Here is a 112923-nt window from a genome sequence, read left to right on the forward strand (position 1 = left end):
TCCGTCTATCGGAAGCGAATGGCGGGGGCGGGGGAGCAGCCGGTCCTCTTCCTCGTGCACGGCTCCTCCTTCGGGGGAAAGAACGGCTTCGACCTCGATGTGCCGGGCAAGCCGGGCTATTCCTTCATGGATGCCTTCGCACGCCGTGGCTTCGATGTCTGGACCATGGATTTCGAAGGCTACGGGCGCTCCTCCCGCACCCAGTCCAACTCTAACCTCTCCATGGCGGCCGAGGATCTGCGGGCGGCGACCGACGTGGTGTTCGAGGTGACGGGCCGGCGTTCCGCCATGTTCTACGGTTCCTCCTCCGGCGCGTTGCGGGCGGCGCTGTTCGGGGAGGCCTATCCGGACCGGGTGGACCGCGTGATCCTCGACGCCTTCGTCTATACCGGGGAGGGCGCGCCGACGCTGATCAAGCGGCGGGAGCGGCTGGAGGAATGGCGTTCCTCTCCTCTGCGGAAGGCGGACCGGGCCTTCTTCCACTCCATCTTCAACCGCGACCTTCCCGGAACCTCGGAGGAGGGGATCGCGGATGCGCTGGCGGATGCCGAGCTGGCGCTGGGGGATACGCTGCCCACCGGCACCTATCTCGACATGTGCGCGAATCTGCCGGTGGTGACGCCGGAGAAGCTGCGCTGCCCCGTAATGATCGTGCGCGGCGAGCATGACGGGATCGCGACCGAGGAGGACCTGTTGAACTACTTCGCCCGGCTCGGCACCCATGACCGGCGCTTCGTCATGATCCCGGGCATGGCGCATGTCTCCTACCTCTCGAAGAACCGCGCCATCTTCTTCCAGGCCATGGAGGACTTCCTGCGGCCGCCGGCGCGGGGGCTATGAGCCCCCGCCTGGCGCCTCAGGCATAGCCCAGGGCGGCATCGCGGGCCCGGGCCTCGGCGGTGCGGGTGGCGGGATCGCCATAGCCGCCGCCGCCCGAGGTCTCGAGGCGCACGATGTCGCCGCGCTTCAGGCGCAGGTTGTTCACCTTCGAGCCCATCGCCTCCCGCTCGCCGTCCCGGATGATGAACAGGCGCCCCTCCCGGCCTGGCTCGCCGCCCTCCAGCCCGTAGGGGCGGTGCTTGAAGCGCTCGAGATTGGCCGTGAAGATCGCCTCCGGGCTGTCGATCCGCCATTCGCGGAAGAGGCCCAGGCCGCCCCGGTGGCGCCCCGCGCCGCCGGAGCCGGGGACGAGGCCGTACCCGACCACCGTCAACGGCATCTCGCTCTCGATCATCTCGGCCGGGATGTTCGAATTGTTGTGCATGCCGAAGGTGTAGGCGGAGAGGCCATCCCCATCCGCATAGGCGCCGCTGCCGCCCACCTCGATCTCCACGAGCACGCCACGCTCCCCATCCTCCCCGATGGTCTGGAAGGAGCAGACATAGGAAACGCCGTAATAGGCGGCCGGCACCCGGCCGGGGATGGCCTGGTGCAGCGCGCCCAGGATGGTGGTGGCGAGCCGGTGCGAGACCGCCACGCGGTTCGCCACCGGCGCCGGGTGCCGCGCGTTCACGATCAGCCCTTCCGGCGCGATCGTGCGAATGGGCCGGTAGCAGCCCGCATTGGCCGGGATCTCCGTATCTGCCACGGCCATCACGGCATAGGAGATGGCGGATTGCGAGGAGGCGAGGGTGGCGTTGATCGGCCCGACCGCCTGACGGCCGCAGCCGGAGAGGTCGATGATGATCTCCTCTCCCCGCACCTCCACCGCCGCATGGATGCGGATGGGATCCGGTGAGATTCCATCGTCGTCGAGGAAGTCCTCGAACTCGTAGCGGCCATCCGGGATGCGCGCGATCATGGCGCGCATCGCCCGCTCGCTGCCATCCAGCATCTGGGTGCAGGCCGAGACGAAGGCCTCGACCCCCGTGCGGGCGGCAAGCCGCTGGAGATTGGCCTCCCCCACCGCGAGGGAGGCGAGCTGCGCCTGGAGGTCGCCCCAGAGCATGTCCGGGCGCCGGACGTTCTGGCGCATCATGGCCAGGATGTCCTCGTTCAGCGCGCCCCGCCGCACGAGCTTCAGCGGCGGGATGCGAAGCCCTTCCTGGAACACCTCCGTCGCCGCCGCGGCATAGGAGCCCGCGGCCATGCCGCCCATGTCGAGATGGTGGCACAGGGTGCCGACGATGCCGACGCGCGCGCCATCCACGAAGACCGGGCGGAAGGCGAGGATGTCGGGGATGTGCTGGCCTCCGCAGTACGGATCGTTGGTGATGACGACGTCGCCATCCTCCCATTGCTCCACCGGAAGGTGGTCCCGCAGCACGGTGAGCAGGCCCGCGCCCATGGAGTTCAGGTGCTGCGGAATCCGCGCCGCCTGGGCGACGTTCTGGCCATCGCGGTCGAAGACGGCGGTGGAGTAGTCCAGCAGCTCGCGCACCACGGTGGAGCGGCTGGTGCGCCACACCGTGACATCCATCTCGGCCGCCGTGGCCGTGAGCGCGTTACGCAGGATTTCGAGCGCGACGGGGTCCATGCTCATGCGGCCTCCTGCATCATCCGTTGGGCGATCAGCGCGCCCGCCGGGCCGGGGGCGCAGCGCCAACCCTCGGCCAGGAAAATGGTGGTGTACTCCTCCTCGATCAGCGCGGGGCCGGCGATGGGGCTGGTGACCTGCTCGCGCTGATGCACCGGGATGCGGCGCCAGGCGCCGGAAAGCCAGATTTCGCGCGGCTCCGGCACGCGCTCCGCGCCCAGCCCGGCCGCGCGCTCCGCATGCACGGGCGGGAGAAGGCCGGTGACGCTCATCCGCAACGCGACGAGTTCCACCGGGGCACCGGGATTGGCGTAGGAGAAGCGCTGCGCGTGCAGCGCGTGGAAGCCCGCGAGCAGGGCATCCAGCTCCGGCAGGTCCGGCCAGGGCACCACCAGCTCGAAGGCCTGGCCGCGATAGCGGAGATCGGCGGCGACGGTGAAGCGGCGATCCTCCTCCGGCACGCCATCCGCCGCGAGCAGGGCCTCGCCCTGGGCTCGCAGGGCCGCCGCCGTCTCCTCGATCCAGGGCATTGCTGCGCTGTCCAGGGGCATGACGCGTGAGCGGGCGAGGTCATGCACGATATCGGAGTGCAGGATGCCGAATGCGGAGAAGGTGCTGGCATCCGAGGGGAAGACGACCTCGGTGATGCCCAACTCCTCCGCCACGGGCACGGCATGCAGGCCACCCGCGCCACCGAAGGAGAGCAGGGAGAAGTCGCGGGGGTCGAGCCCCTTCTCGAAGAGGCTCAGGCGCGCCGCGGCGGCCAGGTTGGTGTCGGTGACGGCCAGCATCCCCTCAGCCGCCTGCTCCATGCCCAGGCCGAGCGGGGCGCCGATGCGGGTCGCGATCGCGCCGGACGCGCCGGTGCGATCCAGGGCCATGGCGCCGCCGAGGAAGAAGCGCGGGTCCAGGCGGCCCAGCGCCACATTCGCATCGGTCACGGCCGGCTCCATGCCGCCACGCCCGTAGCAGACCGGGCCGGGGCGGGACCCAGCGCTGCGCGGGCCGACGCGGAGGCGCCCCGCCTCGTCCACCGCCGCGAGGGAACCGCCGCCGGAGCCGATGGTGCGGATCTCTACCATGGGCAGGCGGACGGGCAGGTGGTCGATCTCGCCCTGCGTCATCTGCGTCACGGCGCCATCGCGCACCACACAGACATCGTAGCTCGTGCCGCCCATGTCGACGCCGAGGAGGTTAGGCCGGCCCAGCGTTTCCGCCATGCGCAGCGTCGCCAGGGCGCCACCGCTGGGGCCGGAAAGGAGCAGGCGGGCCGGCTGGCGCTTCGCCACCTCCGCGCTGCAGACGCCGCCATTCGACTGCACGAGAAGCAGCCGGGCCTTCAGCCCGGCTTCCGCCATGCGCCCGGACAGCCGGTCCAGGTAATGGCCGACCACCGGCATCAGCAGCGCGTTCAGCACCGTGGTGGAGGAGCGCTCATACTCGCGGATCTCCGGGCTGATCTCGGAGGAGAGGGAGACCGGCAGACCCGGCCGCAAGGCGCGCAGGCGTTCCGCCACCCGCTGCTCATGTGCCGGGTTCACATGGGCGTGGAGCAGGCAGACCGCGACCGCTTCGGCCCCCAGCGCATCGAGGCGGGGCAGGAGCGCGTCCACTGCGCCCTCCGCGAGCGGGATTTCCACCCCGCCATCCGCCCGCATGCGCTCCGGCAGGCCCAGGCGCCGGTCGCGCGGGATCAGCGGTGGCTCCTGGTGCGGGCGCAGGCCGTACACGTCACGGCGGCCATGGCGGCCGATCTCCAGCACGTCCTCGAAGCCCGCCGTGGTGAGCAGCACCCCGCGGGCGAGCTTGCGTTCCAGCACGGCATTGGTGGCGATGGTCGTGCCATGGAGGAGAAGGCGGATATCGCCGAGCGTGAAGCCGAAACGCTGCGCGGCCTGGGTGATACCGGTCAGCAGGCCGATGGAGGGGTCCTCCGGCGTGGTGGGCGTCTTCAGACTGCGCAGGGCGCCGTTGCGCTCGTCAAGGATCTGCAGATCGGTGAAGGTGCCACCGATGTCGATGCCGATCCGGATGAAGGGTTCCATGCGGTTGGGAACTCCGGCGTGTGATGGGGCGCATCCCCGATCGGGGATGCGCGGAGAGAGGAGGGGCGGGAGGGGGCGCGTTCAGCTCATGAAGGAGAGCGGCCAGAGGGCGATGGCGGGCCAGATGAGGAGCAACCCGACGGCGATGAGATAGGCGAGGAGGAAGGGCATCACCCCCGCGAAGACATCGGTGATGGGACCGCCGCGCGGGCGCATGCCCTGCAGCACATACATCACCGTGCCGTCGGGCGGGCTGATCTGCGCGATCTCCACCAGCATGGTCACCACCACGCCGAACCAGATCGGGTCGTAGCCGAGTGCGACGACGATCGGGAACACCACCGGCACGGTCGTGATGATCATGGAGAAGCCCTCCATGAAGGTGCCGAGGGCGAAATACATGGCGATGATCGCCAGCATGATCGCCCAGGGCGGGACCGGCAGGTGGGAGATGGTCTCGGCCAGCGCCTGCGGCACGTTGATGAGGGTGAGGATGTAGTTCAGCAGGTAGGCGCCGAGGATGATGAGGCCGAGCAGCGCGGTGTTGCGCGCCGTGGCCTCCGCCGAGGCGTTGAGCATGTGGAAGCTCAGCTTGCCCTCGATCGCGGCGAAGAAGATGGCGCCGGCCACCCCGAGCGCGGCGGCCTCGGTCGGCGTGGCGTAGCCGCCATAGATCGAGCCGAGCACCATGACGATCAGCGCGAGTGTGGGGACGAGCCCGGCCAGGGAGCGCAGCCTCACCGAAAGAGGCAGGGGCGGCGGGCGATCCAGCGGGTTCCGCAGCCCGTGCACGGTGATGACCCCGGCGAAGAGCAGGGTGACCAGCACGCTCGGAAGCAGGGCCGCGATGTAGAGGGCGCCGACCGAGGTTTCGGTGATCAGCCCATAGACGATGAAGGTGATGCCGGGCGGGATGAGGTTGCCCATGGCGCCGCCGGCGGCGAGGGAGCCGAGCACCATGCGCTGGCTGTACTTCGTGTCGCTGAAATAGGGCAGGGCCACGGAGCCCATGGTGGCCGCGGTGGCGACGGAGGAGCCTGAGATGGCGGAGAAGAGGGCGCAGGAGGCGATGTTGGTGTGCAGCAGCCCGCCCGGCAGCCGGTTCAGCCATACGTTGAGGGATTTGTAGAGCCGGTCCGACAGGCCGGCCCGCAACAGGATCTCGCCCATCAGGAGGAAGAGGGGCACGGCGATCAGGACGAAGTTGCTGGACGGGCCCCAGAAGGTCTGGCCCGCGAACAGCCAGAAGGGGCGGTCCGAGAAGAGCAGCCCGGTCAGCAGGGCAAGGATGCCCAGCACCGCCGCGACATGCACACCCGCGCCGAAGAAGACGACGAAGACCGCGATGAGGCCAAGGATTTCGGCGATGGGAAGGGACTGCCCGGTACCCGCCGCGGCGAAGACCAGCAGCCCGAGCAGTCCGAGGAGGAAGACGATGGCGATCATGCCCGCGCCTCCTCCCGGGCCATGGCCACGGCCTCCAGGGCCTCCTGCGTCTCGTCCTCGATGGAGCGCGCGCCGAGAAGCCTGTCCACCTCCCCGGCCCGGCCGAATGCCATGGCGAGGGCCGACTCCAGGAGCAGCACGAAGGCCATGACGAGGAAGGCCAGGAGGCCGAAGGCCCAGAGGCCCTGCGGGATGTCCAGCGGAATGCGCAGCGCGCTGTTGTCGTGCGCGTCGAACAGCATCGATTCCTCCAGGACCTGCCAGCCTGCCCAGGCCACGAAGCTGGCAAAGCCCGCGAGCAGCGCGAGGGAGAAGAGGTGCAACCAGGCGCGCAGGCGCAGCGGCAGGCGGTTCACCAGCACGTCCACGCGGATATGGGCGCGCCGGGCGAGGGTATGGGCCAGGGACCAGGCGATGCCGCAGGCCAGCATGTAGCTGCTCACCTCCACGGTCGCTGTGCTGGACACGCCGAAGAAGCTGCGGCCCACGACATCGAAAGTGATCAGGGCGGCGCAGGCGATGTAGTTCCAGCCGGCAAGATAGGCCATGAGCGCCGCGGCCCGGCTGACGGCATGGGTGAGGCCCCGCGCCGCACGAAGCGGCGCGGGGGTGGAGCCGCTCAACGGCGATACTCCACGCCGCTGATCGGGGCGACGAACTGGTTGTAGGTCTCGCCGCAGCGCGCGCCGCAGCGCTGCACCCAGTTTGGCAGCACGACGTTGCGGAAGGTGTTCTGCACCAGGGCGCGGTCCGCCTCCGTCGCGCGCACCTCCGTCATGGGGCGCGGGGCGAGGGGATGCAGCTTGCACTCGGCGGCCATCCCCGTGTTGCAGGCGATGCCGTCCCGCGTGGCGGCGGCGCCGAGTTCCCACAGCTTGTCGTTCATCTCGCGGAAGGTAGCTTCCATGAAGCTCCGGACCGCGGGGTCCAGCCGGTTCCACCAGGCCAGGTTCACCATGTAGCCCGCAAGCGACCAGGAGAGCGGCAGGTCCGAGATATGGGTCGAGACCTCCGGCCAGCGGGCCGAGGCGCCGCTGCCCGTGCCGGTCACGGCGCAATCGGCCACGCCGCGCTCCAGCGCAGAATAGACCTCGGGGAAGCCGATGCTGACGGGCTGGGCGCCGATGGTGCTGATCAGGTCGTTCAGCGAGTTACCGAAGGTGCGCACCTTCCGCCCGCGCAGGTCCGCCAGCGTGGTGAAGGGCTGGCGGCAGAACAGCACCTGGGCGGGGAAGGGGTAGATCAGCATGATTCGTGCCCCGAAGCGCTCGAGGTCGCGGTTGGCGGCCGGCAGGATGGCATCGGCGATCTGCTTCGCCTTCTCGATGTCCACGCTGAGGCCGGCGAGGTCCACCCCGTCCAGGATCGGCACGTCGCCCGAGAGGGTGGAAAGGGTGCCCGCCCCGATATCCACCTGGCCGGCGCGGACGAGGCGGACGATCTCCGCCCCGCCCAGGTTCCGCTCGGCATGCGAGGAAAGCTGCATGGTGACGCGGTTGCCGGACCGCTGCGCCAGGCCCTCGCGCAGATAGGGCACGTCCACCCGCGTGAACTGGGGCATGGTCGGGAGCGGCTGGGTGACGGCCGACATGCGGATGGCCGGCCCCGCCGGCAGGTCGGGCAGCTGTGCGAGGGCAGGCGTGGCCAGGGCCGCCAGGCCGATGGCCAGGGCACGGGTGACAATGCGGATCATGCGTCTCGGTCCTCCTTGAAGCGTCGAGGGCCGTGCGGTCTGGCGATGCCGGGCCGTCCTCTTGCGGGCGGTCCCTCTGACGGTCGGCGCAGTCGAGCGCGTCTCGCCATAAGGATCAAATCAGGATTCCGAACCGGTTTCCATCATCCCGGCTTATCGGTGCCTGCATGGGATCGCGCCACTTCGACGGCGATCTGGGCAAGCATGGAGACGAGTGTGTCGTCCGGCGCCATGCGGTGGCTGGCCGTGAAACGGATGGGCGGCAGGGTCATTTCCGCTTTGATCAGCCGCAGCTCGCCGCGCGCCAGCTCCGGCCGCATGACATCCGCCGGAAGCACGCTGATGCCGATCCCATCCACCGCCATGCGGATGATGGTGGCGATGGAGGAGCTGACATGGATCCGCGGCACGATCACGCCCTGGTCGCGGAAGGCCTGCTGCAACTGCTGGTAGATGACGGTGCTGCGGGGATAGGTGACCAGCGCATGCCGCGCGAGCGCTTCCGCCGTGACTCGCCCCTCCGGCAGGCGCAGTGCGGGGCTGGCGCCGAAGGCATGCGGGAAGACGGGCAGCGGGTGGTCCACGAAGCCCGGCTCGCCGACTGGGCCCATGAGAAAGGCGAGGTCCAGCTCCTGGCGGAGCAGCCCCGTCCTCATGCGCGGCGTCACATCCACCTCGATGTCGAAGGTGACGGCGGGGTGGGCGCGGCTGACCCGCTCGATGAAGGCCGGCAGCCAAGTCTGCACAATGGTCTCGGCCACGCCCAGCCGAACGAGGCCGCTGACGGTGGCCGGCGCGGCGACGGCCTGGATCATTTCGGTGCGCAGGCGCAGCAGGCGCTCGGCATGTTCCAGCAGGAGCCGCCCCTTGGGGGTGAGGACGGTGGAGCGGCCCGAGCGTTCCAGCAGCCGGCCGCCGAACTCCTCTTCCAGCGCCGCGATGCGCTGCGAGACGGCGGGCTGGGTGGTGTAGAGCCGCTCGGCCGCCCGGCCGAAGCTGCGGAGGCTTGCCACCCAGTAGAACACCTCCAGGCTCCGGAACTCGACCATGCAGCCCCCTCCGGCGAGCCCGCCCCGCCGCCGGAGCGGCAGTCTGCCCCGCCGCCGAGGCGGCAGTCTGCCCCGCGCCGGGCGCGGGCGCGATGTGGGGTGGGCAGGGGGTGGACCCGCCCGCCCCGGCAATTGCAGATTGCCCACCTTGGGTTGCATGGGTAGGTTTCGCCCTTGTGCGGTGCCGCATGCCCAGTGGAGAAGCGAGCTATGGTTCAGGTCCTGGACTGCACCCTCCGTGACGGTGGGTACTATACTTCCTGGGACTTCGATCCCCGGCTGGTCGATACATACCTCGACAGCGTGTCCCGTCTGCCGATCGACCATGTCGAAGTGGGTTATGTGAACGACCGGCTGTCCGGATATTACGGCGAGTACTTCTTCCTGACTGCGGACAAGCTCCAGGCCCTGCGCGACCGCTTGCGGCCGGAGCAGAAGCTTCTGGTCATGATCGACGCCAAGGCGGTGGAGCCGGAGCGGGTGCCCGCGCTGTTCGGGCCGCTGGTTGGCATCATTGACATGGTGCGGATCGCCTGCTCGCCCGCGCAGCTGCCGCATGGCCTGGCCCTGGCCCGGGAGCTGAAGAAGCTCGGCCTGCAGGTCGGCTTCAATGTGATGTACCTGTCCACCTTCAAGGACAATCTCGACCATATCCGCCTCGCGATCGACAGCCAGGACGCCTATGACGCGCTCTCGCTGGTCGATTCCTACGGCGGCGTGACGCCGAGCGACGTTTCCCGTCTGTTCCGCGAGCTGCGTGAGCGGATGCCGGGCTTCGCCATCGGCTTCCACGGCCATGACAACATGTGCCTCGCCTTCGCCAATACCCTGGCCGCCATCGAGGCGGGCGCGGACATCGTGGACGGCACCTTCACCGGCATGGGCCGCGGTGCCGGCAATGCGAAGACCGAGACCATCCTGATCCAGCTCGCGCGCGAGGGGCTGAACGTGCCGCTCGACCACCAGGCGCTCTCCGCCGTGGTGGCGCCCTTCGAGGTGATGCAGCGGGAGCAGGGCTGGGGCACGAACCTGCCCTACATGATCTCCGGGGCGAACAACCTCCCCCAGAAGGACGTCATGGATTGGCTGGCGAAGAACCGCTACTCCGTGCTGTCCATCGTGCAGGCCCTGCAGCGCCAGGGTGGCCACGACGTCGACAACGCGGTCTATCCGGACGTCTCGACCCTCGGCATGAAGTCCGAGGACGTGCTCCTGATCGGCGGCGGTCCCTCGGTGAATCGCCACTGCAAGGCCATCGCGCGCCTCGTCGCGCAGCATGACCCGGTGGTAATCTTCTCCTCCTCACGGCATCTTGATATCGCTGGTCAGATCGGCGGGCGTCAGCTCCTCTGCCTGCCGGGCCACGATGCGTTCCGTGCGCCGGCCGAGGCGATGGCGGGCGTCACCGCCGCGGTGGTTCCCGCCCCGCCGCGCGTGCCGGGCTGCGTGCCGGAGGGGCTGAAGGCCAAGGTCGTGCAGGCCAAGTCCTTCGAGACCGACGAGGGGCATCTCGGCCCGGTGTCCGACAACAGCCCTCTGGCCCTCGCTCTGGGCGCCGCCCTCGGCCTCGGTGCGCAGCGCTGCTTCCTGGTGGGCTTCGACGGTTATGACATGGCCACCTCGGCGGAGCAGGAGCTGTCCCGCGAGGTTCAGGCCGTGCTCGACTCCTTCGCGGCTCATCCGGGCGGCGCGGAGCTCTCGAGCCTGACGCCCACGCGCTACCGCGTGAAGCAGGGGTCGATCCACGGCCTGATCGCGGAAGTCGCCTGACGCCTGTTGCGCACAGGGCTTCCCCCTATGGCCAAGCCGAAGCTGGGCGCCGTCGTCTTCGATTGCGACGGCGTCCTTCTCGTCTCGAACACGCTGAAGGTCGCTGTGTTCCGCGAGGCGCTGGCGGAAAAGGGGTTCCACCCCGACGACATCGCCCGCTTCTCGCGCTACCAGGTCGCCAATTTCGGCACCTCGCGCTACCGCCTTTTCGAGCATTTCCTCAGCTGGTCGGATCTGAAGATCCGGCCTGACGCGGATCGTGACGCGCTGGTGGAGGCCTATGCCCGCCTCCTGCGCAGCCGCTACACGCGCTGTGCCAGCACGCCCGGCATGCGGGAGGTGCTGGATGGGCTGATCGCTCGCGGCGTCCCGCTCTTCGTCGTCTCGGGCTCGGACGGAACCGAGCTGCGCGAGGTCTTCGCCGAGCGCGGGCTGGCCGGGCGCTTCCGTGCCATCCATGGCTCCCCCGCGACCAAGACGGAGAACCTGAAGCTGGTGGCCGAGGAGCTGGGCAGCGCTCTTCCGCTGGAGGATGTCTGGTTCATCGGCGACGCGGAAGCGGACTTCAAGGCGGCCCAGGCGGTCGGCGCGCGCTTCGTCTATGCCGACCATTTCTCCACCGCCAAGCCGCGGATGCGGGCCCTGGCCGCCGAGCACGGCTTTCCCACCATCCGCGACCTGCGCGGCCTGCCCGCGCTGCTCGACGCCTGAGTCATCGGAACCCCATGCCCGTCACCGCCTTCCTTCCATGCCGCGCCGGCAGCCAGCGCGTGCCGCATAAGAACACGCGCCCCTTCGCGGACCGCGAGGACGGGCTGCTGGGCATCAAGCTGGAGCAGCTCCTCGCCTGCCCGGCGATCGATCTGGTCCTCCTCTCCACCAACGATCCGGAGGTGGAGGCTATCGCGGCGCCCCATATCGCGAGTTCCGAGGGCCGCCTCCGGCTGGATCGCCGCCCGGACCACCTCTGCTCCTCCAGCACCTCCACCGACGAGGTGATCGCCTACCTGCCCAGCGTCATCCCCGAGGGCGACGTGGTCTGGACGCATGTGACCAGCCCCTTCTTCGGCGCGGCGGACTATGCGGCGGCGATCGCCACCTACCAGGCCGCGCGCGCCGCCGGCACGCATGACAGCCTGATGGGCGTGACGGAGCTGCGGACCTTCATCTGGGATGCCAAGGGGGCGGTGAATTACGATCGCGCCACGGAGAAATGGCCCCGCACGCAGACGCTGACGCCGCTCTATGAGGTGAACAGCGCGATCTTCATCGCCAATGCTGAAAGCTACCGCAGCCTCGGGGACCGCATCGGCGAGACGCCGCTGCTCTACGCCATCCCCAAGGACAAGACGGTCGACGTGGACTGGGAGGAGGATTTCATCATCGCCGCCGAGCTCTGGCGGCTCCGGGGCCTGAAGGGGTAACAGAATGGCCTATATCTTCGTCTGCACGCCGACCTCCGGGACGGCCTCGATGCTGCGTATCATCCAGGCCATCGCCGGGCCCGAACTGCGAATGAAGGCGGCGAACGGCCCGGCCTCCCTGCAGAAGGGCGAGGGCGTCACCTTCCTCGACGCGAAGGCGAACAACGTCCTTTACTGGTTCCGTGGCCCGCGGCACTGGGACGCCACGCTGAATGTCTCCGACTTCCGCATGATCGCGCATTTCCGGGACCCGCGGGACCTGGCCTGCAACCAGTACTGGTGGGCCCTGCAGCACCCCAACACCCATGACACGCCGGAGGTGGCGGAGCAGAAGCGCCGCAAGACCGAGGAGATGGGGATCGACCATTACGTGCTCGGCCGCAACAACACCGCGAGCTACGGGATGCTCGGCGGGCTGTCCGACGGCCCGCAAGGCGATGCGGTGACCTGGACCTCCTACAACCAGCTCTGCTGCGCCTTCGACTATATGGTCGACAACCTCTGCCGCACCTTCAACCGCGCCCCCTCCGCCGTGGCGGAGGCCCTGCGGGCGGAGCGGCCCGAGAACCTCTTCGCCAATCCGGAATGGGTGAAGGTGGGCGGCACCTGGAAGGGGGCCGATGTCACGCCGGGCCGCTTCCGACGCGACCTGAAGCCGGAGACGGTGGAGGCGATCACCAAGCGGCATGAGGCGGAGCTGGCCTTCTGCCGATACCGGGATGCTCCCTTCCTCTCCCATCACTACACCTGACCGCTCTCCGAAAGGTCAGCGCGCTTTACACTTCTTGACTGGCTCCGCCGGGGCCGGATCACTAGCTAGGTGCCGGACCCCAGGCGAGGAGGCCGGCCCATGGCTGCCAATGCTGCCGCGGCGCTGACCGCAGTCCAGAGATTCGGACTGGGCGCGGGCCCGGGCGACCTAAATGCTGCCGCCCGCGATCCCCGCGGCTGGGTGGCGTCGGCCATCGGCGTGGCCGGGCAGCCGCCCGAGCCGTCCGAGGCGCCGCGCGCGGAGGACGGGCTGCGCCTCTTCCTGACCCGTCGCGAGGTCCTCCGCACGGCCAGGCCCGCGGCCGGGGCGGCCCCGATGGCGAATGGCATGGCCGCCGATCCGCCCGCCAAGCCCAGTTTCGTCGGCCCTGGTGAGGTGCTGGGAAAGGCTCTCACGGCACGGCTCGAGACAGCGATTCGCACGCCCGCACCTCTTGAGGAGCGGCTGGCGGCCTTCTGGATGGATCACTTCACCGCGAGCGCGAGCGCCGGTTTTACCGGCTATTTCCTCGATGCCTACGAGAGGGAGGCAATCCGCCCCCATCTCTTCGGGCGCTTCGCGGAGATGGCCCGGGCGGCGGTGCTGCACCCGGCCATGCTCTTCTATCTCGACAACCGTAACTCCACGGGCCCGGGTTCGCGCATGGGCCAGAGCTCGCGTGGCCGGCGTGGGCTGAACGAGAACCTCGCGCGGGAGGCGCTGGAGCTGCACACGCTCGGCGTCGATGGCGGCTACACGCAGGACGATGTCATCGCCTTCGCGAAGGTGCTGACTGGGTGGAGCGTCGATGTCGCCCCGGATGCGACCGGCGACCGCCTCGGTTTTTTCGCGGGGAGGCATGAACCCGGTCCCAAGACCGTTCTCGGCCGCACCTATCCGCAGGACGGGCCGGACCAGGCCGTCGCCGTGCTGAACGACTTGGCGCGGCATCCCGCCACGGCGCGTCACGTCGCGCGGCGCATGGTACGCCACTTCGTCGGTCACGGCCTGCCGGGGCTGGAGGCGCGGATCGCGGAGGTGTTCCGCCGCAGCGAGGGGGATCTCGGCGCGGTCACCCGCGCCCTCATCGCGGATGACGAGGCCTGGGGGCCGCCGCGCAAGGTCCGCTCGCCGGTCGAGCTTCTCATGGCCACTGCGCGGCTAATGGGCGGGCTCCAGCAGCCTCCGCCCGCACGGCGCGTGCTGATCGCCATGGGGCAGCCCTTCTGGGCGCCGCCCTCCCCGAAAGGCTGGCCGATCGAGGACGATGCCTGGGCCGCGCCGGACGCCATCAAGACACGGCTGGACTGGGCTTCCGAGCTGGCCGCCCGCGCGGCACCGCACACCGATGCGCGCGCCTTGCTCGACACCGCCTTCGGCTCCGCCGCCAGCGCGGAGACGCGGCGCGCGGTGGAGCGCGCGGCGGATGGGCGGCAGGCGCTCACCCTCCTTGTCCTCTCCCCGGAGTTCCAGAGGCGATGACCCATCCCGTGATGCGCCGCGCCGTTCTCGGCGGCCTCGGCGCGCTCTTCGCCTGGCCCTACGCCCCGCGCCTCGCGCGTGCATCGGGGCGTGACCCGCGGCTGCTGGTGGTGATCCTGCGGGGCGGGCTCGACGGCATCTCCATGCTGCAGCCCGTGGGCGACCCGGCCTTCGCCGCGCTGCGCGGTGCTGATGCCGGCCAGTCCGTGCAACTCGACAGCCTCTTCGCCCTCCACGCGAACATGCCGAAGCTGCTGGCCATGTTCCGTGAGGAGGAGGCGCTGGCGCTGCATGCCACCCACACGCCCTATCGCGGCCGTTCGCATTTCGACGGCCAGGACGTGCTGGAAAGCGGCCTGCCGCGCGTCACCACGGGCGAGCGCACGGGCTGGCTCAACCGCGCGCTGACCGCTCTCCCGCGCGGGGAGCGCGTCGCCCCGCCGAAGGGGCTGGCCGTCTCGCCGGTGGTGCCGGTCATCATGCAGGGCCCCGCGCCCGTGGAGACCTGGCAGCTCCAGCGCTTCCGCTACGCGGATGAAGACCTCGTGGCGCGGCTGCTCGACCTTTACGAGGCGCGCGACCCGAAGCTGGCGGAGGCGCTGCGGAGCGGCGCGATGCTCGACAACGTGATGCAGGCGACGCCGCCCGGGCAGCCCGGCCAGCGCGTGCCGGGCCGGCCGGATTTCGTGACCGAGGCGGCAGCTGCCGCGCGGATCATGGCGCAGCCGGACGGGCCGCGCGTGGCCGCGCTGGGGCTGAATGGCTGGGATACCCATGCGGCGCAGGGCACGGCGCGCGGCGCGCTATCGAACCGGCTCGGCGCGCTGGACGATGCGCTGGGCGCGCTGCGCAGCGGGCTGGGGCCGGTCTGGGCCGATACGGTGGTCGTGGTGGTCACCGAATTCGGCCGCACGGCGCGGCTCAACGGCACGGGCGGCACGGATCACGGCATGGCCACCGCGGCGCTGCTGCTGGGCGGCCGGTTGAAGGGCGGGCGGGTGATTGCCGATTGGCCGGGCCTCGCCCCGCATGAGCTGAACGAGGGCCGGGACCTCCGCCCCACCACCGACCTGCGGGCCGTGATGGCCGGGGTGATGGTGGAGCACCTCCGTTTCCCCGTGCGCGCGGTGGCGGACGTGTTCCCCGACACCACGCCCGTGCGCCCCTATGCCGGGCTGATCCGGAGCTAGGGCGGGGCCGGTCGGGCGGTCAGACCCGCTCCGGCACCTCGGTGTAGAGCCGCCTCAACGCGTCGAGGAAGGGCGGTTCCCCCTTCTTCCGCGTGCCGGCGACGGGATCGGTTCCCAGGATGGTGTCGCTCGCCGCCCGGGAGAGGTCGCGCACAAAGGCCACGCGCGGGTCGCGCAGCCGGGCCACCGCCTCGGCATCGCCGCCAGCGCGCAGGATGGCGGCGGTGAGCACGCCATCCTCGATCGCCTGGGTGGCGCCCTGGCCGAGTGTCGGGACCATCGCCTGGGCTGCGTCGCCGAGGAACAGGGCACGGCCCCCGGCCGCATGGCGCAGTATCGGCGCCTGCTGGGTGCGCGCCCAGTGGATGTCGTCGAAGTGCCGCTCGATGCGTTCGAGCATCCAGGTCACGGCGGGGCTGGGCTGGCCCGAGGAAGGGGTGAAGAGCGCGCGCTGATAGACCGGGCGGCGTGCGTAATCCGGGATGCTCGTATCGCCGAAGATGCGGAAGGTGCCGGCGACATAGACGGCGTTTCCCGGCACGCGGAAGGCCAGCAACCGGTTCGCTCCCTCGAACCACTGGCCGTAGTCGTCGAAGGGGCAGTCATCCGCTTCGCTGACGAGCAGGCGGTAGATGCAGAGGCCGAGCTGCTCCGGCACCGGCTCCCCGGCGGCGAGCGCGCGCAGCCGACTGTACCGGCCATCGCCGCCCACCAGAAGGTCGAAGCCGCCCTCCCGGGCGAGGCTGCCATCCGGCCGGCGGAAGACGGGCACGAGGCGGCCCGCGGTATCCTCCTCCAACGCCTCCAGCGCGTGCCCATGCCGCGTGGCGCCGGCGACGGGTGCGCGCAGCACGCGGTAGAGCTCGGACCAGCGGATGCGGACCCCCGGCTCCTCCGCGACCTCGAGCATGTCCAGGTCCAGCAGCGGCGTGCCATCCGCCAGCTCGACCGTCCAGCGGTTCCAGGGCAATGAGACCGCGCGCAGCGCCGCGTGGCGCGCGGGGTTGTGCAGGCGCAGCGCCTTCAGCGCGTTGGGGCCAAGATTGAGGCCGGTGCCCGCCTCGGCATGCTCCCCTTCGGCCACGCGTTCGAAGACGGTGACCTCCTGGCCTGGCGCGCCCAGAAGCCCTTCGGCCAGGAGCGAGCCGGCGACGCCGCTGCCGATGATCCCGATACGCATCACGCCTCCTCCGCAATCACGGCGACGAGCCCGCCGCCCGGTGGTCCCTGATGGGCCGCGCCACCCGAGACGAAAATCCGCCCATCCCCCGCGACCGAGGCGATGACGGCGCCCAGCGCCCCGCGCAGATGGCGCTGCGCGTCGATATCGATGTCGCCCAGCATGGTGTGGCGCTGGCCGCGGATCCGGTGGCGGCGGTCCGGCTCGCCCTTGGCCAGCACGGCACGGATGCGGGGGCGCTGCGCGGGCGGCACGTCCGGCTTCGCCTCCAGCCCGGCCGCGCGGAAGGCGGCCTGGATCGCCGCGAGGTCCAGCGCATCGGCCATGGGCCGCACGGCGATACGCAACCCGCCGCACCAGCCCGCCGCCCGGCCGAAGACCACCACCTCGTCCCGCGTCACCTCCACCCCTGCGGAGGCGCTGACGCGTGGGGAGAAAAGGTCGAGCGCCGTCAGCAGGGCGTCTTCGCGGGCTGCCACCGCGGGCACGTCCCCCAGGGCGAGGGCCGCGCCCATGGCGCCGCCCGCGACGGATCGCAGCAGCAGCCCCGGGCCGCCCGCCGGCGATTTCACCTGCACGAGGGCGACATCGCCCGGCCCGGCGATCCCTGCATCGGCCATCGCCGCGCGCACCGCCGCCGCCACGCGCATGATCTGCGCATCGTTCCCTACATCCTCCGGCGCCACGGGCGGACCGAAGGCCGTGCCCATCGCCAGCCCTTCCGGCCCGTCCTCCGCAGGATCCACGGCGAAGACCATGTAATGCGGGGAGAGCACGCCCTCCGTTCCGCCCGAGAGCACGCAGGGGATGCGCCCGGCCAGGTCTTCCGGCGCCTCATCCGTGGCATCCGCAAGAAGATGCAGCAGCGATTGCGTGAAGTAGCCGCGTGTGAAGTCGTTGAGCCCGCCATTGCCCTCCGTCTTGCCGATGACGGCGCGGATCTGCCGGGCCGGCAGGGTGCCGTCGCCGATCAGCGCGGCCAGGGCCGAGACATCGCCCGGATGCGCCATGGAGAGGCGGTGGATCGACAGTCGCGGCACGGCGGGTCTCCAGGCGGGGCGTTCAGGCGGCTTCGGGCCAGCGATCCGCCCAGGGATGCGCGGCCTCGTATTCGGCGGCGACGGCGAGCAGCGCGGCATCCGCCCCCGGGGCGCCGACGAGCTGGAAGCCCACGGGCAGACCCGCCACGGGATCGCAGGGCAGGGCAATGCCGGGAAGGCCGGCTAGATTGGCGAAGTTAGTGAACACGGCATGGCCGCGCGACCCGGCGGGGCGGTCGTCGATCATCGGCGGGTGGGACTCGTGCGCGGGCCAGGGGAGGGCGGCGGCGGCGGGGGTGAGCAGGGCATCGCAGCCCGCCGCCAGGAAACACGTCATCCCGCGCCGGAACGCCGCCATGGCGTCGAGGGCCGCCATGAGCTGGCCGGCGGAAAGCGCGCGCCCCGCTTCGGCCATGGCGAGGAGGGCCGGGGAGGCGGGCGCCGGGTTTCCGGGCAGGCTGCCCAGCAGCCAGGCGAGCCCCGCCGCGCCGATGGTGCCGAACAGCGGCAGAACCGCCTCCGGCTCGAAGGGTGGCGGGCCCTCCTCCACCGCATGGCCCAGCGCCGCCAGCCGCCGCGCGGCCCCGGCGACGGAAGCGGCGATGCCGGGATCCACCGGATGCTCCCCGAAGCGCGGCACGTAGCGGATGCGGAGCCGGGGGGGCGCTTCCGGCAGGGCGAAAGTGGTGAAGCCACGCGACGCCGGGTCCTCCAGCGGCGCGGGTTCGGCGATGGCGGCCAGCAGCGCCGCTGCATCGGCGGTGGTGCGGGCGATCGGGCCGATCACCTCGAGGTCCAGCAAGATGGCGGGCAAGCCATAGGCGCGCGGCACGCGGCCCGGCGTGGGCTTGAGGCCTACGAGCCCCGTATGGGAGGCCGGGCGGCGGATCGAGCCGCCGCCATCGGTGCCCAGGGCGAGCGGCCCCAGCCCGGCGGCCACGGCGGCCACCGCCCCGCCGCTCGAACCGCCGGGTGTCAGCCGGGGGTCCCAGGGATTGCGCGTGGGGCCGAACAGCGCGTTGTCCGTGTGGCCCTCCAGCGTGAACTCCGGGACGTTGGTCTTGCCCAGGATGACGGCGCCGCCCGCCCGCAGCCGCACCACCGGCAACTCGTCCCGCGCCGGCACATGGTCGCGGAAGGCGGCGCTGCCCCAGCAGCAGCGCAACCCGGCCACGGCGATGTTGTCCTTCACCGTCAGCGGCACACCGTCCAGCGGCCCGGCCGGGCGGCCCTCCGCCCAGCGGGCCTCGCTGCGCCGCGCCGCCTCCATCGCGCCGGGATCGGGTGTGACGATCGCGTTGATCCGGGGGGTCACGCGGTCGATCCGGGCCAGCACGTCCCGCAGGACCTCGACGGGCGAGAGGGCACGGCTGGCATAGAGGTGCCGCAGCGCGGTGGCGGAAAGGGTCGAGGGCAGGATGGCTCCGGTTCCCGGCTCAGGCGTTGGGCAGGATGCCATGCAAATGCCGGGCGAGGGATGGCGCGCGCCGATCGTTGCGGCTTCCGGCACCCTTCTTGCTGCCGCCCGACCGGCCGCCCGGGCCTCGGACCCGGCGCGGAGGGGAAAGCCTCATGCATCCAGATCTGTCTCGCCGCCATCTGCTGGCCGCTGGCGTCGCCCTCGGTGCGGCGGGGCTGGCGGCGCCGCATCTCGCCCGCGCGCAGACCATGCCGAAGCTGCGCTTCGCCCTCGACTGGGCGAAGCAGGGGCCGAATGCCTATGTGACCATGGGGCGAGAGAAGGGGTTCTTCCGCGATGTCGGGATCGACGCCACCGTCGACCGCGGCTTCGGCTCCGGCCGGGTGCCGGTGGATATCGCGGCCGGCGCGTATGAGATGGGCCAGGCTGATATCAACCCGGTCATTAAGTTCATGGCCGAGAACCCGAATTCCGGCCTCGTCATCACCGGCATCTGGGGCGACCGCTCCCTGCTCTGCGCCGTCACCCGCGCCGATGGCGGCGTCCGCGGCCCGAAGGACCTGGAGGGCAAGACCCTGGCCGCGCCCGAGTCCGATGCCGGCCGCCAGCTCTTCCCCGCCTTCGCCCGGGCCGCGGGGGTGGATGCGGCGAAGGTGAACTGGATGAGCGTGAGCCCCGAGCTGCGCGAGCCCATGCTGGTGCAGAAGCGCGCCGATGGCGTGACGGGCGCCATCACCTCCGTCGGCATGTCGCTGAAGGCGCTGGGCCTCGACTTCCCGCAGCAGCGGATCATGTATTACCGCGACCACGGGCTGGACCTGCTGGGCACCGCCTATCTCACCACCCGGCGCTTCCTGGAGAGCAACCCGGAGGTGGTGCGCAACGCCCAGCGCGCGCTGTTCCGCTCCCTCATCTATGCCAACAAGAACCGCGACGAGAGCATCGCCATGCTCAAGCGCGCGGAGCCGCTGACGGATGTGGCCATCGAGACCGAGCGCCAGGCGATCAGCATGGAGCAGCAGGTCATCTCCGACCACGTGATGCGGAACGGACTCTCCAACCCCGACCGCGCGCGCTTCCAGAAGGCGATCGAGGCGGTGGAGGGGGCCTATGGCATGGCGCCTAAGCTGAAGGTGGACGACATCTACACCGATGCCTTCCTGCCGCCGGTCGAGGAGCGGCGGCTCTAGGAACGGTGCGGGCCGGCGGGCATCCTGTGCGATGCGTCGCCGGCCGCATCGCCGGCGCGGGCGGAAGGAGAAGCCATCATGACCCGCCGTGTCCGCCTCGGGTTGCTCACCCCCTCCTCCAACACGGTGCTGGAGCCGGTGACGACGGCGATGATCGCCGGGCTGCCGGAGGTCTCGGCGCATTTCGGGCGCTTCCGGGTGACGGAGATCGCCCTTTCCGGCAGTGCCCTCGCGCAGTTCGACGATGCGCCCATCCTCGCCGCCGCCGAGCTTCTCTCCCACGCCAAGGTCGATGTGATCGCCTGGAACGGCACCTCCTCGGGCTGGCTCGGCTTCGAGGCGGATGAACGGCTCTGCCGGCAGATCACGGAAGCCACGGGCATCCCCGCCACCACCTCCATGCTGGCGCTGAACGAGCTCCTGGCCCTCATGGGCGTGAAGCGGCTCGGCTATGTGACGCCCTACACGGACGACGTGCAGGCACGGATCGTCGCGAATTACGCGGCTCTCGGCCATGGCTGCGCCGGGGAGCGGCATCTCGGGCTGCGGGACAACTTCTCCTTCGCCGAGGTGGAGGAGGAGACGCTGCGCGCCATGGCCCGGGCCGTGGCGGCCGAGGGGCCGGAGGCCCTGGCCGTGATCTGCACCAACCTCCGCGCTGCTCCTCTGGCGGAAGGGCTGGAAGCCGAGCTGGGCCTTCCCGTGCTGGACACGATCGCGACCGCCGTCTGGGGTAGCCTACGCCTCGCCGGCGTGGATCCCCGCCGCGTGACGGGATGGGGCCGGCTGTTCCGGCAAGGCTGAAAACCTGGACGCAGCGCCGCCGAAATTCTGTCTTGGCGAACGCAACGACCGGCATTATGTTGCGCTGCACAATAAGCCGCCGTTCAACCGGCGGAACTCACCCCCCGAGGGTGGGCAAGAACAGCCGGCCACGGCGCTGCCTCAAGGATGAGACCCATGCAGCGTCGCCAACTCATGCGCCTGTCAGGCGCCGGGGTGCTCTGCGCCCCCTTCCTCCTCCGCGGGGCGCGGGCGGCAACGCCCGAGCCTGTGGACGTGGAACTCATCCTCGCCGTCGATGTGAGCCGATCCATCGATGCCGAGGAGCACGAGACCCAGATGCGCGGCTATGCCGCCGCCTTCCGGGACCCGGACGTGCTCCGCTCCATCATGGGCGGCGAGATCGGCTCCATCGGCTGCTGCCTCTTCACCTGGTCGGATTCCGACAGCCAGGAGGACCTCGTCCCCTGGATGCGGATCAGCGACGGGGCCTCGGCCGAGCGCTTCGCGGCCGCCATCGATGCCGCCCCCCGCCGGACCTGGAGCTACACCTCCATCTCCGGCGCCATGGAGCACGCGCTGCGGCTGTACCAGCGCAGCGGCTTCGAGGGGACGCGGCGCGTGCTCGACATCTCCGGCGACGGCATGAACAACTCCGGCCGGCGGCTGGAGGGGGTGCGCGCCCATATGCTGGACCAGGGCATCATCATGAACGGCCTGGCCGTGCTGGACCGTGCCCCCGGCCCGGGCAACGGCGCCGCCGCGCTGGAGGACTACTACCGGGACGAGGTGATCGGCGGCCCCGGCTCCTTCTTGGTCGTGGCGGAGGGCTTTGAGGCCTTCGACCGTGCCGTGCGCCGGAAAATCGCGCGCGAGGTGGCGGGAGTGGAGAGCGCCACGCGCTTCGCCGGGCTGCCCCGGGTGGACCGCGTCGCGGCCTGAACCGGATTCAAGGCTTCCGCCGGCGTAGATCTTGCGTTAGCCACGCGCATGGCCCGCCTGACCGTTGTATCCACCCGTGACTACCGCCAGCACGTCCTCGAGATCGAGGAGCGCGGGAACGGGACCTGTTCCGTGGTGGTGCATCCGCCCGCGCGGCTCGGCCGGTCGCGGCTGGTGGAGCCCACGGGGGAATCGACGCTGCTGATCGACCTGGTGAACCAGGCGAAGGCCGAGATCGACGCGGTGATGGGCCCGAAGCCGCCCCCGCGCCGCCCGCCGATGCGCCGCCACTACGGCTGAGAGGAACCGGCCGGGGAGGGAGCCTCCCCGGCCTTTTTCGTTCAAACGGGGTCCGGCGCCGGCCGCCCGGCCAGAACGGCGGCGACATTGTCGAGCGCCTTGTATCCCATCGCATCCCGCGTCTCCACGGTCGCGCTGGCGACATGGGGGGTGAGGAATACGTTCGGCAGCTCGGCCAGCCGCGTGTCGAAATCCGGCTCCTTCCGGAAGACGTCGAGCCCCGCGGCGAAGAGCTGGCCGGATTTCAGCGCCTCGATCAGCGCATCCTCATCCACCAGCGAGCCGCGCGCGGTGTTCACGAACACCGCCCCGCGCGGCAGCAGGCCGAAGGTCTCGCGCGTCATCAGCGTGCCGGCCTCGCCACCCGGGAGGTGCAGGGACAGGATCTGGCAGCGCGGCAGCATGGCGTGCAGGTCGGCGACATATTCCGCGCCCTGCTCCAGCTCGGCGGAAAGGCGCCGGCGGTTGTGGTAGAGGATGGTCATGCCGAAGCCGCGCGCCCGCTGCGCCATGGCCTGGCCGATGCGCCCCATGCCGACGATGCCGAGGGTCTTGCCGCTTGGTCGCACCCCCAGATTGTCCGGCATGCCGAAGCCCTTGCGCCAGCCGGCGCGCATGATGGCCTCGTATTCATGGCCGCGCCGGCACGCGTTCAGCAGCAGCATGAAGGCCAGGTCGGCCGTGCAATCGGTCAGCACATCCGGCGTGTTGGTGACGATCACCCCCGCCGCCTTGCAGGCCGCGGCATCCATGTGGTCGTAGCCCACGCTGGTATTGGCGATCACCTTCAGGCTCGGCGGCAGCTTCGCCGCATGGGCGGCGGTGATGCGCACCTTCGGCCCGGTGACGAGGGCCGCGAGGCCCTTCTCGGCCACCACGGCCAGGGCCTCGTCGGCATCCATGTCATGATCGGCCAGGATGGCGCCGAACTCCCGCTGCGCGCGTGCGGCCACCGCCTCCGGCACGCGCCGGGCGATCAGCACGCCGCTCAACCCTGTTCTCTCTGTGCCGGCTGCGCTCACGTCGTCACCTCGTTGTCGGATTGCTTGTGCGGGGCCACCGGGTCAGGGCGCCTCGGCTTCTGGAAAGGCGACCTGGAGCGAGCGGAGGGTATGGGCGCGCATCAGCGCCTCCGCCCCCTCCCCATCGCCCGCTTCGATACGGGCGAGGATGGCGGCATGCTCCTCCAGCGCCTGGTCGCGCTGCTCGCGCGCAGCCAGCACGCGGCTGCGGCTGATGTGGTGATAGGCCTGCAGGGCACGGAGCGTACGGACGAGCAGGGCGTTGCCGGTCATCGCATGCAACGCGATGTGGAAGGCGTCATTCGCCTCGGCCAGCCGCTCGGGGTCGTCCTGCTCGGTCGCGGCGCGGATGGCTTCCAGCCGGGCACGGAGCGCGGCCAGGACCTCGGGCGAGGATTGCCGGGCGACGAGGCTGGCCGCCACGCCCTCCAGCGCCGCGCGGATCCGGCCCATCTCGATCAGCCGTGCCCGGTCCAGCGCGGCGACGAAGGTGCCGCTGCGCGGGCGGCTCTCGACCATGCCCTCGCCCTCCAGCCGCCGCAGCGCCTCCCGGATGGGCTGGGCGGAGATGGCCAGGGCGGCGGCCAGGCTGCGCTCGGAAAGCTTGCGGCCCGCCGGCAGGGTGCCGTCGACGATCGCCTCCCGCAGCCGCTCATAGGCGCGGTCCGCCAGGGAGGGCGTGTCGTCGGTCACGAGCGGGGCCAGGGGGTGGGGCACCCCGAGACGCTATTGCAGTTTAGCAGACACCCGCAAGCTGGGCTCAGGCCGCGGCGGCGGGAAGGCGCATCCAGGCCGGGATCACGGGGCGCAGAACCGCCTCCCCACAGGTCAGGGCCGGCGCGCGCGCGGCCTCCATTCGCAGCAGGGCCAGGCCGAGTCCCTCCTGTCCCGAGCGCATCTCGCCGACCACGGCGCCATCGCGCGTCACCGGGGTGTCGCGCGGGGGCAGGGGGCCCTCCACGGAAACGGGCACCAGCCGGCGCTTCAGCAGGCCACGATAGCGGGTGCGGGCGGTCAGCTCCTGGCCCATGTAGCAGCCCTTCTCCCAGGCAATGCCGTGCAGCTCGTCGAAGCCGGCTTCCAACAGCACGGATTTGTCCCGGTCCAGGTCGCGCACCCCGTCCGGCAGGCCGAGCGCCAGCCGGTGGCGATCATAGGCCGCCGGGTCGCCTTCCAGCGCGGCGCCGTAGACGCGCCATCCCGCCGTCTCCAGCCGCGGATCCTGCCGGGCCAGGCTGGCGAGAGGCGGCTCCTCCCCCCACACGGCGCCCACCGGCACCTCGCCGGAGCGGTCGGTGAGGGTGACCTTGGAGCGGAGGCGGAAGCGGGAGAGGCGCTCCACCACCATCGGCGCATCGGCCCGCGGCAAATCCAGGAAGATCGCCTCCGGGGTGAGCGCCGGCGCGTCGAAGGCCAGGAAGTCGCTGATCCACTTGCCCTGGGGGGAGAGCAGGGCCGCCCAGGCCATGCCGGTGCCGAGGGCGGTCACGTCATTGGAGACAAGGCCCTGGAGGAAGCTGGCCCGGTCAGGGCCGGAGACCTCGACAAGGCCGCGATCGGGGAGGGGGGCGCTGGGCATGGTGGGGAGATCGGGGGCGCGTTGCCCCGCTGCAAGCGGCACCCGCGAAACCGGTGGGTGGCCCTATCCCACCCTCCCCGTGCTACACAGCGCCCGCCCATGCGGATCCTCTTCGTCACCTCCACGCGGATCGGCGACGCCGTGCTCTCCACCGGCCTGCTGGACCACCTGCTGCGCACCTATCCCGGGGCGCGGATCACGGTCGCCTGCGGCCCGGCGGCGGAGGGCGTCTTCGCCCGCATGCCCGGGCGGGAGAGGACCATCGTGGTCGCCAAGCGGCCGCTTTCGCTCCACTGGCTCGACCTCTGGGCCCAGGTGGCGAGGAGCTTCTGGGACCTGGTGGTGGACCTGCGCGGCTCCGCGCTCGGCTGGCTGGTGCCCACGCGGCGGCGCGTGGTGATGCGGGGCGGGCGGCGGCCGGGCCACCGTCTCGGGCACATCGCAGGGGTGCTGCGGCTGGATCCGCCGCCCCGGCCCGTCGCCTGGTTCGCGCCGGAGGACACCGCACGCGTCAGCGCCCTGCTGGGGGACGCGCCGGGAGTGGGGCGGCCCCTGCTCCTGCTCGGCCCCACGGCGAACTGGGCGGGCAAGGTTTGGCCGGCGGAGCGCTTCGTGGCCTTGGCCCAGGCGCTGACCGCCCCCGGCGCGCCGCTCGAAGGGGCCCGCCCCGTGCTGCTGGGCGGCCCGGGGGAGACCGAGCGCGCCATGGCCGCTCCCGTGGTCGCCGCCCTGCCGGAGGCGCTGGACTTGGTGGGGGCGCTGACCTTGCCCGAGGCCGCGGCGCTCCTCGCGCGCGGGCGGCTCTTCATCGGCAATGATTCCGGGCTGATGCATCTCTCCGCCGCGACCGGCGCGCCGACCCTCGGCCTGTTCGGCCCCACCCCAGCCGGGGAATACGCGCCGGTCGGCCTCGCGGCCCGGGCCGTGACGGCCGCGGACGGGACGATGGAGTGCCTGTCGGTCGAGGAGGCCCTGGACGCGGCCCGGGCCCTGCTTCCCGCGCCGGTGGCCGCATGAACCGCATCTCCGCCCTGGTCGTCGCCCGGAACGAGGAGGAGCGGCTTCCGGGCTGCCTCGCGAGCCTGGCGCCCGCCGACGAGATCGTGGTGGTGCTCGACCGCAGCATGGATGGCAGCGCGGCCATCGCCCGCGCGCAGGCGCACAGGCTGCTCGAGGGCGGCTGGGCGCTGGAGGGCGAGCGCCGCAATGCCGGGATTGAGGCCTGCACGGGCGACTGGATCCTGGAGGTGGATGCCGACGAGCAGGTGCCGCCCGCGCTCTGGGCCGAGATCCGCCGCATCACCGCCTCGTCCCCCCACGCCTTCCATCGCGTGCGCATCGACAACTATGTGGGGCAGCGGCTGATCCTGGGAGGCTGGGCCGGCAGCTTCGGCACGACGCTGAAGCCCATCCTGTTCCGGCGCGGTGCCAAGCGCTGGCGGCCGCAGCGCGTCCATCCCGGCCTGGACTGGACGGGCAGCGAGGGCGAGCGGATCACCGCCCATGGCATCCACCATGCGCTGGACCGCGACATCTCCGACATGCTGCGACGGCTCGACCGCTATTCCAGCGCCAAGGCGGCGGACATGCTGGCCGAGGGCCGGATCGGCTCGCTCCCCGACAACCTGCGCCGCTTCGTCAGCCGCTTCTTCAAGTCGCTCATCGGCAGGGGGGGCTGGCGGGAAGGCGGATGGGGCGTGCTGCTCGCCTTCTGCACCGGACTCTTCCCCCTTCTCTCCCATCTGAAGGCCCGGCTGGAGCCGGAGAAGCACCGGCCGGGATGAGGATCGCGAACATCATGGCCGGCGCCCCGATGGGTGGCGCCGAGACCTTCTTCGAGCGGATCTCCATCGCGCTGCAGGGCGCGGGCGACGAGGTGCTGCCCGTGATCCGCCGTGATGCCGCGCGCGCCGCGCGGCTCCGGGCGGGCGGGCTGCAGCCGGTGGAACTCGGCTTCGGCGGGCTGCTGGACGTGCTGACGGCACCCCGGCTGGACAAGGTGCTGCGCGACTTCCGGCCGGACCTGGCCATGGCGTGGATGAACCGCGCCGCGCGCTTCGCCCATCCCGGCAGCTGGGTGCTGGTGGGGCGGCTTGGCGGCTATTACGACCTTTCCTATTATCGCCGCTGCGACCACCTGGTGGCGAACACGAAGGACCTCGTGCGCTGGATCGTCGGCCAGGGCTGGGACGCGGCGCGGGTCCACCACCTGCCGAACTTCGCCCCGGATTTCTCCGGCCTGGAGCCGGCGGAACTGCCCGCGCCCGGGGGCGCCGTGAAGCTGCTCGCCATGGGGCGGCTGCATCCGAACAAGGGCTTCGACACGCTCATCCGCGCCCTGGCCGCCGTGCCGCAGGCGCATCTCTCCATTGCGGGGGAGGGGCCGGAGCGTGCGGCGCTCGAGGGCCTGGCCCATTCGCTGCGGGTACAGGACCGGGTCGCCTTCCTCGGCTGGCGCCAGGACACCGGGGCGCTGCTGGCGGGCTGCGATCTCTTCATCCTCTCCTCCCGCCATGAACCACTGGGGAATGTGGTGCTGGAAGCCTTCTCGGCGGGCGTGCCCGTGATCGCCACGGCCACGCCGGGGCCGCAGGAGCTGATCGCGGACGGCGAATCCGGGCTGATCGTGCCCATCGACGATCCGGCCTCCCTGGCCCATGCGATCGGCGACCTGATCGCCGATCCGGACCGCGCGGCCGCGCTGGCGGAGGCGGGGCGGGCGGCCTTCGAGGCGCATCATGCCGAGGGGCCGGTGCTGGCGCGCTGGCGCGCGCTGCTGCCGACATTGCGGCCGCAGAAGACGGGGCGCTAGGCCATGTGCGGGATCGCGGGAATCGCCCTCGGCGCCGGACGAGCGCCGGATCTCTCGGTGCTGGACCGGATGACCCGGGCCCTGGCTCATCGGGGGCCGGATGGGCACGGGCACCATGTGTCGGGCCCGGTGGCGCTTTCGCACACGCGGCTGGCGATCATCGATCTCGAAGGCGGGGACCAGCCGCTCTTCGCCGGGCCCGCGGCGCTGATCGGCAATGGCGAGGTGTACAACTATCGCGAGCTGCGCACGGACAATGCGCTGATCTGCTCCACCGGGTCGGATTGCGAGCCGCCGCTGCATCTCTGGCGGCGCGACGGGTTGGACTTCACCCGGTCGCTACGCGGCATGTATGCCATCGCGATCCATGACCGCGCGGCGCGGCGCGTGGTGCTGGCGCGCGACCCCTTCGGCATCAAGCCGCTGTACACGGCGCCCGTGCCGGGCGGCGTCGCCTTCGCCTCGGAACCCGCGGCCCTGCTCGCGACCGGGCTGGTCCAGCCCCGCATCCGCGCCGAGGCGCGGGAGGAGCTGCTGCAGCTCCAGTTCACCACCGGCGCCGAGACGATCTTCGAGGGCATCCGCCGCCTGCTGCCCGGCGAGGCGGTGGTGCTGGGCGAGGGCGCCGTGCTGGAGCGGGCGCGCCGGCCCGCCCTTCCCGAGGGAGGGCCGGAGCCCATCACCGAGGAGGCCGCGCTGGAACGCTTCGGCTCCGCCTTCCGCGAGAGCGTGGATCTGCACCAGCGGAGCGACGTGCCCTACGGCATGTTCCTCTCCGGCGGCACGGACAGCGCCGCGGTGCTGGCGATGATGGCGCGCCTGAACGACCGGCCCGTTCTCGCCTACACCGCCGGCTTCGACGTCCCCAACTCCCAGAAGGGAGGCGCGGCGGATGAGCGCGAGCGCGCCGCGCATGTCGCGAAGGCGGCGGGTGCGCGGCACGAGACGATCACGGTGGCCGAGGCCGAGGTATGGCGGCACTTGCCGGAGATCGTGGCCTGCATGGACGACCCGGCGGCCGACTACGCCATCATCCCCACCTGGTTCCTCGCCCGCCGCGCGCGGCAGGAGGTGAAGGTGGTGCTCTCCGGCGAGGGCGGGGACGAGCTGCTGGCCGGCTATGGCCGGCACCGCAGCGCCATGCGGCCCTGGTGGATGGGGGGCAAGGCCATGCGCGCGCATGGCGCCTTCGACCGGCTGGACGTGCTGCGCGAGGCGCCGCGCGCCTGGCGCGACGGTATCGCCGCCGCCGAAGCGGCCGCCGCCACCCCGGGCCGCACGCGCCTGCAGGCCGCCCAGGCGCTCGACGTCGCCGACTGGCTGCCCAACGACCTGCTGACGAAGCTCGACCGCTGCCTGATGGCCCATGGCGTCGAAGGCCGCGTGCCCTTCCTGGATGAAGGCGTGGCCCGCGCCTGCTGGCGCCTGCCGGACGCGATGAAGGTGCGGGACGGGCGCGGCAAGTGGCTGCTGCGGCAGTGGCTGGCGCGGGAGTTCCCGGCTTCCGATCCCTTCGCGAAGAAGCAGGGCTTCACCGTGCCCGTCGGCGCCTGGATCGCGGGGGCGGCGGAGCGGCTGGCGCCGCTGGTGGCCGCCCAGCCGGGTGTGGCGGAAATCGTGCGGCCTGACCGCGTCCTGCCGCTGTTCCGTGCCGCCGCGGGCAAGCGGGAGGGCTTTGCGGCCTGGAACCTGCTCTTCTGGGCGCTGTGGCATGCCCGCCATGTGGAGGGGCGGCGCATGCAGGGCGACGTGTTCGAGGCGCTGGCCGCCCGATAGCGGGAAGGCACCGGAGGCAGGCTCTCATCGGCGCAAGGTGAAGGCGCCGGTGGCTGTGCATCCACCGGGGGCGCGCTACCCTCTCCTCCGAAAATGAAGAGAGAGGAAGCACGATCCATGGAGGTCAACCGGCGCGCCCTGCTAGGCGCCATGGCGCTTGCCCCGCTTCTGCCCCGCTCCGTCCACGCCCAGGAGGCCGCCCTGACCCCGATCCTCTTCGTGCATGGCAATGGCGACCATTCGGCGCTGTGGATGACCACGCTGTGGCGGTTCGAGAGCAATGGCTGGCCGCGCGAGCGGCTCCGGGCGCTGGACTTCACCAACCCCTTGGCGCGGGACGACGACGCGGTGGCCCAGCCGCTCCGCTCCTCCTCGGAGGAGGCCTGGTACGAGCTGGCTTCGGAGGTCGCGGCGCTCCGGCAGCGGACAGGCGCGGCGCGCGTGGCGCTGGTGGGCAACTCGCGCGGCGGATACCCCATCCGCAACCATGTGCAGCTGCATGGGGGCGGGGCCGAGGTGTCCCATGCCGTGACCTGCGGCACGCCGAACAACGGAATCTACGATTGGGATTCGAACCGGAATCGCGAGTTCAACGCGCGTTCCGACCTGCTCCGCCGGCTGAATGGCGGGGAGAGCCAGGTGGTGCCGGGCACCGCCTTCCTGACGCTGCGCTCGGACAGCAATGACCTCTACGCACAGCCCGACGGCCGCTATGCCGGCCGCCCGGGCGCGCCGACGGGCGTTGGCCATGACAGCCCCGAGCTGCGGGGCGCGACCAACCTCGTGCTGCCCGGCGTGGATCACCGCGAGACCGCCTATTCCGCCCGCGCCTTCCGCGAGATGTTCCGCTTCATCGCAGGGCGGGAGCCAGAGCGGCTGGACGTGGTGCCGGAGGAGCGGCCCGTGCTGAACGGCCGCGTGACCGGCACGCCCGGCGGCGTGCAGACCAACCGCCCCGTCACCGGGGCCATGGTGGAGGTGTACCGCCTGCACCCGAACACCGGCGAGCGCATGGGCGGCCCGATCCACGCGAAGATCACGGGCGAGGACGGGCAATGGGGACCGCTGACGGTTGGCCCGAACTGGTTGCTGGAATTCGTGGTGGCGGCGCCGGATCATCCCATCACCCATTCCTACCGAAACCCCTTCCTCCGCTCCTCCGATGTCGTGAACCTGCGCCCGGCGGCACCGCCCGCCGCAGCGGACCGAGCGGCGGGCGCCGTGATCCGGTTCAACCGCCCGCGCGGCTATTTCGGCATCCCGCGCGACGTGGTGCTTCTGGACGGGAAGGAGCCCACGGACATGCCGCGCGGCGTGGCGGCAGGCGCGACCGCCGTGGCACGGCTGCCGGCTTCCGAAACCGGCCGCCCGGTGCTGGGCGTGTTCAACGAGGAGCGGATCGTCGCCCGTGCCTGGCCGCTTTCCGAGAACCGGATCACGGTGGCTGAACTGACCTGGTGAGGGGGGCGCTGTCCCGGGGAGAGGAAGAAGGAATTCTTCCTCTCCCCGGACCCGTCGAAGGCAGTGCCTTCGACCCATCATCTTTTTCTTCGAGTTTGGAATCACGGGGCTGACGGTGCGCCTCGGGTCACCGACCCGAGGCGACTGCAAAGGCAGAATCAGCCTCCTGCAACGAGAGACCCCATCGATCCGGGGTATCCACGGCAGTCAGACGGGGTTCCAAGGGCCTCAGGCCCTTGGCGGGTTGAGGGCGGAACCCTCGGACGGCGCTACTCCGCCGCCCGCACCCGCAGGCTTCGCGCCGCCGCCACCATATTCGCGATGGCCGGTCGCACCTCCGACCAGCCACGGGTCTTCAGCCCGCAGTCCGGGTTCACCCAGAGCCGTTCGGCCGGGATGCGCTGTGCCGCCACTTGCAGCAGGTTCCGCATTTCCTCGGCGTCCGGCACGCGCGGGGCGTGGATGTCCCACACGCCCGGCCCGATCTCATTGGGGTAGGCGAATTCGGCGAAGGCTTCGAGCAGTTCCATGCGGGACCGCGCGGTCTCGATGGAGATGACATCCGCATCCATGTCGGCGATGGAGCCGATGATGTCGTTGAACTCCGAGTAGCACATGTGGGTGTGGATCTGCGTCCTGTCCTGCACCGCGCTAGCCGCGATGCGGAAGCATTCCACGGCGTCGCGCAGATAGGCCGCGCGGTCGGCGGCGCGCAGCGGCAGGCCCTCGCGGATGGCGGGCTCGTCGATCTGCACGGCGGCGATGCCCGCGGCTTCCAGATCCGCCACCTCGTCGCGCAGCGCATAGGCAAGCTGGCGGCGGACGGTGGCGGCGGGCACGTCGTCGCGCACGAAGGCCCATTGCATCATCGTCACCGGCCCCGTCAGCATGCCCTTCATCGGAAGCGCGGTGAGCGACTGCGCATAGGCGCTCCAGCGCACCGTCATCGGTGCGGGGCGGGAGACGTCGCCGAAGATCACCGGCGGCTTGACGCAGCGCGAGCCATAGGACTGCACCCAGCCGTTCCGCGTGAAGGCGTAGCCTTCCAGGAATTCCGCGAAGTGCTCCACCATGTCGTTCCGCTCGAACTCGCCATGCACGAGCATGTCGATGCCGGCTTCTTCCTGCCAGCGGACCGATTCCTCGATTTGCGCTCGCAGGTAGGCCTCGTATTCCTCCTGTGTCGTCTCGCCGCGCTTGCGGGCGGCGCGGGCGGCGCGCACCTCCGCGGTCTGCGGGAAGGAGCCGATGGTGGTGGTGGGGAAGGCGGGCAGGTTCAGCCTGGCCCGCTGCGCCGCCTGGCGCGCGGGGAAGGGGGAGGCGCGGCGTGCATCCTCCGGGGTGCCGGCGGCCAGCCGCGCCGCCACGGCCGGGTCGTTCAGGCGCGGCGAGGCGCGGCGCGATTCCTGGGCGGCGTCACTCTCCGCCAGGGCGGCCTCGATAGCAGGGGCGCCCTCGCGCAGGCCCCTGGCGAGAATAGCCACCTCCTCGAGCTTCTGCCTCGCGAAAGCCATCCATCCCCGCAGTTCCGGGTCCAGCGCGGTCTCACCCTCCAGGTCAATCGGGCTGTGCAGCAGGGAGCAGGAGGGGGCCACCATCAGCGTCTCGGCCCGCCGCTCGCTCGCGGCCTCGCGCAGGAGGGCGAAGGCGGCGCGCAGATCGGTGCGCCAGACATTGCGCCCGTTCACGAGGCCCAGTGACAGGGCCAGGCGCGGCGGCGCCTTGGCGAGGGCGGGAGCGAGCTGTTCCGGAGCGCGGACGAGGTCGAGATGGAGCCCGTGCACCGGCAGGGCGAGGGCGAGGTCCAGGTTCTCCCGCAACCCGCCGAAATAGGTGGTCAGCATGAGCGAGAGCGGCGCGGCGATGCCGGACAGCGTGTCATAGGCGGTGGCGAAGGCGCGGCGGGCCTTGTCGCTGAGGTCCAGCACCAGGCAGGGCTCGTCCATCTGCACCCAGCGCGCCCCGGCGGCGGCGAGGCGCTTCAGCGTCTCGGCATAGACGGGCAGCAGGCCGGGCAGCAGGTCCAGAGCGTCGCCCCCTTCCTCCGCCATCTTCGACAGCAGCAGGAAGGAGACCGGCCCGAGGAGGACCGGCCGGGCAGGGAAGCCCGCGCGCGTCGCCGCCTCATAGGCCTCCACCGCCGGGAAGCCCGTGGCGGCGAAGTCCTGCCCGCGGCGCAGGATGGGGACGAGATAGTGGTAGTTCGTGTCGAACCACTTCGTCATCTCGAGCGCCGGCGCGCCCTTGGCGGGATGGGCATGCGCATGGCCATGGGCGCAGGCTTCCGCCGTGCCGCGCTCGCCGCGCGCCAGGGTGAAGTAGGTCTCTAGCGAGACGGGCCCGCCCTTTTGCCAGCCATAGCCATCGGGGATGGCGCCGACCGCGCAGGCCGTGTCCAGCACATGGTCGTAGAGGGAGAAGTCGTTCACCGGGACGCGTTCGATTCCGGCGTCGCGTTGCAGCGCCCAATGGCGCTGGCGGAGCATCTTCGCCGTGGCACGCAGGTCGGATTCAGGGGTCTTTCCGGCCCAGAAGGATTCGAGCGCGGATTTCAGCTCCCGCTTCAGGCCGATGCGGGGAAAGCCGAGATTGGTGGCGGTCATGATTCGTCGTCCGTTCGGGTAAGACGGCGCTCGGCGCAGCGGGCGAGGATGGCGCGGCGCGCGGCGTCATCGGCCGATGGCCAGGCGGCGATCTCGTCGATGGTGCGAAGGCAGCCGAGGCACAGCCCGTCCCCATTCAGCGTGCAGAGCCGCACGCAGGGAGAGGGAAGGGCGCCCGCCGGAGCGTCCGTCATGGGGTTCAGCGGCGCGGAGTGGGCGGGAACGGACGGGGTGGCGGAGGGTCGCCGGAGGGGATGACGCGCATGGTTCTTCTCCACCGGACGCACCCCGCGCCGGTTGAAAGGGGTTGCCGCGCCGGCAGGTCTCCTGGCTCGCGGGTCCTTGCCGCACGCCCTGCCTTCCCGGGTTTCCCCAGTGGCCCCGCCCCTTTCGGGGCGGATGGGCGCGCGGCTCGCCGCTGACAGTTGCGGGGGCAGCCGCCGACTTGGCCTGGTGTTGGGCACCTGACCGCACGGCGTTCCCTTTTCACCCGCTCGCGCGGGACCGACGCGGCATAAGGATATCTTTAAGTCTCATCGGTCTGGCAAGCCCCTTTCGGCGCCCGGCCCGATTGACCGCCCCCGGAGAGGGCGCCAAACGGGAACGCCTTCAGCCCGGAGATGCCCCATGGCGAGCTACGACCTGATTCTGCGCGGCGGCACGGTGGTGCTGCCCTGGGGCGAGACCCGGGCCGATGTCGCCGTCCGCGCCGGAAAGATCGCCACCATCGGCGACCTCCGCACCGCCGAGGCGGGGGAGGTGATCGATTGCACCGGGCTGCATGTCCTGCCCGGGCTGATCGACCCCCATGTGCATCTGCGCGACCCCGGCGACCCGGCGGTGGAGACCATGGGCACGGGCACCAAGGGCGCCGTGCTGGGCGGGCTGACCGCCGTGTTCGACATGCCGAACACCCAGCCTTCCATCACCTCCGCGGAGCAGCTGGGCTGGAAACGCGGGCATATCCGCGAGACGGCCTATTGCGATGTCGGCATGTATGTCGGCGGCGCGCGCAGCAATGTGGGCGAGCTGGGCACGCTGGAGCGCGAGCCGAATGTCTGCGCCATCAAGGTCTTCGCCGGCTCCTCCACCGGGGACCTGATGATCGAGGATGACGAGACGCTGGAGCGCGTGATGCGCAACGGCGGCCGCCGCATCGCCTACCATTCCGAGGACGAGTACCGGCTGCAGGCGCGGAAGCCGATGTTCGCGCAGGGCGGCCCGCACAAGCTGCATGCGGAATGGCGCGACGTGGAATGCGCGTTCCTCGGCACGCGTCGCCTGATGGCGCTGGCGCGCAAGACGAACCGCCCCGCGCACATCCTCCATGTCTCCACGGCCGAGGAGCTGGAGTACATGAAGGACTTCCGCGACGTCGGCACGGTGGAGGTGCTGCTGAACCACCTCACCCAATGGGCGCCGGATGCCTATGACGCGCTGGGCGGCTACGCCGTGATGAACCCGCCGATCCGCGACCGGCGCCATTACGAGGCGGCCTGGGCCGCCGTGGCGGATGGGACGGTGGATACGGTGGGAAGCGACCACGCGCCGCATTCCAAGGCCGCGAAGGAACGCCCCTGGCCCGCCACCGCCGCTGGACTGACCGGCGTGCAGACCATCGTGCCGCTGATGCTGAACCATGTCTCCGAAGGGCGGCTCTCGCTGTCCCGCCTGGCGGAGCTGATGGGAGCCGGCCCTGCCCGCGTCTATGGCGCCATCGGCAAGGGCCGGATCGCGGCCGGCTATGATGCCGACTTCACGGTGGTGGACATGGGCAAGACCCGCGCCATCGAGGCCGATTGGCTCGTCTCCCCCTGTGGCTGGAGCCCCTTCATCGGCACGCGGTGCCAGGGCTGGCCCGTGATGACCGTGCTGCGCGGCCGCGCGGTGATGCGGGAGGACGAGGTGATCGGCACGCCGGGCGGCGAGCCTGTGCGATTCGAGGGCACGCGGGCAGCCTAAATCAACCGCTCCGGCCAGGGCTGGGCCGGCGCTGCGGGCCTGGCATCGCCGGCGTCGCGCGGCGGCGGGGTGCCCGGGACCGGCCCGGTCCAGCAATCCACCGCGCCCAGGCTGCGGGTGCAGCGGGGCTCGGGCGCCGGCTCGGGCTCGGCCCGGCAATACCGCTCCCCGGCATCGAGATAGGCGATGGAGCAGTCCCGCCCGGAGACGCCGGAGACCACGAGGTCGGGCACCGCCCGGCCCGTGAGCATCAGCGACACCCCGTTCGCCGCGGCGATCGGCACCACCGCCTCGCAGCCCGGGAGGGCCGCCAGGAGGAACGGGAGGAGGAGGGCCGGGGACCGCATGGGGGCATGGAACGCGCCCTGGGCTTAACGCCTCGTGACGGTCCCGCTATACCCCGGCCCCGACTGCCCATCCGGTGGCCCCGGGTTGACCGAGGGGGCCCATCAACGGGGAAGGAACCCGCTTGCCCGATATTTTCGACGAGGTGCAGGAGGATCTGCGCGCCGAGCGCGCCCGGCAGCTCGGGATGCGCTATGGCGGCGCGGCGGCCGCCCTGGCCCTGGTGGCCGTCCTCGGTGTGGCCGGGTGGCAGGGCTGGCGCTGGTACCAGACCCGCGAAGCCGAGGCCGCCGCGAATGCGTTCCTCGTCGTCCACCGGGAGACGGAGCAGCAGGGCGCCGACCTGAAGGCCGCCGCCGCCCGCTTCGACGACATCGCCACCCGCGCGCCGGACGGCTACCGCACCCTGGCCCGGCTGCGCGCCGCGGCCCTGAAATCTGAGACCGGCGACCTGCCCGGCGCCCTGGCCGAATGGGACGCCGTCTCGAACGACCGGGGGGCCGACCCCCTCTATCGCGACCTCGCCAGCCTCAACTGGGTGCTGCACGGGCTGGACAGCCAGGACCCGGCGCTGCTCGCCGCGCGGGTCACGCCGCTGGCCGCCGAAGGCAGCCCCTGGCGCGCCTCCGCGCGCGAGTTGCAGGCGCTCGTCGCCATCCGCCAGGGCAACGCGGCCGAGGCACGGCGTATTCTGCAGGGGCTGACCGCCGATTCGGCCGCCCCCCAGGCGCTGCGTGACCGTGCCACGCGCGTTCTGGCGCAGCTTCCCAACGCCTGAGAGGATCCGCGACGCGATGACGAACCCCTCCCGCCGCGCCCTTCTGCTGGGTGGCGCGGCCATGGCCCTCGCGGGCTGCGAGACGATCGACAGCATCTTCGGCGAGAGCAAGACGCCGCTGCCCGGCGAGCGCCTGCCCGTGATCCAGGCGGACCGGGAGGTCTCGGTCGATCCCGCCCTGGCCGGCCGCCCGGTGGCGCTGCCCCCGCCCACCGCCCTGGCCGAATGGCCGCAGGCCGGCGGCAACCTGGCGCATGACCCAGGCCATGCCTCGGCCGGCGAGTCCCTCCGGGAGGCCTGGCGGGCCAGCATCGGCACCGGCTCCTCCTATCGCCGCCGCATCACCGCCGGCCCGGTCCTGGCGAATGGCACGGTCTTCGCGGCCGATGCCTATGGCACCGTCTCGGCCTTCGATGCCCAGTCCGGCGGCCGCCGCTGGAGCCGGGAGACCACCCCGGAGAAGGACGATGTGGGCGCGGTCGGCGCCGGCCTCGCCTTGGCGGATGGCGTCGTCTACGTGGCCACCGGCATGGCCGAGGTGCTCGCCCTGGACCCCGGCACGGGCGAGGTGCGCTGGCGCGCCCCGGTTCCCGCTCCCACCCGCGGCGGCATCACCGTCTCGGCTGGCCGCATCTTCGTGCCGACCGTCGAGAACCAGCTGATCGCCCTGTCCACCGAGGACGGCCGCCGACTCTGGACCTATCGCGGCACGCCGGTCTCGGCCGTGCCGCTGGGTCTGCCGGCCCCGGCCATCGAGGGCGAGACGGTGGTGGCCGGCTTCCCCTCGGGCGAACTGGCCGCGCTGCGCGCCACGGATGGGCGCGTGGTCTGGACCGAGAGCCTTTCGGCCGGCGGCCAGGCGGCGCGGCGCGGTGGCCTCGCGGAACTCGCGGGCGTGGCCGGGCTTCCGGTGATCAGCGATGGCCGGGTGATCGCGGTCGGCCAGGCCGGCACGGCGCTGATGGTGGACCTGCGCTCCGGCCGGCGCCTGTGGGAGCGCGATGTCGGCAGCGCCCGCTCCCCCGCCGTGGCCGGGGACTGGATTTTCGTGGTCACGCCTGAGAACCAACTCGTCGCCATGGGCCGGGCCGATGGGCGCGTGCGCTGGCTGACGCTGCTGGACGAGCGTTCCGCCCGCGACCGCCGCCGCAACCCGGCCAGTTTCGGTGGGCCGCTGGTGGTCGGCGGGCGCATCCTCGTGCCCTCTTCGCTGGGAGAGGCGATCCTGGTGGATCCGGCCGAGGGCGGCATCGCCGGCCGCGTCCGCCTGCCCGGCGGCGTGACCCTGCCGGCGATCGCGGTGGGCGGGGCGGTCTACCTCGTCACCGATGACGGGACGCTGGTGGCCCTGCGCTAGGGGCCGCCCGGCGCGGCGGCCGGCCGCCGCGCCTGACTGATTCACTTGACCCCCGGGCGCGGGCGGTGCTCTTGCGCCCCATGCTTCCCCGTATCGCCGTCATGGGCCGCCCCAATGTGGGCAAGTCCACCCTCTTCAACCGCCTCGCCGGGCGGCGGATCGCCCTGGTGGACGACACGCCCGGCGTTACCCGTGATCGCAAGGAAACGGTGGCGCGGATCGCCGGCCGGGACGTGTTGCTGATCGACACCGCCGGCCTCGAAGAGGCGGCGCCCGACACGATCCCTGGGCGCATGCGGGCCAGTTCGGAGGCCGCGTTGCGGGCGGCCGATCTCGTCCTGTTCGTCGTGGATGTGCGCGCGGGCCTCACCCCCTCGGACCGGTCCTTCGCCCAGTGGCTGCGGCGTCATGGCAAGCCGGTGCTGCTGCTGGCCAACAAGGCGGAGGGCCGCCAGGGCGCCGCCAACGCGCTGGAGGCCTATGAGCTCGGCCTGGGCGCCCCCTTGCTGGTCTCGGCCGAGCATGGCGACGGCATGGGCGAGCTGCATGACGAGATCCGCGAATTGCTGCCGCCCCTCCCGCCCGAGGAGGAGGAGGAAGCGGACGACCCGAACCGTCCCCTGCGACTGGCCATCGTCGGCCGCCCGAATGCGGGAAAGTCCACCCTCCTGAACGCCCTGCTGGGCGAGGAGCGGATGATCACCGGTCCCGAGCCGGGCCTGACCCGCGATTCGGTGGCGGTGCAATGGACGGACGAGACCGGCAAGCCGGTGCGGCTGGTGGATACCGCCGGGCTGCGCCGCCGGGCCCGCATCACCCAGGCGCTGGAGCAGATGTCCACCGCCGCGACCATCGCCGCCCTGAAGGAATGCGAGGTGGCGGTGCTGGTGGTGGATGCGGTGCAGGGCATGGACGAGCAGGACCTGCGCATCGCCCGCCTGGCGGAGCGCGAAGGCCGTGCCGTGGTGATCGCCTTCAACAAATGGGACGCGGTGGAGGACCGCAACGCCGCCCGCCGGCGGCTTGAGGACGTGTTGACGGCCTCCCTCGCGCAGCTCCGCGGCGTCTTCGTCGTGCCGCTTTCCGCGGCCACGGGCCGCGGCGTGGAACGGCTGATGCCCACGGTGCGAGAAGCCTATGAGATCTGGAACCGCCGCGCCCCGACCGGGGCGCTGAACCGCTGGTTCGAGAGGGCGCTGGAGCGGCACGCCCCGCCGCTGGTGGAGGGCAAGCGGCTGAAGCTGCGCTACGTCACCATGCCGAAGGCCCGCCCGCCGACGCTGGCCATCTTCGGCACGCGCGCCGAGATGATGCCGGAGGACTACCGGCGCTACCTCGTGAACTCCTTCCGCGAGGCCTTCGACATGCCGGGCGTGCCTGTCCGGATCAACCTGCGCGGCACCGAGAACCCCTACGCCGAAGGGGAGGGCTGAGGGGCCAGGCGGGGCGCGGCGTTTCGGCCTGCCCCATCCGGCGGGTTGAGCCGGTCACGGCGGCATGGACTAGATTCCGCCCTGCTGCTGCAAGACCGTCCGGAGCCCCGATGCCTCGCTTTCTCGAACGCCTCTTCCGCCGCGCCGATGCCGATGCGCAGGCGCATGAGGCGCTCCTGCGCCGGGTCGCGGAGATGGACAATGCCCTGATTCGGCGCGCCCTGGTTGCCGAGGAGCGGCTCGATCGCATCTCCCGGCGGATGGAGGAGATCGTCGCCTATTTCGCGCAGCGGTCCCATCCCATTCACTACACCCACGCCAACTACCTCGGCGACCACACGGCTCTGACGCTGCTGCACGGGCATTACATGCTCTTCGTGGACACGCGTGGAATCGACGTGGCGCCGCATCTCATGGTGCATGGCGTGTGGGAGACCGCCTACACGACGGTCTTCCAGCGCCTGATCAAGCCCGGCGCGACGGTGCTCGATATCGGAACGAACTTCGGGGTCTACGCGATCCTGGGAGCGGCCTCGGGCGGCCGGATCCATGCCTTTGATCCGAACCCGCGCCTATGCCAGCTCGTCCGCCGGTCCGCCGCCGTGAATGGCTTCACCGAACGGCTGACGGTGCATGAGGCCGCGGTGGGGGATGTGGATGGCGAGGCGATGGTCGCCATGAGCGATGACTGGCCGGGCGGCGGGCATATGGTCGCGCCCGGCTCTCAGGAGGCCGGCACGCTCTGCAAGGTCCTCACCATCGACGGATTCTTCCCCGATCCCGGGCTCCGCGCGGAGGTGATCAAGATCGATGTGGAGGGCAACGAGGGGCGTGCCTTGCTGGGCATGCAGGCGCTGCTCGCCCGCTCCCCCGAGGTGAAGATCATGATGGAATTCGCGCCCGCCATGCTCGCCTCTCAGGGGGTCGGGCCCGAGAGGGTCGTCGGGCTCCTGCACGGGCTTGGCTTTTCCTTCTGGGAGATCGGAACCGATTCCCGCCTCACCCGGCTGGATCATGCCAAGCTGGCCGAGGAGCGGGACCACACGATCCGCAACATCCTCGTCTCCAGGCAGGCGCCGTAGGGCGCCCGCTCAGGCCGCCCCGCTCAGGCCGCCCGCACCACCTCTCCGCTGCGCGCCTCTTCCGGCCGGCAAAGCGCCGCGATCCGGGGCGCCACATCGGCCGGCTGAGCGATGCTCATCGGGTCCTCGCCCGGCATCGCCGTGCCGCGCAGGCGGGTGTTCACCGGGCCGGGGTCGAAGAGGTTCACCCGCAGGGGCGAGGTCCCGACCTCGGCGGCCCAGGTGGCGGTCAGGTGCTCCAGCCCCGCCTTGGTCGCGCCATAGGCGCCCCAATAAGGCCGGGGATCACGCGCCCGGTCCGTGGTGAGGATCACGGCGCGGCCGGAATCCGAGGCGCGGAGCGGTGGGTCCAGGGTGCGGATGAGCCGCCAGGCGGCCGTGAGGTTCACCGCCACCACCTCGGCCCAGTCACGCGGGGTGATGTGGGCCACGGGGGTGAGGGTGCCGAGCGCGCCCGCCGCATGGACGAGGATGTCCAGTCGCCCGAAGCGCTCCACGATGGAGGGGCCGAGCGGGTCGAGCTTGTCCACGTCCCGCGCGAGGTCGAAGGGCAGGAGGGTCGCGCTGCCGCCGAGGGCGCGGATGGCGTCATCCGTCTCCTCCAACCCGCCCTGGCTGCGGGCGATCAGCACGCAATGCGCGCCCAGACGGGCCAGCTCGATGGCGGTGGCGGCGCCGATGCCGCGGGAGGCGCCGGTGACGAGGGCGACGCGGCCCTGAAGCGGCTTGCTCATACGCCGTTCAGCGCCAGCAGGGCGGGGCGGCGCTCCGCATGGCCCTCGAGGTCGGTCAGCGGAATGGCGTAGTCCCCCGTGAAGCAGGCATCGCAATAGCCCGGGTCCTTCGCATCCCGGCCCTTGCGGCCGAGGGCGCGGTAGAGGCCGTCCAGCGAGATGAAGGCCAAGCTGTCCGCCCCGATGATGCGCGCCATCTCGGCCACGTCGTGCTTGGCGGCCAGCAGCTTGTCCCGTTCCGGTGTGTCGATACCGTAGAAGCAGGAATGGGTCGTCGGTGGGGAGGAGATGCGCATATGCACCTCCTTGGCGCCGGCCTGGCGGACCATTTCCACGATCTTCTTCGAGGTGGTGCCGCGGACGATCGAATCGTCCACCAGGATCACCCGCTTGCCCTGGAGCATGGCCCGGTTGGCCGAATGCTTCAGCTTCACGCCCAGGTGGCGGATGGTGTCGGTCGGCTCGATGAAGGTGCGGCCGACATAGTGGTTGCGGATGATGCCGAGCTCGAAGGGGATTCCGGCCTCGGTGGCGTAGCCCATGGCCGAGGGGACGCCGGAATCCGGCACCGGCACCACGACATCGGCATCCACCCCGCTCTCGCGCGCCAGCTCCAGCCCGATGCGCTTGCGCGTCTCGTAGACCGGCGTGCCCTCCACGACCGAGTCGGGGCGGGCGAAATAGACGTATTCGAAGATGCAGAAGCGGCTGGACGTATGGGCGAAGGGCTTCACGCTGCGCACGCCGTCATGGTCGATGATGACGATCTCGCCCGGCTCGACGTCGCGCACGAATTCGGCGCCCACGATGTCCAGCGCGCAGGTCTCGCTGGCCAGCACCCAGGACTTGCCCTCGCCCCCCAGGCGCCCCAGCACCAGCGGCCGGACGCCCAGGGGGTCCCGCACGCCGATCAGCGCGCCGTCATGCAGGGCGACGAGGGAATAGGCCCCGTCCACCTGCTTCAGCGCATCGATCAGCCGGTCCAGCACCGTCGCGTAGAGGGAGATGGCGATGAGGTGGACGAAGACCTCCGAATCCGTGGAGGACTGGAAGAGGCAGCCGCGGCGCACCAGGGAATGGCGGAGGGCCAGGGCGTTGGTGAGATTGCCGTTATGCGCCACGGCGAAACCGCCGAAGGCGAAATCGGCATAGAGGGGCTGCACGTTGCGCAGCGCCGTCTCGCCGGCCGTGGCATAGCGGTTGTGGCCCACCGCCGCGCGGCCGGGCAGCATGGCCATCACCCGCGCATCGCCGAAGATGTCGCCGACCAGCCCCAGCCCCTTATGGCTGCGGAAGCCCTTCTCCCCGAGGGAGACAATGCCCGAGGCCTCCTGGCCCCGGTGCTGCAGCGCGTGCAGGCCGAGCGCCGTGAGCGCCGCCGCATCCGGTGCATTCCACACGCCGAAGACGCCGCATTCCTCGTGGAAGGCGTCGTCCGCGTCGTCGCCCGCGGGCTGGAACGGGTGGGTGGTCAGTTCCGTCATGGGGTCAGATCCGGTTGCGCGCGGGAGGGCGCAACAGCTCCTCGGCGGTGGGGGCCCGGCCGCTGGGCGGATCGGGCAGGCGGGGGCGGTACTGGGCGGGAAGCTGTTCGTTCAGCCAGGCGGCGCCATCGGCGATCAGGGGCATGAACCGGGCCTCACGCACGGGGGCCGGCCAGAGCTCCATGTTCGGGATGAAGGCACCGGCTGCGATATAGGCAACCAGGATCACCACGACACCCCGGCCCAGGCCGAAGACCACGCCCAGGGCCCGGTCCACCCCGCCGAGGACGGAGTTCCGCACTGCCCCGGCCACCAGCGCGATGATGATCTTCAGGATGATCAGGGTGACGATGAAGACCGCGGCCAGGGCGGCGACATCGGCGATCCAGGGCGCGGCGGCCATCCAATCCGCCGGGAAGAGCCCGACGAAGAGGCCGCGCGTGCCGTTCAGCATGTAGAAGGCGAAGAGCAGGGCGCCCACCCAGGCGCCAACGCCCAATACCTCGCGGACGAGGCCGCGCATGTAGCCGATGGCGCCGGAGACGGCGACCACGGCGAGGAAGACGGCATCGACCCAGGTCATTGGGCGGCGGATATAGCGATGCTGCGGCGCGGCGTCACGCTTTGGCGACCCCGGGTGCTGCGGGGGAGGCATGTTGCTGGGCCATGGGGTGTCCTCCACGCCACGGCGGCGCCCCCTCCGGCACCCGGCTGCGGGTGCGCCGGCGGGCCATCCTCACTCCGCCTCGACCTCCTCGGGCCTGGCCTTCTCCTTCCCGGCCCCCTTCTCCGGCCTTGGCCGGGAGCCGGCGGCGAAGGGCGCCACGAGATCGGCGAGGTGGCCGGTCTCGCTTAGCCGCAGCCCATCCGGCGCGGAGAGGCCGCGCCCGCCGCGGGCGACGCGGCGGGGGAGGGTGGCGGCCGCGAAGCCGAGCTTCGCGGCCTCGCGCAGGCGAAGCTCGGTCTGGGCAACCTGGCGGATCTCGCCGGAAAGGCCGACCTCGCCGAAGAAGACCATGTCGGGCGGGCAGGGCCGGTCGGTCGCGGCGCTGAGCAGGGCCGCGGCCACGGCCAGATCGGCGGCGGGTTCGTTGATGCGCAGCCCGCCGGCGATGTTCAGGTACACGTCGTTCATGCCGAGGGTCATGCGGCAGCGGCTTTCCAGGACCGCGAGCAGCATGGCGAGGCGCCCGGCATCCCAGCCCACCACCTGCCGCCGCGGGCTGCCGCCGGCCGAGGGTGAGAGCAGGGCCTGGATTTCCACCAGCACGGGGCGGGTGCCCTCGAGCCCCGCGAAGACCGCCGAGCCCGAGACGTTGCCCCGGCGCTCCGCGAGGAAGAGGGCGGAGGGGTTAGTGACCTCCGCCAGGCCGGCCTCGGTCATCTCGAAGACGCCGATCTCGTCGGTGGCGCCGAACCGGTTCTTGGTGGCGCGCATGATGCGGAATTGGTGGCCGCGATCGCCTTCGAAATAGAGGGTGGCGTCCACCATGTGCTCCAGCACGCGGGGGCCGGCCAGCGTCCCCTCCTTGGTCACGTGCCCGACCAGCACCAGGGCGAAGCCCTTGGCCTTGGCCAGCCGCCCGAGCTCGGCGGCGCAGGCGCGCACCTGGCTGACGGTGCCGGGGGCGGAATCGAGGCTGTCGAGCCAGACGGTCTGGATGGAGTCCATGATCACCAGCCCGGCGTCACGCTCCTCCTCCAGGCTGGCCAGGATGTCGCGGAGCGAGGTGGCGGCGGCGAGGCCGAGCGGGGCGCTGGAGACGCCGAGGCGAAGGGCGCGGAGCCGCACCTGCTCGATCGCCTCCTCACCCGAGATGTAGAGCGTGCGCTTGCCTGATTCGGCCACACGGGCCGCCGCCTGGAGGAGGATGGTGGACTTGCCGATGCCGGGGTCGCCGCCGACCAGCACCACGGAGCCCGGCACGAAGCCCCCGCCCAGCACGCGGTCCAGCTCCTCGATGCCGGTGCGGGTGCGGGCGGGCGGGGCGGAATGGCCCTTCAGCGCCACGAATTCCACCTTCCGGCCACCGACGGCGGTCTTGGAAGGACCGGGCGCGCGGGCCTCCACCACCTCCTCCGCCAGGGTATTCCATTCTCCACAGCCCTCGCACTTGCCCTGCCATTTCGGGTGGACGGTGCCGCAGGACTGGCAGACGAAGCGGTGGGTCGGTTTGGCCAAGGGATGCCCGATCAGGAACGAAACGTGGACATCGCTGATGTAGCGCGGGGAGGGGGCTGTTCCTAGTGCGAAGCGCGTCCTGTCTTCTCGCGGGCCGGGCCGCCAGCCCTGGGCAGCTTCCGTGCCGGGCCGGCATGCCGCCCCAGCCTGGAGAGGCGGCACCGTTCACTCTCCGAAAAAGACGGCCGGTGTAGGATGGCGGCGCGGGCGATCGGCCCGCGACCCAGGATCAGCAGATGCCGCATATCTTCGAAACCCGGTGGTTCCGACGCCACTGGGGCTATGTCGTCACGGAGCAGTCCTCCAAGGGCCAGGCCCATTGGGCCACCTACTAGCCGAACTGGAACAAGATCGACGAGGTGATGAACGCACTCCTGGCCGAGATCGGCCGCGACGAATGGGAGATCAAGAGCGTCATCCCGCTCACCTCCAGTCGGACCTATGTGGAGGGGCTGATCAACAACCACGGCATGTTTCAGAATACCTGGGGGGCCGGATACGGCTACGGGGCACCCTATGCCGAAGGCGTGGTGCTGATCTGCCAGCGTCGGGTCGAGCTGACCGAGGCGGAACATGCGGAGTGGCGCGCGGCCAAGGAGGCCAAGGCCCGCCAGGCTGCTGAGGAGAAGGCGGCGGCCCAGCGGGCGGAGGAGCGCAAGTCCGCCGCGAAGGCGATCCGGGACACGCCCATCGAGAATGTCTCGGGCGGCCTCTTCGCCCGGGCGCGCTATCGCTTCGACGGGGTGGAGTATGACGAGAACGCCGCGGCCATGGCCGCGCGAGAGGAGAAGGCCCGGCGGGCGGAAGAAGGCGCCTAGCTCCGGCCTCGGGGGGCGCCGAGGTCAGGCGCCGGGCGGAGATTCCGGCTGACCAACAGGACGCCCGCCACGCAGGGGCAGGGGTGGGGACGGCGCCGGCGCAGATCTGCGCCGAGGTGCTGGGCGTGCCCTATGCGCGCATCCGCGGCGGGCCACGCGATCGTCCCCGGGCCTGAGCAGGGAAGGGGCGGTGCCGCCGGGTTCTGTGGGCGGGGCTGCCAGCCTATGCTCCGGCCATGGGTCAGGAAGGGTGCGGCACGGCATGAGCAGGGACAGATCCGGCGCCACGCCGCGCACCGGCCACGGCCCCGCCCTCGCCTCCGCCCGGCGCATCTGGGGGATGATGTACCGCCATCTCGCCCTGTTCCGCCGTTCCTGGCCGCGGGTGCTGGAGCTGATGTACTGGCCGGTCCTCCAGATGATCGTCTGGGGCTTCGTCACGGCCTATGTCGCGGGGGTGCAGGGAAACACTGCCAGCCTTTTCGCCGGCGCACTGCTCGGTGGGGTGCTGCTTTGGGAGGTGGCGCTGCGCAGCCAGATGGGCTTCGCCATCTCCTTCCTCGAGGAGATCTGGTCGCGCAACCTCGGCCATGTCTTCGTCTCTCCCCTGCGCCCATGGGAACTGGTGGCAGCGCTGGTCGGGATGAGCGCCATCCGAATGTTCACGGGCGTGTTGCCGGCCGTGGGGCTCGCCTGGCTGCTCTACGGCTTCGGCCTCTTTGCGATGGGGCCGGTCGTCGTGCTCTTCTTCGCCGCGCTGATGATCATGGGCTGGGCGGTCGCGCTCGGCGTCACCAGCCTCATCCTGCGCCATGGCGCGGGGGCGGAGGCCCTGGCTTGGTCGGTGCTGTTCGGCCTCACGCCTTTCGCGGCGGTGTTCTACCCCGTCTCCGTCCTCCCGGCCTGGCTGCAGCCCCTGGCACTGCTCACCCCGGCCGCGCATGTGTTCGAGGGCATGCGCGCGGCCCTGCTGGAGGGGCGCATCGCCTGGGGGCATCTCGGCTGGGCCTTCGCGCTGGACCTCGTCTGGCTGGGCGCCATGGCCGCCCTGTTCATGAACCAGTTCCGCCGGGCGCGGGAGCGTGGGGCCCTGCTGAGCATCGGGGAATAGGCAGGGCCGCGCCGGCGGGATAAGAGCCCCCATGCCGGAAACGACCCGAATCTTCCTCATCCGCCACGCCCTGGTGGAGGCCTCCGCGCGCCTCACCGCCTATGGGGCGAAGGATGTCGCGCTCTGCGAGGAGACGCTGGGGCGGGAGCGGCCCGCCCATGCCTGGCTCGCGCGGCGCATCCCGCTCGCCTCCCGGTGGTATTGCACACCGCTGGCGCGCACCCGGGCGACCGCCATGGCCATCTTCGCCGCGGGCTATCCCGAACAGGAGCTGACCGACCTGCCGCATTTCGTGGAGCAGCACCTGGGCGAATGGCAGGGGCTGACGCATGAGGAATTCACCGCCGTCCTGCGCGACCCGCCGCACCCGTTCTGGAACCACGGCGCGGACGAGTGCCCGCCGGGCGGCGAAAGCCTTTCTGATGTGGTGGACCGCGTGGGGCCGACGCTGGAAGCCGTGGCCGATGAGAATGCGGGCGGGGACGCCGTGATCGTGGCCCATGGTGGCTCGATCCGGGCCGCACTGGCTCATGCCTGTAACCTCACGCCCTACCAGGCCCTTCAGTTCAGCGTGAAGAACCTCTCCCTGACCCGGCTGGAGCGGGAGAACGGCCACTGGCGGGTCGGGGCGGTGAATGAGGAGCCGCCCCAGGGCTGACGAGCCATCGCCCTGGCCTCGCCACGATCGAGTCGCTAGTCTCCCCGCCGATTGTCCCGTTTGGGCAAGGGGTTGGGGGAAGAACTTCATGCGACGCACCATCATCGCGTTGGGCGCTCTGGCGACCATGGCCCTGGGTGTCCTGCCGCAAGCGGTCCTGGCCCAGCAGAACGAGGCGCAGACCCTGGTGGACCGGGCCACCCTCACCGCTGGGGAGATGCTGAGCAGCGGTGACCCCAACGTGCTGCGTGACGCGAACCAGATGCTGCGCGAGGCCCGCGCGGTCATCATCTGCCCGCGCATCTTCCGCGCCGGCTTCCTCTTCGGCGGACAGGGCGGTGACTGCGTCCTCACCGCGCGCGATGGTGCCGGCTCCTGGTCGTCACCGGCCTTCTACACCGTCGGCTCGGCCAGCTTCGGCCTGCAGATCGGCATCCAGGACATGCAGGTGATGATGATGATCCTCACCGACAAAGGCCTGAGCGCGGTGATGGACAGCCAGATCAAGCTCGGCGCCGATGCCTCGGTCGCTCTGGCCACCATCGGCGGCGGCATCGCGGGCGCCACCACCACAGCGGTGGGCGCCGACATCGTCAGCTATGCCCGCACGCGCGGCCTCTATGCCGGCATCTCCCTGGAGGGTTCGCTCCTCTCCAGCCGCACGGATTTCAACTCCAGCTATTACGGCCGCCCCGTCGCCGCGCGGCAGGTGGTGGTGGACATGCAGGCGCATAGCCCCGCGGCCGACCCTCTCCGCGCCATGCTCATGCGCTTCAGCGCCCCGGGCGGCGCGCCGGCGCCGATGGCGGCCATGCCCTCCCAGCAACCGGGGGCGATGCAGATGCAGGCGGCGCCGAGTGGGAATGTGACGCGGGAGACGCTGCGCTAGGCGGCCTCAGAAGGGGGCTGGCCTGAGCCTTTCTGCAGGCGAGTTGTACTGGCGTGGTTTTGTTCTGGTCTTTCGGTCTGTCCCGGGGAGAGGAGGAAGGAATTCTTCCTCTCCCCGGACCCCTCACCATCATCTTCTTTTAGGAGTTTGGAATCACGGGGCTGACGGTGCGCCTCGGGTCATCGACCCGAGGCGACTGCAGACGCAGAATCAGCGCTCTGCAGCCCGAGACCCCTTCGATCCGGGGTATCCACGGCAGTCAGACGGGGTTCCAAGGGCCTCAGGCCCTTGGCGGGCGAGGGCGGAGCCCTCAACGGGCGCAGCATCACACCCCCGCCGCGTAGCCGTCACGCTGCGGGTCCGCCCCGCCCTCGATCAGCCCGTCGAACATGGTGATACCGTGCACGGCGGCGAAGGGGTAGCTGGTGGGGTTGCGGCGCACCTCGTAGCCCATCTCCTCCAGCGCCTTCTGCGTCGCGCGCGGGATGCGGTTGGAGATGTCGATGGCGTCGCTGGTGCTGGAGAAGCGCGGCGCCATCACGGCTTCCTGCATGGTCATCCCCCAGTCGATGACATTCAGCAGCACCTGCAGGATGGCGACGCCGATCCAGGCGCCGCCTGGCGCGCCGAGGGTGGCCACGGGCCTGTCGCCATCAAACAGGATGGTCGGCGCCATGGTGGAGAAGCGGCGCTTGCCCGGCGCGATGGAGCCGGCGCGGCCCGGGCGCGGGTCGTAGTTGTTCATGCCGCCGTTCAGCATGAAGCCCGTGCCCGGCGGAATGACGCCGGAGGGAAGGCCGAGCGTATGGGTCAGCGTCACCACCATGCCCTCGGCATCGACGCAGGAGACGGTGGTGGTGTGCTTGGAATCCGCGCCGGCGCGCGGCAGCGAGACCTTCTCGCCCGCCCGGATACCGGCGGCGCATTGCTGCGCGTAGGCCTCGGAAAGCAGCCGATCCAGCGGCGGCGGGATGAAGTCGGGGTCGCCGATATGGCGGTCCTTGTCACGCATCGCGGTCTTCATCGCCTCGGCCACCACGCGGATGTATTCGGGCGCGTTGTGGCCGAGCGCGGTCAGCTCGAAGCCCTCCAGGATGCGCAGCATCTCGGCGATGACAATGCCGCCGGCCGGCGGCGGCGGAACGGCGACGCCGTAGCCGCGGTAGTCCACGCGCAGCGGCTCGCGCCATTGCGGCATGAAGGTCGCGAGGTCCTCGGCCGAGAGCAGGCCGTCATGCGCCTGCATGTCGGCGACGATCCGGCGCGACAATTCGCCGGTGTAGAAGGTCTCCGCGCCCTCGCGGGAGACCAGGCGCAGGGTTTCCGCCAGTTCCGGGTTGCGCACCGTCTGGCCCAGGCGCTTCGGGGCGCCGTCCGCCCCCATGTAGATGCGCCGGCCGTCCTCGGTGAAGCCGAGTTTCGCGGCGTAGGACAGGCGGCCATAGGCCTTCTCGTCCAGGTGGAACATCGTCGCCACATGGGGGCGCACCAGCCAGCCCTCCTCGGCGAAGCCGATGGCCGGGGTGAAGAGGCTGCTCCACGCCGCGCGGCCGAAGTGCTCATGCGCCATGCCGAACACGCGCAGGATGCCGGGGGTGGTGACGGCGCGGTGGCCGATCTCGTTCACATGGTCCCGCACGATGTAGCCGAAGCCGTCGGGGCACTCGCCGATGTAGCGGTCCGCCCACATCTCCTCGCGGCAGGCCTTCGGGGCGGCGGAGAGGCCGTCGAGGATCACCTGCTCGCCGGTGCGGGGGTCGAGCACATGCAGCACGCCCAGGCCGCCGATGCCGCTCATCATCGGGTCTACCACGCCCTGAGTGAGGGCGCAGGCGAGCACGGCGTCCAGCGCGTTGCCGCCGGCGCGCAGGATGGCCTCGCCGGCCTCCACCGCCTCGGGCTGGGGCGCGACGATCATGGCGCGCGGTGCGGGCAGGCGGCGGGCTGGTCTGGGCATGGCGACTCCTTATGGGGCACGAAGCTTGCCGCCTTTCCCGCCGCACGTCGCCCCCTCGGCGGCTACCCGGGCAAGGCGCGCAGCCGCGCCGCGGGGGAGGCGAGAATGATGGCGAGCTGCGCCACGAAGCCGAGCGCCGCGGCCAGCAGGCAGGCCCCCACGCCATAGCGCGCCGCCAGCAGCGCCCCGATTGCGGCGCCCAGCGGGCGGGCGCCGAAGGTGGCGGTCAGCACCGTGGCCGAGACGCGGCCGAGCATCGCCCCGGGCGTGACCGCCTGGCGGAGCGTGGTGGTGTGGATCGTCCACAGGATCGGCCCTGCCCCGAAGAGGAACAGCGCCAGCGCGGCCAGGGCGGGGGCGGGCAGGGCGAGCGTGGCCAGCATGAGCAGGGCGGCCAGGGAGGCCGCGAGCGGCCCCGCCGCGATCAGGGTTCCCAGGCTCCAGCAGGCGGCCAGGCGAGGCGCGGCCAGGGCGCCCGCCACCATCCCGGCCCCGTAGAGCCCCAGGGTGACCCCCACCCCGGCGGCGGAGAGGCCGAGATGGTGGACGGCATGGACGACATAGCCGGCCTGCAGGACGAACCAGGCCGTGTTGAACACCACCGCCGTCGCCAGGATCGGGCGCAGCAGCGGATGGGAGAGCACGAAGCCGATGCCCTCCCGAAGTTCCTGGCCGGGGTGGCGCCGGGGCGCGGCGCCGCGGGCCGGTTCCGGCAGACCGGCCAGCAGCCCCGCCGAGAGGAGGGAGAGCCCGATGGCCGCGCCATAGGCCGGCCCGGCGCCCAGCCAGCCGATCAGCGCCCCGCCCAGCGCCGGCCCGGCGGCGAAGGCGAGGCTGCGCCCCAGCTCCAGCCAGCGATTGGCGCGTGCCAGGCCGGCGCGCGGCACCAGGGTCGGCAGGAGGGCGGGGGCCGCGACGCTCTGCGCCACCGTGCCCGCCGCGCCCAGGAAGCCCAGCGCGGCCAGCCCGCCCAACCCAAGGCGGCCGGAGGCGGCGAGGGCGAGAATGCCCAGGAGCGCGACCGCCCGCAGGGCCTCCGCGCCGATCATCAGCCGGATGCGGGAAGCCCGGTCGGCCAGCAGGCCCGCGGGCAGGGCGAGCAGCAGGAAGGGCAGGGTCTGGGCCGCCTGCAGCCACCCCGTCTCGGCCGCGCCCGCCCCCAGGGCCAGCACGGCCAGGAGGGGCGCCGCAGCCAGGGCAAGCTGCTCCGAGGCCTGCGCGGCCAGGTTGGACAGGGCGAGGCGGCGGAAGGCGTGGGGCATGCGGGGCGTCCGATCCGGATGGCCGAGCCTGCCCGAGCGCAGAGCGTCCGCGCCCTCCGCCTGTTGCGCCGCAATGCCGGTGGCTTGCGCCCGCCCGCCGGCTCGCGGCATGTGACACGGCGCGAAGCGGAGCGATGCCATGCCAGACCGAGCCCCTGCCCGCCGGAGCCACCGGCGATGAGCGCGCGCATCATGCTGCTGACCGGCGCGAGCCGGGGAATCGGCCACGCCACCGTCAAGCGCTTCCAGGGGGAGGGCTGGCGTATCCTGACCGTCTCCCGCCAGCCCTTCTCGGAGGAGTGCCGCTGGCCCGGGGCGCGCTGGGGGCATATCCAGGCGGATCTCTCCGACCCGGCCCAGGTGGATGCGCTGATCCGCGAGGTGCGCGAGCGCCTGCCCGAGGGGCAGCTCCACGCGCTGGTGAACAATGCCGGCATCTCGCCCAAGGGCGAGGGGGGCGCGCGGCTCGGCGCGCTGGATTCCGACCACGCGCTCTGGACATCAGTGTTCAACGTCAACCTGTTCTCCACCGCCGCCCTGGCGCGCGGGCTCTTCCCCGAACTGCGGTCGGGTGGCGGCAGCATCGTGAACGTCACCTCCATCGTGGGTTCGCGCGTGCATCCTTTCGCCGGCGCCGCCTATGCCTGCTCCAAGGCGGCGCTGGCGGCGCTGACGCGCGAGCTGGCGCATGAATTCGGCGCGCATGGGGTGCGGGTGAACGCCATCGCGCCCGGGGAGATCGACACCGCGATCCTCTCGCCCGGCACGGAGGATATCGTGGAGCGGCAAATCCCCATGCGCCGGCTCGGCACCGCGGAGGAGGTGGCCGAGACCATCCTGTTCCTGTGTTCCGCCGCCTCCTCCTACGTGAACGGGGCGGAGATCCACATCAATGGCGGGCAGCATGTCTGAGGGGTCGCGCTGCGTGCACGACGTGGCGTGAGTTGTCTCTGCAATCGGCGGTTGCATGACCGGAGCCAATCAATTCTAAGTACAGAACGCAGTACGAATTCCGGGGCAGCGATGACGCGCTCGATGCTGAATCCTCGCGCCGGCGGCACTGCTCTTCAGGCCGACATGCGGCGCTCGACCTCGCCTTCCCAGGGCCCAGCACAGGTCGGGCTCTGCGTGATGGACCGGACGCTGCGCGTGATCCGCGTCAACCGGTCCTTCACCGAGGTGATCGGGCGGCCGTCCGCCGTCGGGCGCAGCCTTTCCGAGCTGGCGCCGGGCCTGGCGCTAGGGCTGCAGGCACAGATCGGGCAGGCGTTGCGGGAAGAACCCGGCGGCGCCGCCGAGATCGCGGGCGAGGCGCTGGGGCCCGATGGCGCGGGGCGCGTTTTCCTTGCGTCCGTGGAGCCCCTCGACGGGCAGGGGGGAGAACTCATCCTTCTCCTCCGCGACGTCACGGAGGAGCGAGCGGTCGAGGCATCGCTGGCCGAGAGCGAGGCGGCCTTCCGGCGGCTCTTCCACAGCAATCCCGCGCCCATGTGGGTCTATGACCGCGAGACGCTGCGCTTCCTGGAGGTGAACGAGGCGGCGCTGGAGGCCTATGGCTGGTCTCGCGAGGCGCTGCTGGGCATGTCCATCCTCGATATCCGTCCGCCGGAGGAGCGCGACACGGTCCGCCGCTCCGCCGCGGAGCCCCGGTCGGCACGGAAGGTCTCCGGCCCCTGGCGGCACCTCGATGCCTCCGGGCGCGAGCGCCTGGTGCACGCCGTGTCCTACCTGATGGAGTTCGGCGGGCGGCCCGGCGTGCTGGTCACCGCCTGGGACGTGACCGACCGCGTGAGAGCCGAGGCGGCGCTGCGCGAGAGCGAGGACTTCGCCCGCGGCATCCTGGAGAGCACCACCGATTGCATGAAGGTGCTGGACCTGGAGGGCCGGCTGCTCTTCCTGAACGGCGCGGGTCTCGCCCTGTTGGATGTGGATGACTTTGAGGCGATCCGCGGGCGGGAGTGGATGTCCCTCCTGCCGGCGGAGACGGCCGCCGAGGCGGGCCCCGCGATCGCGGCGGCCCTGGCGGGCGGCACGGGCCGCTTCACCGGCTTCTGCCCGACGCTCAAGGGCGTGCCCAAATGGTGGGATGTCATCGTCTCCCCCATCCTCGGCGCCTCAGGAGAGGTGGCGCGCCTCCTCTCCATCTCCCGCGACGTCACGGAACGGCGGGCAGCGGAGCGGCAGATCTCCTATCTTGCCCATCATGATCCGCTGACGGAGCTGCCGAACCGCCGGCTGTTCCACCGGCGGCTCGAACAGGCCATGGCTGCCCCGGAGCAGGGCGGCCGGATGGCCCTGCACTGCATCGACCTGGATGGCTTCAAGATCGTCAACGACACGCTGGGCCATGTGGTGGGCGATGCGCTGCTGCGCTTGGCGGCCGAGCGCCTGGGCGGTTGCCTGAGGGGGGGCGACATGGTCGCCCGCACGGGCGGGGACGAGTTCGCCGTGCTCCAGACAGGGCTCCGCGGGCCGGAGGATGCCGAGGCCTTCGCCCGCCGGATCGTGGCCCTGCTGAACGAGGATTACGAGATCGACGGCCGCTCGGTGCATGCGGGCAGCAGCGTGGGCATCGCCCTCTCCCCCGAGGACGGCACGACACCCGACGCGCTGCTGCGGAACGCCGATATCGCCCTCTGCCGTGCCAAGGCCGACGGACGCGGGGTCTTCCGCTTCTTCGAGCGGCAAATGGACGAGGCGGTGCAGCGCAAGCAGGCACTGAAGGCGGGCCTTCGCGGCGCGCTCGACCGGGCGGAGCTGGAGCTGCGCTACCAGCCGCTGATCGGCGTGGAACAGGGCGGGATCACCTGCTTCGAGGCCCTGATGCGCTGGCGCCATCCGCACCTGGGCATGGTGCCCCCGGCCGAGTTCATTCCTGTCGCCGAGGAGAGCGGGTTCATCACCGGGATGGGCGAATGGGCGCTTGCCACGGCCTGCCGGGAGGCCGCCTCCTGGCCGGCTCCCCTTCGCCTGGCCGTCAACCTCTCGCCCGTGCAGTTCCGCCGACCCGGCCTGGTGCGGGCAGTGGCCATGGCCCTGAGCGATTCCGGCCTGATGCCGGAGCGCCTGGAGCTGGAGATCACGGAATCGGTCCTGCTGGGGGAGGAGGAGGCCAATCTGGCCATCCTGCGCCAGCTCCGCGACCTGGGCGTGCGCATCGCCCTGGACGATTTCGGCACGGGCTTCTCCTCGCTCGGCTACCTGCTCCGCTTCCCTTTCGACAAGATCAAGATCGACCGCTCCTTCGTGCACGGCCTGCCGGACCGCGAGGATGCGAAGGCGATCGTGCGGGCCATCACCGGCATGGGGCGCGGGCTCGGCATCTCCGTGACGGCGGAGGGGGTAGAGACGCCCGGGCAGCTTGGCGCCCTGCGGAAAAAGGGGTGCAGCGAGGCCCAGGGCTACCTGTTCAGCCCGCCTGTCCCGGCTTCGGAGATACCGGCGCTGTTCAAGCGGCTGCGCCCCTCCTCCCATATGGCGGCCTGAGCCGGCGCCTCCCCGGGGCCTCACCAGGGGCTCCGCACGGCCTCCCGCGCGCCTACCCGATCTCCCTCGGCCCCGACGGGGTCCCGATGATGGCCCGGAGACGGATGGCCGGGCCTTGCCGCAGCTCCGGCCCGGCGGAGAGGCCCAGCGCCGCATGCAACGCGCGTAACCGGGCCGGGTCCGGATGCTCGATCGTGAAGGATTCGAGGCGGGCCCCGAGATCCGGCATGGCGGCGGCCGGGCAGCCGCGCTCGCCCCAGTCGATCACGCAGGGCGCCGCGCCGTCGGCGGGCAGGGCCCCATCGGGCCGGACCGCGAACCGCCACTGGCGGTCCCCGCGTGAGACCCGCATGGCCTGGCCCAGCAGGCCGCCATGGGCGGCCAGCAGCGGATCGAGCGCCGTGCTGCGCGCCACCCAGGCGCGAAGGCGCCGCCCCGCATCCCATTCCGCCCGCACCGCCGCCGCGTCATCCAGCCCGAACCAGCGGGGATGGGCGGGTGCCGGCGCGGCGGGATCCACCGCGATCACCTCCAGGAACACCCTCTCGCCGAGCCGGAGGAGGTGGTTGTGCGTGCCCATCTCGGGGTGGGCGCCGCCATAGGGGATCTCCAGCCCGAGGGCCGCGCGCAGATGCGCCACCCCTTCCGCCAGGCTGGGCGCGATCAGGACGAGATGGTCTAACTCCATCGCCGTCACACCAGCTGGTCCAGCCCGGCGCGGAGGGAGCCGTCGGGGTCCTCCAGCAATCCCTCCCGCAGGAAGAGGTCGATGAGGACGAGGTTCACGTTGAACTTCACGCTCTCCGTGTCCCGCACCGCCTCCAGCACCCGCCCGATCGGCCAGAGCTCGAAGCGCTCCACCTCGTCGTCATTGGGGCGGGGCTCCAGCCCCTCGGGCATCTCCAGGTCATAGAGGTGGAGGAGGTCGCGCCGCATGCCCTCCTCCGTGCGCATGATGTAGGAGACGCGGCCGACGGGGCGGGCCTTCAGGGCCAGATCCGCGGGCAGGGAGGCCTCCTCCTCCGCCTCCTTCGCCAGGCAGCGTTCCGGCGTCAGCCCGGCCGGGATGCCGCCCGCCACCACATTGTCCATCTGCCCCGGCGCCACCGCCTTGTCCTTGGCGCGCCAGCCAACCCAGAGGTGAAGCCCGTCCGGCCGGCGGACCAGGCCGTTCACATGCACGCCCTGGCTGATGATGCCCATGGCGGGCAGCACGCCGCGGTCCACGGTGGCGAGCACCGGGCCGGCCGGATGGGCGCGGACGTCGAACTCCTCCCCCCTGATGCGGCCGAATCCCGCCTTGGCCAGGGTGCGGGCGATCTCGGCCATGGCGGCGGTGCGGCGGGCGGTTCCCCGAACTCCGGCGGCGAGGGAGACGCCCTCGGGCCCGAAATGCACGGACTTCGGCAGGAAGGTGAGGGCGCGGGCGGCGTCCGGCTCCAGCCATCCTACCTGCTCCTCCCCGATCCGGAAGGGCAGGTACCCGGCGGGGGAGGGGATGTTGTTGCAGGCGGCGATGTGGCGGGCGAAGGGATTCATCCCCTCATCCTGCCCTGCCACGGGGCGCCGGGCATCCCCGCCATGCTTCACCATGGCTGGCGCCGGAGGGCGTTCGGTCCCATCTCTCCGGCAACGGCCTCCCCGTCCCGGGGTGGCGCCCCCTTCCCGGACCCGCCCCGGCGCCGGCCCCAGCAGGCCGTCCGCACCCGGCCGCGCGGCCCGCCTCCGGAGTTTCCGCGTGCCCTCCGCACAGAACAGTCCCAAAGCCGAAAGCCCCGCGCCGCGTGGCACCTTCGACACCTTGCGCAGCCTCGCGCCCTATCTCTGGCCGAAGGGCGAGACGGGGCTGCGGGTGCGGGTGGTGATCGCCCTGCTCTTCCTCGTCGCGGCGAAGATCGCGAACATCCTGGTTCCCATGGCCTATGCCCGGGCGGTGGATGCGCTCACCCCGCATGTCGGGCAGGGCGCCGGCACCGCGGCCGCCATCCTGGTCGTGCCGGTGGCGCTGGTGGTCGGCTACGGCCTGCTGCGAATCGCCTCCTCGGCCTTCGGGGAGCTGCGGGATGCGGTGTTCACCCGGGTGCAGGCGCGGGCCGGGCGGCGGATCGCGCTGCAGGTCTTCACCCATCTGCACGCCCTCTCGCTGCGCTTCCACCTGGACCGGCAGACGGGCGGCCTCTCCCGCGTGATCGAGCGGGGGACGCGGGGGATCAACTTCGTCCTCGACTTCATGCTGTTCAACATCATCCCGACCATCATCGAGATCCTGCTGGTCGCGGCCATCCTGTGGCGGATGTTCAGCTTCTCCTTCGCGGCGGTCACGCTCGGCACCATCGCCCTCTACGTCACCTTCACCCTGATGTTCACCAATTGGCGCCTGCGCTTCCGGCGCCAGATGAACGAGACGGACCAGGAGGCGAACACCCGGGCGATCGACAGCCTGCTGAACTACGAGACGGTCAAGTATTTCGGGAATGAACGTCATGAGGAGCGGCGCTACGACTCCTCCCTCGCGCGCTACGAGACGTCCTACATCCAATCCGAGGTCTCGCTGAACGTCCTGAACATGGGGCAGGCGGCGATCATCGCCATCGGCCTCACGGCGGTGATGCTGATGGCGGCGCAGGGCGTCGCGCAGGGAACGATGACGGTCGGCGACTTCGTGCTGGTGAACACCTATCTCATCCAGCTCTACCTGCCCCTGAACTTCCTCGGCTTCGTCTACCGCGAGATGAAGCAGGGGCTGGTGGACATGGAGGCCATGTTCACCCTCATGCGGGAGCACCGCGAGGTGGCCGACAAGCCCGGCGCGCCGGCGCTCCCGGCCGGCCCGGGCGCGGTGCGCTTCGAGGATGTGCATTTCGGCTACGGCCGGAACCGGGAGATCCTGCACGGCATCTCCTTCGACGTGCCGCCCGGCAGGATGCTGGCCATCGTCGGCCCCACCGGGGCAGGCAAGTCCACCATCTCCCGCCTGATGTTCCGCTTCTACGACGTGTGGGACGGGCGGGTGACGATCGACGGTGCCGACCTGCGCGAGGTGACGCAGGAAAGCGTGCGCGCGGCCATCGGCGTGGTGCCGCAGGACACGGTGCTGTTCAACGACACCATCGCCTACAACATCGCCTATGGCCGCCCCGACGCGAGCGAGGAGGAGGTGGTCCAGGCCGCGAAGCTGGCCCAGGTGCATGATTTCGTCATGCGCCTGCCGGACGGCTACAAGACCCGCGTGGGAGAGCGCGGGCTGAAGCTCTCCGGCGGCGAGAAGCAGCGCGTGGCCATCGCCCGGACCATCCTGAAGGACCCCCGCATCCTCATCCTCGACGAGGCGACCAGCGCGCTGGACACCCGGACGGAGCAGGAGATCCAGTCCGCCCTGCGCGGCGTGGCGCGGGGCCGGACCACGCTGGTCATCGCGCACCGCCTCTCCACCGTGGTGGAGGCGGATGAGATCATCGTGCTCGCCGAGGGGCGGATTGCCGAGCGCGGCACCCATGCCGAGCTGGTGGCTGCCGAGGGGATCTATGCGGGCATGTGGAGGCGCCAGGCCCAGGCGGTGGCGCTCGCCGAGGCGGCCGCGGCGGCGCGGGAGGTCGGATCCCCCTCCGCGCCTCTGGACAGCCCCGCATCCATGGGGTCTTCCGCTCCGGCGACGGCCTGACCATTTAGACCTAACATTTGATAAGGAGGCCCCGGGAATGTCCCTGGACCCGCAAGGTGCCGCCCCGGAAGACCTGAGCCATGCCGGCTCGGTCACCGACAAGGCGATCGAATACATGATGGAGCAGGGCATCTCTCCCATCTCCATCGCTTCCGCCCTGCTCGGCGGCGCGCTGGGGCTGATGGCCCGCACGATGGAGGATCCGGCGATCGCCCGAGTCCTGCGGAGCGCCCTGGTTTCGGTCGAGAGCGGGGAGCTGCAGGAGATGCGCCAGCAGGGCGCGGAGCCTCCGCGCGCCGGCTGATCCGGCCTTCCGGCTTGACTCGCGGGCCCGGCACCGCCATACGCCGCCCTTCCTATCAGACCACCACCCGTGCCCCGTGCGGTTCCGCATGGCCGCGCGGCCGAACCACCCAGGGGTTTCCACCATGTCCCGCCGCTGCGGCATCACCGGCAAGGGCGTCCTGACGGGCAACAACGTCAGCCACGCCAACAACAAGACCCGCCGGCGCTTCCTGCCGAACCTCCAGCAGTCCTCGTTCTTCTCGGACGTGCTGGGTACCTCGATCCAGATGCGCCTCTCCACCCGCGGCATCCGCACCGTGGAGCACAATGGCGGCCTCGACGCCTTCCTCCTCGGCACCCCGGACCGCGCCCTGACGGTCGAGGCGAAGGTGCTGAAGCGCCGCATCGAGAAGGCGCAGGCGAAGAAGGCGGCCGCCTGAGGCCCCTTTCCGCCCTTCCGGCGTGAGTTCCGACGGCGCGAGGAGATACTCCTCGCGCCGTTGTTATGTCCGGGCACCCCTCTCCCCAGCGGGCGTTCATCTTTCGGCAGGGGCGCGCTGTCAGGCTGCGCCGCATGGAGAACCTGCTCCTCATCCTCGCCGCCGCCGCCGCCTTTCTCGCCTTCGTCGCGTGGCGCCTGCTCGAACGCAGCCGGGAGGCGGAAGCCCGCGCGGCCCAGGCCGAGCTGCGGCTCGGCAGCCAGGGCCGCTCGCTCGGCCTCGTCGCGCGGGAGCTGGAGGCGCCTGGGCTGGGCCTGCTCGGCCTGGCCACGCGCCTGCCGCCCGAGATCGCGCCCGGCGTCGAATCCGAAGGGCGCCGCCTGCTTGCCCTGGCCGATGAGGTGGCCGACCAGGCCGCCGCCCAGCCCCATGCGCGCAGCCTAAAGGAGAACCGTATTCCCCTCGGTCCCTTGCTGAAGGAGGCCGTGGAAACGGTGGCCCTGCCCATGGGGGCGGGCGCCCGGCACTGGCAGGTCTCGCCCGAGGCGGAGGCGCTGACCGTGCTGGCCGACCGCCGTGCCCTCGGCCGCGTGCTCTCCCAGGCCCTGGCACGGGCCGCGCGCGAGACCCGGGCGGGGGACCGGATCACCCTGCGCATCGTCCGCGCCGCGGAGACCGTGGCCCTGGTGATCGAGGATGAAGGGGCCGGGCTGCCCGGAGGCGACCTGACGGGCGGGGAGGGCACGCGGGGCCTCTCGCTCGGGCTATCGGCCGCGCGGGAGCTCATGCGTGCCCATGGCGGGGAGCTGACGCTCGAGGCGGCGCCCGGCATCGGCGCGCGCACCTGGCTTACCCTGCCGCGTGCCCGGGTGCTGGAGGATCAGCTGGTCGGCTGATCCCAGCCCAGCACCATCAGCAGCGTGCTTTGGAAGAACATCGAGTTGTCGTCGGAGATGACGGCGACCAACTCGCGCCCGCCATGGCGGAAGGCGCAGATTCCCTCCCAGTTGTCGGTCGGCAGGGGCCGCTCCAGCCGGGCGACCGTCGGGGCTTCCAGCAGGCCGGGGCGCGGCGGCAGGGGCGGCAGGCGGGCGATCCGGGCGGAAAAGCCCTCCAGCAGGTGGAAGCGGCGCTCGAGTACCAGCGCGCCGCCATCGGGCAGGGGACAGAGGTCGCTGGGGTCGTGGCCCGGGGCGGGGCGGTAAGGGAAGCCGTGCCACTGGCCCGGGCGGCCGATCCAGGCCATGCGGGAGGAGCGGTCCTCCTCCGGCCGCTGGCTCTCGGTGATCGCCAGCCAGCGTCCGTCCGGCAGGACGCCGAGGGATTCGAGCGCACCGTTTCCCGGCGCGTCGCGCAGGCTCGGCGGGGCCTCCACCGGCTCGGCCCGCGCATCCAGGCCACGGTAACGCCAGATCCGGTGCAGGCGCTCGAAGCCGATGAGCCAGGAGCCGTCCGGCAGCGCCGCCAGGCATTCGGCATCGCTGACGATGTCCCGCGGCAAGGGGCGGCCGACCGGGTCGCGCAGCGGGCCGGAGCGCGGGGCGTCCAGCCCCAGCGGTGTGCCCTCGGCCGACAGCACCAGCCGCGCCTGCGCCCAACGGCCGCGATCCGCGATGGCGGTGAGGGTGAGGTCGGGCGCGACATGCAGGCCGGAAAGCCCATCGGCACCCAGGCGGCCGGTGTCGATGCGGAGGACGCCGAGCGGCCGCAGGGCGGCCTGAGAGGGCGGCTGCGACAGGGGTTCGGGCAAGCCGACCGGCCCGCCGGGGCGCTGGCAGGCCGTCGCGCCGAGCAGGGCCGCCATGGCGGCGCGCCGCCCGAGGCTGCGGCGCCGTAGCCCTGGCGCCCGGGGATGCGCGGATGAGGAGGCTAGGCCTCCCCCGATCACGTCATCCCCCTCACACCATGACCGGCGCCCGCTCAGCCGCCGCGCGCTGCCAGGCCATCGCGGCGTCCTCGTCGAACAGCTCGGCGAGCTTCTTCATCATGGTGCCGCCCAGCTCCTCGGCATCCACGATGGTCACGGCGCGGCGGTAGTAGCGGGTGACGTCGTGGCCGATGCCGATGGCGATCAGCTCCACGATGTCGCGCCCCTCGATATCGCCGATCACCTTGCGCAGGTGCCGCTCGAGGTAGTTGCCGGGGTTCACCGACAGCGTGCTGTCATCGACCGGCGCACCGTCCGAGATCACCATGAGGATGCGGCGCTTCTCCGGGCGGCTGAGGAGGCGCTTGTAGGCCCATTCCAGGGCCTCGCCGTCGATGTTCTCCTTCAGCAGCCCTTCGCGCAGCATCAGGCCCAGATTCTTGCGGGCCCGGCGCCAGGGCGCGTCGGCGGCCTTGTAGACGACGTGGCGCAGGTCGTTCAGCCGGCCGGGATTGCGCGGCTTGCCATCCTGCACCCAGCGCTCGCGGCTCTGGCCGCCCTTCCAGGCGCGGGTGGTGAAGCCGAGGATCTCCACCTTCACCGCGCAGCGCTCCAGCGTGCGGGCGAGGATGTCGCAGCACATGGCGGCCACCGTGATCGGCCGGCCGCGCATGGAGCCGGAATTGTCGATCAGCAGCGTGACGACCGTATCGCGGAAATCAGCCTCCCGCTCGCGCTTGTAGGTCAGCGAATGGGTGGGCGAGGCGACGATGCGGGCGAGGCGGGCCACGTCGAGCAGCCCTTCCTCCAGGTCGAACTCCCAGGCGCGCTGCTGCTGCGCCAGCAGGCGGCGCTGCAGGCGGTTGGCGAGCTTGGAGACGACGCCCTGGAGATGGGAGAGCTGCTGATCGAGCTGCTGGCGCAGCCGGGCCAGCTCCTCGGCATCGCAGAGGTCGTCCGCCGAGACCTCCTCGTCGAACTGGCGGGTGTAGGCGCGGTAGAGGGAGGTGTCGTCCGTGACGGGCACCTCCTTCCGCTGCTGCGGGCCTCCCGGGCGGTCCTCACCCTCGGCGGCGGCGCCGTCATCCTCGTCGTCCTCGCCTGATTCCTCTTCGCCCGCCTCGCCCTGCGTCTGCTCGGGCTGGGCGCCCATCTGGCTTTCGGATTCCTGGGGCTTGCTCTCGCCCTCGCCCTGGTTGTCCTGGGCGCCGGAGGTCTCGCTGCCCTCGTCCTCCTGGTCCTGGGATTCCTCGGATTCCGCCTCGGTCTCGGCCTCGGCGAGGTCGAGGGCGGCCAGGAGCCTGCGGGCGGCGCGGCCAAAGGCGTCCTGGTCTTCGGCGTTGCGGGCCATCTCGACCAGCGCGTCATCGGCACGCGGGCCGAGCGTGTCGCGCCAGAGATCGACCACGCGCTGCGCGGCCGGGGGCACGGGCTCGCCGGTCAGCTTCTCGCGTGCCAGCAGGGACAGCGCCGCGGTCAGCGGCAGCTGGTCCTTGCGGGTCATGCGGTCGTAGCCCTCCGCCTCCGCCTGCTCGGTGTGGCGGGCGCGGAGATTGGCGGCCACGCCCGCCATGTGCCGGCCGCCCACCGCCTCCACCCGGGCTTGCTCCAGCGCGTCGAACACCTCCCGCGCCTCGCGGCGGCCGGGGGTGCGGGCGGCATGGGTCGCCTCGTCATGGTGGCGCAGCTTCAGGGCCACCGAATCGGCGGCGCCGCGCAGGCGGGCCATCTCGGCCGGCGGCAGGGCGCGGGTGGGCAGCGGCAGGCGGGCGCGCTTGCCGGCGAGGCCGGAGGGGCCCGGCTGGAAGGCGACCTGCACATCGGTGGAGCGCGCGATGGCGCGCAGCGTGCCGGCGGTGGCGCGCTTGAACTCCTCCTGGCGGGTGGTGTCCTTGTTGCTGCCGCTCATGCCAGCTTCTCCATGGGGGCGGCTCCCTTGCGAATGGCGGCCTGCCTTGCCGGGCGGGCTTCGATAGCGGCGAGATGGCGGGCGACGGCCGGGCCGGGCTGGAGCATGCCCCATTCCACGACCCAGGCGAGCAGCCCGCCCAGAAGGATGTCGGCAGCGGTGAACTGGTTCCCCACCAGCCAGGGGCCCTGGGCGAGCGCAGCCTCGGCCCGCAGCACGGCCTCCGGGAAGGGCGGCCAGCCTATGGCGCGGGTGGGGGCGGGCGCAGCGCGGGGAAAGGCCATGTCGGCCATGGCCGGCTCCATCACGCCCGACGCGTAGGCCATCCAGAAGGCATAGGTGGCGCGGGCCGGAGAACCCACGGGCGGAGCGAGTCGTGCCTCGGGCAGGGTATCGGCGACATAGGCGGCGATGGCGGCGGATTCCGTCACCACCACGCCTTTCCAGTCACCCTCCGGCCCCCGGTCCACCAGGGCGGGCAGCTTACCGGCCGGGTTGAGCGCCAGGTAGTCGGCGGCCTTGTTCGTGGCGGCCTCGATGCTGTGCCACTGCAACTCGTAATCCGCCCCCGCCTCCTCCAGCAGCCAGAGGCTACCGGCGGAGCGGGACTTCGGCGCGTGATGCAGCAGGAAGCGCGCCGCCATGGCGACTCAGCGCTTCACGTAGAGACCCGTCGGGATCTCCTCGTTAAAGCAGCGCTGGTAGTACTCGGCCACCGTGCTCCGCTCCGCCTCGTCGCACTTGTTGAGGAAGGAGAGGCGGAAGGCGAAACCGACATCGCCGAAGATCTTCGCGTTCTCGGCCCAGGTGATGACCGTGCGCGGCGACATGACCGTGGAGATGTCGCCGGCGATGAAGCCCGCGCGGGTCAGGTCGGCGAGCGCGACCATCGCCTCGATCTGCTTGCGGCCCTTCGCGTCGTTCTCGGCCACGCCCAGCTTGGCGGCCACGATCTGCGTCTCCTGCGCATGGGGCAGGTAGTTCAGGGTCGCCACGATGTTCCAGCGGTCCATCTGGCCCTGATTGATCTGCTGGGTGCCGTGATAGAGGCCCGTCGTGTCGCCCAGGCCCACCGTGTTGGCGGTGGCGAAGAGGCGGAAGGCCGGGTGCGGGCGGATGACGCGGTTCTGGTCGAGGAGGGTCAGCTTGCCCTCGACCTCCAGCACGCGCTGGATGACGAACATCACGTCCGGGCGGCCCGCGTCATACTCGTCGAACACCATGGCGCAGGGGTGCTGCAGGGCCCAGGGAAGGATGCCTTCCTTGAACTCGGTCACCTGCTTGCCGTCCTTCAGGACGATGGCGTCCTTGCCGACCAAGTCGATGCGGGAGATGTGGCTGTCTAGGTTCACGCGCAGGCAGGGCCAGTTCAGGCGCGCGGCCACCTGCTCGATATGCGTGGACTTGCCGGTGCCGTGATAGCCCTGGACCATCACGCGGCGGTTGAAGGCGAAGCCGGCGAGGATGGCGAGCGTCGTGTCGCGGTCGAACTTATAGGTGGGGTCCACCTCCGGCACGTGTTCGGCGCGGACGGAGAAGCCCGGGACCGTCATGTCGCTCTCGATGCCGAAGACCTCGCGGACGGAGACCTGCACATCCGGCATGTCGATCTGGGGGCGGCTCTCGGCGAGGCTTGCGACCTTGTTCATGGGCGGGTCCGGTTCCGTGAAGAGGGGGACAGGCGGCAGGCCTCTCGGGGGGTCAGGCCGCCTGGCTCGGCTGCGGGGCAAGCGTCGCGAGGCGCTTGCGGATGAGGCTGTAGGCTCGGTTGATATCTTTCAACCGCTCCTCGGAGGATTTGTCCCCGCCATTGGCATCGGGGTGGTAGCGCTTGGCGAGGTCCTTGTAGCGGGCGCGGAGCCCGTCCTCGTCGATCGGCCAGCCGAGGCCCAGAACGTCGAGGGCGGCGCGCAATTCGGGCGGCGCTTCCTTCGCGGTCTTCTTCGGCGTGGGCTTGGTGTCGGCGAAGAGGCCCAGCGGGTCCCGCAGGCCTTCGGGGCCGATATGGGCCTGCCCGCCCAGCCGTCCAAGAGGCCAGGTGGGGCGCTGCCAGCCCGAATCCTCGCGCAGGTTCTGCTCGATCTCCTCCGGGGACATGCCCCGGTAGAAATCCCAGGCCTGGTTGTAGGCGCGGACATGCTCAAGGCAGAAATGATAGTAGTCCCGCAGCCGGGACCGGTCGCGAGGCGCCCGGAACTCGCCGGGGGCCTCGCAGCCTGGAGCCTCGCAGGTCCGGGTGGAGCTGCCGGGGGGGACGGTGGATCGGAGGGGTGCTGCGCCGCGTCGGGCCATGGTGCGCACCTTATGAGCGTAGCGGCCCGCGCCGGCAAGGCACGAAACGTCCCTTCACACCCGCCTCGAAGACATGGAAAAGCCTCTTGATATGGACACGCCGGATATGACCACGCGGGCCGGGCGCCTGCGCGCCACGCTCCTTCATGCCTTCCCCGGCGCCGAGGTGACGGTGCGCGACGACAGCGGCCTGCATGCGGGCCATGCCGGCGCACGGCCGGGCGGGGAGACGCATTACGCCATCCGGGTCGTCGCCCCCGGCTTTGCGGGCATGACGCGGCTGGCGCGGTCCCGCGCCGTGCATGCGGCGCTGGCCGAGGAATTCGGCGCGGGCATGCACGCCCTGGCGCTGGAGCTGCGGGCCCCTGGGGAGTAGCCCGGGCGTGTCCTCATCGGTCCGGGCTAGGCCTGTGGTCGAGACGCTGTACGAGGATTCGGAGCTCGTCGTCCGGGCCGTCCCGGGCGACGCCAGCCTCCCGACCGTGGTGACCTTCGGCGGCTACTCGCGCCGGCCCGCGGAGCACGGGATCTGGGCGGGCGACCCGATCGCCCGGATGGGGTGGCCGGCGATCGGCTTCGTCGCGCAGCGCCCCAACTGGTATCCGGCCGCCTCGATGAGGGCCGCCGCCGAACGGTTGCGGGGGCGGATCGGGCCGGAGGCGTTCGGCTACGGCTACAGCATGGGCGCCTATGCGGTGCTGAAATACGGGCGCCTGCTCGGCCTCAGCCACGCGCTGGCGCTCTCCCCCCAGTTCTCCATCGCGCCCGAGGACGTGCCGGAGGATGGCCGCTTCCACATCAGCCACGACCCGGCCCTGCATGCCGGGATGCGGGTGACGGCGGGCGAGGTGCCGCCGCGGGCCTGGATGCTCTTCGATCCCCTGCACGCGCTCGACGCGCGCAACATCGCCCTCCTCGCTCCCCTCGGCCCGGTGCCAGTGCCGGTGCGGGGCATGTTCCATGCGACCATCCGCCTCCTGACCGGCCAGGCGGTGCTGGCGGAGGTGCTGGACACGCTGCGGCGGGACGACCTGCCGGCCTTCCGGCGCATCATGCGGACCCGGCGCCACGAGACGCCCTTCTGGTTCGCCGGCATGGGGGCGGCACTGCTGACCCGGGGCCGGGCCAAGGCCGGAAACGTCCTGCTGGACGAGGCCCTTTCCAGGGGACTGGATGCGGATACCGAGGTTGGGGTGCTCGGCGAGGCGATGGAAAGCTGGACACGGCTTCAGGCGCCGCCGGACGTTACCAAGCCGCCCGAGGCGCTTGTCGAACGGCTTCTCAACAGCACGCCCCACACCCCGCATGCCCATCTCGACCGAAGCCTGAAGCTCGCGGGCATCGGGCGCCTGGCGGAATCCCGGCGGGCGGCCGAACAGGCCATGGAGGCTGGCCAGGCTCCCCCGGCCCTGATGACCCATCTCGGCCATCTCCTGCTGATGGAAGGCCAGCCGTCCCGCGCACGGACGGTGCTGGAAGAAGCCACGCGCTTGGCACCGGAGGGCGATTGGGGCTGGGTAGGGCTCTCGATCGCCCGGCTCCGCCAGGGCGATGGCGAGGGCGCGGCGGATGCGGCGAGGCAGGCCCTCGCCTTGCGGCCGCTCGGTTTCCACGGCGCGCTGGCCCTCGGCGATGCGCTGCTTGTCCTCGGGCGGACGGAAGAGGCGGCGGAGGCCTTCGCGCGGGCCTCGGCGAGCGGTGGAGCGGAAGGGGCGGCCCACGGCCTCGCCCGGGTGGAACGGGCGCGGAAGCGCGACGCCCGGGTCGAGCCGCCGGTTCCGGTACCGCCGGTGCCGGAGTCCCCGGGCGGCCGGGAGCCAGTACCGGCCGGGCCGCCGGCCATGGCGCAGGCGCCGGCCGGACGGGACCCCGTGCGGGACACCGCCGCCCGCATTGCGGGGGGCTATCCCGACCCGGCCCTCGCCATGCCGCGCCGGCGCGTGTCGCTGCTGAAGCGGCTGTTCGGGCGGCCCTTCTAGGGTCCGTTCAGCCCGGTTCGGCCTTGCCCCAGCGCTCGGTCACCACCGGGCTGTCCGGGGCATAGGCGAAGCAGGTGCCGATCATCCGGTTGCGTGCCGCCTCGGCGGCCTTCGGGTCGTCCATCTCCCGCTTGCGGCGGACGGGATAGATCGTCTGGAAGGCGACGGTGGCCATCTGGGCGAGCATTTCCCGCAGATGCGTGCAGCCATGCACCCCGCCGACCCGCTCCTTTACCGCGCGGGTGAAGCCGGGGCCGATCCGCACGCCCTCCAACGCCGCGAAGTTCGGCGCGACCTGGGGGCAGATCGCGTAGGGGGAGGAATCGGTCACGGCCTCGCAGGCCATGATGACGAGGTCCTCATCCACCGTCAGGCGGATCCACATGCCGTGCAGCGCCTCGCCGGGCTGGATGGTGCCGCGGTCCAGATTGGCGAAGGGATAGGTCTTGGTGTCCTCGAGATGCCCCTCGATGTCGAACAGCCCATCCGCGCGGCGGAAGCCGTGCATGGTGATGGCGCGCCGGTGGAGGGGTTCCCGGTCGGCAGGGGGTGAAAGCGGCATGGTGCAGCGCAGGATAGGCCCGGGCGCCCCCGGGGACCAGGGCGACGTCAGGCCGCGCCCTCGTCCCGCAGCAGCGCCTCGACGGCTTCCGCCGGCACATCCGCCGTGGTGAAGGCCTCGCCCGCGCCGCGCAGCAGGACGAAGCGCATCGCGCCGTCGCGCACCTTCTTGTCCTTGCGCATGCGGCCGAGAAGGGCCTCCGCCGAGAAGCCGCGGGGCAGGTCCTGGATACGGGCGGGCAGGCCGACGGCGGCCAGGTGCTCCATCACCCGGCCCGGCCATTCCTGGGCGCAATGGCCGAGGCGGGCGGAAAGGCTGGCCGCCAGGCCGAGGCCGACGGCCACCGCCTCCCCATGGAGAAGCGTGCCGTCATAGCCGCACTCGGCCTCGAGCGCGTGGGCGAAGGTATGGCCGAGATTGAGCAGGGCGCGGCCGCCCTCCGGGGCCTCCTCCCTCTCATCCGCCACCACCACCCCAGACTTCAGCCGGCAGGATTCCAGCACGGCATGGCGCAGCGCCTCGGGGTCGCCGGCCATGGCGGCGGGGCCGCAGGCCTCGCACCATTCCCAGAGCGGGCCCTGGAGCAGGCCGTGCTTCGCCACCTCGCCCCAGCCGGCGCGCAGCTCGCGGGCGGGCAGGGTGGCCAGGGTATCGGTATCGGCCAGCACGATGCGGGGCTGGTGGAAGGCGCCGGCCAGGTTCTTGCCGGCGCGCAGGTTCACCCCGGTCTTGCCGCCGACCGAGCTGTCCACCTGGGCCAGCAGGGTGGTGGGGATCTGCACGAAAGGCATGCCGCGCAGGGCCACGGCGGCCGCGAAGCCGGCCAGGTCGCCCACCACGCCGCCGCCCAGGGCGATCACGCTCGTCTTCCGGTCGGCGCCGGCGGCGAGGATTCCCTCCAGCACCTCCTCCAGCATGGAAAGGCGCTTTGAGCCCTCGCCCGGCGGCACCGTCACCTCGGCGCGGATGTCGAAGCCGCCTTCCTGCAGGCCGGCGCGCAACACGGGCAGGTGCAGCGCGGCCACGGAGGCGTCCGAGACGATGGCGACCCGGCGGGAGGGCAGGTGCGGCGAGAGCAGGCCGGCCGCGCGGGGCAGCAGGCCGCTGCCCACCACCACCTCATAGGCATTGGCGGAAAGGGCCACGGGCAGGCGGGCCGGACGCTGCCAGCCGGCGATCGCGCGCTCCGCGCGGATGGTGGTGACCTCCGGCGTGTCCTCGCCGCAATCGAGGGCGATGTCGGCTTCGGTATAGAAGGGGTAGCGGGCCTGCATCATGCCCCGCAGCACCTCCTCCGGATCACGTCCGATGAAAAGGGGGCGGTTGCTGCGGCCGGCGATGCGGCGCTTCAACACGGGAACATCCGCGCGGAGCCAGAGGGTGACAGCCCCGGCCTCCCGCAGGGCGCGGCGGGTGCGGGCATCGACATAGGCGCCGCCGCCGGTGGCCAGCACCACGGGCGGGCCGGCGGCGATGCGGGCGATCACCCGGCGCTCGCCGTCGCGGAAATGCGCCTCGCCATAGCGGGCGAAGATCTCGGCCACCGTCATGCCGGCGGCATTCTCGATCTCCGTGTCAGCATCGAGGAAGGGCAGGCCCAGCCGGGCGGCGAGCCGCCGGCCGATGGCGGATTTCCCGGCGCCGGGCATGCCGACCAGCACGATGCTGCGGCCCGGCGGCACGGGGCGCGGGGCGGCCGAGGGCGTGGCGAAGCCTTCCCCCGACGGTGCGGCGGGGAGGGGAGGGAACCCGTTCTGGGCCTCATCAGGGCCCGGTTGGGAAACGAGGGGATCGGCGAGGTTGCGTGACACGGCGCGCGACGCTAGCACAGCCCGGCCGCCGCGTCGTCCGGGCGGTCCGCCGGCTTTTACACCGGACGCCATGGGAAGCCGATCGCCTGATGTTCCGACGCCCTCTTCTGCTGCTCGTGCTGCTGCTGATCGGGGCCCTCGTGGCAGCGCTTCTGGCTGTCGGCGCCTTCCCCCCGGGGGTGACGCAGCAACCCGTGGAGCGGGTGCTGCCGAATGAGCGCTTCGGCACCCGCTGACCCGCTCGCCCTGACCCCCTGGCTCTGATCCGCGGCGCGTGAACCGGCATCTCGAGGCCTTCCTGGAGATGCTGGCGGCGGAACGCGGCGCCGCCCGCAACACCCTCGCCGCCTATCGCGCCGATCTGGAGGACGCGGCCGGCTTCGCCCAGCGCCGGGCCGGGGAGGCACCGGAGGCGATGAGCGCGGAGACGCTGCGCCGCTATGTCTCCGGCCTGACCGATGCCGGGCTTTCGCCGCGTACGGCGGCCCGCCGGCTTTCCGCCCTCCGCCAGTTCCACCGCTTCCTCGCGCGGGAAGGGGTGCGGGCCGACGACCCGACCGAGGCGCTGGACAGCCCGCGCAAGCCTGCCCTGCTGCCCCGCCCCCTGCAGGAGGAGGAGGTGGAGGCGCTGATCGCCGCCGCCGGCCGCCTGGCGGAGAAGCGGGCGCCGCTGGCCGTGGCCGTCTGCGAGCTTCTCTATTGCTCTGGCCTGCGGGCGAGCGAGCTGATCGAGCTGCCCGCCACCGCGCTGCGCGAGGATTCGCCCCTGGTCGTGGTCCGGGGCAAGGGCGGGAAGGAGCGGCTGGTTCCCATCAGCGCCCGGGCCCGCGCCGCCGCCCTGGCCGCCCGCGAGGCGAGCAAGGGGAAGGAGGGCTCGCGCTGGCTCTTTCCCTCCCGCGGGGCTTCGGGGCATCTGACGCGGCAAACGCTCAACAACCTGCTGAACGAGACGGCGCTGGCGGCGGGCCTCGACCCCGATCGCGTCTCGCCGCATGTGCTGCGGCACTCCTTCGCCTCCCACCTGCTCGGCCGGGGGGCGGACCTGCGGAGCCTGCAGGTGCTGCTCGGCCATGCCGATATCGCGACGACCCAGATCTACACCCATGTGCTGGAAGAGAGGCTGCGGGCCCTGGTGGAGGAGCACCACCCGCTCTCCGCCGCACGCGGCGCGGGGTGAGGATCAGCGGCCGCCCGTCATCGGAATGAGCGCGCCGGTCAGGTAGGCCGCCTCGCCGGAGAGCAGCCAGAGAATGGCCTCCGCGCATTCCTCCGCCGTGCCGACCCGGCCCATGGGGATGGTGGGCCCCAGCTTGGCCAGGCGGTCCCCCAGGCCGGCGGCGGCGTGGATCTCGGTGTCGATCAGCCCGGGGAGGATGGCGTTCACGCGGATGCCCTCGGGCGCCAGCTCCTTGGCCAGGCCGATGGTCAGGCTGTTCACCGCCCCCTTCGCGGCGGCATAGGCCGTCCACTGTCCAGGCCCGCCAATGGTGGCGGCGATGGAGGAGAGGTTCACGATCGCGCCGCCCGCGCCCCCCTGCCGGGTGGACATCCGGCGCAGCGCGGCCTGGGTGCAGAGGAAGGTGGCGGTGACGTTCACCTCCAGGATGCGGCGGATCGTGGCGGCATCGTACCCCTCCGTGCGGGTCGCCGGGCCGGTGATGCCGGCATTGTTCACCAGCCCGGTCAGGCGGCCGAAGGCGCGGTCGGTCTCGGCGAAGAGGGCCTCCACCTCCTCTTCCCGCGACACATCGGCCCGGACCATCGCCGCGCGGCCGCCGCCGGCGCGGATCTCCTCCACCACGGCGCGGGCGCGGTCCTCGCGCTCGGCGTAGTTCACCACCACCGCATGGCCCCGCCGCGCCGCCAGCCTGGCGGTGGCGGCGCCGATGCCGCGGCCCGAGCCCGTCACCACGATCACGCCCATTCCCGGTTCTCCCTATTCTACCTGAAGGCGCAGCTCGGCGATCAGCGGACGGACCTGGGCGATCTGTTCCGAGACGGCGAGGCGCAGTTCGGCGGGAGACGACCCGACCGGTTCCGCCCCGACCTCGGCCATGCGCCGCCGCACCTCCGGCTGGGCGGCCGCGGCCGCGATCTCCCGCTGCAGGCGGGCGATGATGGGCTCCGGCGTGCGGGCGGGGGCGAAGAAGCCGTTCCAGCCCCGCAACTCCATATTGGGAAAGCCCTGTTCCCGGACCGTGGGCACGTCCGGCAAGGCGGCGGAGCGTTGGGCGGCCAGCGTGGCCATGGGCTTCAGCGCGCCCCCGCGCACATGGGGCAGGGCGGTGGAAAGCTGATCCCCGCCGAACTGAATGCGGCCGGCCACCAATTCCTGCACGAGCGGCGCGGCGCCGCGAAAGGGCACATGCTCCAGGTTGATGGCCGCGTCCCGCTTCAGCACCTCCCCGGCCAGGTTCATGATGCTGCCCGGGCCGGTGGAGCCATAGAACAGGCCCGAGGGGGACGCCTTGGCATAGGCGACGAACTCCCGGAGGTCGCGCGCCGGCACGGCGGATGCCGCGACCAGCAGCATGGGCCCGTTGGCGGCCAGGGAGACGGGCGCGAAGTCCCGCTCGATATCATGCGGGGCGCGGTTCGCGAGCTGCAGCGCGGCCGTGGTGGAGGTGAAGGTCAGGTTGTGGAAGAGGAGGGTGTGCCCGTCCGGCGCGGCCTTCGCGACCACATCGGCGCCCACGGAGCCGCCCGCACCCCCGCGGTTCTCGACCACGACGGCCTGGCCCAGCCCCTCCGTCATCCGCTGGGCGAAGAGGCGCGCGAGCATGTCCGTCGTGCCGCCGGCGGGGAAGGGGACGACGACGCGGATCGGGCGGTCGGGGAAGGTACCCTGGGCGCGGGCGATATGGGGAAGGCTGAGCGCGGCGAGGCTGGCGCCGAGCAGCGATTGGCGCCGGGTCAGGGCAGGCATGGCGGTCCTCCGGGTGTTCCGTCCGTGTATCCGGGCGGTTACCGGGGGAGCGTAGAGCGGTTCGGGCCAGCGCCGGAACGGAATGCTGGCTTGGCATGGCGCCGGTGGCAGCGCATTTCCGTGATCCGGGCGGGCGGCTGGCGCGGCGCGCCGCCCTGCGCTAATCCCCCCGCGCCCCCGGACCGGACCCCTTGATGCGTCACTTCCTGGATTTCGAGAAGCCGATTGCCGAGCTGGAAGGCCAGATCGAGGAGCTGCGCCGCACGACCGATGCGGGCGGCATCGACGTGGCCGACGAGATCGGCAAGCTGCGCGACAAGGCTGAGAAGCTGCTGGCGAGCACCTATGCCAAGCTCACCCCGTGGCAAAAGGCGCAGGTGGCGCGCCATCCGGACCGGCCGAAGTGCCTCGCCTATATCGCCGGGCTCATCGAGGACTTCACGCCGTTGGCGGGCGACCGCGCCTTCGCCGATGACCAGGCGATGGTGGGCGGGCTCGGGCGCTTCCGTGGGCAGCCGGTGATGGTGCTGGGCATCGAGAAGGGCTCGGATACCGAAAGCCGCATCAAGCATAACTTCGGCAGCCCGCGGCCGGAGGGCTACCGTAAGGCCCGCCGGCTGATCGAGCTGGCCGGACGCTTCAACCTGCCCATCCTCTCCTTCGTGGACACGGCCGGCGCTTTCCCGGGCGTGGAGGCCGAGGCGCGTGGCCAGGCGGAGGCCATTGCCCGCTCCATCGAGGCCGGGCTGGACGCGCCGGTGCCCTTCATCGCCACGATCATCGGCGAGGGGGGATCCGGTGGCGCCATCGCGATCGCGGCGGCGGACCGCGTGCTGATGCTGGAGCACTCGATCTACAGCGTGATCAGCCCCGAGGGCTGCGCGAGCATCCTGTGGCGTGACGCGGGCCAGGCCGCGACCGCCGCCGAGGCGCTGCGCCTGACCGCCGAGGACCTGAAGAAGCTGAACCTGGTGGATACGGTGGTGCCCGAACCGATGGGCGGCGCGCATCGCGAGCCCACCGGGATGGTGGAGAAGGTGGGCGACCGGATTGAGGCCTGCCTCACCCCGCTCCTCGCGCTGGACGGCGCGACGCTGCGGGCCCGCCGCCGCGAGAAGTTCCTGGAGATGGGCCGGACCGGCCTGGTCTGAGAGCAGCGGCTCCGAACCAACGGAGAGGTGAGCGGCTTGGCCTGATGCGGCAGCCTCAGGCGCTGCTCAGCGATAGTAGTGGCGGTGATACGATCGGTGCGGCGGGCGGTGATAATAGCCGCGGCCGCGGTAATGGCGCCGGTCGCTGCGCGCGCTGCTGGCGATGGCCGCCCCCGCAATGGCGCCGACCACACCCGCCGCGACGGCTGTTCCGACCTGGGCGTTCTGCTGCTGCTGATACGCCTCCGCATTCGCGGCGGGGGCAAGGGCCTGGTAGTCCTGGCAGGCTTCCGCGATGCCCTGCTGGCAGGCATAGGCCGCGCTGTTGGCCTGCTGCTGGTAGGGGCCCGCAGGGCCGGGCGCACAGGCCGCGAGACTGCTGGCGGTGAGCAGGGCGGCGAGGCGGAAGGCGACGCGGGGCGGCATGGCGCGGCTGTTCCTGGCGCAGTGGCGGAAAGGGAACGTCCCGGCCAGGGCAAGGTTCCGAAAGGCGTGCGGGCCGGCGCGGCGAGGCACCGGCCCGCCTGCCGTTCAGGCCTTGGTGCGCTTGCTGTACTTGCGCAGGTCGAAGAGCGCGCTGTCGATATAGCTGCGCAGGAGCTCGCGCTCCTCTTCGTCCTGGGTCTCCTCGATATAGGTCATGATCTTGCGAACGGTCGCGGGGAAGCTGTGGGCCGCGAGCTTCGCTTCCAGCACCGCCAACTCCGACTGGGAGGTCTGGAAGGTCTGGAACTCCTTCTTCTCCTCCTCGGTCAGCTTCGAGGCGATGTCCTCCGGCAGGGTCATGGACCGGCGCGAGACGCTGCCGACGACCTTGGCCGAGCCCCGCTTCTTCTCCGCATCATAGCTGGTGCGGATGAGTTGGATGGCCTTGTCGCGAACTCGGAAATGCATGGAAATCCTCCACTTAGCTTTCCGTGAAGTGACAATATACTGTCAGAGTGCCTCGGTGTCACGCATGGTGATCAGTCGAGGTCATCTTCCTCCGGCGCTGGGGACTGAGCGCCATCTTCCACGGGAGGGCCGAAGTGCTCGATGACCTCTTGCACCGTCAGCGGCTTCAGCTTGAGGCGTCGTGACGGGTCCATGGCTGAGACGGCATCCGCGAAGGCCGCGGGGTCGCGATAATTGGCCTCCTGGAAGATGTCCGGCCCGTACTCCCACCAGCGCGAGGCGAGCAGTCGTGCTGTCACCTCCTCGGGGAAGCGCCAGCGGATCAGCCGCGCGGGAACACCGCCAACGATGCTGTAGGGCGGCACGTCGCGCGTCACGATCGCGCCGGCCGCGATGACGGAGCCGGTGCCGATGCGAATGCCCCGGGCAAGCCGGGCATCCTCGCCGATCCAGACGTCATGTTCGATCGTCGGCCCGGGGCCCATCAGGCCGGGCGGCTTCTCACCCTCGAAACGGCCCGCATTGAAGTCCTGATGCGCGGCGACAAAGGAGGCGTAGCCACGCCGGGGGTCGCAGTCATAGGTGATGGAGGAGGTGGTGGCCCATTCGATCGGGTGGCGCTGCCGCAGGATTTTCACCCCACGGGCGATGGAGCAGTAACGGCCGATCCGAACGGACTCCGTGAAGCCGGTATTGGAATAGGAGAAGGCCCCCATGTCGAAGAGGCGCTCGCCGTCGGGGTAGCAGGCATAGGGCTCGATCTTGGCCCGGGCGGGGATGAAGACCTGCTTGACCCCCCGGAAGGGGCGAGCGGCGCGCCCCATGAAGATCCGCCGCTCCTGGAGCCAGCGACGCGCCTCGGCATCCAGGCGCAGCGTGAGCCCGCGCTTGTCGTTCCGGAGGACCGAGGTCATCGTCGGCTGCTCGCTCGGCTCAGGCGTCGAGCGCCATGACCTCTTCGGCCGGAAGTGCCTCCGAGCGGTGGGGTTCGGCCACCACCGTCTTCGCGCCCACCTGGCGCAGCGGAATGTTCCAGGTCTCCCCGTAGCGCTCCCGAAGGAAGAACTCGGGCTGCGCCGGGCACTTGAACTCCTGGCCGTAGAACATGATACGGCCGAAGGGCAGCACCGCGGCGCGCGGGACATCCCGCATGCGCAGGCCCTGCATATGCATATGGACGCGCTCCCCATCGAGGTCGATCAGGGGGAAGATGTCCATGCGCTTGCGCTCCCTGGGTGCGCGCATCTTCATGAAACCGTTGGCATTCAGGTTGATCGTGAGCCCGCGAGCCTGGAGGGTCGCGACGATCTGCTTCATTTCCTTCACAGCGTCGGGCAGGTTGCGCGACTTCATCAGTAGCGCGGTGTCGACGTCGTCGTCATGCGGGATGAAGCGCTTGTCCCGATAGGCGCCGAGGAAGGTGCCGTAGCAGATGGCGAACTCGTAGCCCAGCTCGGCGAAGATGCCCTCGATCTCGCGGATGGAGCCCACATACTTGTCCGACTGCTGGTGCAGCAGGGCGCCCGAGAGGCCGTGGCTGCGGATCATGATCGGCGAAAGGGAGAGGTCGCCCGTGACCTTCTCGTAGGTGGAGGATACGTAGTCGTCGACGATGCGCACGCGCTCCTGCGTCTGCGTGAAGCGCTGATTCTCCCGCAACTTGCTGTTGGAGACGTGTTGCTCGCGCAGGAACTCGTCGGCGTAGATCACAGCGACCGCGCGGGTCTCGTCCTCCGTGCCCGTGGGCATGTTGCGATCGTTGCCGCGGTGGAGAAGCTGTTCCAGCAGCGGGGCCGCCTTGGCGAGGCAGGCCGGAAGATGCTCCAGCGGCGCGGTATCGGTAATGGCGAGGATCTCCTGGATCACGCGGAGCCGGAGGCTTTCCATCTCGCTGAGGTCAGGCTGTGCTTCGTCACGCAGGCCCTGGCCGAGCGCCTTGTACAAGGCGGTCGCGGAAGCGGTGGCGCGCTTGGCGGGTCCGGCCAGCCCGGCTTGGATGCCCCATTCGCGCAGGGCCTTCCCGGCTTCCGCAAAGGATTCGGCCCGCTGCAGCAGCAGGCCGGGGGCCGTGTTGTCATAGGTGCGGCCGAGGCCCGTCTCGTCCTCATACTCCACGCGGAGTGCGAGGTTGCGAGCGGCGAGGCTGCCGCGCTCGTTCCGGATGGCAACAGCCTCGATGCGCTGCGGGGCGCGGAAGGTCACCTGCCAGAAGGGGAAGGGCACCTCCTGGGTGACGATGCCGACCTTGGACTGGAGAACGGCTTCGGGTGTCGAGGAGGACTTCTCGGGCGGTGACATGGAGAAGCGCGCGCGGGTGAGGTCCAGCGGCTGCTCGCTCACCAACTCGATGCCGCGCAGCGTGAGCGCCCGCACCTCCGGCAGATAGATCTTGAGCCGTTTCACCATGGCGTTCAGCGGCACGATCAGCTGCTTGTCATCGAAGTGAACAAGGCCGGGCAGGGTGCGGCGGATGAGCTCGAGACGGGAGGACCGGGAAAGACCGGCTTTGTAGCTCATGCTGCGTTCGACTCCGGATCGTTCTGCGGCGGGAGAGGGGTGGGCTAAGCCCGCCCGCCCAGGATGGCGAGGATGCTGATGGGCTGGGCGTGGCCGGCAAGGATCTCCTGCACGGCCTCCAGCAGGGGCGTGTCGGGTCCGCCGGCACGGCGGTGCAGGGTCGTGACCGCGCGCGACCCCTCCGCAAGGAAGCCGGAGCGGTTCGGGTCGATCGGGATGCCCTTGCCCATCATGAAGCCCAGGGTGCGGTTGCGGCTGGTGTCGCAAAGCCCGGTCAGCAGCGTATCGCCCAGGCCGCAATGGCAGAGCAGGGCGCTGGAGTCATAACCCAGGCGCCGCAGGATGATGCTGATCTCCTTCACGATCCGGGAGATCAGCAGGAAGGTCGTGTTTTCCGTCAGCCCCATGGAGGCGACCAGGCCGAGCACCACCGCATAAACGTTCTTGATCGCACTGACCGCGTCCACCGCCTCGGCCGAGGCGCAGTGGTCGAGGTCCACGGGCAGGCCACGGAACAGGTCCTGCACGACCTGGCGCGCGGATTCCGAACTGGTGCCGCAGGTGAGGCCGGACCATTCGGCGTTGAACAGCGGCCGTGCGAAAGTGGGGCCCTTCAGGGCGACGTAGCGCACGCCGGGCAGGCGCTGTGCGAACAGGCCGGCGAAGGTGAAGGTTTGGTCGTGCAGCCCCTTCACGAGGTTAATGACGATAGCATCCGGCGGCAGGTCGCGCTCGAAGCGGGCGACATAGTCGTCCATCTGCTTTGCGGGGAAAGCTAGGCAGACCACATCCGCCGACAGGGCGGGCTCGAGCCGGCTGGTGGCCGAAACCGTGTTCGGCAGGGCGTGGCCTGGGAAATAGTTGCGGTTCTCGCCCTCCGCATTGATGGCGGAGGCCTGCTCCTCGGTGCGGCAGCAGAGGGTGACCGCATGGCCCCCACGCGCGAGGGAGACGCCGACAGCCGTCCCGAACGCGCCGGCGCCGATGACCGTCACGCTCGCCTTGCGCGGCGTCGCGTGGCCTTCCGTGAGTACGGCGGCGCTGGGCTGCTCGAACGCCATGTCAGGCGATGATCGAGGCGGGCTGAGCAAGCATCTGCTTGATGGCGGTGCTCGAGACGCCTTCGGTCCGCGGCAAATAGACGACCTCGCAGATCTCGCGGAAATGGTCGAACCGGCCGGCCCAGTCATGGCCCATCACAAGGACGTCCGCCCGGTAGTGTCGGAGGTAATCGGCCTTCAGCTCGAGGCTCTCCTCGACAAACACCTCATCCACGTCCCGGAGCGCGGAGACGATGGCCATGCGCTCCTCCTGGCAGATCGCCGGGGCTATGCCCTTTTTGGAGAAGTTCAGTGCGTCCGACGAAACGCCGACCGTCAGGCTCGTGCCGAGCGCGCGCGCGCGCTGGATGATGCGGAGATGGCCTATATGAAACAGATCATAGGTGCCGAACGTGATAACCCGCCGCTCGAAGCCCGGCATGGACCCACCCTCGCTGTCACGCAGCGGTCATAAGACTGAAACCGATTGCGGTGCAACAAAGATGTGCGCCGGTGCCCAGGACAGGGGGATGACGATGTTGGAGAGAAGGAGTCTTCTTGGTTCCGCGATTCTGCTCGCCTTGGGCGGCTCCTCGCGAGAACTGTCCGCTTCCGCGACGGCGAGCCAGTCCTTCACGGTTCCTCCCTCACGAATATTTGCGCATCGCGGCTTCGGCACGAACGGCGCGCCCAATGCCCTCTCGCCCGAGAACACCCTGGCTGCCTTCCGCCGGGCCGCGTCCCTGGGCGTGGCCGGGCTGGAGACGGATATTCAGGCTACGCGCGATGGCGTGCCGGTCCTGATGCACGATGCGACGGTGGACCGCACGACGGATGGTGAGGGTGCGGTCAGGGAGCTGTCAGCGGCCCAGATCGCCTCGCTGAACGCGGCCGGCCGCTTCGGGCCCGGTGCCCCAGCCGAGCCGGTGCCGAGCCTGGCCTCCTATTTCGCCTTGTGCCGGGAACTGGGGATGGTCGCCTTGCCCGAGCTGAAGGCCGCCCGCCGCCCTGAGGAGGTCGCGCGGATTCTGACCCTGGCCGAGGAGGCGGGAATGGCGGACCGGGTCGTCTGGTCCTCCCGCCGGCTGCGGACGCTGGAAATCGTCGCGGAGATGCGGGGCGGCCGGAGCCGGCTGGCGCTGATCCGCAACGATCTTCGAGATTTCGGCACCTTTCTCCAGCTGCCCGGGGAGAAGATGCTGCTGCTGCGGGCCACCGCCCTGCTGCAGGGGCGGGTGGAAGCGAAGGAGGTGACAGGGGCCGGTGTGTCCCTCGCGGCCTGGACGGTGAACCAGTCCGAGGTAGCCCGGCGGTTGATCGACGGGGGATGCGATTTCATCCTGGCGGATGGTCCGGTTTGAGCTTGCCTTGACGCGCCGGGGCGGCCTCGCGACCCTGGCGTATGGCGGCCCGATCGCTCGAATTCCGGCATCTCGAGGTGCTGCGCGCCCTCATGCGCACGGGCACGGCGACCGGCGCCGGGGCCCTGCTGGGCGTTTCGCAGCCCGCTATCAGCCGGCTGCTGGCCCAGGCAGAGGCGCGGGCGGGCTTCCCCCTGTTCGAGCGGGTGCGGGGCCGGCTGGTGCCGACCGTGCTTGCCCATGCCCTGCATGAGGAAGCGGAGCGGGTTTTCATCGGGATCGACGAGATATCGGCCCTGACCGAGCGGCTGCGGCGCCGGGCGCCGCGCCGGGTGCTGATCGCCTCCATTCCGGTCCTCACCCTCTCCGTCCTGCCCCTTGCGGCCCGCGCCTGGCGGGAGGCGCGACGCCCCGAGGCGCTGGCGATCCATTCCCGCACCGTCGGTGGGGTGCTGGGCATGGTGGCCTCTCGTCAGGCCGATCTCGGCCTCAGCACCAATGTGCCGGCGGTGCCGGGGGTGCGCTCGGCGGTGCTCGCCCGGGGCCGGGCCTTCTGCGCCATGACGGCCGGCCACCGGCTCGCCGCGCTGGAGGTGGTCCGCGCCGGAGACCTGGACGGCGAGGCCTATATCGCCCTGTCGCGGGAGGAGGGGCGCCAGGCGCTGGTGGACGCCGCGCTGGAGGGCAGCGGCGCGCGGCCCCTGGAAATTGCCGAGTGCCGGATGACCAGCGGTGCCGCCGCCATGGCGGCCGCCGGGGCCGGGGTGACGGTGGTGGATGCCTTCGGGGCCGCTCCCTTTCTCGGCGCCGGACTGGTGCTCCGGCCCTTCGAGCCGGCGGTCACGGTCGAGTACCGGCTGCTCTGGGCGGAGGAGGCGCCGGACAGCTTCGGCCGGTCGATCCTCATCCAGGGCGTCCGCACCGCGGCGCGGGCGGTGACGGCGGAGGTGGCCCGGCATCTGCGCGGGCCATAAGTCACCCCCTGGTTCCATGACGATTTGATATGGGGTGTGGGGCGGGCACGGATGCAAGGCTCTTCGCCACATGACCGACGCCCCTTTCGCCCCCGGATTCGTCGAGCGCCCCTATTGGTGGGATGCCGCGCCGCCACCGGTGCCCCCCGTGCTTCCCCTGCCGGACCAGGTGGAGGTCGCGATCATCGGCGGTGGCATCGCCGGGCTTTCCACCGCGATCGAGCTGGGCCGCAACGGGGTGCCCGCCCTGGTGCTGGACCGGGAGGCGATCGGCTGGGGGGCATCGTCCCGCAACGGGGGCGCGCTGAGCGGGGCGGGCAGCCTGGGCAAGGTGCGGAGCGACCTCGCCGAGGCCTTCGGCAAGGAATACGTCGCCGAGCTGATGGAGGAGGGTGAGCAGGCCTTCGAGAGCTTCGAGGCTTTCGTCACGCGGGAAGGGTTGGACTGCGACTATGCGCGCTGCGGCCGCTTCGTGGGCGCCCATGCCCCGCGCGCGCTGGATGTGTTGAAGCGCCGGATCGAGATGATCAACGCCGCCGGCACGGAGGAGGCCTTCTTCGTGCCGCGCGAGCGCGTGGCCGAGGAGATCGCGACCGAGCGGTTCTACGGCGGCATGATGCTGCGGCGCGCCGGCTCCCTGCATCCGGGCAAGTATGTGCGCTCCCTCGCCGCCGCGGCGGAGCGGCATGGCGCGACCCTTCGGGGTGGTGTGGAGATGCGCGGCTATCGCCGTGAGGCGGATGGTGGCTTCGTGCTGGAGACGAGTCAGGGGCGCCTGCGCGCGCGGAAGCTGATGATCGCCACCAATGGCTATACGGGTGGCGCGACACCCTGGCATCGCCGGCGGCTCATCCCGGTGGCGAGCTATATGATTGCGACCGAGGCAATCGGCGAGGAGCGCGTGCGGCGCGTGCTGCCGAAGCTGCGGGTGTATGGTGATACGAAGAAGGTCCTCTACTACTTCCGTCCCTCGCCCGACCACACGCGCATCCTGTTCGGTGGGCGCGCGAGCTTCGTGAATGCGGATACGCGGCGGTCCGGCGCGACGCTTCACCGCTTCCTGACGGATCTGATCCCGGATCTCGCGGATGTGCGGATCACCCATTCCTGGAAAGGCAATGTCGCCTTCGCCTTCGACATGATGCCGCATCTCGGCGAGCATGAGGGTGTGCATTTCGCCATGGCTTGCAACGGCAGCGGCGTGGTGACCATGACCCATCTCGGCCAGGCCGTCGCGCAGACCATGCTTGGCGGCGCAAACCGGCCCTCCGCCTTCGCGCGCCTCACCTTCCCGACACGGCCCCTCTACACCGGGCACCCCTGGTTCCTGCCCCTGGTCGGCCTTTCCTACCAGCTCCGCGACCGGCTCGATGGCTGGCGCGTGCCCCGAAAGGATTCGGCGTGATGGGCCAGCACCCCTATTTCGCGCCGCAGGAATTCGCGACGCGGCTGGCGCGGCTGAAGGAGCGCCTGCACGCCTCCGGCGTCGATGCCGCGCTGTTCGACGAGATCGAGGCGATGACCTGGATCTCAGGCTTCGGCAGTTCCGCCAACCGTTGGCGCTGCGTCGTCATTCCGCTGGAGGCGGAACCCCTCTTCCTCATCCGTGCGCTGGATGCCTCCGTGTGCCGGCAGCGGAGCTGGATCACGGATGTGCCGACCTTCCGCGACTGGGAGGACCCTGTCCCCGTGCTCGCCGAGAGCCTGCGCGCACGCGGCCTAGCCGAGGCCACGATCGGGCTGGATTTCGACAGCTACGGCACCTCCATCGCCCGCATGGCCGCGCTGAAGGGGGCGCTGCCCAGGGCACGCTTCGTGAATATCGGGGCGATGGTCGCGGAGCTGCGGCTGATCAAGTCGCCGGCCGAGATCGAGCTGCTGCGTCGCGCGGCGGCCATCGCGGACGAGGCGCTGCGGCGCGCGGCGACGGTCTGCGTGCCGGGCGGGACGCAGCGCGAGGCGGCGAAGGTCGCGCAGCAGACCTTCGTGGAGATGGGCGGCGATCCCTACCGGCCAGGACCGATCACGGCGGGACGCGGCTGGGACTTCCTGCACGGCCATCTCGGGGACGAGCCACTTTCCGCCGGTGATGTCGTGCATATCGAGCTGACGCCGCGGATCCATGGCTATTCGTCCCGCGTTATGCGCTGCGTGGTGCTGGGCGAGCCGGAGCCGGAGCGCCTGCGCGCGACGGAAATCCTGGCGGAGCTGCAGGACCGGCAGATCGCCGCCATGATTCCGGGAGCCCTTGCCGAGGATGTGGACGCGATCCTGCGGGACGGCGTGATCCGCGCCGGGCTGCGCGAGAGCTATGACAACATCACCGGCTACACTCTTGGCCTCTACGGTGATGCGGGGCCGCGCACGAGCGACTTCACGCGCATCCTCCATCCCGGTGCGACCTGGCGGCTTGAGCCGGGAATGGTCTTTCATGTCTATGCCTCGGCGGGCGGTGCGGCACTGAGCGAGTCCGTGCTCATCACGGAGACCGGCCCCGAGCTGCTGACGCATCTGCCGCGCACGCTGCTGATCAACCGATAGGAAGAACTTGCATGTTCGAAGTCGTCGAGACCGGAATCGTCAAGTCCAAGGGGCCGATCAACGGCACGGTGAAGAAGGGCAACCTTGTCCTGACCGCGCAGGTACCGAAGGACCCTGAAACCGGTGCCATCATCCCCGGTGATATCGAGACCCAGACCCGCCGCACCCTGTCGAACCTCAAGATGGCGATCGAGGCCGCGGGCGGCACGCTGGCGGATGTGATGCTCTGCCAGATCTATCTGGTAGAGCCGGGCGATGCGGCCGGGATGAACGCGGTCTATCGCGAGTTCTTCCAGGAGCCCTATCCCTGCCGGGCGACGGTGGTGGTGAAGGAGCTGCTCGCCCCGGGCATGCGGATCGAGCTCATCGCGACGGCGCAGCTCGGCTGATGGGCGCCGGGCGGGTCATCATCCTCGGCGCGGGGGTGGCGGGGCTTTCGACGGCCTTGCCGCTGCTGCGTGCCGGGCGCGAGGTGACGGTGATCGACCCGCTCGGGCCGGCCGGTGGCGCCTCCTTCGGCAATGCCGGCCTGCTGAGTGCCGATACGGCGGTGCCCATCGCGCTCCCGGGGATGCTGCGCAAGGTGCCGGGGTGGCTGACGGATCCGCTCGGGCCCCTCGTGGTGCGCCCGGGCTACCTGCCCAAGGCAGCACCTTGGCTCGCCCGCTGGATCCGTGCCGGGCGCATGGAGCGTGTCCACGCGATCTCGGACGCCATGCGCGCGCTGCACACGCCCGCCTTCGACGACTGGCGCGAGCTGCTGGGCGCGGAGGGATATTCCGAGCTCATCCGCCGTAGCGGGCAGGTGCAGATCTGGGACGATCCGGAGGAAACGCCCGGCGCCGCGCTGGAGCGCGGGCTGCGCGAGCGCCTGGGCATCCGGGCGGAGGTGCTGGGGCAGGACGAAATCCGGCAGTTCTTCCCCGGTATCGCGCGGCACGTCTCGCGCGGCGTGCTGATCCCCGGCAATGGCCATACGATCAGCCCGCCGCGCGCGGTTCGCCGCCTGGGCGAGCTGTTCCAGGCGGGCGGCGGCACCATCCTGCCGGAACGCGCCATGAAGCTGATCCCGCGCGAGGGCGGCGGCTGGATGGTGATGACCAACACCGCCAACCACCTGGCGGAGCAGGTGGTGGTCGCCGGCGGCGCCTGGTCGCGGCTGCTGCTGGACCCGCTCGGCATCCGCGTGCCGTTGGAGACGGAGCGTGGCTACCACCTGATGCTGCCCGATCCGAGCATCACCCCGAAGCTCCCCATTCTCTACAAATCCGGCAATTTCGGGGTGACACCGATGGCCGAGGGGCTGCGCGTCGCGGGCACCGTGGAGATCGCCGGGCTGGATGCGGCGCCGGACGAGCGGCGCGCGCAGCAGCTTCTCCGCCAGCTTCGCGGGCTCTTCCCCGAGATTCAGGGTGGCGAGCCGCGGCTCTGGATGGGCTATCGTCCCTCCACGCCGGACAGTCTTCCGGTGCTGGGGCCGGTGCCCTCGCATCCTGGCCTGCATCTCTGCTTCGGCCATGGCCATTTCGGCATGACCGGCGGTCCGCCCAGCGGAAGGCTGGTAGCCGGCACGATTCTTGGAGACACGCCGCGCATCGACATGGCTCCCTATGCCATCACCCGATTCCACTGACACCATTCCTGCCAGAAAAGAGGGGCGACGCATGACCGACCTGATCCGCCTGAACAGGCGCCTGCTGCTGGGCACCGCGCTTGCGGCACCCGCGCTGATCTCGCGCCCCGCGCGCGCGGCCGGCGAGGTGATCGTCCGCACGCCCGGCGGCACCTATGACGACGTGATGCGCCGCCATGTCTACGAGCCCTTCACGCGGGAGACGGGCATCGTCGTGCGGCCCGTCGCGGCCACCGCCTCCAAGCTGATCGCCATGTTCCGCGCCAACAACGTGGAACTGGACCTGATCGACACGGGTGACGGCCAGCTCCTCACCCTTGAGCGCATGGGGGCGCTCGCGCCGATCGCCTATGACAAGTGGAAGTGGTCCAAGGCCGAGGACATCATCCCCGAGGTCCGCAACGAGCGCCGCGTGGCCAACTTCGTCTATTGCACCGTGCTGGCCTACAACAAGGACCACTTCGCGGGCGGTGCCCCGAATTCCTGGGCCGAGTTCTGGGATGCCGGGAAGTTCCCGGGGCCGCGCATGCTGGCCGACATGGCCTCCGGCTCGCCCAATCTCGAATTCGCGCTGCTGGCTGACGGCGTGCCGAAGGACCGGATCTATCCCATCGACGTGGACCGCGCGCTGAAGTCGCTCGACCGCATCCGTCCGCAGATCCGCCGTTTCTGGGATACGGGCGCGATGTCCGCCCAGATGCTGTCGGACAAGGAAGTGGTCGCCGGGTCCATCTGGAACGGCCGCCTGCAGGTGCTGATCGATCGTGGGGCCCCGCTCGCCTATACCTGGAACGAGCACATGATCCAGGTGCAGGCGCTGGGCGTGTTCAAGGACGCGCAGAACGCGCAGGGCGCGCAGCTCCTCATCGACTACATGCTGCAGCCCGAGGTGCAGGCGAAGTATTCGAAGGATCTGATCTACGGGCCGACGAACAACCGCGCCTTCCCACTGCTGACCGAGGAGGAGCGCGCCCGCGCCCCCGGCAGCCCGACCTCCCGGCAGACCGGCTTCTTTCAGAACAGCGTCTGGTGGGAGGACAACCGGGACCGCGTAAACCGCACCTGGTCGCGTTGGGTCCAGCGGTGACGGAGGGTTCCGTCGCCCTGGAGGGCGTGACCAAGCGCTATGGCACGGAGACGGTGGTGGCGGGCGTTTCGCTCGCCATCGCCCCCGGCGAGTTCTTCACCCTGCTCGGCCCTTCGGGCAGCGGGAAGACGACCACCCTCTCCATGCTCGCCGGCTTCGTCATGGCCGATGAGGGGCGCGTGATGCTGGGCGGGCAGGATATGACCCACGTGCCGCCGCGCGGGCGGGGGCTCGGCATGGTGTTCCAGAACTACGCCATCTTCCCGCATCTGAACGTGGCGGAGAACGTCGCCTTTCCGCTGACGGTGAAGCGCGCGCCCAAGGCCGAGATCGCGGCGCGGGTGGCGGAGGCGTTGGAGATGGTGAAGCTGACGGGCTTCGAGACGCGCTATGCGCGCCAGCTCTCGGGCGGCCAGCAGCAGCGCGTGGCCCTGGCCCGCGCCATCGTCGCGCATCCCCGCATCGTCCTGATGGACGAGCCGCTGGGCGCGCTGGACAAGAACCTGCGCTACCACATGCAGGTTGAGATCAAGGAGATTTCCCGCCGCCTGGGGATGACGGTGATCTACGTCACCCATGACCAGGAGGAGGCGCTGACCATGTCCGACCGCATCGCCATCATGGAGCGCGGCCGGATCGCGCAGATGGGACCGCCGCGCGAGGTCTACGAGAATCCGGACTCCAGCTTCGTGGCCGCCTTCCTGGGCGAGGCGAACCTGTTGCCGGCGCGCCGCGACGGCCAGGCCGTCGCAGGCCCGGGCGGGGCACGCTTTCAGGCTGGGGCGGGGGCGCTGGCGTCGGCCGAAGGGCTGCTCTTCATCCGGCCGGAGAAGGTGACCATTTCCGCCGCGGCGGCTGGAGAGGGGGCGAACACGCTGCCCGGCCAGGTCCGCCATACCTCCTTCCTCGGCAATGTCGTGCGCTATGCCGTGGAGGTGCCGGAAGGCGCGGTGGTGCTCTGCGATGCCGCGAACGGAGCCGGCGCCGTCCTGCATGCGCCGGGCGACCCGGTGCGCCTGAACTGGCGCGCCGAGGATTGCCGGCTGCTGGCGGCCTGACGCCGTGCCGCTGAAGATCCGCGCGGCCTTCCTGCTGCTGCTGCCCTCGCTGGCGCTTCTGCTGGCCCTCTTCCTCGTGCCGATCGGCTGGTTCCTCTGGTCCTCCATCGCGGAGCTCGGCTCCTGGGCGGAGATCATGGAGGAGGCGGAGGCGGTGCTCCTCTCCGGCGCGGTGGGCGGGGCGCTGCTAAACACGGGGTGGGTCGGGCTGGTGGTGACGGTGCTGACCCTGGTGATCGGCTATCCCGTCTCCTACGCGCTCTCCCGTGCGCGGGGGGCGGCCTTCACGGCCATCCTCCTCTGCATCGTGCTCCCCTATTTCACCAGCACGATCGTGCGCACCTATGCCTGGATGGTGCTGCTGGGGCGCAACGGGCTGATCAACCAGATCCTGCTTGGGCTCGGGCTGGTGAGCGAGCCGGTGAACCTTCTCTACAACCGCACCGGCGTCATCATCGGGATGACCTATGTGCTGCTGCCCTACATGGTCCTCACCCTCTATGCCGCGATGAAGGCGGTGGATCCGCGGCTGATGCAGGCGGCGGAGGGGATGGGGGCCTCGCCGGCCACCGTGTTCCGGCGCGTCTTCATGCCGCTGACCCTGCATGGCGTGGTCGCCGGGGTGCTGATCACCTTCATCCTCGCGATCGGCTTCTTCATCACCCCCGCGCTCATGGGCGGCCCTGGGGACATCATGGTGGCCATGCTGATCGAGCGGGAGGTGGAGCTGACGCAGAACTGGCCCGCTGCGGCGATGATGACGGTGGTGCTGCTGGCCGTCACCCTCTCCCTCTACGCCGTCTACAGCCGCTTCGCGGAACCCGGGGAGGCGGTGCGATGATGGGCCCCGTGCTGCGCGCCACGCTGCTGCGGGCGCTGGTGGTGCTGCTCTGCTTCGGGCTGCTGGCGCCCATTGTGATCGTCGCCATCGCCTCCTTCTCCGGCGACGGCTATCTGAAGTTCCCGCCGGAGAGTTTCTCCACCCGCTGGTACGAACGCTTCCTTGGCGACCCGCGCTGGCGCCAGGCGATTGCCAATTCGCTGATGATCGGCGTGCTGGCCTCGTTTCTTTCGACCATGCTGGGCTTCCTGGCGGCCTATGCAATGGTCCGGGGCCAGTTCCCGTTCAAGCGGGTGATCGCGGCCCTGCTGCTGACCCCGGTGATCGTGCCGCATGTCATCACCGCGGTGGCCATCTACTTCCTCTCGGCCCGGCTGGGCCTGGTGGGCGCGCGGCCCTGGATCGCGGTGGCGCATTCGGTGGTGGCGCTGCCCGTGGTGCTGGTGATCCTTCAATCCGCGCTGCGGACGGTGGATCCCGCGCTGGAACGGGCGGCCATGGTCTTCGGCTGCACGCGCTGGGGCGTGTTCCGCCGGGTGGTGCTGCCCCTTGCCTTGCCCGGCGTGGTCTCGGCGGCGCTCTTTTCTTTTCTCACCTCCTTCGATGAGTTGGTGATCTCCATCTTCCTCGCCGGGTTCCGCTCGGAGACCCTGCCGGTGCGGATCTGGAACAGCCTGCTCCTGGAGGTGGAGCCCACCATCGCCGCCGTCTCCACGCTTCTGATCGCGGTGACGACCCTGGCGCTGGCCATCGACGCGCTGCTGCGGCGCCTGCGCGGCGGGGGTGGCCTGCCGGCGCGGTGAAGGGGTCAGGCGCGGATCAGCGCCGTCTCCAGGCGCTCGGCGTAGCGGTCCGCGGCGGCCCTGGCTCTCCCGGCCTCTATCGGGTTCCAGCCGAAGGCATCCGCCGCCATGCGGTGGTAGCCCAGCTGGAAGGCGAGGTAGCAGGGGAGCAGGAAGGCCAGCAGCGTCGCCTCCCGGCCCAGGGCGGCGAGGAGGCCGTGGCCCTCCTCCTCCGTCAGTCCGAGTTCGACCACCGCACCGGCAACGTCCCAGGTGATGTCCTGGCAGCCGACGAGGTCATGGGCCGCGGCATGGTCCACGGCATCCGCTTTCAGCAGCCTGCCGCCGGGCAGGGCCAGCCATTCCCAGCGATGCATCCGGTTGTCGGTCCAGCAGCGTCGCATGCCGGCTTCCAACTGCGGCAGCTTCGGCTCCCAAAACTCCAGCCGTGCCGCCGCCGTTTCCCCCAGGGCCTCGGCCGTATTCGTGCGCGCCATGGCCCAGAGGCTTTGGGCCGAGGCGCCGGTACCTGCGGTGGCAGGCATCTCGCGCGCGCGCAGGGCGAGGTAGCGCCGGATGTGGGCGAGGAGGGCGGCCCGGTCGGCTTTGGCCGGGTCCAGCGGCTTCGCCTGCTCCATCCAGCGCTCCGCGAGGAATCCGTGCAGCAGGCCCGCCACCTCCGGCGTGAAGCCGGCTGCATGGAGTTGCCGCGCCCGCGCCGTCGCCGCCTCGCCCGTGGCGCCGAGGCCTACGAATTTCAGCAGCCAGGTGCCGCTCCGGCTGTGGAACAGGAACTTCCGGCGCTCGAGGAAGGGGTGGATCGGCGGCCACTCGGCCGCGTCGGGAAAGCGGCGCGCGCGCCAGGCACCAGCGGAGATTTCCTCCATCGGCTGCACGGCTGGGCCCAGCAGCGCGGCGGCCCAGCGTTCCAGGCGGTGCTCCGCTCGTGGCGTGTCCAGCACGAGCCGCTCGAAGCTGGCGGGATGGCGCGCGACCTGGGCCCAGCGCGCCCGGTCTCGCGGGGGCGCCTGCGGCCCGGGCTCGCCGCCATGGCCGGGAAGAAGGTGGATCCGCTCCAGCGGCACGCCGCCTTCCTGCAGGAAGGCCATGGCGGCCCCGAAGCTGCTGCCGGAGAGGCCCGGCCCTTCATCCACCACCGCATATCGCGTGCAGGGCCCTGCGAGGATCGTGCTGGCCAGCGTGTCCTCGACCGCCACTTCGCGCTGGAAGGGGTGCCCCACCGGACGCAGCGTATGGGGCACCGGCGCCCCGCGCGCAGCGGCGACCATCGCGGCCAGGGTGGTCCCGATCGAGCGCAGGCCGATCACCCGCAGCGGGTCCTTCGCCGGAAGCGCGAGCGCCGCCTCGGCATAGGCTTCGGGATAGAGGGCGTAGAAGGCAAAACCCTCAGCGCGCTTGCTCTCGATCCGGGAGGGGAGGGCGGTTGCCTCCAGCGCGCGGATCCTCTCCTGCGGCAGCGGCAGGGGGGCGGCGAAGCCGGATTTCCAGGAGTCCCAGACCCCGCGAGCCAGGGTTGCCAGCAGCGCCATGGCGGCGTCAGCCCGGGGCGAGGCGGCGTCCCGGCCGCACTCGGCGAAATCGGCATCGGCCAGGCCCTGGGCAAGCTCCCCCGCCTCGATCAGGGCGCCGACCAGGGCCGCATGGCGTGCCAAGCCGGGGGGCAGGCCCTGGAGCTGGCGGAGTGCTTCCGCCAGGGCGGCCAGCTTGGCGGCCGGCGCCTCGCGTCGGGGCTGGTCGCCATAGACGATCACGGCGAAGCCTCGGCGGAACTGCCCCGCCCAGGAAAAAGCGCCTTCACGGGACGGCTTGCGCCAGGGTGGCCGGAACTAGGACGCGACTTGCGCCTCGGCCGGCCGGGCCGCCCGGTTCCGCTCCATCGCCTCGCCCAGATGCCCTTCCAGCTCCGCCGCCCGATGAGCAGCGGTGTGCTCGCCCAGGACGCGCGCGCGAAGGGCGCGGCCCATGCCCCGGCGGCGCTCCTCCGGCATGTCGCGCAACGCGTGCAGCACGTCCTCCGCGCCATCGGCCAGCAGCATCTCCTCGCCCGGGTTCAGCAGCGTCTCGATCCCGTCCCACGGGTCGGAAAGGATGGGCACGCCGCAGGCCCCGGCCTCGAAGAGCCGGACGCTGGGGCTGTAGCCGGCGCGGATCATGTCCGCGCGGGTCACGTTCAGGGTGAAGCGGCTCTGCGCATAGAAGGCCGGGTGCTCGGCGGGTGGTACATGCTCGATCCGCTCGACATTCGCGGGCCAGTTGATCCCGGCCGGGTATTGCGGGCCGGCCACGGCGAAGCGTAGCGCCGGGGCGCGGCGCGCGGGCTCGATCAGCAGGCGCTCCAGCGTCGGCTGGCGGTCGGGGCTGTAGGTGCCGAGATAGCTCAGGTCCCAGCGTGAGGGCAGGTCGAGCGGGCGGTAGGCGCCGTCATCCACCGAGCAATAGAGCTGCCGGGCGGCCGGGGAGCCGAAGTGACGTTCCAGCCGTTCGAGGGTCGGGCCGCCGGTGAAGGAGAGATAGACATCGTAGCCCGGGATGAGCGCGGGGGAGAGGTATTCCTCGTCCCCGCGATCCAGCTTCGCCAGGGTCACGGGCGTATCTATGTCATAGAAAGCGGTGGTGCCGCGGGCGAGGTTCTGCACCATCCGCCCGACCGCGACGCCTTCTGGCACGTAGGAGCCGACGATCACCGCATCGGCCCCGGCGATGGCGCCACGCCAGCCCTCCAGCGCGGCCAGGTCCTGATAGAGTTCCAGGCGACAGAAATCGGGCGAGGGCAGGTCGCGGTGCTGCGCGTACCAGGGCACGTCCCGTTCCAGGAACAGGATGTCGTGCCCGCGCGCTGCGAAGGCGCGCAGCAGGGCGCGGAAGGTGGTCGCATGGCCATTGCCCCAGGAGGAGGAGAGGCTGAGGCCGAGCACCACCACGCGCATCGGCGCCGCCCCGCCGCCCCGGCCCGGGAGGGCGTTCATGCCGCGACGCTCCGCTCGCGCACGCGCTCGGCTTCCTGCTTCAGCAGTGCGTCCACCTCGGCGCCGCGGCGGCTGTAGGTGTGCCCGGCGAGGATCCGGGCGCGGGCCGCCTCGCCGATCGCCCTCGCGCGTTCGGGGGTGAGGCTCCGGACATGCTCGGCCACGTCGGCGCCATCGCGCGCGACGAGCACCTCCTCGCCCTCCTTGAGGAAGAGGTCGAGACCGACCCAGGCATCGGTGATGAGGCAGGCGCCGGCGCCCGCCGCCTCGAACACGCGCGTGGCCGGGGAGTAGCCGACGGCGGCCATGCTGTCGCGCGCGACGTTCAGCACCGCGAGGGATGAGGTGTTGAAGGCGTTGTGGTCACGGGTGCCGACATGGCCGATCTGGCGGATGTTGGCGGGCATCGGCTTGTCATGCCAGCCATTGCCGCCGAGGAGGAAGGGGCGGTCCGGCAGCCGCGCTGCGGCGTCGATGAAGAACTGCTCCACCCGCGCCTCGCGGTCCGGCAGGCGGTTGGCCAGGAAGTTCAGGTCGCCCGCGAAGCGCGGATCGGCCGGGACGGGATGGTGCGTCTCGGGATCGAGGGCGTTGTAGATCGGAATGCAGCGCCGGGCACCGAGACCCTCATAGGCATTGATGACCGGCGGGCCGCCGCCATAGGTCAGCACGAGGTCGAGGGAGGGGAGGGCGCGGCGCAGCGCGTGGTCCGGGGCCGGGGTGATCTCGGCCAGGGTGGCGGGCGCATCCACGTCCCAGAAGATCCGGATGGCTTCGGGCCGTGCGGCGCGCATCACGCCCTCGATCAGCGCGTCATCGAACACGCCGACGCCGCTCGCCTTCACCACCACATCTGCCCGGGCAGCCTCGGCCACCACGGCGCGCATGGCGGCTTCCGTGGCCTCGTAGACCCGCACCTCCGCCCAGGGCGGGGGCTCGATGTCGCGGTGCTTCTGACGGTCGAAGGCATCCGGCTCGTAGAAGGTGACCTGATGGCCGCGCGCGGCCAGGTCCCGCAGCAGGCCGCGGTAATAAGTGGCTGCCCCGTTCCAGTAGGAGGACAGGAGGCTCGACCCGTAGAAGGCGATCTTCATGCCGCCACCGTCTCGTTCATGCTCAGTACCTTTCCACCGCCCTCCCACAAGGCCAGCGCGCTCACCGAGGCGGGCGCGATGTCAAAGCGGAAGAGGTCGTCGAGACTCAACCTGAGATAATGGGCCAGCACGGCCTTGATGATATCGGCATGGCTGACGATCGCGACGCGCCCTTCCGGGTGGTTCGCGTGCAGTTGCTCGACCGCAGCCACGGCCCGTTCCTGGGCTTCGGCCATACTTTCGCCGCCCGGCACGCGGGAGGTCGCCCGCGCCGTGTTCCAGCGCGCCCAACTGGCATCGCCTTCGAGGGATCCGAAGCTGCGCCCTGTCCAATCCCCGAAGTCGATCTCCGTCATGCCCTCGCAAGGGCGCGGAGCAAGGCCGAGCCGCTCGGCCATCGGGGCCGCCGTCTCGCGCGCTCTTTCCATCGGGCTGGCGTAGAGGGCGGAAATCGCCTCGCCTGCCATGCGCCCCGCCAGCGCGGCCGCCTGCCGATGGCCGGTCGCGCCGAGCGTCACGCCGGGCATCCGGCCGCAGAGGATGCTCCCGACACGATCATGCGCGGCATGCCGCAGCAGGAAGATGGTGCTGGGCACGCGGGCACCTAGCCCTCGCCCGCGACGAAGCTGAGCGTGCGCTCGCGCGCCTCGCCGTCATCGAACTGCTGCGGCGGCGACTTCATGAAGTAGCTGGACGGGCCAACAAGGGCGCCGCCGATCCCGCGATCGAGCCCGATCTTGGCGCAGCGCACGGCATCAATGACCACGCCCGCCGAGTTGGGCGAATCCCAGACCTCCAGCTTCAGCTCCACGTTCAGCGGCATGCCGCCGAAGCCCGTGCCCTCGAGCCGGATCTGCGCCCATTTGCGGTCGGTCAGCCAGGGCACGTGGTCGCTCGGGCCGACATGCACGGATTCGGCGGGGAGGGGGATGTCGAACTGGCTGGTCACCGCCTGCGTCTTGGAGATCTTCTTGGACTCCAGCCGTTCGCGTTCCAGCATGTTCAGGAAGTCTGCATTCCCGCCGAAGTTGAGCTGATAGGTGCGGTCCAGCCGCACGCCGCGGTCCTTGAACAGATTGGCCAGGACCCGGTGCACGATCGTGGCTCCGACCTGGCTCTTGATATCATCCCCGATGATGGGAACGCCGCGCGCTTCGAAGCGGCGCTGCCATTCGGGGTTGGAGGCGACGAAGACCGGGATGCAGTTCACGAAGGCGCAGCCCGCCTTCAGCGCCTGCTCCGCATAGAACTCCGTCGCCTTCTGGGACCCCACGGGCAGGTAGGACACGACCACATCCGCCCGCGCCTCCTCCAGGATCGCCGCGACGTCGGCGACCGGCGCGTCGGATTCGGTGATCTCCGCGCTCATGTAGCGGCCGATGCCGTCCAGCGTCGCGCCCCGCTGCACGGTGACGCCGGTGGGCGGCACATCCGCGAAGATGTGCGTGTTGTTCGGCTCGGCGAGGATCGCCTCCGCGACGTCACGCCCGACCTTCCGCGCATTCACGTCGAAGGCGGCGGCGATCTCGATGTCGCGGATATGGTAGCCGCCCAGTTCCACGTTCATCAGCCCGGGGACTGGCTCGTTGGATGTGGCATCCTTGTAATAATGAATGCCCTGGACGAAGGAGGAGGCGCAGTTGCCCACTCCGACCACGGCGACCCGCACGGCGCTGCGACTCATTTCCGCCAGCCCCGCATGCTCTGCGAGGGGCGTAGACGCGGCCAATCGGCCAGGAGGCGAGGCGACCCGGGCATCAAGAGATCGAAATTCCTATTTCCCCGTGTGTCGGCCGTGCGTCAGCCGATGCATCAACTTAGCTTCGTGTTCCGGAGCCAATCAATCGCTGGCGGTTCACGGCTGGTTGTCGTGAGGCTGTCACAAGAAAATGTGATGGCATTCCTGGCCTTCTTCTTACCCTCTCATGCCTTCTTCTCACCGAACGGAGCAGGTAAGGATTTGACCGCGCCGCCATGGAACGACGGTGGTGTGGAGTCGGTCGTGTCCCTGACCGCTCCGCACAATCTGCCGCGCATGCGGTTCATGGGCCGGAGGACGAGGTTTTGGCGGAATCGATCCTGATCACCGGTGGCGCCGGATTCATCGGTCGCTACGTATCGCGCGCGTTGCTCGACCGCGGCGATCATGTTCGGGTGCTCGACAGCTTCATCGAGCAGGTGCACGCCGATCGCGGCGCGGACGGCCTGGACTCCGAGGTGGAGGTGGTGCGCGGCGACGTGCGGGACGCCGACGCGGTGGCACGCGCGCTCAAGGGGATCGACAAGGTTGTTCACCTGGCGGCCGAAGTCGGCGTCGGTCAGAGCATGTATGCGATCGACCGCTACGTCTCGGTGAATGATCACGGCACGGCCGTTCTTTTCCAGCAGTTGATCGACCAGCCGGTGAAGCGCGTCGTCGTCGCTTCCTCCATGAGCGTCTATGGCGAGGGGCTGTACAAGGACGCCGACGGAAATCTGGTCGAGGACGCCGTGCGGCGCCCGCGCAGTGGCCCTGATGCGCCCTGGGACCCGCTGGACGCCAAGGGGCGGCCCATGGTTCCCGTGCCGACGCCGGAGTGGAAGCGGCCGAACCTGGCCTCCGTCTATGCGATCAGCAAGTTCGTGCAGGAGCGTCTCACCCTCACCGTCGCGCCCACCTATGGCATGGAGGGCGTCGCGCTCCGGCTCTGGAACGTCTATGGCGCGGGGCAGGCCCTCTCGAACCCCTATACCGGCGTGCTCGCGATCTTTGCGGCCCGGCTCCAGAACGGCCAGCCGCCGATGATCTTCGAGGACGGGCTGCAGCGCCGCGACTTCGTGCATGTGGAGGATGTGGCGAATGCCTTCCTCCTGGCGCTGGACCGACCGCAGGCGGCCGGTGGCGTCTACAACATCGGCAGCGGCGTGGACCGCACGGTGCAGGAGGTGGCGGCCGACCTGGCCGATGCCATGGGCCGCACGGGCCTCGCCCCCGAGATCGCCGGGAAGACCCGGGCGGGCGACATCCGCCACAACATTCCCGATATCAGCAAGGCGCGGGACGAGTTGGGCTATCGCACCCGGCATCTCGACTTCACGGCTGACCTGGCCGAGCTGGCCGAATGGGTGGCGCGGCAGCAGGCCCGCGACCGGGTGAGCCAGGCTCGGAACGAGCTGGAGCTCCGGGGGCTGGTGGCGTGAACGCGGTCACGCCTCCGGCGCCGCCCAGCACGGGCCGGCAGCCGATTCTCGTGACAGGGGGCGCCGGCTTCATCGGCTCCAACCTGGCCGATCGGCTCGCGGCCGAGGGCCATGACGTGCTCGTCTATGATGCGCTGTCCCGGCCCGGCGTCGAGACGAATCTCGAATGGCTGAAGCGACGCCATCCGCGCCGGGTCTCCGCGACCATCGCCGATGTGCGCGATGGAGCCGCGCTGGCGGCGGCGGCGAAGCAGGCATCGGCGGTCTTTCATCTCGCGGCGCAGGTGGCGGTCACCACCAGCCTGACCGATCCGCGCGCCGACTTCGACATCAACCTGGCCGCAAGCTTCTCCCTGCTGGACGCGCTGCGCCAACGGGGCGGGCGGGTGCCGCTCGTCTTCGCCAGCACCAACAAGGTGTATGGCGACCTTGCCGATGTGGCCCTGCAGCTGGACGGCGAGGCCTATGTCCCGGTGGACCCCACGATCCGCGCGCGCGGGATCGGGGAGGACCGCTCGCTCGATTTCCATACGCCCTATGGTTGCTCCAAGGGGGCGGCGGACCAGTATGTGCTCGATTTCGGACGCTCCTTCGGCGTGCCCACCGCGGTGCTGCGCATGAGCTGCATCTACGGCCAGCGGCAGATGGGCACTGAGGATCAGGGCTGGGTGGCCCATTTCGTCCTCCGCGCCCTGCGCGGGGAGCCGATCAGCATCTATGGCGACGGTTGCCAGGTGCGCGACGTGCTGGATGTCGGCGATGCGGTGGAGGCCTATCTCGCGGCGTGGCGAAGCATCGACGCCGTGTCCGGCCGCGCCTTCAACCTCGGTGGCGGGCCGGCGAATGCCATCAGCCTGCGCCAGCTGATCGCGCATATCGGCGACATCACGAACCGCAAGGTCGAGACGCGCTATGCCGATTGGCGGGCGGGCGACCAGCGCTACTATGTTTCCGACACGACGAGCGCCGCGCGTGAGCTGGGGCTGCGCCCCGCCCGCCCCTGGCGTGAGGGCGTGGCGGCGCTCGCGCAGTGGCTCCGCCAGGAGAGGGCCGCGTTGGAGCCGGCCAGCGCGTGAGCCGCCCGACCACGGGGTTGCGGCTGCTGATGACGGCGGACGCCGCCGGGGGCATCTGGACCTATGCGCTCGACCTCGCCGGCGGGCTCGCCGCGCATGGGGTTGCGACCGACCTGGCGGTGATCGGGCCGGACCCGAAGGAGGCGCAGCGCGGCCAGGCGGAAGCGATCCCGGGGCTTCAGTTGCACCGGACCGGCCTGCCTCTGGACTGGCTGGCGGACGGACCCGATGCGGTGCTGGCCGCAGGGCGGTGCCTCGCCGCCCTTGCGCGTGAGACAGGTGTGGACCTGGTGCACCTCAACAGCCCCGCCCATGCGGCGGGTGGGGTGTTCCCCGTACCGCTTGTCGCGGTTTCCCATTCCTGCACCGCGACCTGGTGGGATGCAGTACGCGGCGGCGCACTGCCCGAGGATTTCGCATGGCGTGCCGATCTGCTGCGCCGAGGGGCCCTGGGCGCCACCGAGCTGGTGGTGCCCAGCCACGCTTTCGGCGAGATGACGATGCGGCGCTATGTGCTGCCACGTCCTCCGGTGGCGGTCCATAACGGACGGGCGCCGCTGCCGCCGGCCGTGTCACGGCCCGCCGATGCGCCGGAGCTGTTTGCCTTCACGGCCGGGCGGTTGTGGGATGCCGGCAAGAATGTCGGTGCGCTGGACCGTGCCGCATCGCGCCTCGATCTGCCGGTGCTCGCGGCCGGCTCCCTTCTCGGCCCGGATGGTACGCGCGTGGCCGCGCCCCATCTCCGCACGCTCGGCGTGCTGGACGAAGCCGCGCTGGCCAGCTGGCTCGGGTGCAAGCCGATCTATGTGTCCCTGGCTCTCTACGAGCCCTTTGGCCTGGCCGTGACCGAAGCGGCGCAGGCCGGCTGCCCGCTGGTCCTGTCGGACATTCCGACCTTTCGCGAATTGTGGGACGGCGCCGCCCTCTTCGTGCCCCCGAATGACGAGGAGGCCGCGGTCAGCGCCATGGCCCGCCTGGCGGCGGATGGGCGGGAGAGGCTGCGGCTCGGCGCCGCAGCCCGCAGCCGGGCCGCGCGCTACACGGTGGAGGCGATGGCGGCCTCCATGCATGCCGTCTATCGCCGCGTGCTGTTTCAGGGGAGCGCTGCGGCGTGAAGCTCGTCTATTTCACCCATTCCCTGGCCTCCTGCTGGAACCATGGCAACGCGCATTTCCTCCGCGGCGTGCTGCGGGAATTCGTGCATCGCGGCCATGAGGTCGTGGCCCTGGAGCCCGCAGGCGCCTGGAGCCTGGAGAACCTGCTGCGCGACCATGGCGAGGCGGGGCTCGAAGCTTATCGCTCCCTCTACCCGGAACTCGCCTCCCGCGTCTTCGCTGGCGTCGAGGAGGCCGAGGCGGCGATCGGGGATGCCGATGTCGTCATCGTGCATGAATGGAACGAGCCGGCCCTCGTGGCGACGATCGGGCGGCTGCGGCGGCGCGGGGGGCGCTTCACCCTGCTGTTCCACGACACGCACCACCGCGCCGTGAGCGACCCGGAGGCGATCCGGACCTTCGACCTCGATGGCTATGATGGTGTTCTCGCCTTCGGCGCTACCCTGGCGGACGTGTACCGGAGCTGGGGCTGGGGCGAGCGCGTCTTCGTCTGGCACGAAGCGGCGGATACGCGCCTCTTCCATCCCCCTGCGCAGGAAGGTCCGCGCGAGGGGCTGGTCTGGATCGGCAACTGGGGTGATGGCGAACGCAGCGAGGAGCTCGAGCGCTTCCTCATGCGGCCGGCGCGCAATGCCGGGCTGCCGCTCGACATCTACGGCGTGCGGTATCCCGACGAGGCGCGCGCGATGCTGGACCGCTACGGAGTGCGCTTCCGCGGCTGGCTGCCGAATGCGCGCGCGCCGGAGGTTTTCGCCCGGCATGTGGCCACGGTGCATGTGCCCCGGCGCTTCTATGTGGAGGTGCTGCCGGGCATTCCGACGATCCGCGTGTTCGAGGCGCTGGCCTGCGGCATTCCGCTGGTCTCCGCCCCCTGGCAGGATTCCGAGGGGCTGTTCCGGCCGGGCGAGGACTACCTGACGGCCCGGGACGAGGCGGAGATGACCCGCCAGCTCCAGGCGCTGCGCGACGATCCGCCCCTGCGCAGCGCCCTGGTCGCGAGCGGGCTGGAGCGGATCCGGGCGCGGCACAGCTGCGCCCACCGGGCGGATGAATTGATGGAGGTGCTTGCGCGCCTCGATGCCGCCGCGGTGCGGCGGCTCGGCCCCGAGCGGCAGGTTGCAGGAGCGGCGGGATGAGTGGTTCGGCGGTGCTTTCGAAGGATGAGATTCGCCAGCGCGTGGAAGCGCTGGGCGAGTGGTTCCACAACCTGAACCTGGGCGGGGTGCAGACCGCGCCGAACCACTTCCTCTGGAATTACCCTGCCAGCAAGTTCAAGCACTTCTCGCACGTCATCCCGCAGGACCTGACGGGCAAGACGGTCCTGGATATCGGCTGCAATGCCGGCTTCTACTCGCTGGAAATGAAGCGGCGCGGCGCCGCCCGCGTGCTGGGTGTGGATTCCGACGACCGCTACCTCGCCCAGGCGCGCCTGGCCGCGGAGGTGACGGGGCTGGAAGCCGAGTTCCGTAACCTCTCCGTGTATGACGTGGCGGAGCTGGGCGAGCGCTTCGACCTCGTGATCTTCATGGGCGTGCTCTACCACCTGCGCCATCCGCTGCTCGCGCTGGACCTGATCCATGAGCATGTGGCCAAGGACCTGCTGCTCTTCCAATCGATGCAGCGCGGCGCGACGGAGGTGATGGAACCCGCGGAGGACTATCCCTTCGTGGAGACGGCGGTCTTCGACGACCCGAAATGGCCGAAGCTGCACTTCATCGAGAAGCGCTATTCGAACGACCCCTCCAACTGGTGGGCGCCGAATGCGGCGGCGGCGGAGGCCATGCTGCGCTCCGCGGGCTTCACCGTGATCGAGCACCCGGAGCAGGAGGTCTATCTGTGCCGGCGCGTGGAGGCCCCCTGGGGCGCCGGCGCCGCCTATCCCGCCGCCCGTCCTGCTGGGGAGCCGCGCGCATGATCGAAGCCGCGATGATCTGGAACGAGCCCAACAACAAGTCCCATTGGGACCCGGAGATCGATCCAGGCTGGGCCATGTTTGGAGAGACGGCGAAGCTCGCCGGCCGGGCCATCCGGGAGGTGAACCCCAACCTGCCGCGCGTGCTCGGCGGTATCTCTCCCATCGATCCCTCCTTCATCGAGAACCTCACGGGCAGGGGCGTGATGGAGGAAATCGATGTGGTGGCCGTGCACGGCTTTCCGCTGGATTGGAACCTGTGGAAGATCGACGAGTGGCCCGCGAAGATCGACGAGATCCGTGCCGTCACGGACAAGCCGATCTGGGTGACCGAGGTCGGGATCTCCACCTTCGGTGCGGAGGAGGTGCAAGCCTGGGGCGTGGACCGCACCGCTGAACTGCTCATCGGCAAGGCGCCGCGCATCCATTGGTACAGCCTGTATGACCTGCCGCAGGCCTGGGGCGCGACCACGCGCCACCGCGAGGCGGAGGGCTCCTCCTACTACCGGCACTTCTACATGGGCCTTCTACGCGAGGACGGCTCGCCCAAGCCTTCGCTTGAGCATTTCGCGAAGCACACGCCGCATATGGGCCTGTGCCAATGGTTCCATTACGAGGACCATCGCCTCTACGAGGCAGTGGAGTGGATGAAGCGGCTCGGCGTCACCTATCTGCGCACCGGCCTCTCCTGGGCGGACAGCTTCCGGCCGAATGCGCTGGACTGGTTCGACCGGCAGATGGAGGCGCTGGCGGATTTCGACGTCACCGTGACCTTCTGCTTCACGCCGGAGCATCGCGGCATCGCGCCGCATCACACCAGCCCGCCGCAGGTGCCGGAGGAGTTCGCGGAGTTCTGCGCCTCCATGATCCGGCGCTATGCGCCGGCGAAGGCCACCATCGCGGCCTGAGGGCTGGCGAGGACGGGGCGGGAAGCCGCTGGTGGCCTTGGGCCACCGGCGGCTTATCGATTGGGAATTGAGAAAATGGGTGCGATGCAAGCGCCGGAGAACATGCGCGCCGCGGTCCTCACGGGGGCGGGGCAGGTCGAGATCCGGGACGTGGCGCTTCCGGAGCCCGGCCCCGGGCAGGTGCGGCTGCGGCTGGAGGGATGCGGCGTCTGCGCCTCCAACCTCACCCCCTGGGCCGGCCCGGACTGGATGACCTTCCCGACCCAGCCCGGCGATCTCGGCCATGAGGCCTGGGGCGTGGTGGATGCGCTGGGGGAGGGGGTGGATGGCCTCTCCATCGGGGATCGCGTCGCGGCGCTCACCTATCGCGGCTATGCCGAATACGACCTCGCCGAGGCGGAGAACGTGGTGCGGCTGCCAGATTCCCTGGCTGGGCAGCCCTTCCCGGGCGAGCCGCTGGGCTGCGCGATGAACATCTTCCGGCGCAGCGGGATCGAGGCGGGGCAGATGGTCGCCATCATCGGCATCGGCTTCCTCGGCGCCATCCTCACGCGGCTGGCGACGGAGGCGGGCGCGCGGGTGATCGCCATTTCCCGCCGGCCCTTCTCGCTGGATCTCGCCCGCAGCATGGGCGCGGCTGAGACCATCCCGATGGAGGACCACAACGGCATCATCGCCCGCGTGAAGGAACTGACGGATGGCCGGTTCTGCGACGTGGTGATCGAGGCCGTCGGCAAGCAATGGCCGCTCGACCTTGCGGCGGAGCTTTGTAAGGAGCGCGGCCGCCTGATCGTCGCCGGCTATCACCAGGACGGACCGCGGCAGGTGAACATGTGGCTGTGGAACTGGCGCGGCCTGGACGTGATCAACGCGCATGAGCGCGACCCCCGGGTCTACATGCAGGGCATCCGGGAGGCGGTGGAAGCGGTGGCGGCTGGTCGCTTCGATCCGAAGCCGCTGATGACGCATGAGTTCGCGCTGGACCGCCTGGGCGAGGCGCTGGATGCCACGCGCGACCGGCCGGATGGATTCCTCAAGGCGCTGGTGCGCTTCCCGTGACCCGCCCGTGCATCGGCTTCCTCGGCGTCGGCTGGATCGGCCGGCACCGGATGCAGGCGATCCTGGCGACGGGGGCGGTGGAGGCCGCGGCCATCGCCGATCCCTCACCGGAGATGAGGGCCGAGGCACAGCGCCTCGCCCCGGAGGCGAAGCAGGTCGGCGGGCTGGAGGAGATGCTCGGCCTGGGCCTGGACGGGGTGGTGATCGCGACCCCGAGTGCGCTGCATGCGGCGCAGACGATCCAGGCCCTTCAGGCCGGCGCTGCCGTCTTCTGCCAAAAGCCACTCGGGCGCACCGCCGTCGAGGTGCGCGATGCCGTCGATGCGGCGCGCAGGGCGGACCGACTCCTCGGGGTGGACCTGTCCTACCGCTTCACCGAGGGCATGCGGCGCATCCGGCAGGCGATGGCGGAGGGGGAGCTGGGCCGGATCTACGCGGCCGATCTCGTCTTCCACAACGCCTATGGGCCGGACAAGCCGTGGTTCCGGGATCCCGCCCTGTCCGGCGGCGGCTGCGTGATGGATCTTGGCGTGCATCTCGTGGACCTGGCGCTCTGGGCGCTCGACTTCCCGGCTGTGGCCGGGGTTTCGGGCCAGCTCTTCTCGGGCGGGGAGCCGCTGGCTGGCCGCACCGATCGCGTCGAGGACTATGCGGTCGCGACGATCGAACTCCAGGGAGGCGCCGTGCTGCGCCTCGCCTGTTCCTGGAACCTTCATGCCGGACAGGATGCGGTGATCGCGGCCGAGTTCCACGGCACGCAGGGCGGGGCCGCGCTGCGGAACCAGAACGGGTCCTTCTACGATTTCACGGCGGAGCGTTTCCAGGGCACGGCGCGTGAGGTGCTCGCCGTTCCGCCAGACGAATGGGGTGGGCGTGCCGCCGCGGACTGGGCGATGCGCCTGGCCTCCTGCGAGCGATTCGATCCTTCCGCCGCGGCTCTGGTCACCGTGGCGGAGGTCCTGGACCGGATCTACGGCCGCGAGGTTCGGCCCGACCTTACCCCGGGGCGAGGCTGAGCACGACCACATACTGGCAGCCGGCCGCGACGAGGACGAGCGCATGCCAGATGGCAATGTTGTAGGGCAGCGTCTTGGAGACGTGGGCGATCACGCCCAGGCTGTAGATCAGCCCGCCCAGCAGAAGCAGCCCGAGTTGCCATGAGGACAGGGCGCGGAGCAGCGGCATGAGGGCAATGACTCCGACCCAGCCCAGAAGCAGATAGGCGGCGATCGCGACCCGTTCGAAGCGCGCCGGCGCGGCCAGCTTGATCGCGCCGCCCAGCAGCGCGCCCGTCCAGACGAAGAGAAGAAGGGCAAAGCCGGTCCAGCCCCCCACGGCCAGCGCCATGATGGGGGTGTAGGTGCCGGCGATGAGGAGGAAGATGGCCGCGTGGTCGAGGCGGCGGAGAAGCGCGCGCCGTGGCCCGGGGGTGGCCATGTTATAGGCGGCGGAGCAGGTGAAGCTTGCCACCAGGCCCAGCGCATAGAGCCCGAAGGCTGCGGCCGCGAGCGGTTCGGGCCGATGGGCCGCACGGGAGGCCAGAAGCAGGCAGGCCGCCAGTACGGCGAGCAGTCCAACGACATGGACAGCGGCATCGGCACGCCGATGCCGGATGTCGGCGGGCAGGGTGGCCACTCGCGCCTCGGTTACGCGATGCGGCCGCCTTGCCGGTTCAGGCGGCGGTCAGCGACGCGCCTTGCCACGCGCGATCTCGCGCTCGATCGCGGTGCGCTCGCCGGAGCCGAGCTTCCGCGCGATCTCCCGCACGATCGCCTGCGACACGCGATGGCGCTTGGCCAGATAGGCGATGGTCTCTTCGAGCGCCGCCGCATCGACCGGGCTGGCGGCTTCGGCTTTGGTCTTGCTGTGCGACACGGTGGTCCTCGTGATTTCAAGCGGCCCTTGGGCCTCTGAAAGGCAGGTGGCAGCTGGGGCACGGTGTCGAAGGCGGCGGAATGCCAGCCTGCGGGCATTCGCCCTAGCTGATGGCGGGGCCGTTCTTGCCCAGGGCGGCATAGGGGCCCTGGCGCATCTGGCTCTCCCGCACGACCCGCTCATGCCCGTCGCGATCGCTGCGAACGCGGTACTCGCGGTCGGCAGCGTCGTTCGGAAGCAGGCGGACAACGGTGTAATGTCCCGTCACCCCAGGGGGGGTGAGGATTCCGGCCACGAGCTCGATGCTCTGGCCAACTTCGTAGCTGTGACGTGCCATGATGGTTCCTCGCTTGGTGTCGGGCCGCGGGCCTGGTCAGGGGACGCGAGACGCGGCCGCTCCGACAGGAGAGGGCCGGGCGGGAGAGCCTGGCTTCCCCGCCCGGCGAACCGGTCAGGCCGCCTTCAGATTGCCGGCCGAGAGCTTGCCCTGCTGGCCGCGCTGCAGCTCATACTCCAGGCGGTCGCCCTCACGCGGCTCCTGCAGGCCGGAGCGCTGCACGTCGGAAATGTGGAGGAAAACGTCCTTGGAGCCGTCCTCGGGCTGGATGAAGCCGTAACCCTTGGACGCGTTGAACCACTTGACGGTGCCAATGGCCATGATGGTGTTCCGTTCGGAAATGAGTGTGCCACTCCGCAACAGCGCGGAATGGATCAAGCTTCGACGATAGACGGACACCGGGCTCGGCGCTCGACGAGGAGCAGGGAGAGCAGGCCGGACCTGACGAGACTGACCTTGGGCAAGTGGGGGGGCGGAGGCCGGACTTCAACCTTCACACCCCTCTTGTCCGGATGACGCTTTGCCCATCTTCATCCCGGGCTTGTTCTGTCTCACGCAGCGCGAACGGTCCCGCCAGCGAGAGACTCCAGCCGGCGTGCAACGGCTGCGAGGCGCGGGCCGATCTCCCCGGTCAGCCTCTCGCGGTCGAGCATGAAGGCGGGCGCTCCGCAGTTGAGCGCCATCACCTCGCCTCCGGGCAGCATCACGGCGGCGCCCGCGGCGTGGACCGTCGGGTTCCAGTCGCCGGGGGAGACTGTGAATCCCAGCCGGGGAAGCATTCTCAGCGCCTCGTTGAGCCCCTCCCGGATGCGGGGCCAGTCCCCGCCATGCCGCTCTTCCAGCTCCGCCTCCAGGGCGGCGCGCTCCTCCTCCGGCGCGGCGGCGTAATAGGCCCTCCCCATGGCCGTGACGCAGAGCGGAACACGCGACCCGATCTCGAGCTGCAGCGCCACCGCGGTGCGGGGGGAGACATGCTCGACATACAGCATCGCGAGCCCGTCCCGCTTGCCGAGGGAGACGGAGGCGTTCGTCTCCTCCGCCAACTGGCGCATCAGCGGCGCGGCCATGCGGCGGACGCCCATATTGGCCAGGGCGAGCTGGCCGAGCGGCACGGCGGCGAGGCCGAGCTGGTATTTCCCGAAGCGGGGCAGGTAGGTCAGGTAGCCGAGGCGTGTCAGCGTATGGGTCAGGCGCGAAACAGTGGCGCGCGGCAGGCCGGTGCGCTCGGCCAGTTCCTGGTTGCCCAGGATGGGGTCCTCGGCCCGGAAGGCGTGCAGGATATCGAAGCCCCGCGCGATGGCCGCCACGAATTGCCGGTCCTCGCCCGGCTCCTCGGCCGATGCCGTGCTGGCCCGCTTGCGCATGCTTCCCTCCGCCAGTCCCGGCTTGACCGCCTTCCGCCCCTGTCGGATATCAGGGGCAAGACGGCAGAACATATTTCCGCATTGCGGAAATTGGAAGCAAGCCGATGGGAGAGACGACATGCGGCCGGTCACGGCGGCACCGACGATCGGAAGCAGCGAGGCCGGGAACCTCCGGCCCTGGGTGGCGTCCTATCCGCGGGATTGCCGCTGGGACGCACCCCTGGAAGCCGGCACCCTCGGCGGGCTGCTCGACCGTGCGGTGGCGCGCTGGTCCACCCGGCCGGCCCTCGAGTATCGCGGGCGTGTCGTCACCTATGCCGGGCTCGGCGTGTCGGTGGACCGGATCGCCGCCGGGCTGCTGGCCCAGGGGGTGACCCCCGGCCAGGCCGTCGGGCTGCTGCTGCCGAACACGCCCTGGCATCCCGTCTGTTTCCTGGCGCTGGTGCGGCTGGGCGCGCGCGTGGTGCATCTCAGCCCGCTGGATGCGAAGCGGGTCCTGCATCACAAGCTCGCCGACAGCGGCGCGCGCCTCGTCATCACCACCGACCTGCCGGGGCTGCTGCCCGCCGCGCTCGAGCTGCTCGACACGGGTGCGGTGGATCGCGTGCTGCTCGGCGAGGATTCCGCCTGGGGAGGCGAGACGGCTGAGACCGATCCGCGCCTCGTCCCGCTCTCCTCTATCGCCGCCGACCCGCCGGCCGCCTGGCCGGAGGTCTCGCCGGAGGATGTCGCCCTCCTGCAATACACGGGCGGCACCACGGGCATGCCCAAGGGCGCCATGCTGACGCATCGCAACCTGACCTCCGCCGTCAGCATCTATCAGCACTGGCATGACGGCGGCGTGCTGGTTCCGGGCGAGCAGCGCGTGCTCGCCGTGCTGCCGCTCTTCCACATCTATGCGCTGACCACCGTGCTGCTGCGGCACCTGGCGGATGGCAACGAAATCCTGCTCCGGCCGCGCTTCGACGCCGAGACGACCCTGCGCGACATCGAGACCCGGCGCGTCACCGTGCTCTCCGGCGTGCCGACCATCTGGATCGCGCTGCTGAACCATCCGGGCGCTGCCGGGCATGATCTCTCCTCCCTCCGGGCCTGCATCTCCGGCGGCGCGCCGCTGCCCTTCGACGTGGCGGCGCGGGTGGAGATGCTGCTCGGGCAGAGACTGCGCATCGGCTGGGGCATGACGGAAACCGGCCCCGCCGGCACCCGCGTGCCCATCGCCGCGGTACCGCGCCCCGGCATCATCGGCCTTCCCCTGCCGGGCGTGGATCTGCGGATCGTCTCGATGGAAGACCCGTACCAACCCTTGCCGCCGGGCGAGACCGGGGAGATCGCGATCCGCGGCCCCAGCATCTTCGCGGGGTACTGGAACCAGCCCGCCGAGACGGCGGCCGCCTTCCGCGACGGTTGGTTCCTGACCGGCGACATCGGCCGCATGGAGGCGGACGGCATGTTCTTCCTCATGGACCGGCGGAAGAACATGATCATTTCCGGCGGCTTCAACGTGTATCCGGCGGCCATCGAAAGCGCGATCTACGAGCATCCGGACGTGACCGAGGTGATCGTCATCGGCATCCCCGACCCCTATCGGGGCCAGTCGGCGAAAGCCTTCGTCACGCTGCGCCCGGGCGCGCCGGAGCTGACGCTGGACGGCCTGAAGGCCTTCCTGCGCGACCGGGTCGGCCGGCACGAGATGCCCGCCGCGCTGGAATTGCGCGACTCTCTTCCCCGTTCCCCCGCCGGCAAGCTGCTGGCCAGCACCCTGGTCGCCGAGGAGCGCGCCCGCGCTGCGTCCAGAGAGGAAGGTTCCAACCCATGACCGATGCCGTTATCGTCGCCACCGCCCGCACGCCCATCGGCAAGGCGCATCGCGGCGCGCTGAACAACACCCATGGCGCGGACATGACCGCCCACACCATCGCCGCCGTGATGGAGCGCGCCGGCATCCAGCCGACCGATGTGGAAGAGGTGATCTTCGGCTGCGGCTATCCCGAAGGCGCGACCGGCGGCAACGTCGCCCGCCACGGCGCCCTTCGCGCCGGCCTGCCCGTCACCTCGGCCGGGGTGACCGTCAGCCGCTTCTGCGCCTCCGGCCTGGAAGCCATCGCCCATGCCGCCAAGCGCATCATCGTGGACAAGGTGCCCGTCACCATCGCCGGCGGGGTGGAATCCATTTCCCTCGTCCAGCCCACGGTGAACCGCAACCACTACCGCAACGCCTGGCTGGAGGCGAACAAGCCCAGCATCTACGACACGATGATCGACACCGCCGATCTCGTCGCCGAGCGCTACGGCATCTCCCGCGAGGCGCAGGACGCCTTCTCCCTGGAAAGCCAGCGCCGCACCGCCGCCGCGCAGCAGGCCCAGCGCTTCGATGGCGAGATCGTCCCCATCACCGCCGTGATGAAGGTGACCGACAAGGCCAGCGGTGAAACGCGCGAGGAGACCGTCACCCTCTCCAAGGACGAGGGCAACCGCCCCGACACCTCGATCGAGGGCCTGGCAAAGCTCAAGCCCGTGCGCGAGGGCAAGTTCATCACCGCCGGCAATGCGAGCCAGCTCTCGGACGGTGCCAGCGCCTCGGTGCTGATGTCCTCGGATGAAGCCGCCCGCCGCGGCATCGCCCCGCTCGCCATCTTCCGCGGCTACGCCACCGCCGGCTGCGAGCCGGAGGAGATGGGCATCGGCCCGGTCTTCGCCGTGCCCCGCCTCCTCCAGCGCCATGGGCTGTCGGTGGACGACATCGACCTGTGGGAGCTGAACGAGGCCTTCGCCTCCCAGTCCATCTATTGCCGGGACAAGCTGGGCATCGACCCCGCGAAGGTGAACGTCAATGGCGGCGCCATCTCCATCGGCCACCCCTTCGGCATGAGCGGCGCGCGGCTGGTCGGCCATGCCGTGCTGGAAGGCCGCCGCCGCAAGGCCAAATACGCCGTTGTCACCATGTGCGTCGCGGGCGGCCAGGGTGCCGCCGGCCTGATCGAGATCGTCTGAGGAGCCCGCGATGGAACTCCGCTTCACCCCCGAGGAGATCGCGTTCCGCGACGATCTCCGCCGCTTCTTCCGGGAAAAGGTGCCCGCCGAAATCCGCCGCAAGGTCGCGGAGGGGCGCCATCTCGACAAGGAGGATATCGTCACCTCCCAGCGCATCCTGAATGCCGCCGGGCTCGCCACGCCCAACTGGCCTGTGGCCTGGGGCGGGAAGGATTGGACGCCGGTCCAGCGCTACATCTTCACGGAGGAGATGCAGCGCGCGGCGGTTCCGCTGCCGCTGCAGTTCAACGTGTTCATGGTCGGGCCGGTCATCGCCGCCTTCGGCAATGAGGAGCAGAAGCGGAAGTTCCTTCCCGCCACCGCCAATCTCGACATCTGGTGGTGCCAGGGTTTCTCCGAGCCCGGCGCCGGCTCCGACCTCGCCTCGCTCCGCACCACCGCGGAGAAGCGGGACGGCAAATACGTCGTCTCCGGCCAGAAGGCCTGGACGACGCTGGGCCAGCATGCCGACTGGATCTTCTGCCTTGTCCGCACGGACAAGGAGGCGAAGAAGCAGCGCGGCATCTCCTTCCTCCTCATCGACATGAAGACCCCCGGCATCACCGTCCGCCCCGTCGTCACCATCGACGGCGCGCATGAGGTGAACGAGGTCTTCTTCGACGAGGTCGAGGTGCCCGCCGAGAACCTGGTGGGCGAGGAGAACAAGGGGTGGGACTACGCCAAGTTCCTCCTGGCGAACGAGCGTACGGGCATCGCGCGCATCGGCCTTTCCAAGCAGCGCCTGGCCCGTGCCAAGCGCCTGGCGCGCGAGACGGAGGCGGGCGGCCGCACCCTGTGGGAGGACACCGATTTCCGCCGCCGCGTGGCCGAGATCGAGGTGGGTCTGAAGGCGCTCGAGATCACCCAGATGCGCGTGGTGGCCAACCAGCGCCACCGCGACGCGGACAAGCCCGACCCCGCCTCCTCCATCCTGAAGATCAAGGGATCGGAGCTGCAGCAGGCCACGACCGAGCTGCTGCTGGAGGTCGCCGGCCCCTATGCGCTACCCGCGCCCGACCATGAGCAGCCGGAGGGCTGGAACGAGCCGGCCGTCTCGCCGGAATGGGCGGACGCCGCCGCGCCGCTCTACTTCAACTACCGCAAGGTCTCGATCTACGGCGGTTCGAACGAGATCCAGCGCAACATCATCGCCAAGGCCTTCCTGGGTCTCTGAGGGGAAACGAGGCGTGGATTTCGACCTGACGGAGGAGCAGCGGCTCCTCAAGGAAAGCATCGACCGCTTCGTGGCGGACCATGCGCGCGACCCTGCCGCCCATGCGGCGGCCCCCAGCCTATGGGCCGGCTTCGCGGAGCTCGGTCTCTTGGCGCTGCCCTTCTCCGAGGAGGAGGGCGGCATCGGCGGCGGGCCGGTGGAGACGATGATCGTGATGGAGGCGATCGGCCGGGGGCTGATCGTCGAGCCCTATCTCTCCACCGTCGTGCTGGGGGGCGGCTTCCTGCGGCTAGGCGGCACGGAGGCCCAAAGGCAGGAGTTCATCCCGCAGATCGCAGACGGCTCGCTCAAGCTCGCCTTCGCGCAGCTCGAGCGGCAGTCCCGCTACGACCTGCACGATGTCGCCACCACGGCGCGGCGTGACGGCGGGGACTATGTGCTGGATGGGCGCAAGGGCGTCGTGCTGGGCGGCGACGAGGCGGGGCTCCTGGTGGTCACCGCCCGCACCGCCGGTTCCCGCCGGGACGAGAACGGCATCACCCTCTTCCTCGTGGATGGAGATGCCCAGGGAGTCACGCGGCGCGGCATGCCGGCGCAGGACGGCTCCCGCGTGGCCGAGATCGCGCTCGACGGCGTGCGCGTCCCGGCCGGGCGCGTGCTGGGCGAGGTGGATGGCGGGCTGAAGCTGGCGAGCCATGTGGTGGATGTGGCCCTCGCCGCGCTCTGCGCCGACAGCCTCGGGGCGATGGAGGAGTTGCAGCGTGTCACGGTGGACTATCTGAAGACGCGCCAGCAGTTCGGCGTCGCGATCGGAACCTTCCAGGCGCTTCAGCACCGCGCGGCCGACATGCTGGTCGCGGTGGAGCAGGCGCGCTCCATGGCCATGTATGCCGCGATGATGGCGGAGGAGGCCGACCCGGGCGAACGCCGGCCCGCCATTGCGGCGGCCAAGGCGCAGGTCAACCGCTCCGGCCGGCTCGTCGGGCAGGAGGCGGTGCAGCTGCATGGCGGCATCGCGATGACCTGGGAGTACAAGGCCGGGCATTATTTCAAGCGCCTGACCTCGAACGACGTGCTCTTTGGCGACACCGACCATCACCTGCGCGCGGTGATGGAGACAGGCGGGCTGGTGGAAGAGGTCTGACCGCCTGCTTCCCCGCGCCAATCAGAACAGGCCGAAGGGCCAGGACGTGAGGAGACGATTGATGCAGCTTCCCCCCATCGGCCGCCGTGGCGCGCTCGGCCTCGGCCTGGGTGCCGCGCTGGCAAGGCCTTCCCTCGCCCAGGGGCGCTACCCCGACCGACCGATCCGGCTCATCGTGCCCTGGGGTGCGGGCGGTTCCACCGACATCCTGATGCGCGCGCTGGGCGATGCGCTCTCCCGCAAGCTCGGCCAGCCCGTGGTGATCGAGAACCGCTCCGGTGCGGGCGGCATCCTGGGCGCGCAGCTCGTCGCCGGCGGTACGCGGCCGGATGGCTACACCCTCACGCAGATGCCGATCTCGGTGTTCCGCTACCCGCAGATGGTGGCGCGCCCGCCCTTTGATCCGATGAAGGACTTCACCTATATCGCGCAGCTCACCGGCTATCTCTTCGGGGTGGTGGTGAAGGCGGATGCGCCCTGGCGGACCTTCCAGGAGCTGCTCACTTACGCCAAGGCCAATCCGGGCAAGGTCACCTATGGCACGCCCGGCTCGGGCACCTCGCTGCACATCACCATGGAGCAGGTCGCGGCGGCCCAGGGCATCGAATGGGTTCAGGTGCCCTATCGCAGCGCCTCGGAGAACCTGCAGTCCACCCTAGCCGGCACGACCCAGGTCTCGGCCGAGACCAGCGGCTGGTCCGAGCTGGTCGCGGCGGGGCAGCTTCGCCTGCTCTGCACCTGGGGTGCTGAGCGCGCGAAGCGCTTCCCCGATGCGCCCACGCTGAAGGAACTGGGGATCGATATCGTCTCCACCTCGCCCTATGGCATCGCCGGGCCTGCCGGGATGGATCCGGCGGTGGTGCGCATCCTGGAGGAGGGCTTCCGCGAGGCGACGCAGGACCCCGCCCATGTCGCGGTGCTGGAACGCTATGACATGGCGCCGGCCTTCCTCGGCAGCGCCGAATACACGGCGGCGGCGCGCAAGCAGTATGAGGAGGACGGCGCGATGATCCGCCGCCTCGGCCTCAAGGCCAGCTGACCGACGGGCTCGCCGTCCGCGGACGGCGAGCCATCCCCTCCTCAGTCCACCCTTGCGCCGGAGCGCCGCACCACATCAGCCCAGCGGGCGATGTCGCGCTCATGCACCTGGCGGAAAGCGGCGGGGCCTGGGTCGGCGGGTGGCGTGATCCCCTGGTTCTCCGTCAGCCAGGCGACGAAATCCGGCTCGGTGATGATGCGGGCCACCTCCCGCGCCATGCGCTCCTGGATTGGCGCGGGCAGATGCGGCGGAGCCAGCAGCCCATACCAGGTGGTGCTCTCGAAGCCCTGCAGGCCGCAGGCTTCCTCCACGGTCGGCACATCGGGGAGGGCGCCGAGCCGCTGCCGGGTGCTGACCGCCAGCGCCCGCACCTGGCCCTGGCGCGAGGGACCGATGCTGGGCCCGCTCTGGTTGAAGAAGAAGGCCGTCTCTCCACTCAGGAGGGAGAGCATGGCCGGGCCCTGGCCACGATACGGGATGTGCAGCACGTCGATCCCGGCGGCCATGGCGAACTGCACCCCGGCCAGGTGGGTGGAGGCGCCATTCCCCGTGGAGGCGTAGTTGAGCTGCCCCGGCCGGGCCCTGGCCGCCGAGATCAGGTCCGCGCAGCTTCGCAGGTTCGGCGAGTGCTGCGGACTAACCAGCAGCACGTTCGGCACGTCCCCCAGCAGCGCGATATGGGTTACGTCGCGCAGCGGGTCGAAGGGCAGGCTGCTGTAGAGTGTCGCGTTGATCGCATGCGTGCCGGCCGTGCCGAGCAGGAAGGTGTAACCATCCGGCCGCGCCCGCGCCACGTATTCGGAGGCGATGTTGCCGCCCGCGCCCGTGCGGTTGTCCACCACGACCGGCACGCCGAGGACGCGGGAGAGGGGCTCGGCCAGCTTGCGGGCGTAGATGTCCACGCCGGAGCCGTTGGGAAAGCCGCCCATGATGGTGATCGGCCGGTTGGGCCAGGGCGCTTCCTGTGCGCCCGCCGGGAAGGGCAGGGCAAGGGCGGCCAGGGCCGCGAGGCGGAGAGCGGTTCTGCGAAGCACTGTCTTCAT

Annotated in this window: 108 protein-coding genes and 1 riboswitch (1 of these 109 cut by a window edge); of the genes, 59 read left to right on the top strand and 49 right to left on the bottom strand. The window is 70.7% G+C overall.

The annotated features are described in order from the left end of the window. Positions 1–840, top strand: partial view of an alpha/beta hydrolase gene (locus tag BUB97_RS00285; protein WP_217659535.1) — the 3' portion only. The gene continues 69 nt to the left of window position 1, outside the view; 840 of the gene's 909 nt are visible here — the last part of the coding sequence; the start codon falls outside the window, past its left edge; its stop codon occupies positions 838–840. Positions 841–856: 16 nt separating this feature from the next. Here the strand turns inward: BUB97_RS00285 and BUB97_RS00290 are convergent, their stop codons facing one another. From BUB97_RS00290 to BUB97_RS00315, 6 genes are all read right to left on the bottom strand, one after another. After that, positions 857–2482, bottom strand: coding sequence for a hydantoinase B/oxoprolinase family protein (locus BUB97_RS00290; protein WP_073130041.1), 1626 nt, complete (start codon positions 2480–2482; stop codon positions 857–859). After that, positions 2479–4521 carry a hydantoinase/oxoprolinase family protein gene (locus BUB97_RS00295; protein ID WP_073130044.1) on the bottom strand — a complete coding sequence of 681 codons (2043 nt, stop codon included), beginning with the start codon at positions 4519–4521 and terminating at the stop codon, positions 2479–2481. The genes BUB97_RS00290 and BUB97_RS00295 overlap by 4 nt, the downstream gene beginning before the upstream one ends. Before the next feature lie 81 nt (positions 4522–4602). Continuing rightward, positions 4603–5967, bottom strand: coding sequence for a TRAP transporter large permease (locus BUB97_RS00300; RefSeq protein ID WP_086061759.1), 1365 nt, complete (start codon positions 5965–5967; stop codon positions 4603–4605). Next, positions 5964–6590 carry a TRAP transporter small permease subunit gene (locus BUB97_RS00305; protein WP_073130047.1) on the bottom strand — a complete coding sequence of 209 codons (627 nt, stop codon included), beginning with the start codon at positions 6588–6590 and terminating at the stop codon, positions 5964–5966. Before BUB97_RS00305 ends, BUB97_RS00300 begins: the two co-directional genes overlap by 4 nt. Further along, positions 6587–7660: a TRAP transporter substrate-binding protein gene (locus tag BUB97_RS00310; RefSeq protein ID WP_073130049.1), complete on the bottom strand. Its 1074-nt coding sequence runs from the start codon at positions 7658–7660 to the stop codon at positions 6587–6589. Before BUB97_RS00310 ends, BUB97_RS00305 begins: the two co-directional genes overlap by 4 nt. 143 nt (positions 7661–7803) lie before the next feature. Continuing rightward, complete coding sequence (locus BUB97_RS00315) at positions 7804–8709, bottom strand: LysR family transcriptional regulator (protein ID WP_073130051.1); 906 nt, start codon at positions 8707–8709, stop codon at positions 7804–7806. Positions 8710–8919: 210 nt separating this feature from the next. Between BUB97_RS00315 and BUB97_RS00320 the strand changes: the two genes are divergently transcribed. From BUB97_RS00320 to BUB97_RS00345, 6 genes are all read left to right on the top strand, one after another. Beyond that, on the top strand, positions 8920–10479 hold the full coding sequence (locus BUB97_RS00320; protein WP_073130054.1) for an aldolase catalytic domain-containing protein: 1560 nt from the start codon (positions 8920–8922) through the stop codon (positions 10477–10479). Between the two features lie 27 nt (positions 10480–10506). Beyond that, positions 10507–11190 carry an HAD family hydrolase gene (locus BUB97_RS00325; protein ID WP_073130056.1) on the top strand — a complete coding sequence of 228 codons (684 nt, stop codon included), beginning with the start codon at positions 10507–10509 and terminating at the stop codon, positions 11188–11190. A gap of 14 nt (positions 11191–11204) precedes the next feature. After that, positions 11205–11903: an acylneuraminate cytidylyltransferase family protein gene (locus BUB97_RS00330; protein ID WP_073130059.1), complete on the top strand. Its 699-nt coding sequence runs from the start codon at positions 11205–11207 to the stop codon at positions 11901–11903. Between the two features lie 4 nt (positions 11904–11907). Further along, a complete protein-coding gene (locus BUB97_RS00335) occupies positions 11908–12654 on the top strand; it encodes a hypothetical protein (protein ID WP_073130062.1) in 747 nt (248 codons plus the stop codon). A 99-nt stretch (positions 12655–12753) separates the two neighbouring features. After that, positions 12754–14136, top strand: coding sequence for a DUF1800 domain-containing protein (locus BUB97_RS00340; protein WP_073130064.1), 1383 nt, complete (start codon positions 12754–12756; stop codon positions 14134–14136). Continuing rightward, positions 14133–15326: a DUF1501 domain-containing protein gene (locus BUB97_RS00345; protein WP_073130067.1), complete on the top strand. Its 1194-nt coding sequence runs from the start codon at positions 14133–14135 to the stop codon at positions 15324–15326. The genes BUB97_RS00340 and BUB97_RS00345 overlap by 4 nt, the downstream gene beginning before the upstream one ends. A 19-nt stretch (positions 15327–15345) precedes the next feature. Here BUB97_RS00345 and BUB97_RS00350 read toward each other — a convergent pair whose 3' ends face one another. Genes BUB97_RS00350 through BUB97_RS00360 form a run of 3 tightly spaced genes read right to left on the bottom strand, consistent with a single transcriptional unit; the run spans position 15346 to position 19056 of the window. Next, on the bottom strand, positions 15346–16506 hold the full coding sequence (locus tag BUB97_RS00350) for a flavin-dependent monooxygenase (RefSeq protein ID WP_073130070.1): 1161 nt from the start codon (positions 16504–16506) through the stop codon (positions 15346–15348). Then, positions 16506–17546 (bottom strand): ring-opening amidohydrolase, encoded by a 1041-nt coding sequence (locus BUB97_RS00355; RefSeq protein ID WP_217659536.1) that lies wholly within the window; start codon positions 17544–17546, stop codon positions 16506–16508. The genes BUB97_RS00350 and BUB97_RS00355 overlap by 1 nt, the downstream gene beginning before the upstream one ends. Before the next feature lie 22 nt (positions 17547–17568). Next, positions 17569–19056: an amidase gene (locus tag BUB97_RS00360; RefSeq protein WP_217659537.1), complete on the bottom strand. Its 1488-nt coding sequence runs from the start codon at positions 19054–19056 to the stop codon at positions 17569–17571. Between the two features lie 62 nt (positions 19057–19118). On the opposite strand from BUB97_RS00360, the gene BUB97_RS00365 reads away from it, so the two are divergent. The 4 genes from BUB97_RS00365 (at position 19119) to BUB97_RS00380 (ending at position 22181) form a co-directional block, all read left to right on the top strand. Beyond that, positions 19119–20156, top strand: a complete 1038-nt coding sequence (locus BUB97_RS00365; RefSeq protein WP_073130073.1) for an ABC transporter substrate-binding protein — start codon at positions 19119–19121, stop codon at positions 20154–20156. A gap of 78 nt (positions 20157–20234) precedes the next feature. After that, the gene (locus tag BUB97_RS00370; RefSeq protein WP_073130076.1) at positions 20235–20960 is read left to right on the top strand and encodes a maleate cis-trans isomerase family protein; all 726 of its coding nucleotides are present in this window, start codon (positions 20235–20237) and stop codon (positions 20958–20960) included. 156 nt (positions 20961–21116) lie between these two features. Further along, complete coding sequence (locus BUB97_RS00375; protein ID WP_086061762.1) at positions 21117–21881, top strand: DUF1194 domain-containing protein; 765 nt, start codon at positions 21117–21119, stop codon at positions 21879–21881. Between the two features lie 48 nt (positions 21882–21929). Beyond that, positions 21930–22181, top strand: coding sequence for a hypothetical protein (locus BUB97_RS00380; RefSeq protein WP_073130081.1), 252 nt, complete (start codon positions 21930–21932; stop codon positions 22179–22181). A gap of 41 nt (positions 22182–22222) precedes the next feature. On the opposite strand, the gene BUB97_RS00385 is transcribed toward BUB97_RS00380, so the two are convergent. From BUB97_RS00385 to ygfZ, 3 genes are all read right to left on the bottom strand, one after another. After that, positions 22223–23173, bottom strand: a complete 951-nt coding sequence (locus tag BUB97_RS00385) for a 2-hydroxyacid dehydrogenase (protein WP_086061763.1) — start codon at positions 23171–23173, stop codon at positions 22223–22225. Between the two features lie 72 nt (positions 23174–23245). Beyond that, positions 23246–23920 carry a GntR family transcriptional regulator gene (locus BUB97_RS00390; protein WP_086061764.1) on the bottom strand — a complete coding sequence of 225 codons (675 nt, stop codon included), beginning with the start codon at positions 23918–23920 and terminating at the stop codon, positions 23246–23248. A 43-nt stretch (positions 23921–23963) separates the two neighbouring features. Next, a complete protein-coding gene (gene ygfZ, locus BUB97_RS00395) occupies positions 23964–24782 on the bottom strand; it encodes a CAF17-like 4Fe-4S cluster assembly/insertion protein YgfZ (protein WP_073130086.1) in 819 nt (272 codons plus the stop codon). Between the two features lie 99 nt (positions 24783–24881). Here ygfZ and BUB97_RS00400 point away from each other — a divergent pair, with 99 nt between their 5' ends. From BUB97_RS00400 to BUB97_RS00420, 5 genes are all read left to right on the top strand, one after another. Next, complete coding sequence (locus tag BUB97_RS00400; protein ID WP_073130089.1) at positions 24882–25799, top strand: glycosyltransferase family 9 protein; 918 nt, start codon at positions 24882–24884, stop codon at positions 25797–25799. Next, complete coding sequence (locus BUB97_RS00405; RefSeq protein ID WP_073130092.1) at positions 25796–26566, top strand: glycosyltransferase family 2 protein; 771 nt, start codon at positions 25796–25798, stop codon at positions 26564–26566. The genes BUB97_RS00400 and BUB97_RS00405 overlap by 4 nt, the downstream gene beginning before the upstream one ends. A 14-nt stretch (positions 26567–26580) precedes the next feature. Then, positions 26581–27594, top strand: coding sequence for a glycosyltransferase (locus BUB97_RS00410; RefSeq protein ID WP_245818106.1), 1014 nt, complete (start codon positions 26581–26583; stop codon positions 27592–27594). 3 nt (positions 27595–27597) lie between these two features. Beyond that, entirely contained in the window at positions 27598–29370 is a 1773-nt protein-coding gene (gene asnB / locus BUB97_RS00415) for an asparagine synthase (glutamine-hydrolyzing) (RefSeq protein ID WP_073130097.1), read from the top strand. 117 nt (positions 29371–29487) lie between these two features. After that, on the top strand, positions 29488–30831 hold the full coding sequence (locus BUB97_RS00420; RefSeq protein WP_073130100.1) for a hydrolase: 1344 nt from the start codon (positions 29488–29490) through the stop codon (positions 30829–30831). A gap of 269 nt (positions 30832–31100) precedes the next feature. Here BUB97_RS00420 and metE read toward each other — a convergent pair whose 3' ends face one another. Together metE and BUB97_RS00430 are read right to left on the bottom strand one after the other, a co-directional pair. Beyond that, on the bottom strand, positions 31101–33437 hold the full coding sequence (metE, locus tag BUB97_RS00425) for a 5-methyltetrahydropteroyltriglutamate--homocysteine S-methyltransferase (protein ID WP_217659545.1): 2337 nt from the start codon (positions 33435–33437) through the stop codon (positions 31101–31103). Then, positions 33431–33628, bottom strand: coding sequence for a DUF1289 domain-containing protein (locus BUB97_RS00430; RefSeq protein ID WP_073131027.1), 198 nt, complete (start codon positions 33626–33628; stop codon positions 33431–33433). The genes metE and BUB97_RS00430 overlap by 7 nt, the downstream gene beginning before the upstream one ends. Positions 33629–33734: 106 nt before the next feature. Then, positions 33735–33958: riboswitch (cobalamin riboswitch) on the bottom strand. 103 nt (positions 33959–34061) lie between these two features. Here BUB97_RS00430 and BUB97_RS00435 point away from each other — a divergent pair. Next, positions 34062–35396, top strand: coding sequence for a dihydroorotase (locus tag BUB97_RS00435; protein ID WP_073130106.1), 1335 nt, complete (start codon positions 34062–34064; stop codon positions 35394–35396). Here BUB97_RS00435 and BUB97_RS00440 read toward each other — a convergent pair. Continuing rightward, the gene (locus tag BUB97_RS00440; RefSeq protein ID WP_073130109.1) at positions 35393–35743 is read right to left on the bottom strand and encodes a hypothetical protein; all 351 of its coding nucleotides are present in this window, start codon (positions 35741–35743) and stop codon (positions 35393–35395) included. The two genes, BUB97_RS00435 and BUB97_RS00440, sit on opposite strands and share 4 nt — an antisense overlap. Positions 35744–35865: 122 nt before the next feature. Here BUB97_RS00440 and BUB97_RS00445 point away from each other — a divergent pair, with 122 nt between their 5' ends. The 4 genes from BUB97_RS00445 (at position 35866) to BUB97_RS00460 (ending at position 40391) form a co-directional block, all read left to right on the top strand. Further along, positions 35866–36519, top strand: a complete 654-nt coding sequence (locus tag BUB97_RS00445; RefSeq protein WP_073130112.1) for a tetratricopeptide repeat protein — start codon at positions 35866–35868, stop codon at positions 36517–36519. Between the two features lie 16 nt (positions 36520–36535). After that, complete coding sequence (locus BUB97_RS00450) at positions 36536–37876, top strand: outer membrane protein assembly factor BamB family protein (RefSeq protein ID WP_073130115.1); 1341 nt, start codon at positions 36536–36538, stop codon at positions 37874–37876. An 80-nt stretch (positions 37877–37956) separates the two neighbouring features. Next, the gene (der, locus tag BUB97_RS00455; protein WP_073130117.1) at positions 37957–39309 is read left to right on the top strand and encodes a ribosome biogenesis GTPase Der; all 1353 of its coding nucleotides are present in this window, start codon (positions 37957–37959) and stop codon (positions 39307–39309) included. 110 nt (positions 39310–39419) lie between these two features. Then, a complete protein-coding gene (locus BUB97_RS00460; RefSeq protein ID WP_073130120.1) occupies positions 39420–40391 on the top strand; it encodes an FkbM family methyltransferase in 972 nt (323 codons plus the stop codon). Positions 40392–40414: 23 nt separating this feature from the next. On the opposite strand, the gene BUB97_RS00465 is transcribed toward BUB97_RS00460, so the two are convergent. From BUB97_RS00465 to radA, 4 genes are all read right to left on the bottom strand, one after another. Further along, a complete protein-coding gene (locus BUB97_RS00465) occupies positions 40415–41125 on the bottom strand; it encodes an SDR family NAD(P)-dependent oxidoreductase (RefSeq protein ID WP_073130122.1) in 711 nt (236 codons plus the stop codon). Then, entirely contained in the window at positions 41122–42609 is a 1488-nt protein-coding gene (gene purF, locus BUB97_RS00470) for an amidophosphoribosyltransferase (protein WP_073130125.1), read from the bottom strand. The genes BUB97_RS00465 and purF overlap by 4 nt, the downstream gene beginning before the upstream one ends. Before the next feature lie 4 nt (positions 42610–42613). Beyond that, a complete protein-coding gene (locus tag BUB97_RS00475) occupies positions 42614–43192 on the bottom strand; it encodes a CvpA family protein (RefSeq protein WP_073130128.1) in 579 nt (192 codons plus the stop codon). Between the two features lie 153 nt (positions 43193–43345). Continuing rightward, positions 43346–44791, bottom strand: coding sequence for a DNA repair protein RadA (gene radA / locus BUB97_RS00480; protein ID WP_073130132.1), 1446 nt, complete (start codon positions 44789–44791; stop codon positions 43346–43348). A 362-nt stretch (positions 44792–45153) separates the two neighbouring features. Here radA and BUB97_RS00485 point away from each other — a divergent pair, with 362 nt between their 5' ends. From BUB97_RS00485 to BUB97_RS00500, 4 genes are all read left to right on the top strand, one after another. After that, positions 45154–45609: a hypothetical protein gene (locus tag BUB97_RS00485; RefSeq protein WP_073130135.1), complete on the top strand. Its 456-nt coding sequence runs from the start codon at positions 45154–45156 to the stop codon at positions 45607–45609. Between the two features lie 262 nt (positions 45610–45871). Beyond that, positions 45872–46720 carry an ABC transporter permease gene (locus BUB97_RS00490; RefSeq protein WP_073130138.1) on the top strand — a complete coding sequence of 283 codons (849 nt, stop codon included), beginning with the start codon at positions 45872–45874 and terminating at the stop codon, positions 46718–46720. 31 nt (positions 46721–46751) lie between these two features. Then, positions 46752–47378, top strand: a complete 627-nt coding sequence (locus BUB97_RS00495; protein WP_086061765.1) for a histidine phosphatase family protein — start codon at positions 46752–46754, stop codon at positions 47376–47378. Between the two features lie 88 nt (positions 47379–47466). Continuing rightward, a complete protein-coding gene (locus BUB97_RS00500; protein WP_073130144.1) occupies positions 47467–48267 on the top strand; it encodes a lipid-binding SYLF domain-containing protein in 801 nt (266 codons plus the stop codon). A gap of 325 nt (positions 48268–48592) precedes the next feature. Here BUB97_RS00500 and ggt read toward each other — a convergent pair whose 3' ends face one another. Both ggt and BUB97_RS00510 read right to left on the bottom strand, forming a co-directional pair. Further along, positions 48593–50224, bottom strand: a complete 1632-nt coding sequence (ggt, locus tag BUB97_RS00505) for a gamma-glutamyltransferase (RefSeq protein WP_073130147.1) — start codon at positions 50222–50224, stop codon at positions 48593–48595. Between the two features lie 62 nt (positions 50225–50286). Continuing rightward, a complete protein-coding gene (locus tag BUB97_RS00510; RefSeq protein WP_073130150.1) occupies positions 50287–51486 on the bottom strand; it encodes an MFS transporter in 1200 nt (399 codons plus the stop codon). A gap of 177 nt (positions 51487–51663) precedes the next feature. Between BUB97_RS00510 and BUB97_RS00515 the strand changes: the two genes are divergently transcribed. Both BUB97_RS00515 and BUB97_RS00525 read left to right on the top strand, forming a co-directional pair. Further along, positions 51664–52398: an SDR family NAD(P)-dependent oxidoreductase gene (locus BUB97_RS00515; protein ID WP_073130153.1), complete on the top strand. Its 735-nt coding sequence runs from the start codon at positions 51664–51666 to the stop codon at positions 52396–52398. 123 nt (positions 52399–52521) lie between these two features. Further along, the gene (locus tag BUB97_RS00525) at positions 52522–54972 is read left to right on the top strand and encodes a sensor domain-containing protein (RefSeq protein ID WP_175562524.1); all 2451 of its coding nucleotides are present in this window, start codon (positions 52522–52524) and stop codon (positions 54970–54972) included. Positions 54973–55024: 52 nt separating this feature from the next. Here the strand turns inward: BUB97_RS00525 and BUB97_RS00530 are convergent, their stop codons facing one another. Then, positions 55025–55660, bottom strand: a complete 636-nt coding sequence (locus BUB97_RS00530) for a VOC family protein (RefSeq protein WP_073131030.1) — start codon at positions 55658–55660, stop codon at positions 55025–55027. 5 nt (positions 55661–55665) lie between these two features. Then, complete coding sequence (locus BUB97_RS00535; RefSeq protein WP_073131032.1) at positions 55666–56511, bottom strand: NUDIX hydrolase; 846 nt, start codon at positions 56509–56511, stop codon at positions 55666–55668. 199 nt (positions 56512–56710) lie between these two features. Here BUB97_RS00535 and BUB97_RS00540 point away from each other — a divergent pair, with 199 nt between their 5' ends. The 4 genes from BUB97_RS00540 (at position 56711) to BUB97_RS00555 (ending at position 60254) form a co-directional block, all read left to right on the top strand. Further along, positions 56711–58633 (top strand): ABCB family ABC transporter ATP-binding protein/permease, encoded by a 1923-nt coding sequence (locus BUB97_RS00540; protein WP_073130155.1) that lies wholly within the window; start codon positions 56711–56713, stop codon positions 58631–58633. Between the two features lie 37 nt (positions 58634–58670). Next, positions 58671–58937 carry a hypothetical protein gene (locus BUB97_RS00545; RefSeq protein ID WP_073130158.1) on the top strand — a complete coding sequence of 89 codons (267 nt, stop codon included), beginning with the start codon at positions 58671–58673 and terminating at the stop codon, positions 58935–58937. A 124-nt stretch (positions 58938–59061) separates the two neighbouring features. Continuing rightward, positions 59062–59358, top strand: a complete 297-nt coding sequence (gene rpmB / locus BUB97_RS00550; RefSeq protein WP_073131034.1) for a 50S ribosomal protein L28 — start codon at positions 59062–59064, stop codon at positions 59356–59358. A gap of 134 nt (positions 59359–59492) precedes the next feature. Then, the gene (locus tag BUB97_RS00555) at positions 59493–60254 is read left to right on the top strand and encodes a sensor histidine kinase (protein WP_073130160.1); all 762 of its coding nucleotides are present in this window, start codon (positions 59493–59495) and stop codon (positions 60252–60254) included. Here BUB97_RS00555 and BUB97_RS00560 read toward each other — a convergent pair. The 5 genes from BUB97_RS00560 to BUB97_RS00580 all read right to left on the bottom strand — a co-directional run bounded on the left by BUB97_RS00560 (position 60239) and on the right by BUB97_RS00580 (position 65426). Further along, positions 60239–61162 carry an esterase-like activity of phytase family protein gene (locus tag BUB97_RS00560; protein WP_073130163.1) on the bottom strand — a complete coding sequence of 308 codons (924 nt, stop codon included), beginning with the start codon at positions 61160–61162 and terminating at the stop codon, positions 60239–60241. The genes BUB97_RS00555 and BUB97_RS00560 overlap by 16 nt on opposite strands. Before the next feature lie 94 nt (positions 61163–61256). Continuing rightward, positions 61257–63134 carry a cobaltochelatase subunit CobT gene (gene cobT, locus BUB97_RS00565; RefSeq protein ID WP_073130169.1) on the bottom strand — a complete coding sequence of 626 codons (1878 nt, stop codon included), beginning with the start codon at positions 63132–63134 and terminating at the stop codon, positions 61257–61259. Next, positions 63131–63778 (bottom strand): glutathione S-transferase family protein, encoded by a 648-nt coding sequence (locus BUB97_RS00570; RefSeq protein WP_073130173.1) that lies wholly within the window; start codon positions 63776–63778, stop codon positions 63131–63133. The genes cobT and BUB97_RS00570 overlap by 4 nt, the downstream gene beginning before the upstream one ends. A 6-nt stretch (positions 63779–63784) precedes the next feature. Continuing rightward, positions 63785–64783: a cobaltochelatase subunit CobS gene (gene cobS / locus BUB97_RS00575; RefSeq protein ID WP_073130177.1), complete on the bottom strand. Its 999-nt coding sequence runs from the start codon at positions 64781–64783 to the stop codon at positions 63785–63787. Between the two features lie 52 nt (positions 64784–64835). Then, positions 64836–65426, bottom strand: a complete 591-nt coding sequence (locus BUB97_RS00580) for a J domain-containing protein (protein WP_073130183.1) — start codon at positions 65424–65426, stop codon at positions 64836–64838. Positions 65427–65517: 91 nt separating this feature from the next. On the opposite strand from BUB97_RS00580, the gene BUB97_RS00585 reads away from it, so the two are divergent. Together BUB97_RS00585 and BUB97_RS00590 are read left to right on the top strand one after the other, a co-directional pair. Further along, entirely contained in the window at positions 65518–65802 is a 285-nt protein-coding gene (locus BUB97_RS00585) for a BolA family protein (RefSeq protein ID WP_245818107.1), read from the top strand. Positions 65803–65836: 34 nt separating this feature from the next. Continuing rightward, the gene (locus tag BUB97_RS00590; RefSeq protein WP_073130186.1) at positions 65837–67405 is read left to right on the top strand and encodes a tetratricopeptide repeat protein; all 1569 of its coding nucleotides are present in this window, start codon (positions 65837–65839) and stop codon (positions 67403–67405) included. Between the two features lie 7 nt (positions 67406–67412). Here BUB97_RS00590 and BUB97_RS00595 read toward each other — a convergent pair whose 3' ends face one another. Together BUB97_RS00595 and aroB are read right to left on the bottom strand one after the other, a co-directional pair. Next, positions 67413–67967 carry a DUF2889 domain-containing protein gene (locus tag BUB97_RS00595; RefSeq protein ID WP_073130189.1) on the bottom strand — a complete coding sequence of 185 codons (555 nt, stop codon included), beginning with the start codon at positions 67965–67967 and terminating at the stop codon, positions 67413–67415. Between the two features lie 47 nt (positions 67968–68014). After that, positions 68015–69649 (bottom strand): 3-dehydroquinate synthase, encoded by a 1635-nt coding sequence (aroB, locus tag BUB97_RS00600; protein WP_073130191.1) that lies wholly within the window; start codon positions 69647–69649, stop codon positions 68015–68017. A 218-nt stretch (positions 69650–69867) separates the two neighbouring features. Here aroB and BUB97_RS26080 point away from each other — a divergent pair, with 218 nt between their 5' ends. Then, positions 69868–70014 (top strand): hypothetical protein, encoded by a 147-nt coding sequence (locus BUB97_RS26080; RefSeq protein ID WP_175562525.1) that lies wholly within the window; start codon positions 69868–69870, stop codon positions 70012–70014. 38 nt (positions 70015–70052) lie between these two features. Further along, positions 70053–70955 carry a tyrosine recombinase gene (locus BUB97_RS00605; RefSeq protein WP_073130194.1) on the top strand — a complete coding sequence of 301 codons (903 nt, stop codon included), beginning with the start codon at positions 70053–70055 and terminating at the stop codon, positions 70953–70955. A 3-nt stretch (positions 70956–70958) separates the two neighbouring features. On the opposite strand, the gene BUB97_RS00610 is transcribed toward BUB97_RS00605, so the two are convergent. Beyond that, a complete protein-coding gene (locus BUB97_RS00610) occupies positions 70959–71702 on the bottom strand; it encodes an SDR family oxidoreductase (protein ID WP_073130197.1) in 744 nt (247 codons plus the stop codon). 12 nt (positions 71703–71714) lie between these two features. After that, complete coding sequence (locus BUB97_RS00615) at positions 71715–72704, bottom strand: Bug family tripartite tricarboxylate transporter substrate binding protein (RefSeq protein WP_073130200.1); 990 nt, start codon at positions 72702–72704, stop codon at positions 71715–71717. Between the two features lie 194 nt (positions 72705–72898). Between BUB97_RS00615 and BUB97_RS00620 the strand changes: the two genes are divergently transcribed. Further along, positions 72899–73855, top strand: coding sequence for an acetyl-CoA carboxylase carboxyltransferase subunit alpha (locus BUB97_RS00620; RefSeq protein WP_073130203.1), 957 nt, complete (start codon positions 72899–72901; stop codon positions 73853–73855). A 66-nt stretch (positions 73856–73921) separates the two neighbouring features. Here BUB97_RS00620 and BUB97_RS00625 read toward each other — a convergent pair whose 3' ends face one another. The 6 genes from BUB97_RS00625 to BUB97_RS00650 all read right to left on the bottom strand — a co-directional run bounded on the left by BUB97_RS00625 (position 73922) and on the right by BUB97_RS00650 (position 78748). Then, a complete protein-coding gene (locus tag BUB97_RS00625; RefSeq protein ID WP_073130205.1) occupies positions 73922–74281 on the bottom strand; it encodes a hypothetical protein in 360 nt (119 codons plus the stop codon). A 105-nt stretch (positions 74282–74386) separates the two neighbouring features. Beyond that, positions 74387–74749: a hypothetical protein gene (locus BUB97_RS00630; protein ID WP_073130208.1), complete on the bottom strand. Its 363-nt coding sequence runs from the start codon at positions 74747–74749 to the stop codon at positions 74387–74389. 71 nt (positions 74750–74820) lie between these two features. Beyond that, positions 74821–75663: a CatB-related O-acetyltransferase gene (locus BUB97_RS00635; protein ID WP_073130211.1), complete on the bottom strand. Its 843-nt coding sequence runs from the start codon at positions 75661–75663 to the stop codon at positions 74821–74823. A gap of 19 nt (positions 75664–75682) precedes the next feature. After that, complete coding sequence (locus BUB97_RS00640) at positions 75683–77266, bottom strand: LicD family protein (RefSeq protein ID WP_073130214.1); 1584 nt, start codon at positions 77264–77266, stop codon at positions 75683–75685. A gap of 44 nt (positions 77267–77310) precedes the next feature. Next, positions 77311–78327, bottom strand: a complete 1017-nt coding sequence (locus BUB97_RS00645) for an NAD(P)H-dependent glycerol-3-phosphate dehydrogenase (RefSeq protein WP_073130217.1) — start codon at positions 78325–78327, stop codon at positions 77311–77313. Between the two features lies 1 nt (position 78328). Then, a complete protein-coding gene (locus BUB97_RS00650; protein WP_073130220.1) occupies positions 78329–78748 on the bottom strand; it encodes an FAD synthase family protein in 420 nt (139 codons plus the stop codon). 139 nt (positions 78749–78887) lie between these two features. On the opposite strand from BUB97_RS00650, the gene BUB97_RS00655 reads away from it, so the two are divergent. The 10 genes from BUB97_RS00655 to BUB97_RS00700 all read left to right on the top strand — a co-directional run bounded on the left by BUB97_RS00655 (position 78888) and on the right by BUB97_RS00700 (position 88604). Next, positions 78888–79667: a glycerophosphodiester phosphodiesterase gene (locus tag BUB97_RS00655; RefSeq protein WP_073130222.1), complete on the top strand. Its 780-nt coding sequence runs from the start codon at positions 78888–78890 to the stop codon at positions 79665–79667. Positions 79668–79708: 41 nt separating this feature from the next. After that, complete coding sequence (locus tag BUB97_RS00660) at positions 79709–80641, top strand: LysR substrate-binding domain-containing protein (RefSeq protein WP_073130225.1); 933 nt, start codon at positions 79709–79711, stop codon at positions 80639–80641. A gap of 70 nt (positions 80642–80711) precedes the next feature. After that, positions 80712–82046 (top strand): NAD(P)/FAD-dependent oxidoreductase, encoded by a 1335-nt coding sequence (locus tag BUB97_RS00665; RefSeq protein WP_073130228.1) that lies wholly within the window; start codon positions 80712–80714, stop codon positions 82044–82046. Then, positions 82046–83182: a M24 family metallopeptidase gene (locus BUB97_RS00670; protein WP_073130231.1), complete on the top strand. Its 1137-nt coding sequence runs from the start codon at positions 82046–82048 to the stop codon at positions 83180–83182. The genes BUB97_RS00665 and BUB97_RS00670 overlap by 1 nt, the downstream gene beginning before the upstream one ends. A gap of 11 nt (positions 83183–83193) precedes the next feature. Beyond that, positions 83194–83571: a RidA family protein gene (locus tag BUB97_RS00675; RefSeq protein WP_073130234.1), complete on the top strand. Its 378-nt coding sequence runs from the start codon at positions 83194–83196 to the stop codon at positions 83569–83571. After that, on the top strand, positions 83571–84815 hold the full coding sequence (locus BUB97_RS00680) for an NAD(P)/FAD-dependent oxidoreductase (RefSeq protein ID WP_073130237.1): 1245 nt from the start codon (positions 83571–83573) through the stop codon (positions 84813–84815). The genes BUB97_RS00675 and BUB97_RS00680 overlap by 1 nt, the downstream gene beginning before the upstream one ends. 31 nt (positions 84816–84846) lie before the next feature. Further along, a complete protein-coding gene (locus BUB97_RS00685; RefSeq protein WP_073130240.1) occupies positions 84847–85902 on the top strand; it encodes an ABC transporter substrate-binding protein in 1056 nt (351 codons plus the stop codon). After that, the gene (locus BUB97_RS00690) at positions 85899–86960 is read left to right on the top strand and encodes an ABC transporter ATP-binding protein (protein ID WP_086061815.1); all 1062 of its coding nucleotides are present in this window, start codon (positions 85899–85901) and stop codon (positions 86958–86960) included. The genes BUB97_RS00685 and BUB97_RS00690 overlap by 4 nt, the downstream gene beginning before the upstream one ends. A 4-nt stretch (positions 86961–86964) precedes the next feature. After that, positions 86965–87801 (top strand): ABC transporter permease, encoded by an 837-nt coding sequence (locus BUB97_RS00695; RefSeq protein WP_086061775.1) that lies wholly within the window; start codon positions 86965–86967, stop codon positions 87799–87801. Further along, positions 87798–88604, top strand: a complete 807-nt coding sequence (locus tag BUB97_RS00700) for an ABC transporter permease (protein ID WP_086061776.1) — start codon at positions 87798–87800, stop codon at positions 88602–88604. The genes BUB97_RS00695 and BUB97_RS00700 overlap by 4 nt, the downstream gene beginning before the upstream one ends. Before the next feature lie 5 nt (positions 88605–88609). Here BUB97_RS00700 and BUB97_RS00705 read toward each other — a convergent pair whose 3' ends face one another. The 5 genes from BUB97_RS00705 to BUB97_RS00725 all read right to left on the bottom strand — a co-directional run bounded on the left by BUB97_RS00705 (position 88610) and on the right by BUB97_RS00725 (position 94348). After that, entirely contained in the window at positions 88610–90355 is a 1746-nt protein-coding gene (locus tag BUB97_RS00705; RefSeq protein WP_073130246.1) for a hypothetical protein, read from the bottom strand. A 75-nt stretch (positions 90356–90430) separates the two neighbouring features. Next, complete coding sequence (locus tag BUB97_RS00710) at positions 90431–91570, bottom strand: CgeB family protein (protein WP_245818109.1); 1140 nt, start codon at positions 91568–91570, stop codon at positions 90431–90433. Continuing rightward, the gene (locus BUB97_RS00715) at positions 91567–92664 is read right to left on the bottom strand and encodes a CgeB family protein (protein ID WP_073130249.1); all 1098 of its coding nucleotides are present in this window, start codon (positions 92662–92664) and stop codon (positions 91567–91569) included. The genes BUB97_RS00710 and BUB97_RS00715 overlap by 4 nt, the downstream gene beginning before the upstream one ends. Further along, positions 92661–93260 carry a histidine phosphatase family protein gene (locus BUB97_RS00720; protein ID WP_073130250.1) on the bottom strand — a complete coding sequence of 200 codons (600 nt, stop codon included), beginning with the start codon at positions 93258–93260 and terminating at the stop codon, positions 92661–92663. Before BUB97_RS00720 ends, BUB97_RS00715 begins: the two co-directional genes overlap by 4 nt. An 8-nt stretch (positions 93261–93268) precedes the next feature. Then, complete coding sequence (locus tag BUB97_RS00725) at positions 93269–94348, bottom strand: inositol-3-phosphate synthase (protein ID WP_073130253.1); 1080 nt, start codon at positions 94346–94348, stop codon at positions 93269–93271. 380 nt (positions 94349–94728) lie between these two features. Between BUB97_RS00725 and BUB97_RS00730 the strand changes: the two genes are divergently transcribed. The 8 genes from BUB97_RS00730 (at position 94729) to BUB97_RS00765 (ending at position 102930) form a co-directional block, all read left to right on the top strand. Next, complete coding sequence (locus BUB97_RS00730) at positions 94729–95844, top strand: NAD-dependent epimerase/dehydratase family protein (protein WP_073130256.1); 1116 nt, start codon at positions 94729–94731, stop codon at positions 95842–95844. Continuing rightward, the gene (locus BUB97_RS00735; protein ID WP_073130259.1) at positions 95841–96920 is read left to right on the top strand and encodes an SDR family NAD(P)-dependent oxidoreductase; all 1080 of its coding nucleotides are present in this window, start codon (positions 95841–95843) and stop codon (positions 96918–96920) included. The genes BUB97_RS00730 and BUB97_RS00735 overlap by 4 nt, the downstream gene beginning before the upstream one ends. Next, positions 96917–98035 (top strand): glycosyltransferase family 4 protein, encoded by a 1119-nt coding sequence (locus BUB97_RS00740; protein WP_245818111.1) that lies wholly within the window; start codon positions 96917–96919, stop codon positions 98033–98035. Before BUB97_RS00735 ends, BUB97_RS00740 begins: the two co-directional genes overlap by 4 nt. Beyond that, positions 98032–99171 (top strand): CgeB family protein, encoded by a 1140-nt coding sequence (locus BUB97_RS00745; RefSeq protein WP_073130262.1) that lies wholly within the window; start codon positions 98032–98034, stop codon positions 99169–99171. Before BUB97_RS00740 ends, BUB97_RS00745 begins: the two co-directional genes overlap by 4 nt. Continuing rightward, positions 99168–99950 carry a TIGR04290 family methyltransferase gene (locus BUB97_RS00750; RefSeq protein ID WP_073130266.1) on the top strand — a complete coding sequence of 261 codons (783 nt, stop codon included), beginning with the start codon at positions 99168–99170 and terminating at the stop codon, positions 99948–99950. Before BUB97_RS00745 ends, BUB97_RS00750 begins: the two co-directional genes overlap by 4 nt. Continuing rightward, positions 99947–100855: a glycosyl hydrolase gene (locus BUB97_RS00755; protein ID WP_073130269.1), complete on the top strand. Its 909-nt coding sequence runs from the start codon at positions 99947–99949 to the stop codon at positions 100853–100855. Before BUB97_RS00750 ends, BUB97_RS00755 begins: the two co-directional genes overlap by 4 nt. A 75-nt stretch (positions 100856–100930) precedes the next feature. Beyond that, positions 100931–101914, top strand: a complete 984-nt coding sequence (locus BUB97_RS00760) for an MDR/zinc-dependent alcohol dehydrogenase-like family protein (RefSeq protein WP_073130272.1) — start codon at positions 100931–100933, stop codon at positions 101912–101914. Next, the gene (locus tag BUB97_RS00765; RefSeq protein ID WP_073130275.1) at positions 101911–102930 is read left to right on the top strand and encodes a Gfo/Idh/MocA family protein; all 1020 of its coding nucleotides are present in this window, start codon (positions 101911–101913) and stop codon (positions 102928–102930) included. Before BUB97_RS00760 ends, BUB97_RS00765 begins: the two co-directional genes overlap by 4 nt. Here the strand turns inward: BUB97_RS00765 and trhA are convergent. The 5 genes from trhA to BUB97_RS00790 all read right to left on the bottom strand — a co-directional run bounded on the left by trhA (position 102911) and on the right by BUB97_RS00790 (position 105490). Continuing rightward, positions 102911–103549, bottom strand: coding sequence for a PAQR family membrane homeostasis protein TrhA (trhA, locus tag BUB97_RS00770; RefSeq protein WP_073130279.1), 639 nt, complete (start codon positions 103547–103549; stop codon positions 102911–102913). The two genes, BUB97_RS00765 and trhA, sit on opposite strands and share 20 nt — an antisense overlap. Before the next feature lie 48 nt (positions 103550–103597). Next, positions 103598–103789 carry a hypothetical protein gene (locus BUB97_RS00775; RefSeq protein WP_073130282.1) on the bottom strand — a complete coding sequence of 64 codons (192 nt, stop codon included), beginning with the start codon at positions 103787–103789 and terminating at the stop codon, positions 103598–103600. Positions 103790–103892: 103 nt separating this feature from the next. Further along, a complete protein-coding gene (locus tag BUB97_RS00780) occupies positions 103893–104126 on the bottom strand; it encodes a hypothetical protein (protein WP_073130285.1) in 234 nt (77 codons plus the stop codon). Between the two features lie 114 nt (positions 104127–104240). Further along, positions 104241–104447 (bottom strand): cold-shock protein, encoded by a 207-nt coding sequence (locus BUB97_RS00785; RefSeq protein ID WP_073130288.1) that lies wholly within the window; start codon positions 104445–104447, stop codon positions 104241–104243. 230 nt (positions 104448–104677) lie between these two features. Next, a complete protein-coding gene (locus BUB97_RS00790; RefSeq protein WP_073130291.1) occupies positions 104678–105490 on the bottom strand; it encodes an IclR family transcriptional regulator in 813 nt (270 codons plus the stop codon). 118 nt (positions 105491–105608) lie between these two features. Between BUB97_RS00790 and BUB97_RS00795 the strand changes: the two genes are divergently transcribed. From BUB97_RS00795 to BUB97_RS00815, 5 genes are all read left to right on the top strand, one after another. After that, positions 105609–107309: an AMP-binding protein gene (locus tag BUB97_RS00795; RefSeq protein ID WP_073130297.1), complete on the top strand. Its 1701-nt coding sequence runs from the start codon at positions 105609–105611 to the stop codon at positions 107307–107309. Further along, positions 107306–108484, top strand: a complete 1179-nt coding sequence (locus tag BUB97_RS00800) for an acetyl-CoA C-acyltransferase (protein WP_073130300.1) — start codon at positions 107306–107308, stop codon at positions 108482–108484. Before BUB97_RS00795 ends, BUB97_RS00800 begins: the two co-directional genes overlap by 4 nt. Positions 108485–108494: 10 nt before the next feature. Next, the gene (locus BUB97_RS00805; protein WP_073130302.1) at positions 108495–109697 is read left to right on the top strand and encodes an acyl-CoA dehydrogenase family protein; all 1203 of its coding nucleotides are present in this window, start codon (positions 108495–108497) and stop codon (positions 109695–109697) included. A 13-nt stretch (positions 109698–109710) separates the two neighbouring features. Beyond that, positions 109711–110841, top strand: a complete 1131-nt coding sequence (locus BUB97_RS00810) for an acyl-CoA dehydrogenase family protein (RefSeq protein WP_073130305.1) — start codon at positions 109711–109713, stop codon at positions 110839–110841. A 61-nt stretch (positions 110842–110902) separates the two neighbouring features. Then, a complete protein-coding gene (locus tag BUB97_RS00815; protein ID WP_073130308.1) occupies positions 110903–111880 on the top strand; it encodes a tripartite tricarboxylate transporter substrate binding protein in 978 nt (325 codons plus the stop codon). Between the two features lie 41 nt (positions 111881–111921). Here the strand turns inward: BUB97_RS00815 and BUB97_RS00820 are convergent, their stop codons facing one another. Then, on the bottom strand, positions 111922–112923 hold the full coding sequence (locus BUB97_RS00820) for a Bug family tripartite tricarboxylate transporter substrate binding protein (RefSeq protein ID WP_073130311.1): 1002 nt from the start codon (positions 112921–112923) through the stop codon (positions 111922–111924).

The sequence above is a fragment of the Muricoccus roseus genome, assembly GCF_900141905.1.
GTDB classification, from domain to species: Bacteria; Pseudomonadota; Alphaproteobacteria; order Acetobacterales; family Acetobacteraceae; genus Roseomonas; species Roseomonas rosea.

Coding starts and splice junctions, on each gene's coding strand:
- BUB97_RS00710 (WP_245818109.1), bottom strand. CDS start 91,570: ATGAACGCCCTCCCGGGCCGGGGCGGCGGGGCGGCGCCGATGCGCGTG.
- rpmB (WP_073131034.1), top strand. CDS start 59,062: ATGTCCCGCCGCTGCGGCATCACCGGCAAGGGCGTCCTGACGGGCAAC.
- BUB97_RS00640 (WP_073130214.1), bottom strand. CDS start 77,266: ATGAGCTACAAAGCCGGTCTTTCCCGGTCCTCCCGTCTCGAGCTCATC.
- BUB97_RS00755 (WP_073130269.1), top strand. CDS start 99,947: ATGATCGAAGCCGCGATGATCTGGAACGAGCCCAACAACAAGTCCCAT.
- BUB97_RS00560 (WP_073130163.1), bottom strand. CDS start 61,162: ATGGCGGCCCTGCTCGGCGCGACGGCCTGCCAGCGCCCCGGCGGGCCG.
- BUB97_RS00300 (WP_086061759.1), bottom strand. CDS start 5,967: ATGATCGCCATCGTCTTCCTCCTCGGACTGCTCGGGCTGCTGGTCTTC.
- BUB97_RS00670 (WP_073130231.1), top strand. CDS start 82,046: ATGGGCCAGCACCCCTATTTCGCGCCGCAGGAATTCGCGACGCGGCTG.
- BUB97_RS00350 (WP_073130070.1), bottom strand. CDS start 16,506: ATGCGTATCGGGATCATCGGCAGCGGCGTCGCCGGCTCGCTCCTGGCC.
- BUB97_RS00490 (WP_073130138.1), top strand. CDS start 45,872: ATGAGCAGGGACAGATCCGGCGCCACGCCGCGCACCGGCCACGGCCCC.
- BUB97_RS00570 (WP_073130173.1), bottom strand. CDS start 63,778: ATGGCGGCGCGCTTCCTGCTGCATCACGCGCCGAAGTCCCGCTCCGCC.
- BUB97_RS00400 (WP_073130089.1), top strand. CDS start 24,882: ATGCGGATCCTCTTCGTCACCTCCACGCGGATCGGCGACGCCGTGCTC.
- BUB97_RS00290 (WP_073130041.1), bottom strand. CDS start 2,482: ATGAGCATGGACCCCGTCGCGCTCGAAATCCTGCGTAACGCGCTCACG.
- BUB97_RS00295 (WP_073130044.1), bottom strand. CDS start 4,521: ATGGAACCCTTCATCCGGATCGGCATCGACATCGGTGGCACCTTCACC.
- BUB97_RS00610 (WP_073130197.1), bottom strand. CDS start 71,702: ATGGGCGTGATCGTGGTGACGGGCTCGGGCCGCGGCATCGGCGCCGCC.
- BUB97_RS00750 (WP_073130266.1), top strand. CDS start 99,168: ATGAGTGGTTCGGCGGTGCTTTCGAAGGATGAGATTCGCCAGCGCGTG.
- BUB97_RS00545 (WP_073130158.1), top strand. CDS start 58,671: ATGTCCCTGGACCCGCAAGGTGCCGCCCCGGAAGACCTGAGCCATGCC.
- BUB97_RS00785 (WP_073130288.1), bottom strand. CDS start 104,447: ATGGCCATTGGCACCGTCAAGTGGTTCAACGCGTCCAAGGGTTACGGC.
- BUB97_RS00815 (WP_073130308.1), top strand. CDS start 110,903: ATGCAGCTTCCCCCCATCGGCCGCCGTGGCGCGCTCGGCCTCGGCCTG.
- der (WP_073130117.1), top strand. CDS start 37,957: ATGCTTCCCCGTATCGCCGTCATGGGCCGCCCCAATGTGGGCAAGTCC.
- purF (WP_073130125.1), bottom strand. CDS start 42,609: ATGACGGAACTGACCACCCACCCGTTCCAGCCCGCGGGCGACGACGCG.
- BUB97_RS00430 (WP_073131027.1), bottom strand. CDS start 33,628: ATGACGGACGCTCCGGCGGGCGCCCTTCCCTCTCCCTGCGTGCGGCTC.
- BUB97_RS00525 (WP_175562524.1), top strand. CDS start 52,522: ATGCTGAATCCTCGCGCCGGCGGCACTGCTCTTCAGGCCGACATGCGG.
- BUB97_RS00375 (WP_086061762.1), top strand. CDS start 21,117: ATGCAGCGTCGCCAACTCATGCGCCTGTCAGGCGCCGGGGTGCTCTGC.
- BUB97_RS00405 (WP_073130092.1), top strand. CDS start 25,796: ATGAACCGCATCTCCGCCCTGGTCGTCGCCCGGAACGAGGAGGAGCGG.
- BUB97_RS00515 (WP_073130153.1), top strand. CDS start 51,664: ATGAGCGCGCGCATCATGCTGCTGACCGGCGCGAGCCGGGGAATCGGC.
- BUB97_RS00820 (WP_073130311.1), bottom strand. CDS start 112,923: ATGAAGACAGTGCTTCGCAGAACCGCTCTCCGCCTCGCGGCCCTGGCC.
- BUB97_RS00630 (WP_073130208.1), bottom strand. CDS start 74,749: ATGCATTTCCGAGTTCGCGACAAGGCCATCCAACTCATCCGCACCAGC.
- BUB97_RS00685 (WP_073130240.1), top strand. CDS start 84,847: ATGACCGACCTGATCCGCCTGAACAGGCGCCTGCTGCTGGGCACCGCG.
- ygfZ (WP_073130086.1), bottom strand. CDS start 24,782: ATGCCCAGCGCCCCCCTCCCCGATCGCGGCCTTGTCGAGGTCTCCGGC.
- BUB97_RS00790 (WP_073130291.1), bottom strand. CDS start 105,490: ATGCGCAAGCGGGCCAGCACGGCATCGGCCGAGGAGCCGGGCGAGGAC.
- BUB97_RS00325 (WP_073130056.1), top strand. CDS start 10,507: ATGGCCAAGCCGAAGCTGGGCGCCGTCGTCTTCGATTGCGACGGCGTC.
- BUB97_RS26080 (WP_175562525.1), top strand. CDS start 69,868: ATGTTCCGACGCCCTCTTCTGCTGCTCGTGCTGCTGCTGATCGGGGCC.
- BUB97_RS00725 (WP_073130253.1), bottom strand. CDS start 94,348: ATGAGTCGCAGCGCCGTGCGGGTCGCCGTGGTCGGAGTGGGCAACTGC.
- BUB97_RS00800 (WP_073130300.1), top strand. CDS start 107,306: ATGACCGATGCCGTTATCGTCGCCACCGCCCGCACGCCCATCGGCAAG.
- BUB97_RS00485 (WP_073130135.1), top strand. CDS start 45,154: ATGAACGCACTCCTGGCCGAGATCGGCCGCGACGAATGGGAGATCAAG.
- BUB97_RS00795 (WP_073130297.1), top strand. CDS start 105,609: ATGCGGCCGGTCACGGCGGCACCGACGATCGGAAGCAGCGAGGCCGGG.
- BUB97_RS00345 (WP_073130067.1), top strand. CDS start 14,133: ATGACCCATCCCGTGATGCGCCGCGCCGTTCTCGGCGGCCTCGGCGCG.
- BUB97_RS00440 (WP_073130109.1), bottom strand. CDS start 35,743: ATGCGGTCCCCGGCCCTCCTCCTCCCGTTCCTCCTGGCGGCCCTCCCG.
- BUB97_RS00805 (WP_073130302.1), top strand. CDS start 108,495: ATGGAACTCCGCTTCACCCCCGAGGAGATCGCGTTCCGCGACGATCTC.
- BUB97_RS00370 (WP_073130076.1), top strand. CDS start 20,235: ATGACCCGCCGTGTCCGCCTCGGGTTGCTCACCCCCTCCTCCAACACG.
- BUB97_RS00555 (WP_073130160.1), top strand. CDS start 59,493: ATGGAGAACCTGCTCCTCATCCTCGCCGCCGCCGCCGCCTTTCTCGCC.
- BUB97_RS00635 (WP_073130211.1), bottom strand. CDS start 75,663: ATGACCTCGGTCCTCCGGAACGACAAGCGCGGGCTCACGCTGCGCCTG.
- BUB97_RS00330 (WP_073130059.1), top strand. CDS start 11,205: ATGCCCGTCACCGCCTTCCTTCCATGCCGCGCCGGCAGCCAGCGCGTG.
- BUB97_RS00580 (WP_073130183.1), bottom strand. CDS start 65,426: ATGGCCCGACGCGGCGCAGCACCCCTCCGATCCACCGTCCCCCCCGGC.
- BUB97_RS00450 (WP_073130115.1), top strand. CDS start 36,536: ATGACGAACCCCTCCCGCCGCGCCCTTCTGCTGGGTGGCGCGGCCATG.
- BUB97_RS00535 (WP_073131032.1), bottom strand. CDS start 56,511: ATGAATCCCTTCGCCCGCCACATCGCCGCCTGCAACAACATCCCCTCC.
- BUB97_RS00475 (WP_073130128.1), bottom strand. CDS start 43,192: ATGACCTGGGTCGATGCCGTCTTCCTCGCCGTGGTCGCCGTCTCCGGC.
- BUB97_RS00700 (WP_086061776.1), top strand. CDS start 87,798: ATGATGGGCCCCGTGCTGCGCGCCACGCTGCTGCGGGCGCTGGTGGTG.
- BUB97_RS00340 (WP_073130064.1), top strand. CDS start 12,754: ATGGCTGCCAATGCTGCCGCGGCGCTGACCGCAGTCCAGAGATTCGGA.
- BUB97_RS00780 (WP_073130285.1), bottom strand. CDS start 104,126: ATGGCACGTCACAGCTACGAAGTTGGCCAGAGCATCGAGCTCGTGGCC.
- ggt (WP_073130147.1), bottom strand. CDS start 50,224: ATGCCCAGACCAGCCCGCCGCCTGCCCGCACCGCGCGCCATGATCGTC.
- BUB97_RS00675 (WP_073130234.1), top strand. CDS start 83,194: ATGTTCGAAGTCGTCGAGACCGGAATCGTCAAGTCCAAGGGGCCGATC.
- BUB97_RS00660 (WP_073130225.1), top strand. CDS start 79,709: ATGGCGGCCCGATCGCTCGAATTCCGGCATCTCGAGGTGCTGCGCGCC.
- BUB97_RS00715 (WP_073130249.1), bottom strand. CDS start 92,664: ATGAAGATCGCCTTCTACGGGTCGAGCCTCCTGTCCTCCTACTGGAAC.
- BUB97_RS00760 (WP_073130272.1), top strand. CDS start 100,931: ATGGGTGCGATGCAAGCGCCGGAGAACATGCGCGCCGCGGTCCTCACG.
- BUB97_RS00500 (WP_073130144.1), top strand. CDS start 47,467: ATGCGACGCACCATCATCGCGTTGGGCGCTCTGGCGACCATGGCCCTG.
- BUB97_RS00465 (WP_073130122.1), bottom strand. CDS start 41,125: ATGAGCAAGCCGCTTCAGGGCCGCGTCGCCCTCGTCACCGGCGCCTCC.
- cobS (WP_073130177.1), bottom strand. CDS start 64,783: ATGAACAAGGTCGCAAGCCTCGCCGAGAGCCGCCCCCAGATCGACATG.
- BUB97_RS00625 (WP_073130205.1), bottom strand. CDS start 74,281: ATGCCGCCCCGCGTCGCCTTCCGCCTCGCCGCCCTGCTCACCGCCAGC.
- BUB97_RS00320 (WP_073130054.1), top strand. CDS start 8,920: ATGGTTCAGGTCCTGGACTGCACCCTCCGTGACGGTGGGTACTATACT.
- BUB97_RS00510 (WP_073130150.1), bottom strand. CDS start 51,486: ATGCCCCACGCCTTCCGCCGCCTCGCCCTGTCCAACCTGGCCGCGCAG.
- BUB97_RS00680 (WP_073130237.1), top strand. CDS start 83,571: ATGGGCGCCGGGCGGGTCATCATCCTCGGCGCGGGGGTGGCGGGGCTT.
- BUB97_RS00620 (WP_073130203.1), top strand. CDS start 72,899: ATGCGTCACTTCCTGGATTTCGAGAAGCCGATTGCCGAGCTGGAAGGC.
- BUB97_RS00420 (WP_073130100.1), top strand. CDS start 29,488: ATGGAGGTCAACCGGCGCGCCCTGCTAGGCGCCATGGCGCTTGCCCCG.
- BUB97_RS00650 (WP_073130220.1), bottom strand. CDS start 78,748: ATGCCGGGCTTCGAGCGGCGGGTTATCACGTTCGGCACCTATGATCTG.
- BUB97_RS00380 (WP_073130081.1), top strand. CDS start 21,930: ATGGCCCGCCTGACCGTTGTATCCACCCGTGACTACCGCCAGCACGTC.
- BUB97_RS00410 (WP_245818106.1), top strand. CDS start 26,581: ATGGCCGGCGCCCCGATGGGTGGCGCCGAGACCTTCTTCGAGCGGATC.
- BUB97_RS00335 (WP_073130062.1), top strand. CDS start 11,908: ATGGCCTATATCTTCGTCTGCACGCCGACCTCCGGGACGGCCTCGATG.
- BUB97_RS00645 (WP_073130217.1), bottom strand. CDS start 78,327: ATGGCGTTCGAGCAGCCCAGCGCCGCCGTACTCACGGAAGGCCACGCG.
- BUB97_RS00585 (WP_245818107.1), top strand. CDS start 65,518: ATGGACACGCCGGATATGACCACGCGGGCCGGGCGCCTGCGCGCCACG.
- BUB97_RS00315 (WP_073130051.1), bottom strand. CDS start 8,709: ATGGTCGAGTTCCGGAGCCTGGAGGTGTTCTACTGGGTGGCAAGCCTC.
- cobT (WP_073130169.1), bottom strand. CDS start 63,134: ATGAGCGGCAGCAACAAGGACACCACCCGCCAGGAGGAGTTCAAGCGC.
- asnB (WP_073130097.1), top strand. CDS start 27,598: ATGTGCGGGATCGCGGGAATCGCCCTCGGCGCCGGACGAGCGCCGGAT.
- BUB97_RS00595 (WP_073130189.1), bottom strand. CDS start 67,967: ATGCCGCTTTCACCCCCTGCCGACCGGGAACCCCTCCACCGGCGCGCC.
- BUB97_RS00435 (WP_073130106.1), top strand. CDS start 34,062: ATGGCGAGCTACGACCTGATTCTGCGCGGCGGCACGGTGGTGCTGCCC.
- BUB97_RS00310 (WP_073130049.1), bottom strand. CDS start 7,660: ATGATCCGCATTGTCACCCGTGCCCTGGCCATCGGCCTGGCGGCCCTG.
- BUB97_RS00665 (WP_073130228.1), top strand. CDS start 80,712: ATGACCGACGCCCCTTTCGCCCCCGGATTCGTCGAGCGCCCCTATTGG.
- BUB97_RS00495 (WP_086061765.1), top strand. CDS start 46,752: ATGCCGGAAACGACCCGAATCTTCCTCATCCGCCACGCCCTGGTGGAG.
- BUB97_RS00530 (WP_073131030.1), bottom strand. CDS start 55,660: ATGGAGTTAGACCATCTCGTCCTGATCGCGCCCAGCCTGGCGGAAGGG.
- BUB97_RS00460 (WP_073130120.1), top strand. CDS start 39,420: ATGCCTCGCTTTCTCGAACGCCTCTTCCGCCGCGCCGATGCCGATGCG.
- BUB97_RS00365 (WP_073130073.1), top strand. CDS start 19,119: ATGCATCCAGATCTGTCTCGCCGCCATCTGCTGGCCGCTGGCGTCGCC.
- BUB97_RS00615 (WP_073130200.1), bottom strand. CDS start 72,704: ATGCCTGCCCTGACCCGGCGCCAATCGCTGCTCGGCGCCAGCCTCGCC.